The organism is Methylotenera sp. (genome assembly GCF_029945535.1).
Lineage (GTDB): Bacteria > Pseudomonadota > Gammaproteobacteria > Burkholderiales > Methylophilaceae > Methylotenera.
The window spans coordinates 520,563-635,905 of sequence record NZ_JAQSCU010000013.1 but is presented as its reverse complement, the minus strand read 5'-3'; the positions used below and the strand labels follow the sequence as shown (position 1 = coordinate 635,905).

Below are 115,343 nucleotides of genomic sequence, written 5' to 3'. Positions count from 1 at the left end.
CTCGTCAGCGAGGCACTGTGCAAGCCCAAGTTTATGTTAAGGAAGGTAAAGGTTCAAAAGTTGCCTACACCTTGAGCGACCAAATTGAAGCCCTGTTTATGAGGAAAACGATTTCAGGGATTGTGTTTGAAACCCCTTCTGTTCTAACCCCTGTTGAGTCTTCAGGATGGTATAGAGCAACCATAAGATGCCCCTACTATTTTGACTATTAATATGACATTGACATATTTAGCAAATAGTTTAAGCTGTTGAAGTACATAGTAAAAACCCTTAATCTGGAGAGCAATCATGCCATTAGCGTCAAGTAGTAGTGTTGGTTTTAAATTTAAAAAGGAAGCTGTATTTGGCACTGTTGTCAATGGCACAGCTTGTAATGCATTACGTATCGCAGGTGAGTCTTTAGACTACGCCATCAAAACAGATACGAGTAAAGAAATTCGTGCTGACCGACAAATTTCAGATTTGATCATCACAGGTGCTGAAGCGTCAGGCGGCTTCACATTTGAGTTGTCATACGGTGAGTTTGACCCCTTCCTAGAAGCTGTGCTCGAAGGTACTTATGCAGTATTTGGTACTAATGGTGTGAGTGCTGTAATCCCTACATCAGCAACATTCGCGGCAAATACCTTAACTGCAGGCGCGGCAACAACAGGTGTAAACTTGTTTACAAACCTTGTATTAGGTCAGTGGGTTCTTATCCAAGGTTCAACTAACCCGTTGCAAAACATTTGGGCGCAGGTTTCAACAACCATTCCACCAACTAATACTGTACTTACGTTCCAAGGCTCACCATTTACGGGTGCAACTGGTACGGGCGGCGCGGCAGTTACTGTTTCAGGTTCACGAGTTTCAAATGGTACAACTCAACGTAGTTATACCTTAGAGAAAAACTTCTCTGACGTTGCTCAAACGCTAACATATACAGGCATGACTGCTGATAAATTGTCATTGAAGATCGCCTCTGGAAGCATCCTTGGTGGCTCTATCGATTTCAAAGGTAAGTCAGCAACAAGCCAAGTTGGTTCATTGTTAGGTACAACTACTGCTTCTACAGCGTTTAACGTAATGAATGCGGTGAATGATGTATCAAGTGTCCTTGAAAATGGTTCAGCGTTGGTAGGTACATACATTAAAAGCTTAAGCCTTGATGTAATGAACAACCTGCGCGGCCAAGATGGTGTGGGCGTATTGGGTAATGCCAGTGTTGCTTCAGGTAACGTACAGGTTTCAGGCTCTGTTGAGTTCTACTTTGCAGATAACACCCTGTACAACAAATTCTTAAACAACACTGCTTCAAGTCTTTCAATCCGTGTTGATGATGGTTCAAATAACGGTTACGTTATCACTATTCCAAAAATCAAGTACAGCGGCGGCAAGATTACTGCAGGCGGTATTAACCAAGACGTTATGGTGTCAATGAGCTACACAGGCTTGTTTGACCCTACAACAGGCAAAACAATCATCATAGATCGCGCTGGAGTAGCAGTCTTACCAACTACACCTGTAAACTAAAATATGACATTGTCATTGACAACTTTGTAAATAGGGAATAAAGTTAGCGAATCAGGTCACACTGGTTCGCTAATTACTTATGGAGATTTAAATGGATATTTTTGCTAGTTTTGCAACAGATGAAAAGCTTGAAGTTGAAGGTACGTGGGTTCCTTTAGGTGGCACTGCTAAGATTTTAGTAGCTCGTGCTGGCAACAAAAAATATGGCCGCTTACTAAGTGCAGCCGTAGACAAAAACAAACTTGCCTTAGATGCAAAGACTGATGAAGCTGACGCTCTTTCAGACAGCATCATGGTTGATGTGTTGGCTAACAGCGTCCTATTAGGATGGGAAGGCCTTTCATTCAAAGGTACTGAAGCCCTACCTTACAACTTAGAAAACGCTAAAACACTTTTAGCCGTTAAAGACTTCCGCGCTCTAGTGTCTGAAAAAGCCCGTAACATCGACAACTTCCGCGCCACTGCAGAAGAAGCAACAGCAAAAAAGTAAGGGAATACCTTGAATGGGAGTTGACCTGGTCTTCGTCAATTCCCATGTTGCAGAATATCGCAAAGAAAACTGGGGTACTTCCTCAAGCCTTAAAAGACAAACCTGAAATTGGAGAAGCAGAGTATTTCTTTGTTTCCAGCTTCTACGAACTAAACTCTTTCCGTCCTGTAGGGGAGAATTTTCAACCTTTAACTCTATCTGATATTAAGGCGTACATGGAAATTTTGGGTGATTTTACGTTAGATGATCGTTTAAGGTTTATCAAAGCTATTAGAACCCTTGACCAAGCTTATATCAATAAACGGGTTGAATCGAAACCTGCCAATATACCTGTACAATCAGATATGACAATGGCATAATTCAATCATGTCTACGTCACCTACCTTAACGCTCAAAATCTCTGCTGACCAAGCAGGGATTACTGAGCTTCATAGTTTATTAGAGCAGATAAAACTAGCAACCTCTGGACTTTCTACAGGCGTTGCACTTAACAGTCGAGAAGCTTCTGCAGCTCTAAGAGCTGAGGAACTTGACTTAGTTAAACATAACAGCAAAAAAACTTTACTGGCTGAAAAGCTTAGTAGAGACATCAGCAAAATATCCACTGACTCATCTGCTATGCAGATTGCAGCTGAAAATAAACTTACACAGATGTTGATTAGTGAGAGTGTTAAACGTAACGACATCAACGAAAAAGCTAAGCTCAAGAATGAAGAATTAAATAGAGCTCAGACTCAAGCAATGGTTGCTGAAGCTTACAAGATGAATGCAGCAATTGATGCAGCATCTGCTGACCGAGCTTCTAAAACAATTGCAATGAAAGATTTCCAGCTTGCTGAAGAACGCAAACTGACTCAAGCGATGGTTGCTGAAGCTTACAAGATGAACTCAGCAATTGACGTAGCCGAGGCAGCTAGATTAGCCAAGTACGAGGCCAACTTAGTCAAACAGGCTGAGCTAGATGTGGCTTATAGCCGTGCATCTTTAGCGCAACAACTTAAAATACGAAAAGATTTAGCAGCTACCCAAGCAAACCCTACACTTGGCTCATCCTATGCTGCAACTAAATTCGCGCCTGCAGCAGTATCTGATACCCGTTCAGTAGCTGAGATGGAAGCCGCCCTGCTCAAGCAAGGTGGAGCAGCGAAGTCAGCCGCCGCAGGGCATGCAGAGTTGAACGCCATGATGAGAGAAGGTCATAGCCTTGCTAGAGGTATGGCTGGACCACTTAACGCTATGTGGCTCACATGGGGAAGTTTAGCCCCACTACTTGCAGGTGCAGCAATATCCTCAGCAATTGTTGGGTCAGTCAAAGCTGGTTCAGACTTTGAGATGGTGCTATCTCGCATTCAAGGTGTGAGTGGCGAAACAAAAGCAAAAGTAGATCAGGCAGGAGAAGCGTTTAAGAAGCTCGCTGAAGACAGTTTATTCAGTGCTTCAGATGTCGCAACAGGCTCACAAATTTTAGTGCAAGCAGGCTTATCACTGACAGAGGCTACAAAAGCGTTGCCAACGATTATGCAGTTAGCATCTGTTGGTGAATTGAATATGTCTAATGCAGCTGAGATTGCTACAGGCACAATGAATGCTTTCGGACTTTCCATTAAAGAAATTCCTGGCGTTGCTAACGTGTTGTCAAAAGCAGCCGACATGTCTCAAACGAACATCGGTGAAATGGGTGAGGCAATGAAACAAGCCTCAACAGTTGCTCAACAATACGGCGTAAATCTAATTGATATGTCAGCAGGTATTGCGACATTAGCTCAAGTGAACATTAGAGGCTCAGCAGCTGGTACAGCATATAAGAACATGCTCACAAACCTTGCCTCACCAACAGAGAAAGGTGCAAAAGAGTTAGCGCACCTTGGCGTATCTGCTTTCGATGCAGACGGCAAAATGAAAGACATGACAGTAACATTTTCTGACTTGTCTGAAGCCCTTAAAGGTTTGAACGATGCTGACAAAGCAGCGGCTGTAAACGGCATATTTAGTGAGCGTGGTGCTAAAGGTGCCATCAACTATATGAATGCTTTGGACAGTGGCAAGATTAGAGAATTTACTACCGCCTTACGAGGTGTTGCTGAAACTCAAGACTACCTTTCAGGTAAACAAGACCTTCTAAATAACACTGTAGGTGCTCAAGGGTCAATGGCATTTCACGCCTTAGGCGTTGCAATGATTGATGCCTTTGACTCCTCAGAAACAGGCTTGCTAGAGCTTACACGTTCATTTAAAGAATTCCTTCAATCAGAAGCTTTTAAACAAGGTTTGAAAGATATTGTTTCAGGGTTTGTTACCTTAGTAAACGTGGTCAAAGAAGCTATACCTTACGTAGCCTCTCTAATGGCAGGTTTTGCAGTATCAAAATTCGCGTTTGCAGCAGCAGGCGCAGTAGCCCTAGCAGAAGGCCTAACACTTGCCTCAGCAGGCGCAGTCGCTTTAGAGTTTGCTTTAGGTCCTGTAGGTTTAGCCATTGCTGCCGCTGCAGCTGTTTGGTACATATTTAGAGACAAAGCTGTTGAAAGCTTAGATGTTGTTGATAGTCGCATTCACGGCTCTATTGACCTAATGCACAGACTAGCAGATGAAAATTACAAGTCAACTAAATCCGATGTATCAAATGCTAATTTAGCTGTACGCAATGCAAACGAGGAATTGCGTTTAGCAAAAGCAGCACAAGCTAAATTGGCTAATGGAGGCTCTGCAGAGGTAGGATTAACTTACGCTCAGCAAGCAGAAAAAAATAAAGTCAGAGTTGTTAAAGCTTTAACTGAGGTGGAGCTTGCTCAAAAGAACGCTCAAACCTTGGCTAATAAGTTGTTCGATGAAACTCAAGAACGCTCAGCATCAGCTGCGGCTATTGAAGCCAAACCAACATCAACTGCAACCTCAAATTATAAAACACCTGAGAAGGTTGATAAAGAAGCTGAGTCTCGGAGAGCTCGTGAGAACTCTGCAATCACTAAGGCTGCTCAGGAAGACTACAGTAATGCAATGCGCGAAGCTAAACGCATTGAGGCTGTCCAAGAGGATATAGCTAAACAAAAATTAGCAGCCCACCAGATAACACTTGATCAGTACCAAAAAGCATCTGATGAAGCCTATGCAGTGTATGCCGACAGCGCAATGGCTGCGGAAACTACATTGTCTAGCAAGCTTAGGGCAACTGAAAAAACAGGTAACGCTGAGTCCGATAGAATCAATTTAGAGGCAAAACGTAAAAAGCTTAAAGATGATCGCACTTTTGCTGAGCAAACTTTAAGGGATGCTCAAGACCACAACACTAGAGCAGCACTTATTGAGGCAGACGGTATCGAGAAAGCAAATGCAGCTAAGCTTAACAACCTAAACATTAAAGCTGACAACGCTCAAGCTAAAACTCAAGATAAGTTTGACAGAAGGTTTGACGCTCCAACTGATAATGTTGGTGAAAATGCTCGTATCAAAGCTGAAAAAGAGTATCAAGATGAGATCGATAAAACTACGGTCAAAATCAAAGAGCTTCAAGACTTGCTAGGCAATGACAAGGACTTGATTGCTCAGGACATCAGAATCAAAAAATACACTGAAGCTAACGTTGCCTTAGAAGAAGCTAAAACAAGACACGGCGATGTGGCCGCAGCCGCCGCTAAAGCTAATGACAAGATTGCTAAGTCATGGCAAGAAGGCGCTACTCAAGCTGTGCACGAGTACATGAACGCTACTCAGGACTCAGCGAAGATTACTCATGATTTGGTTACTAAATCAATCTCAGGGATGACTGACGCTTTAGCAACATTTGTAAAAACTGGCAAACTGGATTTTAAAACATTTGCTGCGTCTATTATAGAAGACTTAATTCGCATACAAATACAAGAGCAAGCGACCAAGGCGTTCTCAGCGTTGGGAAGCCTTGCAATGTCTGCCTTAGGTTCATTGGGTGGCGGTGGAGGCCTGAGTGGAAATACTGGCGCAGTTTCTGGAGCAGTTTACGCAGCTAACGGACACGCTTTCGATAACGGAAAAATAGCAGCCTTTGCTAACGGCGGCGCATTCACAAACAGCGTAGTTAACACCCCTACTACATTCCCTCTAGGCGTTATGGGTGAAGCAGGCCCAGAAGCCATTATGCCTCTAACAAGAGACTCTAGCGGAAGACTTGGCGTACAGTCTTCAGGCAGCGGCGGTTCAGGCGGTATAACAATTCAAAACAATGTAACTGTTCAAGTTCAAGCTGGCGAAAACGCTGACAAAACTGGTGACATTGTTTCTGAAAAAATCATGCAAACAATGAAGAACATTGCAGACGGCCAAATCGCAAACAGTATGCGCTTAGGCGGCATGTTAAATAAGGTGCATAACTAATGCCTCAAACACTTCCAACGACCCCAATCATTTCTCCGTCATCAACTAAGACTAAGGGTTTCAATATCCATACGTCTCAGTTCGGTAACGGCTACAGGGAGGACGCACCTCTAGGTATTAACTATGCTATGGAAAAGTGGGACATCTCTTACGAGATGCTGAATGCGACTGACCGAAACGCCATCATTGCTGTAATAGAAGCATCAGGCGGTTGGGACATTATCAACTGGACTGCTCCAGGGGGCACAGCTAAAAGGTACAAAATGACAAAGGATGGGTACTCAGAAACCAGAATGGCCGCAACCTACACCATTAAATTTAAATTAGAGCAGGTGCCTTAATGCCAAGTGTTAATCAGTACATCATCCCTGAACTTCAAAAACCATCCAAGGAATCTGCGTGGGTTGAGCTTTATAAGCTAGATGCTACGGCGTTCGGCGGCGGTGTATTTTACTTCTGCAATGAGCAAAACAAAACAGGCGGCAACGTTATATTTGGCGCAAACACTTATGTTGCTTTACCTATTCAAGTATCTGGATGGGACATGAACAATACGGGAACATCAGCAAAACCGACACTAAGCGTATCTAACGTATCTAAAGCGTTGCTGTCAGCAATCAACGCTCAAAAAGACTTGGTAGGCACAAAGCTCACAAGAATCAGAACTTTTGGTAAGTTTTTAGCTGATGGGTCAACACCAAACGGCGCGGCGTTTATAGGTCCAGACACAATGTTCATCGAGCAGAAAACTTACCACGACAGAACTATGTTGCAGTTTCAATTGACATCGGTAATGGACCGCATGGGCATGAAGCTCCCTAGAAGACAAATATTAAAAGATGCTAACCACTTGGGATGTGCTTTCCCTGGTGTTAGTAGAACAAGGGTTGCTTAATGATCATAAGTCACGAAGCCACAGAAGCGTGGGAAAAGTATGTTATTGCAGAGTACCCAAACGAGGCTTGCGCCTACGTTGTTGATGGAAGTATTTACCCTGTAAAAAACCACTCAGAAACCCCTACTCTGACATTTAGCGTGGATGTTATTGACAGGCTGATGGCTCACAAACTTGGCAAGGTTGAAGCTTTTTTGCACAGTCACCCTTACAAGATAGAAGAATCTAATTTTGCTTGGAACCCAGCATGGGCATCTGCAGAGGATATGAAAACATGGATTGCAGACAATATTCCCTGGGGAATAAGTTCTACTGAGGGAGAAGGCGTATCTACTATCTTTTGGTATGACGACTCTATGGAGGCCATGTCACCTTTGGAGGGACGGGAGTTTATAAGCGGATTGCATGACTGCTACAGCGTGGTAAGAGACTATTACAGATCAGTTCTAGGTATTCATATTCCAAACTTTTCACGAGGCTACGGTTGGTGGGACAGAGGGGAAGAACTTTATTTGGAAGGGTTTGAAAAAGCTGGCTTTATCGAAATTCCAATGGAAGAAGCCACTATAAATGATGCAGTGATGATGAGTTTAGGTACTGGTGTAGTTGTACACGCTGCAGTCATTGTAGGCGAAAACCAAATACTGCAACACAACATTAAAAGACTTTCAGGTTATGACTCACTCGCAAAGTGGGGAAGACAAATTGTAAAGGCCGTACGTTACGTTGGAGTTAAGAATGATTAGAAAAGTATTTCTTTATGGAGGCTTAGCTGAGGAGTTCACCGCAGAACCACTAGAGTTGGCGGCTGATACTGCACCAAGTTTGGTGCTTGCCTTAAGGTCTATTTTCCCGAATTGGAGAGCATACCTAACAGAGCACCCACAAATTGCTTTCATCCTATCAGATGAAAACAAGGAAAACCCTGTAGCAATTGACGCAGAGATGATTGACAGGCAATTTGGAGAGGCTTCTGAGGTTCACATAATACCAGTGCAGGACGGCTCGCTAATGGCGATACCTGCGATTGCAGCTTGGGTGGGCGAGAGCATAGTTTTAGCAGCTGTGGTAAACACTATATCATCCATGATTATAACGATGGCATTAGGTGCAGTTTTCCAAGCCCTATCCCCTACTCCAACAACAGGTAAAGGAAGCCAGCACCAAGTAGCACAGAACCAATCGTTTCTTTACAACGGCGCGGAGAACGTGCAGTCACAAGGTGGTCCAGTACCACTTGTGTATGGTTACTTTATGACAGGGTCAACAGTGATCTCAGCCACTGTTGATGTTGAGCAATTGTTAACTACTCCTTCATTCTCTATTCCTCCAGCTAACGGCGGTGGAACTATTCAACCAACAAGCCCTGACCCAGTTTCATGGCAATGGACAGGATTATAAATGATTAACGAAATTGAAGCTTTAGGCTCTGAAATTACTGTAAACCTAGATACAGGTAAGATTTTTATTACAGGTTCTGGTGGTGGAGGTAAAAGCGGAGGGTCAGCGCGAGTAGCGCAAGAGGCAGACAACACTTTAAGAAGTGCTGCGGTAGTGAAGGTTATTGAGGTTATCAGCGAAGGGCCTATCGTAGGTATTGCTGGAGGCGCAAGGGGTATATTCATCAACAATACACCACTTGCCAATTCGGACGGTACGTTTAACTTTCCTCGTGTTTCATGGGATTACCGTGTAGGTTTACCTTCACAAGATTACATGGCTGGGTTTGTTGACACAGCATCCGTGATTTCTATTAATGCACCTCTACTCAAAGCTTCGCCTGTCATCACTTCAGTCGTAAGTGGCAGCGTGGATGCTATTAAATTGGTCATGTTATTGCCTGAAGGTCTGTCTTCACAAAACGTCTCTAATGGAGATGTGAACGGCACCTCTGTAGCCTTTCAGATAGATGTAAGACTAGGCACGTCTGGACCTTGGACCAACTCTAACTACTTAACAATCTCAGGAAAAACAACGTCAGCTTACGAGGCTCAATACCGAGTTGCTAGACCAGCAGGCACTGGTATTTGGCAGTATAAAGTTACTAGAACAACTGCAGACTCAACAACAGTTGCCTTAAAGAATAAAACGACAGTTGCCAGAGCCACCGAAATTGTAGACGTAAAGCTTCAATACAATGACACAGCGGTAATCGGCTTAGCTATAGATGCTCAGTCTGTCGGCTCTACAATTCCTACACGCTCTTACATGGTAAAAGGAAAGATCGTCAGCATCCCAGCGAACTACAACCCAGAGACAAGGGTGTACGCAACAACAGGGGCAGGTACAACCGCAGGAGTGTGGAATGGTACGTTTGTTCAAGCTTGGACTCAAAACCCTGTGTGGGTTCTTTATGACCTACTGACGCACCCTCGCTACGGTATGGGTGAATATGTTGTTGCAAGCGATATTGATGCTTACTCATTTTATGATGCTGCAGTTTATTGTGATGCCTTAGTTCCTGATGGTAACGGCGGCACTGAGCCTAGGTTCACTTTTGGGGCAAACATAGTAACTCAGGAAGACGCTGGCAAGCTTTTACAATTAGTTGCTGGGTCATTCCGCGCTAGACTGCTTCAAATCAACGGTAAATGGACTGTGCTGCAAGACCGTCCATCTAGCCCTGTACGCAACATCACAAACAGCAACGTTATTGATGGCCTGTTTATCTACAAATCTACAGGCTTGTTTGAGCGTCACACGGCATTCAACGTAGCTTGGAACAATAGAGCTGACAGATACCTACAGAAAGTATCAACACTTGAGGACACTGCGGCCATTGCACGTTACGGCTATTTCCCAATTGACATTGCTTCTTACGGAGCCACAACTGAAGGTCAGGCATTACGCACTGCAAAATGGGCTTTAGATACCGAGCAAAACCAGACTGAAACGGTTGGATTCAAGATGGGTCTTAACGGCTTTGACCTCCTTCCAAACGACATATTCAACCTTTACGATGAAGACTACACATCTGTAAATGGTAGTGGCCGTGTTAAATCAAACACTGGAACATCAATCGTTCTTGATAAGCCAATCACGATTACAGGTCCAGCATCCCCTGCAACCATCACTGTCACACTTGCCGATGGAACTTCAGAAAGCAGACCACTCACCCAAACTGCAGGCACATACACAACTGTAACCGCTACAACAGCGTTCAGTTCAGCTTTAATGGAAGACTCGATTTACATTTTAACCTCTGCTATTTCAGCTAGACAATTTAAAGTGTTGAACATAAGGTTTCCAGACGTTTACACTGCAGAGGTTGAGGCACTTGTACATGACCCTGCTAAGTACAGCAGAATTGAGTTAGGAATCTCTATACCTACACCAGTGTTCAATACTCCTTCGCCTACCAATAGCACAGTTGTTTTACCTCCTACAGGAATTGCTTTTGCAGAAGATGCTGTGGCAAACCCAGACGGCTCGATAACAAGGCACTTGTTGGTGTCATGGGTAGCTCCTGCAGGTGGTTCAGTAATTGGTGGCTACCAAGTTGTCTACACAAGAAACAATGGCGGCGCAACTATATTGAGCACCCCTACTAATAGTGTAAGCATCCCTGCTAACTCGGACGGAACTTATGACATTAGCATAATTTCACAAGACGGTGCTGGCAGGTTGTCAGGTTCTTCATTGACAGGAAGTTACGTTGTAGACCACGCAGTTGCAGGTGTCATTTCAGCGGTGAACTCCGTTTATGTGAAAGGCACTTCAGGCACAACATGGAACACAGGCGACTTAACAATCGTTTGGTCTGACGCAGCTTCACCGCTATTCGTAACACAGGACTATGAAGTTATCGTTAAAGATGTATCTAATAACCAACTTTTCCGAGCAGTCACAAAGAACAGGGAATTTACTTACACCTTGGCTCAAAACAAAGCTGACAACCTTAATTTTGCACAGACACCGCAGCCAGCTTTGAACATCACGATCACTCCTAGAGATTTGTTCACACGTTTAAGTACAGCTACAACTGTGTCTTTTAATAACCCTGCGCCGACAGCTCCTACGTTAACGTTGGTGTCGGGGATGACAACTATCGGAATCTCTGTGTCACCTGAAACTTCAGGCGATTATGTGAGCACTGAGATTCACGCTTCAAGCACTGACGGGTTTGTACCTTCATCACTCACTAAAATATACAGCGGCAACGGCACGTTCTTTATGCATGCAGGACTTGGTTCATCCTCTGTGATGTATTATAAAGCAGCGCACTTTGACAGCTATAACCGCGCAGGTACACCTAACTACTCAGCACAATACTCAGCCACCCCTTCAGCTTCACTGGGAGGCGCAGGTAACTCAGCTAGAATTGCTTATTTGCTAACTACTCAAACAAGCTTAGCTTCAACTCCTTCAACAGTTACTTCGGCAGGTGCAACTAGCTTTCCACCTGTAGGTACAGTATCGGTGCCAGGTGCATGGGGAGATATTGGTGGGTGGACAGACACACCTTCAGCAATTTCTGCAGGGCAATACCTGTTCAAAGTTGATGGAATCTACTCTCCTGTCTCTGGAAATACTGTATGGAATGCGCCTTACCAAGCTTCATTTAAAGTTGGTAAGTTAGAGGCCTTGTCTGCAATTCTAGGCAATGTAGGTGCAGGTACGATCACCCTAGACTTGGCAGGTCACGTTAAAGGTGGGCAATCTGATTACGACACAGGCGTTGGGTATTACTTAGGTTACACAAGTCAAGGGTTGTCAGGCTCTCGCTACGGCTTGAGTATGCGTAATGCGAACAACGATAGTTTTACGTTCGATGACTCTGGAATGAAAATCAATGGGTCATTGACAGTTATCTCAGGAACGCCTGTACCAGTTTCACTAAATGGAACTTTTGACAATCTTACTGGGTGGTACATTGCAAGCGGAGCCGCCCTGCCATCTGCGTTCTCTGTAATTAACTTTCAAGGCTCTGGCTCAGCGGCAGCTAGTAACAGGTTAGCTCTTACCGCCTCAACAACAGCTACCGTTGTCTATAGCATGTACTCTGGAAAATTTGCTGTCACTCCTGGCACCACTTACGACTTCAGTACACAAGTGTATGTAGATTTGGATTCAACTGTTTACACAATGACAGTAACCTTGTGTACGACTTCAGCTGCTTCACCCACAACAACAGTTATTCCAGAAAACGCAGTGAATTCTGCGAATAGAGATACTGACATATTAAGTTACTTAGTAGGTGCAAACACTGGAGGGTCATGGGTTACATTGACAGGGTCGGCTATTGTTCCAACTGGCGCGACCTACGCAAGCCTTCTTATACAGGTAAAAAATGCTTAAAATTGATAACCTAAAACTCTCAGCAACTTTAGTAGCTCAGCCAAGCTCTACTGATGTACTGAGAGCTAAAAGCCTAAGTCAGAGAGTTGACATACAAAGATACGACCCAATGGTAGCTGCTGATGGAGTTTGGGGGCCTCAGCCTGTAGGTGCTAAACCTTATAAGTGGGCGTACCTACCACAAATCAACACTCCAGGAATGTCTCTCGCGCAGACAGGCGTGGCTGCAAGCTTTCAAGAAAACTGCTCGCCTATGCCAAAACTAGCGTACACAATACTAAACCTTGACGCGATTAGTGTTAGATTCAGTTTAACTTTAAGGTACGGTGGAAACTTTGGTGTTGTCTTTGTTGCAAATGGAACAGCTTTCTCAGCTCAACTTTCCCAGCAGGCCGTACGCCTAGAAATGAATTTCCAAGGGTGCTTTGAATTCATAGCTGTTTTGAGACCTACAAAAGACATGGTAGGGAAAACAATTACAGTGGCAGCACTTCTGACCAAATATCCAGCGTACTCTGGGTCTCCTTACGATTCAGTAGACAGCTTGTATTACTACAGATACAAGGCATTACTTCTTAAAGGGGAGTACACCGAGACAATTTTCCCTGCAAGTATTTACTACACGGGATTTAGCAACCCTTACATTTTTGCCACTCACGCATTGCTGGAGGTAGGATAATGGCGATACTTTTTGATGACGTAACACTGCGAGCACTTGACCAATCAAAAATACCTAACCTATCGGCTCAGACTGTTTACATCGGCAGCGATAGAGTACCGTTTAACTACCTTAAAACCTACTCAGACTTTTATGTTAGAGGGGGAGAAACAGCTTCAACTGTAGATTCTGGAATCACTGTCCCCAACAATTTTGACATGCTTATCCCAAACGTTAAATGCATTGCAGGAGTACCAATACTGATCATATTTAACTGCAACCTAAATATGCCAAATCTTATAAGCTTGAGATATTCGTCAAAACTCTCAGGAACGTCTGATGCCTTAGTGTCTATAGGAAAAAGAACAGGGCAACCATTCCTGCTAGGTGGAGGCCTCTCAGCAAAAACAACAGTAGCCCCCGTTACTGGAGTTTTACATATAGGCTCTAAGACAAATGCTCAGATGCCAAACTTAGCCTTGGACCCAGACTTCACTAACCTAACAACTGGAGTTGCTTTAGCGTCTGCATTTAAAGCCTATGTTCCAGGAGACCCAGCAGCTTATTCCGAAAATTATACGATAGGAGCCATTGTGAACATAGGGGAGCAATCTAACCAAGATACCATTGTAGGGCCTGCCTTCAATATCCCAGTTAGAATAGCTTTCCCTTACACACCAACAGTAACTGAGACAAGGGACTTTAATGTAAACTTGATGAACGCTACAAGGCGTTTCGTTACAAACGCCGCAGGTACACGAAGCACCTTATGGGCGGCTAAAATTCTAAACCCAACCTTGAAAGTGATTTCATAATGTCTTTACTACTCGACAACCTTACCATGAAGTCTGTTCGGGGAATTAACCTAGAGGACGTAGTCTTAGAGGATATAGTTACGCCTGCCAAAATTTCAACAAGCATTGTAGGTACAGAGGATGCATTCAACTACACATTCTCAACAATTCTTGGCTACCCTTTAATGTACTGTGTTATTCCAACTTGGGCAACCTATGCAGAGATAGAGATTTTTTGGGACAATCTAGTAGCTAATAACACTTTCTTAGCGTTTGAAGTTCAGTGGTATGACAATAATCAGGGACATATCGCAAGGGTCCAAAATTACTATGAGTTTACTAATACTAGCGGAAGCACATCTACGAGATTCCTTCCCAGCAACAGCTTGAAAGTTCTAGTGCCTACAACTGCACTGGACCTTTCGATTTGGTTTGTGAATGACGCACCTGACAGCAGGAATTTTTCAACTTCCATCTACTACAAAGTAACTTTTTACAATTGATAATTATGACATTGACATATATAATCTGATAAACAATCAAGGAGTTAATTATGTTCACAATAGGTATGCCTGAAGTTTTGGGTTTCGTAATCACTTTAATAGGCGCTGGCTGGGCTTTGATTAAGTTAAGCCTCAATCAATTTGAGAAGCGACTAGATGACAAACTTAAAAACCTTGATGTAGCAGTGAGTGAGATTAAACGCTTAGAGTTGGAGATCGTACGCAATGATGCAAAAGCAGCTCAGACGTACGTAACCATCATCGGCCATGACAAATCGTTAGAACGTATCTTTGACATGCTAGGTAGAATCGAAGCAAGCCTTAGCAATAAAATCAGTCGTGACGAAGTTGAGCGCATTATTCACAGAACTTAAATTATGACATTGTCATAATGTGTGTTAGAGTAAATAAATCGGAGAGTAGTCATGTTTAAGAATATTTCACTTATTTTCAAGGCCTTAAATCAAGGTGAGTCTTTATTCCACGTTGAGACGTGGAAGAACGTTCAATTAGTAACCAACGCAATCACTGCCATCTTAATGGTCGTTGTCGTGTTTGTTCCGCAGCTGAACCTAACACCAGAAACAATTCAAGACTTGGCTTCAGGCATCGCGCTAATTGGAGGCGTTATCAATGGCTACCTCACTGTGGCAACCACTAAAAAGATTGGCCTTGGTAATGCTCCTATTGAGCCTACCGAACTGCACAACCTTGACACCGCAACTGACTCAGTGCCAGCCAAGGATAGCCTTGATGGTGGGTCCAAATTGTTGTCAGGCAAATAATATCTTAAACGATATAAACGGTTTTTATTTATCAATTAATTGTCAGGAGTAATTCATGCAAACTTTATTTTTAAACATCCTTTTCACCGCAATTCGCCGCATTGTTACAGCAGAGCTTTTTGCTGAAATCTTACGTTTAGTGCAAATCGAAACAGACAGCACTTTGTCAGGCCCTCAAAAGAAAGCCGCAGTAATGACTGAGTTAAATGTCATTAAGGGACAACTTGGTGTAACTGTTAGCAGCTTGGCTTCATGGGTTCTTAGTATGGCGGTGGATATTGCTGTTACTGAGATCAACAAAAAAGCTGGTTTATCAATCACTAAATAGAAAGGTAATACAATGACACCAATTCCAGCAGGTTCAGTCGTCACCCCAAGTGGCCCAGTAGATTGGGTATACGGACCAGGCGGCGTTTTAATCGGTTCAATTTCCCCTAGTGGAGATTACGTGGCTTTAGGAGGCTCTACCAAAACAAGCAGACTAAGAGCGATTACAGTAGGTGACTCTCACTTGAATAACGGCTTCCTGTCAAATGGTGCCGCACAGATGGTCAGTTTCATAGTGGCAAACGGTATTGCAACTGTAGTCAATCAGTCGGGGTTTCCACATTACCTAACACCTAATAGCTCATTCACTCTATTCAACAACTCAGATTTAACATACACCAGCACATTAAATGGTTGCTGTCTAAAAGTTTTAACTACGCCTGACAACTTAACATTCACTTTCCCTGCTACATACAACGGCAAAACACTTCCTGATGGTAACTACTCTAGTCAGTCATGGTACTTCATACTGTACCAGACGCACTTGCTTGACAACTCTTGGTATCAATGGTTAAACAACTTCTTAGGTCGTAAACTAGTTACAGTAGCAAACTACGCTTTAGGCGGTTCTATATCAGCTAAAGATGTTGCAATCCTCCCAAATATTTTAGTAGGCCCTGATTTTGATATTGCCTTTATTACTACAGGTACAAATGATATTAACGGTGTCTCAACTTTGGCAGCAGCTTTAGCGGCAGCTGATACGGTGTATGCAAACACTAAGAAGCTGACCGACACATTCACTGCTTTAGGAAAGTATTGTGTTGTGACTATCCCTCCACCTATAGGTGCAGCAGCTCAAGCAGGCTTCACTCAACCTAAAAATATCGCTTTAGCGTCTTTACGTAACAGGCTTCTTAACCTTGGTAGAAGTAATCACCTGATTGATACAGCTGACGCCTTTGGCGTGTGTATTAATGGTACAAGCACAAATGGAGACTTCCTCACAGGATATACCTGGGCAAACGTAGCTGACTCAGTGCATCTAGCAGTGTTCGCGCAGATTAAGCTAGTTAAAAATTTCTTGGCAACTACCAAGTTTACAGCACTGTTTAAACCTCAATTCAATAGCCCTGTAACAGTTCTTGAAGATGCTACAGGCTACCCTCAAACTGAGTCTAACGCTAACTTACAGGTGAATGGTTTGATGACGGGGGCTGTTGCTGTTGGTGCTGTAACAGGAGTTACAGGTACTAAACCTACAGGCTGGACTCCTCAAGCTGCAAGTGGGTCAAGTACCCATGTACTCGCAGGAGGTGCTGCAAGATACAGTAAACCTAACAGCAACTCAGCAAATCAAGGCTTGGCGGCAACACTCGTATCGACATGGTCAGGCACAGCATCAGATACGTTTGTATCATGGCTTCCAAACTTTTCAGCAAATATGGTAGGAGGCAAGTGGTATAAATACTCCATTGACGTTACAAACATTGGGGGAGCAACAATCACCAACGTAGGTAACATAACATTCCAAGTTTACCTAAACAATATTATTAATATGTTCGCAAATCGTTCATTAGGTAATAACGTATCTAACGGCGTTCCCTTAGATGCAGGTGACACTATCACAATATCTACTGAGGCATTTTATGTACCAGCAGGTGTGAACTTTGGTTCATTATGTATTGCAATGGTTCAGGTGTCAGGTAATACTACAACAGGGACTAGTTCACTAGAGTTCACTTCTGCTCAAATGCGAGTGGTTGACGACCCTTTAGCTTAGCAAGACAGTTGGAACGTTTAAGAGCCGCTTTTTAAGCGGCTCTTAGCATTTTTGGATTTACCTGATATACTGCGTCCCGACTTGCAAATTAAGGGCTATAACACCCCACCAAATCGCTCGATTTTTAAGCATTTCGTTGAATAAAATATGACAATGTCTTGTGCGTATTTTGTGCGATAAGTAAGAGTTTTAAGGCATTTTAAGGCGTTAAATAGAGTAAGCGAAGAAATTTAAGTGTTGTAAGTCATTGATTTGATTATTCCTCGATAGCTCAGTCGGTAGAGCAACGGACTGTTAATCCGTGTGTCCCTGGTTCGAGCCCAGGTCGAGGAGCCAAATATATAAAAAGCCCTATAGCAATGTGGGGCTTTTTCGTTTTAGCTCTAAATTACTAAGCGTCACGCAAAATTTAAAAATAATTTGTCTAGTTTAAGTAATATAAACACTATTCTTAGCATCTCTAAACTTGGCGGATAAAATTGAAAAATTACTACGAAGTTTTAGGCCTTACCGCTAACGCGACCTTAGCTGAAATAAAAACCACCTACCGCAAGATGGCATCTCAATACCATCCTGATAAGAATTCAGCAAGTGACGCTCCTGCAAAGTTTAGACAAGTGCAGGAAGCCTACGAAATACTTTCTGATCCCGATAAAAGAAAAACGTACGACGAAAACCGCAGGCGCAGTCTATTGGATAGTCCGATAGACACCGCACATGAAATTTGGCAGTACTACATAGATGGAATATTAAAACAATGAGAATATCGCGTTACTTTACTGACCTAATGGCTACTTATGTGGCTGATATTAATGACTTTAAAACTGACTCCGGTGGCGAGGACGTATTGGCAGATCGCCTTAAAGAGAAGCGCTCTCAAATACAGGACTTAATGCCTATGATGGCAACTAACCCTGAAATGATGGCGATTGTTTTTCATAAAAGTGTTGTGATTAAAAAATCAGAAACCATTATGAGTTATCTTGATAAAGAACCGGCTATGTTTCCAAAATGGGATGCCATATCATCCAGCGTGCAGTTTCAGCCTTGGGCAACAAGTATCGTTGAAAAGTTAAAAGTTGAAGCTGGCGGAGAGCACTTTTTATTAACCACCGTCATGCTAGAACACTTATATGCGCTTTATGAAGTGAGTGAAGATGCTATTGAAGAAATGGAAACTGAAGAGTCAGATGATCTTGCTGAATCAGGTGGCGAATGGCTATCTGAGCACGGCTTCGACAGTCATTAGGCGCATCAACTAGTAAATTTTAGTCAATACAATAGGATAAAAATGACACATTTAGTCGTTGTAGAAGCAACTAACCTTATTCAGTCTGGCGACATAGTGAGAGCCGAGGCCATCCTCACTGCCCTAGTAGAAACTGAGGGTGATAACGCCTTGATTGAGGTGCTTGATGATATTCCTTCGAAGGATTTATTAGCTGTTATTCGCGAGTATGACTCGTCTAAACAGTCGCTATTGAATTTATTGATTACACCTGAGCAATTTGCGCGTGTGGTTGTTTTAGAGCGTCTCTATAAAGATATGTCACACGAACAACTGCGCGGAATGATGAATTCGGTCATTTTTCGCGAAGATGCTGATGCTAGTGAGTTCATAGAGGCAATCGCCGAACTTGAATTTGGTTATGAGACATTCGCTGATTACCTTTCAGATCGTGCAGAAGAAGTTGTTGGAGAGACATTTGCCGCACTTGATACTGAGGACATATCACGCTCAGAAATTAGCGATCATGACTGGAAAGAGCTCACATGGTTACTACGTCATGAGCACTCAGACATTTACAATATAGTCCTTGTCCTCTTAAAAGCCAAACTTCAGGAGAGAATCATCCCTGAAGTTGTGCTTAGTGGTGAAGATGATGACGAGGCTATTGAGAACACGACCCCTGAGGAAAAAACACCTAAAGAGGAAGAGGATGAAGACTCTGCAATTTAGGCACTATTTGCTGAATATGCAGCCTTTGCATCATTAAATAATCACTCATGGCACTCACCCAAAATACTCATTCTGTTGCAGCCTATGACAACGCACCTTTCTTTGAAAAGGCGCTTAAATATGCGGTTTACAACAATATCATCGATCAAGCTCGGTTAACTGAAATAATCAATGATGCCGCCACAGGCTCGTTACAGATTGCCGAATATTTTGATGAATCCAGGCACCTGAGAAAGAACCTAGAAGTATCCATGAAGCGCATGGTGAGTTTGGTCAGCTTATATCTTGAAGATACAACAGATGGTGAGCTAGATAAAGCCGCGCAACTTTTAAAAGACAAACCATTTCGAGCGCTCTCGCGCGGCGGCTCACAAATGCTAAAAGCGCTTTACAGCATGCCTGAAGATGAGCACTTCGGCTCATCTCGGCTTGATTCTGAACGTGAGTTCCTAAAAAAATGTTTAAGCAAAGAATTGTCTGTAGCTAAATATAGACAAACATTTAAAGATTGCGAACGGTATAAAAATCACATCAATTTAGCTGCATTGCTGGTCAAGAAACTTGGGGCGACTACCAGTGAATTAGACGAGATGCACGCATCGACTCAACATGTTATTCGTACATCATTGCTATCTTTGGCTTACGGTGCAAAAAAAAACATCGCTAATAAAACTAAATTTCCTGACGAAAACACCTTATTCGAGATTTTCACCTCAATTCGTCAAGAGTGGGCGCTCCTAGGTGATGTGACTTGCTCAAGCAGATTTATGGATGATCTGCCCGCTGAGTATCAAGCCTATACCAAAGCAATTCTACAAAGCATTCAGAATGAAGATATTCCTAAAATAGTGAATCAAGCGATTAGCTTAGAATCAGTGCTAAACGACCTTAAACACAATAAATACTTTTACTTGCACGACCAGCTAAATGAAGTGAGTAGATTCGACAAAGCGCTTTCAGCGGACTGGTTTGCACTTACTGGCGACATTGATGCAAGCGGCAATGATGAAGACTCGTTACTTCTAACCTTATTTCTCTGCGCAGCAGCTGGAGTAGCTCGTAAAACCTCGTTAAAAATATTTGAAGCTAAAAAAGCGGTTTTAAACATCCGCGAAAATGGTCTTTTACAAAATGAAGTGCTTAATTTAATTAAAATAGCGCCGCATGATGATATAGAGCAACTTACGTCGTTATGGGATGAATTTATAGATGAAGCCTCACCCTACCTGCTTGATAGTTCAGATGAAAACTTACATGAAGTCATGATGTATTTAACTGAACGCTGCAATATACAGAAAACCAAGAAATAGCGTAACTAATAGCAACGACTCAGCAATATCAAAACTCACTGGAAGTTTGTGTCGTACTCAAATAGGCTCGTGTAAACGGCTGGTCATGACCAGATAAATACAAGGCTAGCTTTACCGACATATCGTGCGCTGGAATATAGTTTGGTGTAGTTGAGCCAAATACAAGCAGCAGACTCAGAATCAATAATTGTAGGTAGACTAAGCCCTGACGGTGACTTTTTATGGCGTAAATTGCCACACCACATACAGCTAGCCCTAAAACCCAGCCTGCAACTACCTCGCTAATACTGTGCATACCAAGGACAACGCGAGATACGCCTACTGCAAAGCCAAGTAATAGACCAAACCATAAACCAATGTTTTTTAATTTAGTTTGCGCGCCCCCACCCACTGAAAAAAACAATATCGGTAGTATGGAAGTAGCTAGCAATGTGTGTCCACTCACACCGGTAAAGTCTAGTGAGGCGACGCCTATTCCCCACCCTAGGAAAAGCAATTTAGTGGCGAGCGTAACAGTAACGGCTAAGGTAAGCGCTGTTAGCCATAGATAAATAGCCGCTTTTTGATTGGAAATCCAAAGCGTAGCCACTGAGATGGCTAACACAGGAAACAATAAGCTTGATGAGCCAAGTTGCGTGATTAACTGCCAGTATGCGCCTGTTGCTTGCATCGATAATTGCGAGATCATAAACTAACTTTACTCATGGGAAATATATGTTACTGCTGAACATTAGCTTGAAAAACTTCATTGTACGTCATTATAAAATGACTGGCATGTGCCATACAGACTAAATTTCCACACTGAGCATTTAGTGTGGAAACTTGTAAGAACGAAATGTGAGGATGTTGAAGGTCGTATTAATGTTGAGCGTGTATTGCTAAATTTTCCTGACGATTCAGAAAGTTAATAAATGGCGGTGAATTCGCGACCTAGGCATCGTCCAATCACAATTTCATCATTAATTTTCTTAAATCGCTTGATGACAGATAGCAATCTATGATCGTTTATAAATGTGCTGAATTTCTCCGAGTTTTGTTTTGACGATGAGCTTTCTAGGTGCGCATTATTATCCCAATCTTGAAATATTTCGCTGAAATATTTTATGTCTACAATATGATTATTCATCATTACACAGATAGCAAAACAGTCTTGCTCATTCTTTGTAGCAAGCTTAGCAGGGATTTCAAATTTATTAGCCACAGGCGCAAGTTGCGAATATTTGTTTTGAAAAAAGCGACCTAAATGATCGCTGCAATAATCTTTGCCTAGCTCCAGCAAGTTAGTAAGTTGCATCGTACTGTCTAAATGAATGCCAGCCATCATTGCCATATATTTATTACCCTCAGCTTGTAAATAATTTGGGAAAACTAATTTTCTAGGATTCATATTGCATGACTTTGCTTACAAGAACCTGACATCTATCTAAAAAGTTATTTTTACTTGGCTGAGTGTTGTGAAAACCCCGCATGAGAAACCTATCAGAAATACGATGGGTTTTATTTTCTGATAAAATGCCGCTAAATTTAAGGCTTCAGAAAGAAGCAAATTAAACATGTCCAACACTCCCACCCTATTTCCTAAAGGTCTAACAAAAGCGCTTTCACTCAAGCAGCCCTATGCATGGCTGATTGCAAATGGCTATCTGCTGGTGGATGACCGCACTTGGGGAACCCAATACCGTGGGCCGATGCTGATTCACGCAAGTAAAGGTCTGTATGAGGTGTATTACGATTACCTTAAGTCCAATACTGATATTCCATTACCTGATAAAGACAAGCTTGAATACGGTGGCGTGGTGGGCATTGCTAACTTAGTGCTTTGCTGCCGACCTGGAGAGCTGCCAAAAGGCATTAACCGTCAGCAACGCGCTCACTTTGGTGGAGTTCATCAGGAATATTTTGGCTTTCTGTTTGAGCAAGCACGCCCTATAGCGCTGATGCCATGTCGAGGCAAGCTTGGTATCTTTGAGATTGATGTGGACGAGCTTTTAGCGCCGCCGCCAGGGGTACAAGCTGAATTATTTTAAGCCGAATATAGTCTTAATTAAACAGCCGTACTTAATACATAAAAGCTTCTCATTTTCAGAATGAATCGTTATTATCAAAGTTAATAAATATCCCAGTAATTTAGTAAGGATTACACCAATTGAAAGATTCAAAACAAGACTTAAATGAGGCTTTTAAAAAAATCTCAGTAACCTCATCGGGCTGGAATTTTGATAATAGCTACACGCGACTACCTAAAACTTTCTTTGTTAAGCAAAAGCCGACGCCAGTTAAAGCGCCGCATATCGTGCTGTTCAATCAATCATTAGCAGCTACTTTGGGGTTAAATGCTAAAGTTTTATTAGAAGATGAAGCAAGTTTGGTATTTTCTGGCAACACAATACCTACAGGCGCTGAGCCTATTGCACAGGCTTATGCGGGACATCAATTTGGTCACTTGAACATGCTTGGCGATGGTAGAGCTATATTACTCGGAGAGCATTTAACGCCAGAAGCTAATCGTTACGATATTCAACTTAAAGGCGCGGGTGTAACGGCTTATTCGCGGCGTGGCGATGGCCGTGCGGCACTTGGCCCTATGCTTAGGGAATATATCATTAGCGAAGCAATGTATGCGCTGGGGATACCCACTACGCGCAGCTTAGCTGTGGTAACTACGGGCGAACCTGTGTATCGAGATAGCATTCTGCCTGGCGCTATTTTAACGCGAGTAGCTACTAGTCATATTCGAGTGGGAACGTTTCAATTTGCCGCATCACATGATGATCCAGAGATTATAAGAACACTGGCGGACTACACCTTAAATCGGCATTTTCATGAGTGTATAAGCACTGAAAATAAGTATTTATCGCTACTTAATGCCGTGATTGATAAACAGGCAAAATTGATTGCGCAGTGGATGCATATTGGGTTTATTCATGGTGTGATGAATACCGACAATATGTCAATTTGTGGCGAAAGCATCGATTTTGGGCCTTGTGCATTTATGGATAGCTATGATCCTGCAACTGTTTTTAGCTCGATTGACCAGCAAGGTCGATACGCTTTTGGTAACCAGCCGCCTATCGCGCAATGGAATTTGACGAGATTTGCTGAAACATTGCTGCCACTAATACATCAAGATTTAGAGGAAGCTATAAGACTTGCGGAAAAAGCTCTTAAGGCATTTTCAGATAAATATCAGCAGTATTGGCTGGCTGGCATGCGGGCGAAGTTAGGCTTACTTACAGAAGAGCCTGACGACCTTACCTTAATAGAAGAGCTGCTAAACTGCATGAAAAAATATCGTATCGACTATACCAACACGTTCCGAGACCTGTCTTCAAGCTTGGTGGTGAATACGCCTATATCAGCTGAAAAGAATATAGATACGCCTGATTTCATCACATGGCATCATCAATGGCGTAAACGGCTATCAAGTCAGACTGCAAGTTTGGATGATGCGATTGCATTGATGTTAAAGACTAATCCTGCGGTGATTCCACGCAATCATCAAGTAGAAGCTGCATTAAGCGCAGCAGAATCAGGTGATTTTACCGTGCTAGAAAAGCTGCTTGAAGTACTGTCGCAGCCGTTCAAAGACGATGCTAGCCACATGAGTTATCGTAACCCACCTTTACCAACTGCAATGCCTTACAAAACATTCTGCGGGACTTAATCGAAATACTCAACTTGTGAGGATAACTTGCCCTCAATCATTTGAGAGCAAGCGCAGCGCTGGTATGAAGTTGTTTTAAGAATTAGCTATAATGCTTCTTTTCAAGAAACTCATTATCTAAAAGCAGTAATGCAAAAACCTTAGGAAGAAAATGACCGCAGCAACCAATATTGCACTAAAAGTACCATTCAATGAGAAAGACCAAGCTAAATCGCTAGGCGCACGCTGGAATGCAGAATCAAAACACTGGTATGTACCACAAGGCGTTGAAGCAGCGCCATTTGAGAAATGGTTCACAAACGCCCCTACTTCCGCCCCAGCTCTATCTGTATCTAAACCCACCACTGCAAAAACGGATAAACCTGCTCCGAGTCAGTCCTTTGATGATGACATAGATGCGATTAACGCAAGACTGCGTGATGCTTATGAGTCACATGATGGTGATGCATTCTAATCACGCATGTCTCGCCGTGCACATCACAACGTTTATGTTATTGAGTTATCTAAAGACGTGCTGTTTGAGGCTAAATTCATCAAATGTAACCCCAATTACATCAGCGGAAAACCTTGCGTATATGTAGGCATGACCGGCTTAGATCCTGATGTGCGTTTTGACAAACATAAGGCTGGCATTCAATCTAACCGATATGCAAAACAATATGGCTTACGGCTATTGCCAGACTTGTACGAAGGTTTTAATCCGATGACCTATGATGAAGCTGCCACTATGGAGGTTGAGATTGGCATCGATTTACGCAGTGCAGGTTTTGGAGTTTGGCAGGCTTAAAGTGAAGGCATCTGACAGCTACTTAGTAAGCTATAGCAGCGACATAGCCATTATCTAGAACTAAGCTACAAACATTGAGGCTTTCAAGTTTTTCATCTCTAGCTGCGCTCCATTCGATTAATGCTTCACCTTTCGCTTTTAGGCTGGCTTCAAACTCGGTCCATGCCATTGCAAAAGCTTCTTTGTGCGCCTGTATTGGCCCGTTAAGAATACGTTCCGCAATGTTTACACCCAAATACTCAATGGCTAGCGTTCGTAACTCTGCGTCATCAGGAACACTATTGATCACCATTAAGTCGATACCAACAGAGCCACTCATATTGATTGCGACCAGTGACAGCCCAACTTCATGGCTAATAGAAAGCCCAATATTGTGATTTTTATTTAGTAGCTTAACTGCTTGACCTGCTTGAGAAAGCAAGTCTATTTCATTCACATCACAATGCAGCAATAAAGCTAACACCTCTTGAACCGCGACTCGCACTAACTGCCTAGCTTCTGCACGTTGCATGTTTGGCGATGTTCGCAAGGCAATGACAAGCAAGCCATTTTCTGGAATTAGTTTGCCTGCGTCATTTGGCCACTCTAATACAGAAAGCCGCTGCTGAAGCATTTATGACCGATCTGGAATCGCTGGACAGCCCCACCAACGCGAATTAGCAGGAATACTTTCGCCTTTCATCACCAATGTGAGTGGCCCTAACTTGACGTTGTCTGCCACGTGGGCACTGTAAAGTACAGTACTACGCGCACCGATACTCACTCGCTTGCCGATATTCACGTGATCAATTTTCATGATTCTGTCCTCAAACAGATGGGTTTGCGGACATACAAGCGCGTTGAGTTCGCTGTATTCGCCAATCGTTACACAGTCAAATTCGGTCAAATCAGTGGTATCTAAATACACGCCTCGTCCAATATGACATCCTAACAAGTTAAATGCCATGGGCAACCACGGAGTGCCGCGTAAATAGCGCATAAAATTAGGCACCACAAGGCCCTCATAAAGGTTAGTGATACCTTCCGACGTCCAAACAAAAGGCGTCCACATTGGCTGAGAGCGCTTGTCGTAGCGAAAAATCAGTATCCATTTAAGGATTGCGATAAAAACAAAGCCGCCCAAGCCGTACAACAGTCCAGCTACAACCAAGTGTAAAGCTACTATCCACCATTGCGCAGCAGCAGCATAAGGCATGGCATTAAGCACTACGGTGTAACCCACAGCAATCACCACGGCGTGTGGTGTCACAATACGGTAAGCCTCCACTAATGCGCGCCCTATTCTACGCAACATTGATGGGCGGAATGTCAGCGATTCAGGGTACATTCCAATGGTTTCTTCCCGCGCAGATAGATTAATAGCTGGCGAACCTAGCCAAGTGTCGCCTTTGCTCATCACTTGATTGCTAGGTGCACGTGAATGAACGCCTATTAAGACATTTTCAGGAATGACAGTACCATCCGGGATGTAAGCACCATTGCCAACAAAGCTGCGTTTGGAAATAACGGTCGGCTGGGTCTGCATCCAGCCACCTTGTATAGACTCATCACCTAACATGACACCATCGGCGATAAATGATTCATCTCCCAGCGTCAGTAAATCTGGCACAACGCCTTGCGCTGTGGAGATTTCAGCATCGCGCCCTACTTTTGCACCCAATAACCGGTACCAAAATGGCGCATATACGGTAGCGTAAACACCATGCAGAATGTTTAAACTTGATTCCTGAATTTGATTAACCAACCAACGGCGACAATACACATTGCTGTGCACTGGCCAACGACCAGCTTTTAAACGCATTAAGACTACCCAGCGTAATGCCGCAGAAATCAAAGCTGTACAGACGATTAGCACAGCAATAGCTGGAAATGCTAAGAAGAAGTATTTAACTAATTGAAATGAGGTACTGCCATGCTCAAGCCATGGATAACTTTCATCCATACGATCGACCAACATCATGCTGGGGAAAATCGGTATGAAAAACAGCACCGCTGTAACTAACACGCCAAATATAAAAAATACAGCTTCTGAAAATAAGCGAACTTTAGAAACTTCAGGACGTGGCACGTGTGACTTTTCATCAAAAGCACCCATATCTTTTGCTGGCGAACCGCTCCAAATACGCTTCGCTGGCACATGCATACCATCACTCAATGCAGAAAGGCCTTCAACACGACCGTACTCTCCTACACTGGTATTGCCTTCCAATACCGCATAGGAATCGACACAGGCTTCCTTAGCAATGAAAATATTGCCTAAGATTAACTCGCCATGCTCTACTCTGGCATTTTCTAAATTGACCGCATTGCCAATACTGACGCCATCAGCGATTTCTAATAAGTCATGAGCACGTAACGAAACTGAACTAATATTAACCTCACGGCCAACTTTCGCGCCAAGCGCACGCAGCCACCACACATATAGCGAAGAGCCGCCTAACATATACAAAGGTGCGCCTTCAATTAAGCGGTCAGACAGCCACCAGCGGAAGTAAGTTACCCCCCACAACGGGTAGCGTCCAGCTTTAAGCTTGCCTGCAACCAGCCATTTACCAAAGATTGCCACGACAAAACTAAGCACTGTGACTAGAAGAAATACGCCTATGGAAGCTGCAATAGCTTCCGCGATAGAGTCGCCCGGGTCACCAGTAAAGAAGTGGTAAGTAAAAAATGAGGCCAACCACTGTGACATGCGCAACAACACCAACACTGGCACCACTACAGCTTGCGCCGCACCACATAGCCATCGTTTAGTCGTGGATGGTGGCACCCAAGTAGACTCTACAACGGGTAAATTAGCGGGCGTTTCATTTAAAATTTCGGCGATACGCCCAATTTGGCGATGTTGATAAACATCACGCACGGTAAAACTAGAAAACGTTTCATTAGCTCGTATTGCCGAAGCTAACCGAGCCGCCAATAGCGAATGACCACCTAAATCAGTAAAAAAATCGGCTTCGCGACGTATCGATTGACCAGGGAAAAGTCTATTTAGGGCAGTAAACAGAACTTCTTCAGCTTGGTTCTCTGGGCTATCTGAATCACTGTTTTCATCTGCCAACACGCTTAAAGGTAAAGCTCGCAAGGCTTTCCGATCAATCTTCCCGGAAGTAAGGCGTGGCATTTCTGCGAGGGTCACAAAATAGGCTGGTACCATATAAGGCGGTAAGGTTTCGGCTAAAGCTACACGTAATTGCGACGCCGCAATACCTTCGCCACTTTCGCTCACGACATAAGCGACTAAACGCTCCATACCATCATCTTGTCGTAAAATTACCGCAGCAGTTCCTATGCTATCTTGGGCGCAAAGCACGGCTTCAATCTCGCCTAGCTCAACGCGAAAACCTCTAATTTTGACTTGATCATCAGTTCTACCTAAACATTGAACTCGACCGGCCTCATCAATTCTTGCAAGATCACCCGTGCGATAGAGCCTTTGGTCATGCTGTCCCGTTGCAAATGGGTTGTTTAGGAACTTCTCGGCAGTAAGGTCTGGTCGTCCAAGATAACCAATTGCTACACCTGGCCCACTGATACACAACTCACCGGTTTCGCCACGATCAAGTAAGCGCAAGCTAACCGACGGATCAGGATCAACTACGAGCAATATGTAGTTAGGTAGCGGCAGGCCGATAGTCACTGCTTCATTAGCTTGCAATTGAGCCAATGAAGCCGATACTGTCGCCTCCGTAGGCCCGTAAGTATTAAACATTTGACGTTCAGGAGTAGCCCATTTATTGGCCAAAGATTCAGGGCAAGCTTCGCCACCGAGGTTAACAATACGCAGATTGGGCAACTCACGATTGAACAATGCTAGTAAAGTTGGCACCGCATGCAGTACCGTCACTTTTTGCTCAAATAAAGCTTGTGGCAATGCGTCTGCATCGGTCGCTAGTTCTTTTGGTGCAATCCATAGCGTAGCGCCCACAAGGTAGCTAATCCAGATTTCTTCAAAAGACATATCGAATGCCACTGAGAAACCTTGATAAACAAGATCTGAGGTGGTAACGCCTAGTCGACTGTTTTCGCTACGCAAGAAATGACAGATTGAGCCTTGATTTACCAGAATACCCTTAGGCTTACCAGTAGAACCGGAAGTGTAAATCACGTAAGCAGGATGCTCAGGCAAGGCGCCAACACGTCTTTTTAACGTCTGCTTAGCTGGGTTAAGTAAACTCTCAGCATCCCATGTTGTGGTAGATAAACTGCCTAACTGCTTGATAAACGTATCACAACTAATTAGGCCAAAAGCATTTGCATCACTCAAACAAACAACTACTCGTTCTGCTGGCGTATCTGCATCAAAGGGTAACCAAGCAGCGCCAGTTTTAGCAATAGCCAACTGCATCACCAGCAACTCTATGCCGCGTGGCAGCCAAAGACCAATAATCTGCCCAGGACTAACGCCATGGTCAATCAAATGTGAGGCCGCAAGATCCGCCTTATTATTCAGTTCAAAATAACTAAGCTTGCGTTCGCCAAAAATCAAAGCGATTTGATTGGGTAAACGCGTCGCGGTAGTCTCAAAAATATCAGCAAGAACCTCAATAACGATTAGTTCTGCTTGATTCTGGCCGAATAAAATACTGGGCACAGGGTGTTGACCACTGGTGGTGTTCATAGAATGGTGGAGCTCATAGAAACAAGTTAAATTGAATTAAGCTTGCGAGATTTGTTGTGCAATGTATGCCAATGCTTCATCAACTTGATCGATTAAAATTAGACATAAATCGCCTTTTTCTAGGCGTGACAATGCCGCGTCAATAGCTACAAACTCTCCGCGTATCTCGTCTACTTTTTTAGTACGCTTGGCGTTTGCCAAACCACTTCTTAATAGCGCAAGTACCTCACCATCTGCGCGACCGCGTTGGCATTGGTCTTCATACAAAATCACTTCATCAAAAGCATCACCTAAGATTTCTGATTGACGGCTAATATCAACATCTCTGCGGTCGCCAGCGCCGCTAATCACCACCATGCGTTTTTTTGCTGGGATATTTTCAATCGCACTGACTAGCGCAACAATAGCATCGGGATTATGTCCGTAATCAGCAATCACACTGGCGCCACGATATTCAAAAAAGTTAAAGCGGCCTGGTGCGGTTTGCGCATCGTTAACAAAAGTTGATACGCCTTGAAGAATGACATCCCACTCAACTTTTAACGCCCATGCAGACGCGATTGCAGCCATGGCATTCTCAACTTGAAAGCCTATCGTACCGTTTCGAGTGACAGGAATTTTCGCCAAATCAATACGATGCTCGTTGTTCTGTTGTGCGGCAACAATTTGCCCACCTTCAACATATACCACCCGATGCCCATGCGCGCGGTGAGTAGCGATGACAGGTAGCTGACCATTTTGCGCAAAGAAAGTCACAGCGCCAGGACAAGCTGCAGCCATATTAGCCGTCATTGGATCTGCCGCATTCAGCACGGCCATGCCATCGGGTGCAACGTTTTGCACAACGACTCTTTTAACTACAGCTAAATCTTCCACAGTAGTGATATAACTTAGCCCTAAATGATCACCCATACCAATATTGGTGACTACCGCGACATTGCAACGATCAAACGCTAAGCCTTCACGTAATACACCGCCTCTAGCAGTTTCTAACACAGCCGCGTCTACATCTGGGTGCATTAGCACATTACGAGCGCTTTTTGGACCACTGCAATCGCCAGTATCAATGCGACGACCTTCGATATAAACACCGTCTGAGTTGGTCATGCCGACTCTCAAACCTTGGCAAGTCAAGATGTGCGAAATTAAACGTACTGTTGTGGTTTTGCCATTGGTTCCTGCGACAGTAACAAGCGGAATCCTGCCATCATCGCCAGCAGCAAACATCGTAGATAGAATGGCTCCGCCAACTTTGCGGCTTTTGCCGTAAGAAGGCTGCAAATGCATGCGCAAGCCTGGCGCGGCATTTACTTCCACAATCCCACCACCTTGCGCCTCAAGCGGATGCAATACGCTGTCGCACATCACGTCTACACCGCAAATATCCAACCCAATCATTTGTGCAGCAGCCACTGCTGTTGCTGCTAATTCCGGATGCACATCGTCAGTCACATCAGTTGCTGAGCCACCAGTACTCAAATTGGCATTACTGCGCATCACCACGCGCTGCCCTTTGCTGGGGACTGAATCTGCATTTAAGTTTTGCTCGGCTAAGGTGCCTAACGCGATGTCATCTATGCGAATTTTAGTGAGCGAAGTCGCATGACCCGAACCGCGTCGTGGGTCACTATTAACCTGCTCAACCAATGCACGAACAGTGCGCACACCATCACCCAGCACAATCGGCGGGTCACGTCTTGCTGCTGCAACCATTTGATTACCAACAACTAACAATCGGAAGTCGCTGCCTGTAATAAAACGCTCAACCAATACTTCTGAACTGATTTTAGATGCGGCCACAAAAGCGTCATTAAGCTGTTCACGCGTGACAATATTCACCGTCACGCCCTTACCTTGATTTCCATCTTTTGGCTTAACAACAACAGGCCCAGCAATTTCAAGCATGGCGGCCCATGCTTCTTCTATAGTAGAAACCTCTCGTCCGAATGGCACTGCAACGCCAGCCGCATCGAGTAATTTTTTTGTTAAATGCTTGTCTTGCGCAATCGCTTCAGCAATCGCGCTGCTACGATCCGTTTCGGCGGCTTGAATTCGGCGCTGACGACTACCCCACCCAAGCTGAACTAGGCTACCTTCGGTTAATCGACGATAAGGAATTCCTCTAGATATTGCGGCTTGTATAATAGAACCAGTACTAGGTCCTAATCGCACATCTTCATCTAAGTCTTTCAGCTCAGTCAGTGCTGCATTCAAATCAAATGGCGTATCTGCCACTGCAGCTTGGCAAAGGCTCTCTGCCAACTCAAGCGCCCTACGACCTACTTCTTCTTCGCTATATTCAAACACGACTTGAAAAACGCCAGATTCTGGCGTTGCCGTTGTGCGACTAAATGTCACCAAGCTTCCTGATTGGGCTTGCAACGCCAAAGCTGTGAGCTCTAGCACGTGCGCCATCGTAACAGCTTCAGTATGACCGCCAAGTTGCAACATACCAATCTCAGGAAAACGCTCACGAAGCCGCACTTCAAAACCGTTAATATTGGCAATACAGCATTCAAGCTCGTCACAGGTCACAACCGCTTCAATAGACGTATGTCGGCTCCATAAATTAGGGCCGCGAAGTGCTCGAACACGATTGACTTGCATTAAACAGTTTTCCTTATTATTTTTATAACGATTGTTTTTATCATATTAATTTGATTGTATTGTTGATCAAACTTAAGCGACATTGGCATGTTTAGGTACGAATGTTTTGATACCAGTAATAATCAGATCAAGCGAAATTCCAAGTGCCCATGCAGCGCCTACGGCAGCCAAAAAGCTTGTAATTCCTATTGTTTGAGACTGATTATTCAACGCAGGAATAGCCGCCAAGCTCACCAAAGGTGTTTTGGCTTTTCCATTGGCTAACACAATGTATCCATCATGCAATATTACTGCCCGCCCAGCGTTGGCTAAATGCTCACTCACAATCTCTAATCCTGCATCTTGGGCAAAAAATATCACTTCGCCATCACATAATTCAGCCATCATTGCCACTAATGGGTCTTCAGCATTCAACACAGCCGCGCCGTTATCCAGCACCAGATCTACTTGTGTGCGCATCACATTGTAAACTTGCTCAATGGTGTCTATGTAATATTCACCGAAGTGCTTCTCTGGTTCAATATTCGTGATAACGCCCACTTGGCAACGGTCGTAGCCTAATCCTTCACCTAAAATGGTAGAAGCACTATTCTCAATCACCGCCGCTTGCACTTTGCGATTCATCAATAACTTCTGAGCCGCAGTCCAATTAGCACAATCTTTTTTATCTAATTGACGCTCATCTACATATAAACCATCTGCACAGGCTAGGCCTGTATGCAAGCCGCTAAGCTGAATTAAACTGGCAACAATTTGAGCAACTTGTGATTTTCCATGGGTACCTGCGATACCTACAAGTGGGATTCGACCAGAGTCTTCACTGCTAAATAAGCTTTCAACAATCGCCTTGCCTACAGGTCGCGCCTCGCCTTGCGCTGGTTTAAGATGCATCAATAAACCCGGCCCTGCATTCACTTCAACTATCGCAGCGCCTTGCTCAGCTAGCGGACGAGAAATATCTTCCGCCACCATATCAATACCAGCAATATCAAGACCAACAATACGTGCAGCTAAGGCGGCTACTGCAGCAACTTCTGGGTGAACTAAATCTGTTACATCAATCGCCACATTGCCATTACGCTGCACGATAATAGACGTGTCTTTTGGCAATACTGAGTCAGGCGTATACCCTTGTCGTTGAATTTCAAAAATGACTGATGGCGTTTCATCAATCTGCAGAAGCTCCAAAGGAAACTCCTCGGCCTCGCCTCTTCTAGGATCTGTATTGACTTGGAGATCGATTAACTGGCGAATGGTAGACACGCCATCGCCAATCACTGAAACGGACTCACCTCGCGCTGCGGCAGCTAATTTGCCGCCCACAATTAACAGACGATGCTCGTTACCGCGAATAAATCGCTCAACAATCACCTCACTGCCCTCTTCGTCAGCGAGCTTGAATGCAGCCGCCACGTCAACGCGCGTCATCAATTCAGTAGAAACACCACGTCCATGGTTACCATCACTTGGTTTTACAACAACGGGTAAACCAATATCTTCAGCCGCTTCCCAAGCATCTTCAGGGCTTTCTACAATGCGGCCTTCTGGCACTGGCACGCCGCAATTTTGTAGTAATTGCTTGGTTAAATCTTTGTCACGTGAAATGCCTTCGGCAATCGCACTGGTCATATCTGTTTCAGCAGTCCATACACGGTGCTGTGCAGCGCCATAGCCAAGCTGCACTAAATTACCTTCTGTCAAACGGATAGATGGAATGCGTAATTCTGTTGCAGCATCTACTATGCAAGCAGTACTAGGGCCTAAGCAATAGTCATCCACCAGTTCGCGTAGCGTTGCAACGGTTGCCGCAACGTCAAATGGTTTATCTTCTATCGCAGCCATAATCAAGTCGCGTCCTGCATTTAATGCTGCTCGACTGACTTTTTCATTACGTGAACGTACAACAACTTTATAAATGCCTCGCACGGCTGTGCTGCGCGCTTTACCAAAACCGCCTTGCATACCAGCCAAAGTTTGCAGCTCGAGGGTTACGTGTTCCAATATATGACCAGCCCAAGTACCTTCTTTTACCCGCAATAAAAATCCACCGCGCTCGCCTATGCCGCAACGATGTTCAATCAAAGAAGGAAGCCATGAGCTAAGTCGCTCATAAAAACCTGGGATGGTGTTGGATGGTGAATCCTCTAACGCACCAATATCTAGCCATACCTCTAGCACCGGACGATATGTCCATATATTGGGGCCATGCAGAGGTAATATTTTCAGAAATTGCATCAATCTATCCAGATTAATAATATTAAAATTAAACCGTTCGATTTTATCGCATTTAACTGACAGAAAGCTGACAGTAAACGATTTATATTTATTTGTAAGCTTGTACGATTGTAGTAAACTCAGCAGCCGTGAACAAGCAAATACAACATTTAAACTCCGCGCCAAAACCACTGCCTGATGACTGGCAAACTATCGTGTCTGCACGATTAATGAATGCTGAAACGATGCATGGCTGGTTGGAAATCAATCTGGATAACAGGCTTCATTTTAAGAAGAGCTTGTTGGTCGTTACCAATCAACGTTTACTGCATATTGAGTTGCAAGCGCTGGATAGCGCTGCGCAAAGTATTGAGTTTCAATATGGTGCGAATTTAAAGCTCAATTATCACGACCATGCTGGCGTAGGAAAAATCGAGCTATTTGAGGAAGAAAAACGAATAGCGTACTGGTTTCTGACCTTAGAAAACAACACGGCAGCCCTACGTTTCGTTAAGCAGTTTGCGCAACAAATTACCAGTCTTGTCACTGGGCAGGCTATCAGCATAGAACCAACGGAACCATGTCCAAAATGCCAGTTCCCCATGACTGCAGATCAAGACGAATGTCCGCAATGTAGTCGCACCTTAGACGCACCACCCTCAACTTGGACGCTTTTCAGATTGTGGCGCTTTGCAAAACCTTACCAATGGCAGCTGCTTGCTGGATTTTTGCTGATGTTAGCATCAACAGCTGCGACCTTGGTGCCACCCTATTTAACAATTCCGCTAATGGATAAGGTGCTGATTCCCTATCAAAATGGCGTGCCTATTGATAAAGGTCTGGTTTCCTTGCTGCTTATCGGCTTGCTAGGTTCAGCGTTATTGGCGTGGAGTTTAGGCTGGGCGCGCACTTACATTCTGGCTTTAGTAAGCGAGCGTATCGGGGCTGACCTTAGAACGATTACCTATGAGCATCTGCTTCGACTTTCCCTAGAGTATTTTGGCGGCAAACGTACCGGCGATTTAATGGCACGCATCGGCTCAGAATCTGACCGAATCTGTGTATTTCTATCCTTACATTTACTCGATTTTGCCACCGACGTACTGATGATTATCATGACGGCTGCGATTTTAATCTCTATCAATGCCAAGCTAGCGCTTATCACACTGCTACCACTGCCCATCATTGCATGGATGATTCATCTGGTTCGCGACCGCCTGCGTACAGGCTTTGAAAAGATTGACCGAGTATGGTCGCAAGTAAGCAATGTGTTAGCCGATACGATACCTGGTATTCGCGTGGTGAAAGCCTTTGCGCAAGAAAATCGTGAAGCAACCCGCTTCCGTGAAGCTAATCAACAGAACCTGATAGTGAATGACCGCATTAACAAAATCTGGTCACTTTTCTCGCCCAGTGTGACTTTACTGACTGAAATTGGCTTGTTATTAGTCTGGGCATTTGGTATTTGGCAAGTGTCTCGTAACGAAATCAGCGTGGGTGTATTAACTGCTTTTCTTGCCTATATCAGCCGCTTTTATACGCGCTTAGATTCCATGAGCCGCATTGTTTCAGTCACACAAAAAGCTGCATCTGGCGCCAAACGTATTTTTGATATTCTTGATCATGTTTCTAGCGTTCCTGAAGCGACTAACCCAGTACACTTAGAAAAAGTCACCGGCAAGATTGAAATTACTAATGCAGGCTTTCGTTACGGCAATCGCACTGTGATTAAAAGCATCAACCTGACCATACAACCCGGTGAAATGATAGGGCTGGTTGGCCATAGCGGCTCGGGTAAAAGTACTTTAGTTAATCTGATGTGCCGCTTTTATGATGTTTCCAGTGGTTCAATCAGCCTAGATGGTGTCAATATTCGCTCTTTACCTATTTCTGAATATAGACGTAATATTGGGCTAGTATTACAAGATCCTTTCCTTTTCTTTGGCAGCATTGCAGACAATATTGCCTACGGAAAACCTGATGCAAGCCGAGCTGAAATCGTCGCTGCTGCTCGCGCTGCGCATGCTCACGAGTTTATTTTACGGCTACCGCATGGCTATGATTCATTAGTTGGTGAACGTGGACACGGCTTATCTGGCGGCGAACGTCAGCGTATTTCAATTGCGCGCGCATTGCTGATTGATCCGCATATTTTAATTCTGGACGAAGCGACAGCCTCAGTAGATACAGAAACTGAAAAAGAAATTCAAAAAGCACTGGATAACTTGGTTCAAGGCCGCACGACTATTGCCATTGCCCACCGTCTTTCTACTTTGCATAAGGCAAACCGCTTAGTGGTGTTAGACCAAGGCGAAGTAGTTGAAATTGGTAGCCACGACGAGTTGATGGCAAAAGAAGGCGCTTATTATCGACTTTATCAGGCTCAAGCTAGAAATGTGGATACTGATTTAGATGATTTAAGTTCTGAGGACGGAATTGCCAGTAAAGAAATGAACACATCATCGTGAAACAAACTTTTGAAGACTTCAAACTGATACGCAATCCCGCAGGGCAATTGCAACTCACCACACGTAGTAACGAGGTTCACAATGGCGTGTATCCTGTTCGTGCTTTTCCAATCTCTGCGACTGATGAAGGACTCTCATTGATGAGTCGTGAAGGTCATGAACTGGCATGGATTAATCAACTGTCAGAGTTGCCAGAAGAGATACGCGCGCTGGTTGCAGAGGAACTGACGCAAAGGGAATTCATGCCGGAAATTCATCGCATCATACACGTCTCCAGCTTTGCTACGCCTAGCACTTGGCAACTAATGACGAATCGCGGTGAGGCAACGCTCACGTTAAAATCTGAAGATCATATTCGACGATTAACACACACCAGCCTGCTTATTTCAGATAGTCACGGTATTGATTTTTTGATTCCAGAGATAGACAAACTAGATAAGCCCAGCAGAAAACTTCTGGATCGTTTTTTATAATATGACCAACGCTAAGCCTACTCAGCAAAACAACCCTTTACATGGCATCAAGCTAGAGCAAATAGTGACGGATTTAGCAGACTATTACGGCTGGGATGGTCTAGCAGAGCGCATTCCTGTCAATTGCTTCAGCAATGACCCGAGCGTTCAATCCAGCCTGAAGTTCTTGCGCAGAACTCCATGGGCACGCGATAAAGTTGAAGCACTTTATCTAACCATGCTGAGTAAGAAAAAACCTATCAAGGCAGCCGAATAAATCGGCTAAGCAAATTTGAGATTTGAATTTAATCAGTATAATATCAACACGATGTTTAAATTTAGTAAAAATTTCTTAATGCTGTGCCTAGTCATGTTGCAATTTCTTGCACCATTTATACATGCTCATGCCTACGGCTTGGACGACTCTAAAGAGCATGGTTTCCACATACACTCCACTGAAGTTAGCACATCAACTAACAATCAAGATATTGCAAATACGCAAATAAGCGGTCACCCAACTGCTGGTGCAATTGTTACCGTTGCGAGCGGCATTAAAGTCTCAAAAGCCGATGATATTGCTGACAATATTGCAATGCTGGCTGTTTTATTCACTATTGTTTTAATCGTTTTTAGTAAATCAAGCCCGTTGAGACCTCGCTCCCTTCAAGTACCGAAGTACCGTCACACACCCTACTCACTTCAAAGTCCCCGCGCGCCTCCTTACTAATTAAATCGCCCCAGCTGTTTTTAACAGCTAGTTACTTATTTGGTTTTTAACCAATCGATTTAATTAGGAGTTTTTATGTTTAAACCACATTACTTAGTGTGGGCATTGTTTTTATCTTGTGTCTTTCATAGCGCTTTGTCATGCGCTGAAGAGATACAGCATGAAGATATATTGACCTCAGATAGCACCCTTACCTTGCATGATTTAGTAGAGAAGTCTCTACCAAACTACCCCAACAGCCAATTACTTAACGCTAAAAAGCAAGAGCTTGAAGCGCGCCAAATACATGCTAAAGGCTTACTGCCTGCTGCGCCTAGTATTATGCTGCGCAATCAAAATGACCAATTACTGAGTCGCAATGGCGAAAGCGAATGGGAGCTGGGTGTTGAGCTGCCAATTTGGTTAAGCGGTCAACGAAAAGCACGCGAAGCTATTGCAAATGCTTCGTTACAAAACCTGAATAGCCATACACAAAATATACGTTTGCAATTAGCTGGCATGGTGCGAGATGCGCTATGGGAAATTCAGCTAATGCAAGGCTTGGCTGATATTGCAAAGAATAAATATGAGGCTACAAGCCAATTGCAGCAAGATATTGAAAAACGTGTGAAGCTTGGCGACATGGCGCAAAAAGACTTATTAGTCGCACAAACTGATACTTTACAAGCTGAGTCTGAAAAAATTTACGCAGAAGCCGAAGTTCAACATGCAAAGTTCCGCTATACGAATTTGACGGGTTTGAAAGTAATACCTGCTGAATTTACAGAAGCAAAATCCAACAAAAGCGAGCTGGATGAAACGCATCCAGCTTTAGTTGAAGCTAACGATAAAATCGCTTTAAGCGAACAGCGGAGCAATTTAACAAAAATTGAATCGCGCGACAATCCAACCGTTATTATCGGTACACGTAGTTTACGCGGCGCATCGGATACACAGTTCAACAATAGTTTGGGCATAACCTTGCGAATTCCGTTACAGACAAAATCACGCAATGCGCCACTGCTGGCCGCAGCTGAAGTGCAAAATTCCGAGCAACAGGCAAATCTAAGTCAATTAAAACAACTCCTTGCCGCAGCCATGCACGAGGCTGAACATAACTTCGAAGTTGGTCTTACTCAACTAGAAGTGCTTACAAAACAAAACAGCATCGCACATCAAAGTTTAAACGTCACTCGCAAAGCCTTTCAATTAGGTGAACTGGATTTAAGCGACTTAATGCGCGTGCAAACACAGGCTTTCAATGCCGACAGAAGCCTAAAAAATAAACAAATTCAACAACTTTGGAATACTGCGCGCTTTAATCAAGCAGTAGGAGAATTACCATGAGATTCACTCTATATTTCACCTTATTTGCATTTTATTGCGGCCAAGCGATGGCTGTCGATCTAGTGAAAATGACAGCCATTCAACAAAAAAACTTAAATATTAAAACTGTTAAGTTGCAAGCTGAAACAAAAACATCTGGTCAAGTGTATCCTGCGGAAGTCGTCGTGCCAGTCAACCAAGTTCGTGTGGTAAGCAGTGCTTACGCAGGCTTGGTTGATCAGTTACATGTAACAGCAGGCCAAACAGTGAAAAAAGGCCAAGTACTGGCACATATTATTAGCCCAGAACTCATCAGCATGCAGCGCGAGTATTTACAAAGCAATACGCAAAAACGTTTGGCTAGGCAGTCGCTAGACCGTGATGAAGCTTTATTTAAAGATGGCATCATTGCCGAAAAGCGCCTGCAAACGTCACAAAATAGTCACCTTGAAACTGCTGCACAAATGAATGAACGTCGGCAATTACTTAAACTATCTGGCATGGGTGATGGCTCGATTAACCAGCTTGAAAAAAGTGGTCGCTATCAAAATGGTATCGCTTTAGTTGCACCAATTTCTGGTGTAGTGCTAGAGCAAATGGTCACACAAGGACAGCGCATTGATGCGGTGATGCCATTGCTAAAAATTGCGCAATTAAGTCCGCTTTGGGTAGAGGCACATGTGCCACTTACTGATCTTAAAAAAAATCACATTCAAAAAGGCGCGCTAATCGCTATTAAAGACGTAGATGTATCTGGCCAAGTAATTACAGTGTTGCCTAGCATGCGAGCGCAAGATCAAACTGCGATTGTTCGTGCTGAAATAAGACGTGGCATTGTTGAGTCTAACGTTCAACTATTTCCTAGCCAAATGGTGGATGTCATTATTTCATCCACTGCCAGTGCCAGTATGAGTAACTTTAAAGTACCAACTAGCGCGCTGGTGAACCATCAATCACGCGTGGTGGTGTTTGTACAAACAGACGCTGGCTTTGAAGTTCGCGAGGTCAAAGTACTGAATGCCCAAGGGGATATTACTAGCATCGCTGGTGAATTTAACGGCACAGAAAAAATCGTAATAAGTGGTACAGCTGCCATTAAAGCGAGTTGGCAAGGTATGGGTGGGGAATAAGCATGAATAAACTGATTGAAATATCGCTTAAAAACCCGTTACTTATTTTCATATTCACTGCCTGTATTCTATTCGGCGGGCTTTATGCCGCCAAAGAACTGCCGATTGATGCATTTCCTGATGTATCTAGTACGCAGGTTAAAATTATTATGAAGTCTCCTGGTTTAACGCCAGAAGAAGTTGAAGCGCGTATTACAGCACCACTTGAAATCGAAATGTTAGGTTTACCCAATCAAACCATGCTGCGCTCAGTAGCTAAGTATGGGCTTACCGATATCACGATCGATTTTGCTGACGGCACAGATATTTATTGGGCGCGCAACCAAGTAGCAGAAAGAATTAATGCTGTGCGTGGCGACTTACCGAGTGATGCCACAGGTGGCATTGCGCCTATGACTACACCGCTAGGTGAAATGTTAATGTTTACTGTTGAAGGTGGTGGTTTGAGTTTAACCGAGCATCGAAGCCTGCTAGATTGGGTGATTCGACCTCAATTAAGAAGCTTAGTAGGTGTAGCCGACGTAAACTCATTAGGTGGCAAAGTAAAAACCTTTGAAATTGTGCCTGATTTAAATGCGATGCAAGCGCGTGGAATTACTTTAGATAGATTACAAACTGCGCTAGAACGTAATAACCGCAACGATGGTGCCGGACGACTGAGCCAAGGCGAGGAAGCGATCATCGTGCGCAGTGAGGGTCGTATCAACGCATTGAACGATATTTTAAATACCGTAGTGAAAACTGATACCAACGTTGTGGTTCGAGTTAAAGATATTGCTAGCGTGAATATCAGCAACCTCACCCGTAACGGCGCTGTTAGCCACAACGGACAAGGTGAAGTGGTCGAAGGCTTGGTTCTGGGTTTGCGCGGTGCAAACGCGCAAAAACTTGTTGAGGGTGTGAAAGCTAAATTAGCTGAAATTGAACCAACTTTACCCAAGGGCGTAAAGCTTAATATTTTTTACAATCGTGGTGATTTAGTCGATAAAGCAATACATGGCGTTTCTAAAGCCATGTTGGAAGCCATAGTACTGGTACTGATATTGCTTATGCTATTTTTGGGTAATATTCGCGCGGCAGTGACTGTAGCTTTAGTCTTACCGCTTTCTGCATTGATGACATTTATGCTGATGCGTTATTTTGGCGTAAGCGCTAATTTAATGAGCCTAGGTGGATTGACTATCGCTATTGGTATGTTGGTAGATGCGGCCGTTGTTGTGGTTGAAAACATAGAGTCTAAACTTGCCCATTACGATGGAAAGAGCAATAAGATTGCCTTGATTTTACAGGCGGTAAAAGAGGTTAGTACGCCAGTTATCTCAGGCATCGTCATTATTATCGTCGTCTTTCTGCCATTACTCACTTTACAAGGCTTAGAAGGTAAGCTGTTTGCGCCAGTAGCACTCACTATTGTGTTTGCTTTGGCTGCTTCGTTGTTATTGTCACTGACTGTCATTCCAGTTTTTGCGGCAATGCTTATTACCAAAAAGCATCATGCAGAGCCTTGGCTAGTACGTCAAGCTTTACGCGCTTACACACCAATTCTAAAGATGGCATTGAAGAGAAGTAAACTGGTAATGCTGATTGCAGTGGTTTTTTTGGTTTTAACAGTGGTCGTTTACACACAAATTGGTAAAACTTTTATGCCTACAATGGATGAAGGTGACATTATTCTGGGAACAGAAAAGCTGCCCTCTATCACTTTAAACCAAAGTGTTGCCATGGACAACGCCATACAAAAAGCCATTCTAAAAGATGTGCCTGAAGTCGCCCAAGTCGTGTCCCGTGCAGGTTCTGATGAGTTAGGTTTAGACCCAATGGGCTTAAATCAAACAGATAACTTTGTGATTTTAAAGCAGCGTGATCAATGGCGCACACAAAATAAAGAAGACATCATTGATAGTTTACGTCAGGTAATGACTAATTTTGCCGGCATCGATTACAGTTTCACGCAGCCAATTGATATGCGTGTGAATGAAATGATATTAGGTGTACGCGGCGACTTAGCCATCAAGTTATACGGCGCAGATTTAAAAGTACTGGGAGAAAAAGCCGAAAAAATCAAATCGATATTAGAAGGCATTCAAGGTGCGCAAGATGTTTATACCCCGCAAAATAGCGGTGTGCAATATTTATCCGTCAATATTGACCGCGAAAAAGCTGGCAGATTAGGCTTTGATGTGATGCACATTCAAGATGCGCTACGTGTGCAAGTTGAAGGGTTGCAGTTAGGAATTGTGCAAGAAGCCGAGCGCCGCACACCACTAGTGATTAAAGGCGCAGAAAGTTTACGCCTCTCCCCTGCTGATTTTGCAAATATTCGCATTACATCTAGTGAGGGCGTCAGTGTGCCACTTGCAACCTTGGCAAATATACAACGCATTGAGGGACCAGTGAAAATTGATCGAGAACGTGCAAGTCGCATGGTAGTAGTTACGAGCAACGTAAAAGGTCGAGATTTAGTAAGCTTTGTTGAAGAGGCTAAACAAAAAATCACCTCACAAGTCAAAATAGATGCAGGTTATCGAATGCAATTTGGCGGTCAATTTGAAAATCAACAACGCGCTGCACAGCGGCTTTCTATTGTTATTCCAATCGCCATTTTGATGATCTTTATTTTGCTGTTCTCAACTTTTCACTCGATTCGTCAAACAGTGCTAATTTTGGCCAATATTCCATTTGCCATGATAGGTGGTGTATTTGCGCTATGGGCTTCAGGCGAGTACTTATCTGTGCCCGCCTCAGTGGGCTTTATTGCATTGCTGGGCATTGCAGTGCTAAATGGTGTAGTGATGATGAGCTACTTTAATCAACTAGAAGATGAAGGCTTACAACTGATTGATGTGGTGATGGAAGGCGCAAAACGAAGATTACGTCCAGTACTAATGACCGCGAGTATCGCCGCCTTTGGTTTGGTGCCATTATTATTTGCCACCGGCCCAGGGTCTGAAATTCAGAAGCCTTTAGCCATTGTGGTCATAGGCGGCTTAATCACCAGTACTATTTTAACGTTGATTTTGTTGCCGATGCTGTATCAGCGATTTGGAAGTCGCAGGTAATTTAAATTTAAGTAGATTTTTAATTAAGATGAAAACGATTAACTGTTAAAAAATTCACTTTTAAAAATACGCAAGTTTTTTGAGTTTTCAGCAGTTAATCTCCATCTTAGGCATTTTTATTGATTGCTTTTCACATCAGTTTAATCTGAGCTTCAAACTGCTCAATTGGCATGGGCTGCCCAAATAAGAATCCTTGAAAACAAGTGCAACCACTATTGATCAGTACGTTTAGTTGTTCACTGGTTTCAACGCCTTCAGCAATCACCTCAAGATTTAATGTTTGCGCCATCACAATGGTGGTACGTACAATGGCTTGATCACTGTTGTCCACCGCAATGTCGTGTACGAATGATTTATCTATTTTCAATTGAGTGAGTGGTAATTGCTTTAAATACTGTAGAGATGAGTAACCTGTTCCAAAGTCATCCAGTGAAAACTGGATGCCTATTTCTTTCAAAACATTCATCGTCTTAATCGTGTCTTCAATATTATCTAACAACATACTTTCGGTTAATTCTAGTTTAAGCATCGCTGGGTTGATCGCATGATTTTCTATGGCCATCTTAACTTGCTTAATAAAGTCTGCTTGATAAAACTGCTTAGCACTTACATTAATCGAGAGCTTGAGGTTGCGAGTGCTAGCCTCTAACTCCCAAGCTTTAAGCTGTGCACAGGCCTTGTCTAGCACCCATTTTCCGATAGTAAAAATCAGACCATTATCTTCAGCTAGTGGGATAAATGCAGGTGGAAATACTGTCCCGTGTATAGGGTGAATCCAACGAATCAGCACTTCTGCGCCTAAAGGCTGACCTGCAATATCGACTTGCACTTGAAAGTACAATTGAAACTGTTGTCGTTCAATCGCCACGCGCAATTCACGGTCTAAATTAACAAGGTGGTTAATCGCATCTTGCATTTTAGGGTCAAAAAATCGTATGGCATTACGCCCTGCTTTTTTTGCTTGATACATCGCAATATCAGCCTGTTTTAACAACTCTTCTATACCCGACTGATGATCATTAAACAAGGTAACGCCTATGCTTGGTGAGCTTAGGCACTCATACTTAGAAAGCGTATAAGATTCATTGAGTATGCTTAAATATTTATCGCATATCACTTTTGCATGCTCAGCAGCTTCTATAGGCTTGTCGCTCAAGTTTTCTAAAATTACAACAAACTCATCACCGCCTATGCGCGCAATCGTGTCTTCTTCACGTGAGGTAGCGGTTAAGCGGTTAGCGACTTGTTGCAATAACAAATCGCCCACATCATGACCAAGTGTGTCATTAAGTGTCTTAAAATTATCTAAATCAAGAAATAAGACTGCGCCGTACATTTTACTGCGGGCACTGGCTGCCAAGGTATGTTTAAGCCTATCAATCAGCAATCGCCTGTTAGGTAGACCTGTAAGTGAATCATAAAATGCTAGATTCCTGATTTCTTCTTCAGCCGCTTTACGTTGTGTAATATCAATGCCTGCACCTACATAATGACTGACTACGCCGTCCTTGCCACTGACCGCAGAAATAGTAAGCCATTTGGGATAAACCTCACCACTCTTACGACGCGCCCAAATCTCCCCTTGCCATGCACCTGTTTTACGAATGGATTCCCATATCTCTAAATAAAAATCTGCAGTATGGAGGTTTGATTTGAATATATAAGCATGTTGACCAATGACTTCATCAGCCGCATAGCCAGTCGATTCAGTAAAAGCCTGATTAACTCGCAATATGATGCAATTAGCATCAGTGATCAGCAAGCTTTCTTGTGATTGAAATGCCGTTGCGGCAATTGTAAGTTCAGACTCGGCTCTATCCCGTTCAATAGCAATGCTAGCCAAATCTGCATATTGTTCAATAATAGCAATATCAGAGTCTTTGGGGCTGAGTGCTTCATGGTGGTAAATAGAAAATACACCTAGGACTTTACCCGTCGAAGAAATCACTGGATGTGACCAGCATGCCGCTAATCCAGCCTTATTAGCAAGTGCTTTATATGCTGAGTCATAGGGGTGCGCCTGAATATTTTCAATGATGACCGGCTTACCAGTAACCACAGCAGTTGCGCAAGGCGTTAGGCCATGACTAAGCTTCATCTCTTTTATAAAATCAATATAAAAATCAGGTAAATTGAGTGAGATGTTGCGACAAAACTGTGTGCTGTCATTATTAAGCAACCAGAAACAACAAATTGCGTCTTTATTAGAATGCTCGGTACTTTCTGAAAACCTGCTAGCTACAATAGCTTCAAGCACCTCACCTAAGGGCTTGTGATTAGCCAACATCCTCATAATATTGCTTTGGGACTCCTCTCGGACTTCAGCAAGTTGTATCTGTTGCAGCATTTCGTTAAAACCAGTGGCTAACTCCCCTACTTCATCACTAGAAATATGATCCATACGGCCTGAATAGTCGATATTGTTGGAAATATGACGCATCATATAATTCATATTCAGAATTGGCTGTGTAATTGAACGTATCAGGGGGCGTAGCATAAGCATTGCAAAGCTTAGCGCCACAACAACCGCTAGCAAAGCTATACCTCCATACAAAAATATATGCTGATAAAGCAGATTGAAGTTAGCCTCTAGTACAAGCTGTCCAACTGAATTACCTTTAAATTTAATGTCTTCCGACAAAGTCATCTTAGTCCACGTGTACTTAGTACCGTACCAAGTGGGCCTATCTAGCGCCTCTGATTGCTGTAGATTTGACTTACTATACGCCGCAAAAGGAGTGCCATCGCGTAGGAAAATTTGCGCCCTATCTAGGCTAGGTGAAGCATGCAGTGCAGAGAGCACATCACTGGTAGCTACCGGGTCAATAAAAGCTATAGCGGCCGCGCTATTGTCTGCAATAATGTTTGATTGAACCGATAAATCAACAGACTGATTCTGCCTGAGAAAGTAAAACTCATACGACATCATCACAATTAGCATCACCAGCATCGCTGATATAATCGAAACCACACTAATCGTGGTTAATTTGGTTTTAATCGATAAAAAATGTTTTTGTCTTTTAATCATATCAATCTATTTTGCCAGCCGAACTAGTCTGGAGCTTAAAGTTAAATGCGCGTGTTTCGCAGACTCAACATTGACGTTAAAAACCAATCGCCGATTGTCTGGAAACATATTAATCATCACGCCTGACTTCACCAAATCAACGTTATCGCTCACTGTCAGCACAGGCAATTCACCAAGTTTGTTAAGAATGTTTTTAATATCTAATGGATCAGTGTCGCCCAGATAAAGAACTTCACAAGCCTCTATGTTGGAAAAGTTTTGCAAGCGGATGATTCTAATATATCGTTTATTAGCCTCAGTACCATCAATTTCATTAATGGCATCATCCATCGCGCTTTTCCCGATAACACAAACACGCAAGGAGTCATTGACTGTTTTAGGCCATTCAGTTAATAGAATAAAGTTATAAATGAAAGCGGCTTTTAATTTGTACTCTGGCGCAGGATCAGCTTGGCAGCTTTGCACCAAAGGCAAGCCAAGCAGACTTGCAATAAAACATTTATAGATTAAAGGTTTTATTTTCATTTGAAGGCGTAATCAACTTGTAGCCAAAAATTACGGCCATCCATCTGCAGCGTATCCTGCACTAACCCAGCAGGAGCCACTGAAACGTATTGACGATCAAAAAGATTTTTAATACTAAAAGATGCGCTAACGCCATTGACTGGCCGCTCGGAGCTGAACGTTAGATTCGCCACAGTGTAGCCCGCTGCCAACATTCTTTTTTCAGTGTAGCGCGAGCTGGTAGTTTGCACTTCAAACCCAGTACGAACTGTATTTTGCAGCATAGGAAAAGTTAGATTTATTTTGCCAAGATTCTGTGGAGAGTTCACCATGCGCAATCCGTCTGAATCTGTCGAAAACTGCTTTGCATAACTACCATGCAATCGCACGCCATTATCCCAAAGTCTATGCAGCTCGAGTTCTAAGCCATTAGCATGCCCACCACCCGAGTTGACATTCTGATTCAACGTAGAAGGTGAAGGTACAGGTATACTCGTAATAATGTCGCTTGTTTGATAATGGTAAAGTGATGCGATTGCTCGCATATTTCTAGAAAACTGCTGTTGAACAGTTAATTCAGTTGATGTGACGAACTCAGGCCCTAGAGCTGGATTGATTGCTTGTGTGTCATCATGATAGAACTGTTCGTATGCAGAGGGCCGTCGGAATGCAGAGCTATATGACAATTTAACGGTCGTGGGATTAAATGGCGTGTAGATTAAAGCAGCCCGAGGACTAATGTTTGTGCCTAGTCCTGAGGTATTCTCAACTCTACCACCAAGGTTAAACTTTAAGTTGTTAGTCACGCTCATTTCATCTTGAGCATAAAAACTTACTGTTTCTCTGCTGTAGTCTGACGAGCCGAAGTGGTTTTGAAAACTTATTTCAAAGTCATTACGATACTCCGCACCAAACACTAATTTGTGATCATCAAACCAGTCGCCAACAAACTTTACATCTCCACCAACCCATTGACCGCGGTTATGTTCATGTATAAAACCTAGTGTTGGGTCAGTTAACGCTGTTCGATCCAGATAGTAGCCGTAATACACATGGCTAGAAGCCTTTACGTGAGAGCCGATATTATTATCTGATTTTAAGCTAAGAAATCCATTGGTGTCCCAATCCCATGTTAATGCGTTAAAAACCGTACCATAAGCCCCTGTTGGATTAGCATGTCTTCGTGAAACGTATCCTCCTTCAATGCTTACGCCCTCAAACTGTAATTTACCGAAAAGACGCGGGCTACGCTCAAAATCAAGGTTATTGGCTACACCGTAATTAGTTGATGGGCTATTGAACTCAGGATAGTAGTGGTCTTGTCCGTCACTATGTAACGCAGAAGCTGAAAGCAGAATATCTGCACCATTATCAAATCGTTTACCGTAGGTAACTCGGCCTTTTTTTCCGCCAAAACTAGCGAGTTCACCTGACACCTGAGTTCCGTTAAAATCACGACCTTTTTTTGTAATGATATTAATGATGCCAAAGAAAGCATTATTTCCGTAGATGGCTGAACCAGAGCCTGGGACATACTCTACTCGCTCGATGAGTTCCGTATCCAGTAAACCATCGTTACCAATGTAAGCTTCATCGTAAATATTATCGTTGGTGGCATACCCATCAATCATCAATAATATACGACCAACATAATCGCCAGAACGACCAAGGCCTCGTCCGCCAAGGTAATAGATACTCCCGTCATACGGCGTATAGAGTCCACGCATGCTATTGACTATTTCAGCCACACTACGATATCCATAAGCACGAATATCATCAGCAGTGACGATTGAAATAGCAGTACTTGCATCGCTAATTTGATTAGCAATTTTAGCCGCCGAAACATACTCCACATCAAGTAGCTGTTCTAACTCCATGTGAGTTAAATCTGCTTGATTATTAGTACTTTTTTCTGCGCCAACTGCCTGACCTGCTACAAAGAGCAGTATTGTTGTTAACAAAACTATATAGCGCATTAATACTTCCCTTAAACCGTGACTACATGCCTATAAGTTTATATTTGTAGCAAAGATGTTGAAACAAACTCGTCCTTGGACTTCATTATATCTAACAATAATCTTGGTTGGATATTTTATCTACCTTGAAGTGTGTTTGATTTTTCATATTCTAATTTGGATGAATAGCTACAACTTTGCAAAGACAATTCTATACATATGTAACAAAATGTAAAATAAAATTTATATTTAGCTGCACGTCATCACATCACTTAAAGTAAGTTTACTGCTGCAATACTAATCATAGATTAAATAACGTCAAAAACTCTCTCCCCTTTAATGCCGTATACTGAGTTAACTGAAATTATGTCTACGGAAAACAACATGAATGAGCGCGTTCAACAGTTACTAAATCAAATGAATTTACTAGAAGACGAGCTGCGCACAGCCTTAAGCGAACAGCAATCAACCATGTTTTTTCAAATCAAAGGTAAGCGTGTTGAGTTTGAACAATCCATCAAAGCTACACACCGTAAACTCAAACGAAATTTCTTTCGCTGGCTGGTCACAGACCGCCCACAAAACCTGATTACTGGACCTATCATTTATTCGATGATTGTTCCCCTGCTCGTCACCGATCTTTTTGTCAGTTTTTACCAAATGACTTGCTTTCCGATTTACGGTATTAAAAAAGTGAAACGTGGTGACTATATTATTTTTGATCGCCAACATTTAAGTTACTTGAACTTCATTGAAAAGTTTCATTGTACTTACTGCGCTTACGGCACTGGTATGGTGGCTTATATCAGCGAGATTATCGCCAGAACCGAGCAATATTTTTGCCCAATTAAACATGCCAGAAAAGTATTAGGTACGCATGCGCGCTATTCCAAATTTTTAGACTTTGGTGAAGCCGAAAATTACGAAACTAAATTAGAGGAATATCGACGCGCGTTATCGCCAGATAGAATCGATAAAAAGTAGTCAATTTACCGCCTTATTTTCGCTGTTTTAGCTCCGCATGATATTCTGTAGGCTTTTAGCCAAGAGCCTTCAAAATGACTGTCAATTCAACCACTACAGAAACCTTTATCCCTAGCAAAGATGCCTCACTAGAATCATCCATCCGCACGCTACAAGGCAAACTAGAGGCGCTTGGTATCCATGTAGAAGAAAAATCATGGTTAAATGAGATTGAAGGTATTTGGTCTGTGCACGTGATTGACCGCGATTGCACTCGCCTATTTACTAACGGCAAGGGCGCATCTCAATTAGCGGCTCGCGCGAGTGCGTTGGGCGAATATTTTGAACGCCTAAGTACTAACTACTTTTGGACGCATTTTTACCTAGGCGAAACCATCGCTAATAAAGAGTTTGTACACTACCCAAATGAGCAATGGTTCCCCTTAAATAAAGGTAAATCTGCTGACAAATGGCCTGCTGGCTTACTCACACCAGAGCTACAAAAATTCTACAATCCAGAAGGCACAGCAGTTGCCAGCCAACTAATTGATTTAAACTCAGGCAATAAAGAGCGCGGTATTTGCGCTATTCCATACACGCGTTTGCGTGATGATAAAGTCGTTTATTTCCCAGTCAACCTGATCGGCAATTTGTATGTGAGTAACGGCATGAGTGCGGGCAATACCTTGATGGAAGCCCGCACACAAGCGCTTGCTGAAATTTTTGAACGCGACATTAAATACAAAATCATCCGTGAAGGCATTTGCTTACCTGACGTGCCAGAAGCTGTGATTAACCGCTTCCCACGCATTGCTGCAGGCATTAAAGGTTTACGTGATGCAGGTTACGGCATTTTAGTGAAAGATGCTTCTTTAGGCGGACAATACCCAGTAATGAACGTCACCTTGTTACACCCTGAAGATCAAGGCTGTTTTGCCAGCTTCGGTGCACATCCGCGTTTTGAAGTGGCACTAGAACGTGCATTGACCGAGTTACTACAAGGACGCGCACTTGGTAGTTTAAAAGGCTTCGTTGCACCCGGCTTTGATATGGAAGAAATTGCTGATTCACAAAACTTAGAAATCCACTTTGTGGACTCTAGTGGCGTGATTAGCTGGGACTTCTTACGCAGCACGCCAGATTACGAATTTGTCGACTGGAATTTCGGCACCACAACGGAAGAAGATTACAACTGGTGCGTGAATACTATCCACAATAGCGAACATGATATGTACATCGCCGACTTTATGCATTTAGGTGTCTATGCCTGCCGCATTTTTGTACCAGGCATGTCAGAAATTTATCCTGTTGAAGAATTGGAATGGGAAAACAATACCGTAGGTAATTTAGTGCGCCCTTTTGCATTGCGACTACAAGATTTGCAACAAGAGGAATCTGCAGAACTACTTGAAACGCTGCTTGATTTAGATTTAGCCGATGAATTACCAGTCACGACATTGATAGGTCTATGCGCTGACGCTGGCACTACTTGGGTAGATTTACGTGCCGGTGAGCTCAAAACGCTCGCAGCTTTAGCCGCAGGTGATATAGACAATATCCTAGATGGCTGCGCTTGGATTGCGCAATTTAACGAATTGCCGCCAGCACGTGCCAAAGTTTATCGCTGCATTGCCAACTTAGTGCAAATTGAAGAAGAGTTAGAGAATGGCGATACTGCTTTATTTGAAGCCAACTTGGCGCTTATGTATGGCAAAGATACTTTGGCTCAAGCACAACGTCTAGTGAATCAAGAAGAACAGTATTTTGGCCTAGGTAATTTAGGCGCAAATATGGAAGCCAGCAAAATGCACCAACAATTATTAGCTGCTTATCGCAAAGTATGGAAACAACTTAATTAAACTTTAAGATGTTTTTGCAATCTCGCTATAGATTGCATCCAAAAGCACATATGTTGCGTAATGCTTCATATGATAGTTAATTTGATTAAATACCATGGTTGAACTTATGTATGTAACACCTACGCATCTGCACGACCTCTCGCCGCCGTCGGATATGCTCGCGCTTATTGGTAGGATGGCGAAAAGAGATGAGTCGTCGCTTGAGGCTTTTTACGACCTGACCTTGTCAAAAGTCTATGGGCTAGCGCTTAAAATCACGCGCCGTCACGACTTAGCTGAGGATGTTGTAGGCGATACCTATTGGCAGGTTTGGCATCAGGCGGTTAGGTTTGATATTAGCCGCGGCGTGCCGATGGCGTGGCTAATGCTCATCTGCCGAACTCGCGCTTTAGATGCATTGCGTAAGTTAGACGAAGCAGATTCCCACCCCGAACCTAGTGAGTTAGTTGTAGAAACAGGATTTTCTTGCCCCACGCTTGAGAAAATGCTGACTTTAGAAAGAGATTCGGCGCTACATGTTGCCATGGCAAAGCTTTCTGCCATCCAAAGACAGTTAATTGCGCTTGCTTTTTTTAAAGGGTATACCCATCAAGAAATTTCCGAACAGACCAACTTACCTTTAGGTTCTGTTAAATCACATATTAAACGTGCACAAGCGACACTAAAAGATGCGCTATTGCACCAGGAGGCCTAATCATGGCTAAAGATAAAGACTTAAATTTTTTAGAAGCATTAGATATCACAGTGGCTGGTGCGGTAGCATCAAGCCTACTACCGACCATTCCTGCACCAGAAGTGGCAAGCAGAATGAAAGCAACCTTACTCAATAGAATTAAAACTGCTGAAAGTAGTAATCGCTTTGTGTTTGCTGACCAAGGCGATTGGCGCACTGTTGCCGAAGGCGTGCAAGTCAAGATATTAAGGCAAGGATCTGACAGTCGCTCAGCTCTAGTTAAAATGGCCGCCAATAGTTTTTTACCAGCGCACGAACATGATTTTGATGAAGAAGCCATCGTGCTAGAAGGCGAAGTTTGGCTTGAAGACATTTTATGTGGCATTGGTGATTACCACCTTGCTCATGCAGGCAGCGCACATCGCGAGATTCGCACTGACCATGGCTGCTTATTGTTTATTAGAAACGCCTAACTGTTTAAGCTACACACAACCACATTAAACAAACACTTTGAACAGATATAGCGTAGTTTTTATGATGATATTTGGCTTCGTAGCAACGCCAAGTGTTGCTGAAGAGTCATACTCAGCACCATTTTGGCTCCCTAGTGGGCATCTGCAAACGATTTATCCAGCAGTATTCGCTGCGAAACAAGGAGTGAAGTACCGTCGTGAACGCTGGGAATTAGATGACGGCGACTTCATGGATGTAGATTGGCTAGATAACGAGAATAGCAGTCAACAAAGTGTCGATGCTGTAAACACGCCAACTGTCGTGTTATTTCATGGTCTAGAGGGCAGTTCTAAAAGCCATTACGCTTTAGCCTTAATGGCTAACTTGCAAGCAAAAGGTTGGCACGGCGTGGTTGTGCATTTTCGCGGCTGCTCTGGCGAAAACAATCGTTTACCTCGCGCCTATTTTGCTGGAGATAGTGCTGATATAGAAATGGCACTATCTCGCGTTAAAAAAACTGTGGGCAATGCGCCAGTATATGCCGTTGGCGTTTCATTAGGCGGTAATGCGCTGTTAAAGTGGCTGGGTGAATCAGGTGAACATGCAGCAAAGATCATTCAATCGGCAGCAGCCATTTCAGCCCCTACAGACTTGGCCGCTTGTGGAGAAGCATTAGATAAAGGGCTTAATCGCGTGCTTTATACCCCTATGTTTGTAAATAGCATGCGGCCAAAAGCCCTTGAAAAAGCGCACCAATTTCCAGGTTTGTTGGATGAGGAAAAGATTAAATCCGCAAAGACTATTCGCGAGTTTGATACCTACGTCACCGCCAAGCTACATGGCTTTAAAGATGCTGACGATTATTGGGCTAAAAATGCGGCCAAGCCTTGGCTACCCTATATCCATATTCCAACCTTAGTTCTTAACGCAAAAAACGATCCTTTTATTCCTGTAGAGTCTCTACCTGATCAATTTTCAGTATCTGATACCGTGACCTTAGAAACCACCGAAGAAGGTGGACATGTTGGCTTTTTAAGCGCACCATTCCCGGGCAATAACAATTGGCTTCCACAACATATCATTCATTACTTTGAATCCTTACAGTTAAAAACCACGATCACTAGTCATCTAACAATTGACCAGTGATCGTGGTTTAAACCATCAAGCTAACTTACCATTATTGACCAGATAAGTTTGTCGGTGCTACTGCTGCGCCATTAGTCGTTTCAATATCACGATACATAGGCGCTAATTTAGCTAACAATTTATTTTGTGCAGAAAATGGCACCTGATGTTTATCCATTGCAAATTGAAACTGCTCCACAAGCGCGTTAAATGCTTCACGGTTTACTTTCATGTTGGCATGCGCAGCTTTCATATCACGGCCAGGGTATTTACAGCCACCATTCATCAACTCACACATTTGCTCAACTAACATCGCTTTAATAAAAGTTTGTTTGTTGTTATCAAAAAATGGCTTGGTTCTGGGATCTGCCACCAAACCTATCATGAAGTCATCCATAATTTTCACCAAACCTTCTTTGCCTCCAAACGCTTGAAACGTTTCTGTACCGACCATAGGCGTATTTCCAAGGTTAGCACTTGGTGATGACATTGCAGTATCAGCTTGAGCTGGCATTGCTAGTATTAATGCCGATCCAACAAACAAGGCTGAAACTAAGCTTTTAATTTTAAAATTCATACATAATCCTTTAAAGATTTTCTATTGACCATTTTTGATGGCGCATTTATTAACAAGCATTTAGAAACCAAGCTGCGCCGACAAGTACACAGCATCTTGTTTACCGTAATCTGCACCGACGGCTTTAACCGTCGCAATATTGCCTAAATTGACATAGGCTGCGGTAAGTGAAATGTTTTTAGTTGGGGCATAAGCAACAAAAACATCAAATGCATCATCTTCTTTAAGATCCACGGCACCACCTACAGTATTTTCTAAATTGTGTGGTTTTGTACGATACTCAGCACCTATGGCAACATTTTTTGCCAATAAGTACGCTGCTGATAGCTCAAGTTCAGGGCTATAACTATCATGCTTATCACCACCAAAACCTAAAAGACCAAACTGGTTAGCTTTAGTCATGCGCACAGTACCGTTTAACAATATGTTCTTATCCAGCAATAGCTTGGTTGCTGCGATGTAAAAGTCTGTTCCATGATCTTTTTTAGCGCCTATCACACCACCCGTCACAAAATCACCATCATGATTCTTTTTGTATTGCAAGCCAACCGCCACTTGCGGCATCCAAGTATCTGCTTCTAAAACCGCTTCACCTAAAATGCGTACTTTTGCACCAATAATGGTTTGCTCAATCTCATCGCGACCAATGGCATCAGCACCAAGTCCCGCCTTTACCTTGCCTCTTAAATCACTTACGTCGAATGATTGCTGTGCAACGGACAACTCAAACCGATCATAAATACCCAAAGTGACGCCGTAGGTGTCTAATCTAAAATCGTTAGTTTTTGCATAGGTGTAATGCACATTACCGCCAATTTCATTGTTTGTACCATAACCTCCTATCAATGCCCATGGCGTTAACCCGCCACCAGCAGCACCTTCAACCTGAGAAACACCGCCAGTTAAAAGGAGTTTATTGCTGTAAGTTTCCGCTTGAGTAGTTGATGAACTAATGCTCATCCCTAGCGTAATTGTTGAAACTACTGTTGCTAGTAGTCGCTTTTTGAAGCGAGTTTGGTTGTTCATATATTCTCCAAAAAATAAATAAATCGTGACGAATAACCCATTTTTTAGGAATTGAATTGATCACTTAGGAGATATACGCTGCATCACTATATTTAGATGCAGAAAATAGATGGTGGATGGCTAATACTTTAATTTGCTTAATTTAATGTAAATGATTCATGATTCAATGCATCCATAAACTCAAATGCCGCGTATTAAAGAATGAATTTGTTGTAAATGAAGGAACCTAGCGAAGTCAGTTACGTCTACTTAAGGCTAGGTAATATTCAATTTAAAAAATAAGGGAAATGATGCAATTAACAAGTTTAGCCATTAAGTTAGCGGAGAAAGGCTTAGTTCCTGATAGTGCAATCAGGGCTGGAATTAGACAACTATCAGAAACCCGACTTAAAGAAATCCGTGCAGACAACTGCGAAGCTGGAGCTCAAATTGAATCTGAATTTGTAGCTGCGATGAACTCAGCACCTATTGCTTTAGTGCCAGAACTCGCAAATGCGCAACATTACGAGCTACCAACCAAATTCTTTGAGCTATGCTTAGGGCAACACCGTAAGTACAGTAGCTGCTTCTGGCTACCTGATACATCTTCATTAGACGAAGCTGAAGCCAATGCCTTACGAATGAGCTGCGAGCATGCAGATTTGCAAGATGGTCAACAAATTCTAGAACTAGGCTGCGGCTGGGGGTCACTAACATTATGGATGGCAGCGCACTACCCTAAGAGTCAAATTACGGCGGTTTCTAATTCAAATTCGCAACGCGAACACATTACCGCCACCGCCGCACAGCGTGGACTTAAAAATATTACGGTCATCACTTGTGACATGAATAATTTTTCACCTATTAACTTTCCAATCAATCAAGCATTTGATCGAGTGGTATCGGTTGAGATGTTTGAACACATGCGTAATCACCAGCTATTGTATGGAAAAGTGCATGATTGGTTAGTGCCAGGCGGCAAGTTTTTTATGCATATATTTGTACATCGCTCAACGCCCTATGCATTTGAAGTGCAAGGTGATGACGATTGGATGAGCCAGTTTTTCTTCTCTGGCGGCATGATGCCAAGCGATGACTTGCCTTTGCATTTTCAAGAAAAATTAAAGCTAAATAAGCGCTGGCGCTGGGATGGCACGCATTACGAAAAAACGGCTAATGCTTGGCTAGAGAATATGGATAAGCATGAAAGTATCATCACACCAATTTTAATGGAAACCTACGGAACAGACGAAGCCGTCAAGTGGCGTAATCGCTGGCGTATATTTTATATGGCTTGTGCAGAGCTATTTGGTTATAAAAACGGCCAAGAATGGTGGGTTTCTCACTACCAGTTTGAGCGCCCTGTATAAATCTTAATCAAACATGCTTATTCTTAATTTCATCTTGTTTCAACTTGCTTGGTTTGCTTGCGTAATAGGTGCAGGCAAAGGCATGCCTTGGTTAGGTGTATTAGTAACCGCACTTGTTTTAAGCTGGCATTTATATGAAGCCAAAAATGTAAAAGCTGAACTATTACTGATGTTGTGCGCTCTTTTGATTGGCGCTGCTTATGACCAATCCATGCTTTCTTTAGGCTACATCAGTTATTTGAACAATGGCTGGAGTAACGCGATTGTACCAGTCTGGATTCTAGCCCTTTGGCTGGCATTCACCAGTACGCTCAATGTAAGTTTGCGCTGGATGCGCAGCAAATATTTAATCGCGGTTATTTTTGGTGCAATTGGTGGCCCATTAGCATACTTAGGCGCAGAGAAATTAGGCGCAGTTGTTTTACATGGCACAACGAGTTATATCGCTTTATCGATAGGCTGGGCAGTGATTACACCGCTATTACTTCTACTCTCTAGCCGTTTCGACGGGTTCGTCTATACGACTACAAAACCATCAAGAGGCTCAAGCAATTGATACATTGGCAACTATATTTAAACGGCCTCATAAGCATTGGTTTACTAGCACTCGTTGGCTGGTTAATCAGTTTGGCTAGAAAGAATGTGACCCATGTAGACAGCATGTGGAGCTTATTTTTAATGTTATCAGCATATACCTATGCCCTGCTATTAAACGAACTCACGCCTCGCATGTTTTTAGTGCTATTTTTAGTCAGCTTATGGGCAATCAGGCTTTGCGTTTACTTAACTTGGCGTAACTGGGGTCCGCATGAAGATCATCGTTATGTAGCAATCCGCCAAAATAACGAACCTCACTTTTGGATTAAAAGTGTTTATATCATCTTTGGTTTGCAAGCTGTACTTGCTTGGATTATCTCTATGCCATTATTTGGCGCTATCGAATCAAAAGTATTGTTAACTAGGCTTGATGTTTTAGGCGGAATCGTATTTACCCTTGGCTTTGTATGGGAAACCATTGGTGACTGGCAGTTAAGTATATTCAAGGCCAATCCAAGCAATAAGGGCAAGGTGCTCAATACTGGGTTATGGCGTTACAGTCGGCACCCAAATTACTTTGGCGAATGTTGTGTCTGGTGGGGCTTTTATCTAATCGCCTCGGCTGGTGGCGCATGGTGGACTATTGTCGGGCCAATTCTAATGACCCTATTGCTACTTAAAGTGAGTGGTGTTGCCTTACTGGAAAAAGATATTGCAGAGCGCCGCCCAACTTATTTAAACTACATTCAAAACACCAATGCTTTCATCCCATGGTTTCCTAAAAGGTATTCATAGTTATGCATAAACCACTATTGATCAGTGCATTATTAATAACTAGCTTATTTTCTGTAGGCATAAGTGCCAAAGAATGGTCTTTTGACGTGTACTTAGACAAAAATAAAATCGGTCAGCACGAATTTAAACTTACTGAGTCTAACGAGTTAACGAGCACTGCAAAATTTAACGTCAAAGTATTGTTTATCAACGCGTATCAATACGACCATAAAGCCGTTGAACAATGGCAAGGTGACTGTTTAAGCAGTTTGGAGTCGCATACCTTAGAAAATAAAGTGGAAACAAATATTAAAGCTAAGTTATCTGGGCAAGAATTTACCGTAGACGATGGCAAACTTAAACAAAAGTTACCCGCTTGCACCATGACTTTTGCTTACTGGAACCAAAAAATCATTCAACAAGCGAAGCTATTGAATCCACAAAATGGTGAATGGCTAGACACAAAATTCACTAATCTTGGTATTGAAACGATAGACGTAAAAAACAAAAAAGTTGAAGCTAGCCATTACAAATTAGATGGTAGCTTGAATGGTAAAAGCAAATTAAAAATTGAGCTTTGGTATTCAGCTAACAATGAGTGGCTTGCGCTTAAATCGATTACACCAGAAGGCTATACCATTAATTATAAATTACGTTAATTAATACAGTTAAATAACTGAAAGTTATATTAAATATGATTTCAACTAATATTAAAAGAGTGTTAATAATGTCAATACTTGCAAGTATTTTATCTGCCTGCGCGACGAATAAATTGCCGCCTATTGCGACTGTGCCACAAGTGGATTTACCAAAATTCATGGGCGATTGGTATGTCATTGCCGCCATTCCCACCATGATAGAAACACAGTCTTACAATGCCATTGAAAACTATAAACTCAATGCAGATGGCAGTATTGCCACTACATTTACCTTTAACAAAGGTAGCCTAACGGGTGAATTCAAAACCTATCAGCCACATGGTTTCGTCATAGAAAATACGGGTAATGCTTTGTGGGGCATGCAATTTATATGGCCAATTAAAGCGGAATATCGTATTGCCTATTTAAATGAAGATTACTCGCAAACTGTTATTGCCAGAAATGCACGTGATTACGTTTGGATAATGGCAAGAACACCAAACATCAGTGATGCGGAATATGCCAAGCTAATTAGCTTCGTATCAAACCTAGGCTACGATTTAAGTAAGTTACGGAAAGTGCCTCACAACACAAGCAAAGTTACTCATCCGTAATATTGGAGCGCTCAAAATACTATGCTTAAGAAGATTATTAAATGGTTTGATAATGAAGCCGTGATTATCCCCGAGGATGGTCTGAGCTATCGCGCAAACTGGCGCCAAATTGATTTGTGGCGCGTGATTCCATTTGTGTTATTACATTTAGCTTGCTTCGCAGTTTTTTGGGTCGAATTTAGCTGGTTTGCACTCATTTTTGCCATCGCACTATATGCCATTAGAATGTTTGCAATTACTGGTTTTTATCATCGTTACTTTTCACACAAAGCTTTTCGCACCACACGTGTTTTCCAGTTTATTCTAGCTGTGTTCGGCGCCACTGCAGTGCAGCGCGGCCCTTTGTGGTGGGCTTCGCATCATAGGCATCACCATATTAAATCGGATGAAATAGATGATGCACACTCGCCTGTGCAACATGGATTTTTATGGAGTCACTTGGGCTGGTTTCTTTCAAACAAACACTTCGCCACACAAACTGAGCGCGTCAAAGAGCTGGCTAAATTTGCAGAATTGCGTTTACTCGATCGTTTCGATATCGTTGTACCGATTCTTTTTGGCCTAGGCATTTACCTACTCGGCGTGTGGCTTGAGGGATATTACCCAAACCTCAACACTAATGGTATGCAATTGCTAGTTTGGGGGTTTGCTATATCCACCGTAGTGTTATATCACGCCACATTCACGGTGAACTCGCTCGCACACGTTTGGGGCAAGCGTCGCTACGCAACTAGCGATCAAAGCCGCAATAACCTATGGATTGCATTGTTAACATTAGGCGAAGGCTGGCATAACAATCATCATCATTATCCAGGTTCGGCTCGACAAGGTTTTTATTGGTGGGAAATAGACTTAACGTTTTATGGCTTAAAGCTACTTGCAGCCTGCGGGTTGATATGGGACGTCAGAACTGTTCCCACAGCTATCCGTGAATCAAAAAAAATAAATAAAACAATTAGTCATTAAAGTTCAGGGAATAGTCTTTTGAAAATCGCCATTATAGGTAGCGGTATTGCAGGCAACACTATTGCATACCACTTAAATAAACAACACGATGTGACTGTATTTGAAGCAGAAAACCATATTGGCGGCCATACGCATACGCATCACATCAAGCATGAAGGCAATGAATACAATGTTGATACTGGTTTCATTGTATTTAACGACCGCACCTACCCTAACTTCATTGCCCTACTTGATGAGTTAAAGGTAGCTTGGCAGCCCAGTGAAATGAGCTTTAGTGTTCAGTGTGAAAAAACTGGCTTGGAGTATAACGGTACCAATTTAAACAGCCTATTTGCACAGCGACGCAATCTATTTAAGCCGTCTTTTCACAAAATGATTCGCGATATTTTGCAATTTAATAAAACCTCACTTGAGTTACTCGCCGACGGCAACGAAATTAAATTAGGCGACTATTTGCAACAAGGCAATTACAGCCAGCAATTTATTGACCATTACATCATTCCTATGGGTTCGGCCATTTGGTCTACTGAAGCGCGCCAAATGCTAGATTTTCCGGCGCGGTTTTTTGTGCGCTTCTTCCATCATCACGGCATGTTAACGGTGAATAACCGACCACAATGGCGCACGGTTACTAATGGCTCAGCAAGCTATGTGAGCGCACTGACTGAAAGCTTTAAAGACAAAATCAGACTCAATACTCCTGTAGAAAGCGTGCGCAGATTAGCTGCATCTGTACGTGTTAAACCGTTAAATGGCGAAGAGGAGAAGTTTGATTACGTATTTTTTGCCTGTCATAGCGACCAAGCTTTGAAACTGCTTACTGATAAAAAAGCGAATGAAACTGAAATACTGAGTGCGATACCATATCAAGAAAATACGATATTTTTACACTATGACATTTCACTGATGCCGAAACGAAAATTAGCATGGGCAGCTTGGAATTACCATGTCACCAATCCGCATGCTGAGCAAGTGGCTGTGACTTACAACATGAATATTCTGCAAAATCTACAATCAAAAGAGCCTTTGCTTGTAACGTTAAATCACACCAAGCTGATTAACCCTGCCAAAGTCATTAAGCGCCTGAAATACATGCACCCGGTTTACACTTTGGCTGGTGCATCTGCACAAGCTAGGCATGCTGAAATTAGTGGCAAAAATAGAACAGGCTTTGCAGGCGCCTATTGGCGCAACGGCTTTCATGAAGATGGCGTTGTAAGTGCTTTAGAAGCCATTAAACATTTTGAACAAGCCAATATTGGTAAAGCTTAAATGCCCAATAGCGCTATTTATGAAGGCTTTGTAAAACACCTAAGATTCCAGCCTCAGCCGCACGGCTTTCGCTACAAGGTCTTTATGATGTATTTAGATTTAGATGAATTGCCAGATTTATTCAACAATTCTAAAAACTGGTCTTATGCAACTAAGAATTGGGCATGGTTTAAGCGCTCTGACTACTACGGTGATGCTCAAAAATCACTTAAACAAGAGATTAGTACGCTAGTCCAAGAAGCAACAGGTTCAGAGCCGCGTGGTGCAATCCGTTTGCTGACCAATATGCGCTATTTCGGACATTGCTTTAATCCAGTAAGTTTTTACTATTGTTATGAAGCTGATGGCGTCACCTTGCAAGCCATCGTCAGCCATATCACCAACACGCCTTGGGGCGAAGATTACGCTTATGTGCATGATTTTAATCATGACTCTAAAACTGGAAAAACCATTAAAAAAACTAGAAATGGTGAAATTTCAATATTCAAATTTAACAAACAGTTTCATGTATCTCCCTTTATGCCCATGGATATTCAATACGACTGGGCATTTAAACAAGAAGCCAATCAACTACTCATTCACATGAAAAACTTTAATAATGGCCAGCAAGTTTTTAATGCCACATTAGCCTTAGAACGCAAAGAAATCACACAGAGTAGCCTCAATTGGATTTTGATTCATTACCCATTCATGACCATCAAAGTCGTTACCGCCATTTACTGGAACGCATTAATGCTTTGGATTAAGCGCGTGCCTTTTTACTCAAACCCTATACAAGTCACTAAATAATGATGATTAATCCCACACTTCAGCAAGAAACCTTAACCGCCAGGTTAAAACAAAAAAGCCGTTCAAAATGGGTGGCTGATTTTGCAAAGTCGCAAATACTAAAGCGCTTGCAGCTTTTACAAAAAGGTCGCCTGACACTTGTTGACGGGCACGAACAGCACAAGTTTGGCAATAGTGACGGTGTAAACGCCACCATTTATGTAAACGACTCACGTTTTTACGGCGAAATAGCCTTTGGTGGCAGCATAGGTGCTGGCGAAGCGTATATGCTAGGTTATTGGTCTGCAGATAATCTTACTGATGTGATTCGCTTGATGTGTGTTAATCAATCTGTGATGGATATGCTTGAAGGCGGCTACCAATGGCTGACCAAGCCATTCTTGCAAGTATTACATTGGCTGAACAGTAATACCACTGAAGGTAGTCGCAAGAATATTGCTGCACATTATGATTTAGGTAATGACATGTTTGCTCTGTTTTTAGATCCAACCATGATGTATTCCAGCGCAATTTTTAACGCAAATACACCTAATCTACAAGCGGCCTCTGAACTTAAACTTAAAACTATTTGCGATAAATTAGACTTAAAATCTACAGACCATGTAGTCGAAATCGGCACTGGCTGGGGCGGCTTTGCTATTTATGCAGCAACAAATTACGGTTGCCGTGTCACCACTACCACGATCTCTAAGCAGCAATATGAATTAGCAAAAACCAGAGTTAAGGCTGCTGGCTTAGAAGATAAAATCACCCTATTACTTGAAGACTATCGCCATCTAACTGGCACTTTTGATAAATTAGTTTCTATTGAGATGATTGAAGCGGTTGGGCATCAGTTTTATGACACCTATTTTGCTAAAGTTGGCTCACTGCTTAAAACGGACGGGCTTGCATTGATACAAGCCATCACCATTGCAGATCAACGCTATGAAAATGCAAAGAAATCAGTCGATTTTATCCAACGCTATATATTTCCGGGTTCATGCATTCCGTCAAACACCGCAATGCTCAATAGCGTGACTAAAACGAGCGATTTGCGATTATTTGATTTAGAAGATATAGGTCCGCACTACGCAACTACTTTGAAGCTTTGGCGAGAAAACTTTTTTTCTAATATTAAAGAAGTTCGCAAACTCGGATACACGGAAGAGTTTATTAAAATGTGGGATTTTTATTTAAGCTATTGCGAAGGCGGCTTTATGGAACGCGCTTTAGGTGACGTACATTTGTTGTTAGCCAAGCCAGAAAATCGAAGAGAGGCATTAATTTAAACTTATAATAATGTTAAAGTGAAGACTTAAATAGATATGAGTAAATGCAATGATTATCGACACGATTGACAATATACAACGCTATGCAGCGATCCACCCGTCATTTCCTCATGTGTTTGAATACATCAAAACCGCAAACTTACTAACGCTAGCTAACGGCAAACATGCCATCTTAAACGATGATATATTTGTGCTCATTCAACGTGGAGTTGGACAAACCAAAGCTGATGCTAAGCTTGAATGTCACCGCAAATACATCGACATTCAACTGGTACTTGATGGCACAGACGAAATGGGCTGGAGGCCGCTTGCAGATTGCCAACAAGCAATTGATAGCTTCAATACTGCTAATGATGTGCAATTCTTCGAAGATGCTCCGCTGAATTGGCTTAGCACACCATCTAATAAATTCTGCATATTCTTCCCCGAAGATGCCCATTCAGGCATGGTTTCAGAGCACCATCTACACAAAGCGGTTTTTAAAGTCGCAGTAAACCCAATTAATCAGCCTTAAGCACTTACTTATCATGCAACCCCAAAGCAATATTGCCAACATCGAATGGCGTGATGGGCAGCCGTTCGCCAGCAATTTCCAAGATGTTTACTTCTCCAGCGATAATGGCTTATTGGAAACAGACTATGTGTTTTTGCAAGGCAATCATTTAGCTGAGCGTTGGCTTGATTCAGAGTTGCAAACTTTCAACATCGCTGAAACTGGCTTTGGTAGTGGCTTAAACTTCTTATGTGCCGTCAATACATGGCTAAGCACAAGCCCTGAGAATGCAAAACTGCATTATATGAGCGCAGAAAAATATCCGCTTAGCTTGCATGATATCAGCACCGCTTTAAATCTTTGGCCGCAACTCAAAACGGTTAGCGAGCCACTTTTAGCACAGTATAAAAACCTAATTAGCGGCTCTAATACTATTTCCCTTTATGATAATCGCGTACAGCTAAGCCTTTTAATTGGCGATGCCACAGCATGCTTTAGCAAAGTCACCAGTCAGGTTGATGCTTGGTTTTTAGATGGCTTTGCTCCAGCTAAAAATCCTGATATGTGGCAAATTGAACTGTTTCAGCAAATGGCTAGGTTATCAAACGCAACAACAACATTTGCAACCTTTACCAGTGCTGGCGACGTGCGCCGCGGTTTAACGAATATAGGTTTTAATGTTCGCAAACGTATAGGCTTCGGCAAAAAACGTGAAATGCTGGTTGGCAATTTTGTTGGATAATAGAACACGAGCACAAGCCAACTATATTTCTGTAGGTGAGGTTTTAACCTTACCAAAAATTAACTTACAAAATTCTATATGAGTAACACTCCTAAAACTGCAATAATCATCGGTGGCGGTATTGCAGGCTGCAGCACAGCCTATGCCCTAGCCACTCGCGGTATAAAAGTCACCCTGTTTGAACGGCATGCGGAAGTAGCCAGTGAAGCCTCTGGCAATCCGCAAGCTATGCTTTATCCTCGTATTAGCGGCGAAGATGCAGCAAGTCAATTTGCACTTGATAGCTATTTGTATAGCTTAGAATTTTTCAAAACACTTAAGCTAAACCCTGCCGATTTTAATGTTTGTGGCATGTTACAACTTGGGTTTAACCCAAGAGAGTTAGCTCGTATTCAAAAAGTCGCTGCACAAAGTCATGCTGAGGATGTTTTGAAATATGTTGATTCAGATGAGGCAAGCAGCCTTGCAGGCATAGACCTTACGCACGATGCGCTGTATTTTCCAAAAGCTGCTTGGGTTAATCCACAACAACTATGTCATCACTTAACTGCACATGAAAATATCTCAGTTAAAACATTAAATAATGTCAGCAATATATTGAAAAATAATGATTTATTAGAAATTTATTCAGAAGATATACTTATAGAGAAAGCTGACGTTGCCATCATCGCAAATGCCAATGACGCACAAAATTTAGGGTTAAACCTTTATCTAAAAACGCAAGCAGTACGCGGTCAAGTAAGCATTCTTGAAACCACTGATATCAGTCAAAAAATCAAATCGATTATTTGCAGCGATGGCTACCTAAGCCCAGAAGATAACGGTGAACATAGCTTAGGTGCAACTTTCTCTGTAGACAATATGGACGATAGGTTAGATGAAGAAGACCACCTCGCCAATTTATTTAAGCTAAAAAGTTTTTCATTGCCGCTGCATGAAAACCTAAAAAACAACATCAAAGGTGGCCGCGTTTCATTCAGATGCACATCCTTCGACTACTTTCCATTAGTGGGTGAGTTGCTAGATAACAGCTTACTGAAAGCCAAACCGCCCCGCCCCAACGCTCAGCCAAATAGTTTGCCGTGGGTTAAAGGTCTATACATCAACGTTGCTCACGGTAGCAGAGGCTTCACCAGCGCACCTTTTTGTGCAGAGTTACTAGCTCAAGTAATTTGCCAAGAGCCATTGACGATGAATGTTGAATTAGCATGCTTACTTAATCCAAACCGTTTTGCTTTGCGTAAAATAGGTTTGAAACGATTAGCTAAAATGTTTCCAAGCTCAACGCCCGCTAAAATCAGCTAGAATCACGCCATGCAATCAACATCATTAGAGCAAGCACTAAAAGATTACCAACAAGCCTTACTGCGCAATCCCAAAGATACCGTTGCGCAAATCAATTGCGGCAATTTGTGTGTTGAGCTAAAACGCTATGAAGAAGCGGCTGGTTACTTTAGGCGGCTGATGCGTATATTCAAAACCAACTTAGATATACGCAATGCCTTGTGCTATGCCTTGCAGGAGCTTGGCAATGAATCTCATGCGCAGGGTCGCTATGTAACGGCAGAAGCTTGTTTCGAGGAGGCCTTGGCAAATCAGCCAACTAATGCTGCTTATTTATATAACCTAGGCAATGCCCAGCGTGAGCTTGGTAAGCCTAAAGAAGCGGCCTTGCAATATCAAAAAGCTATCAAGCTTAGTCCAAATGATGCGGATATTTACAACAACTTAGGCAATGTGCAACGCGAATTGGGACAGCTAGATTTAGCGATTGCAAGCTACCAAAAGGCGCTAGAGTTAAACCCAAACCTTTATCATGCAAAAGTACATATGGTGCATCAAAAGCAGCATATATGCGATTGGCAAGGTTTAGACGCTGACATTTTAACCATTCGTGATTGGGTGAAAAACGTGCTGCAAGCGCAAATTTCACCATTTGCTTTTTTAGCCATGCCAACGACAACCGCGGAAGAGCAGAAACTTTGTGCGAATAATTGGGTGAACAATCGTTACGCCACGTTGATTGAACAAGCTGAAGTACTTAACTTTCAAAAGCCATCCATACAAATTTGTCATTCCGTGCTTGACACGGAATCTAGTGGCTTAGAGTCTCTGGATACCGATTTTCATCGGTATGACGGCGTTAGAAAAATTAGAATTGGTTATTTGTCTGCTGATTTCAGGCTACACCCATTGGCATTTTTGATCAGCGAGTTAATTGAATTGCATGACAGAAACCGATTTGAAGTTGTTGCTTTTTCATACGGCGTAAATGATAAAACTAATGCTAGAGCAAGGCTAGAAAAGGCTTTCGATGAGTTTCACGACATTCGAAACTATTCTGAAATTGATGCCGCAAAAAAAATAAACGAGTTCCAAGTCGACATTTTGGTGGATTTAACAGGTTTTACCCAAACCAGCCGCAGTGGCATTGCCGCTTTGCGCCCTGCGCCCATCAATGTGAACTGGCTTGGCTTCCCCGGTACGATGGGAACGATAAGTAACGACAGGCCTTTATTTGATTACATATTAAGCGATAGCTTCATCACCCCTCCTGACGCAGCAAGCCTCTATGCGGAGCAGCTTGCCGTTTTACCGCATTGCTACCAACCCAACGACCGCAAGCGCCCAATTGGCAAACAACCTAGTCGTGAAAGCTGCAACTTGCCGGAAGGTGCTTTTGTATTTTGCTGTTTTAACCAGTCATTTAAAATCACACCTGAGTTTTTTAATGTGTGGATGCGCTTATTAAACGCCGTGCCAAACAGCGTACTTTGGTTGTTGGACAGCAATACTTGGGCTAAGCAAAACTTAATCAACCAAGCTGCAAAAAATAATATAGCCGCTGAACGCTTGATATTCGCGCCGCGTATGAGTATTGCAGATCATTTAGCACGCCACATTCATGCAGATTTGTTTTTAGATACCTCGCCCTACAACGCCCACACCACTTGCAGCGATGCTTTATGGATGGGTTTGCCTGTATTAACCTGCGTTGGCGATACCTTTGCAGCGCGCGTGGCGGGTAGCTTGTTAACCGCAGCAGATATGCCTGAGTTAATCACCTATTCACTGCAAGATTATGAAAATAAAGCACTTTATCTGGCTAGCAACTCAACTGAACTTGAAAAGATTAAACAGAAGCTGCTCGCTACCAAACAAACATCTGCTTTATTTGATACCAATCAATTCGCACAGTCACTAGAGAAAGTTTATGAATCAATGTGGCAACAATACTTAACCACATCAGAAACAAGCAATAAAGCTACAAAATAGTGTAAAAATTTATGCTAAAGTCACGCACATAACATTTTTACTCATGATTAAAAAAATAAATAGGGTTAAATTATGGCAGCAATCGATATCAGTCCAATCTTAAAATTCATGCTGGATAAAGGAGGCTCCGACCTCTTTTTTAGTACGGGCGCCATCATTCATATTGAAGTTGAAGGTGACACATTGCCTATCAACAACCAAATCATGACCCCAGGAATGATTAAAGAAATCGCTTATTCGATGATGACTGCAGATCAAATCACAGAGTTTGAATCGACTTTAGAATGTAATTTTGCCATTAGTAAGAAAGACGTTGGGCGCTTCCGCGTCAACGTATTCAAGCAACGCGGTGAAGTCGGCATGGTGATACGTCATATTAAAACGGATATTCCATCAGTAGATTCATTAGGGCTTCCTGCGGTATTAAAAGATTTAATCTTACGCAAGCGCGGCTTAATTTTAGTAGTTGGAGCAACGGGTTCTGGTAAAACCACTACTCTAGCCTCTATGATTGATCATCGTAATGCAACAACTAACGGTCATATTTTGACACTTGAAGACCCCATTGAGTTTATTCACCCCCATAAAAAATCGGTTGTTGATCAACGCGAAGTTGGCATTGATACACTTTCTTTTGAAAACGGCCTTAAAAATGCCATGCGCCAAGCGCCAGATGTGATTTTAATTGGTGAAGTACGTGATATGGACGGCATGAAAAATGCCATGGCTTATGCTGAAACTGGCCATTTGTGCCTTGCTACATTGCATGCCAACAACGCCAACCAAGCGCTTGAGCGCATCATTTCATTCTTCCCAGAAGACGCTAGAGCGGGCCTTTTGCTTGGCTTATCAATGAATTTGGTGTCTATTGTTTCGCAGCGCCTTATTCCTGGCAAACTCAGCAAACGTGTTGCCGCGACTGAGGTCATGATTAACACACCGTACATTTCAGAGCTTATTCAAAAGCAAAAAATGGGCGATATGAAAGACACAATGGCTGATAGCAATGACATCGGCATGAACACTTTTGATCAATCTTTATTCAGATTATTCAGCAACGGTAAGATTGATGAGGAAAATGCACTATCAAATGCAGATTCTCGTAACGATTTATCACTAAAAATTCGCTTTGCTGCTGAAGGTAATCGTAACTCTAGCTTTGGTTAATCGGCACAGCTTCTAATCATGATGATTCAACGCCGCAAATATTGAGGCGGCTGCAATTAAGCTGCCGCCTATCCATTCGTTTATTTCCATAGTTTCATGTGCTAGAAAATAAGAAGTAATTGCAGCAACGACCAACTCAAACAAAAACAATACGGAAGCGCGCGTGGCTGGCATTTGAGTAATGCCGTATTGCGTTAGCAAAGTTGCGGCAATTAATGACAGGGCAATCGCTAATATCACTAAGCCATCATTTAAGCTAAAAAAGCTTGGTGATGGAATCGTTTCGTTCACAAACGGCATCGCTAGAATCGCAATTAAGAACACCCCCGCCCATACCGCAAAGGACTTACTACGGATGGTTAAGTGCGTAGACTTTCTAGTAATCACATTGCTTATAGCAAACGCAATACCCGAGGTTAATGCAAACCACTCTGCAGTGTTTCTAGGTAATGGCCAGGCGCTGGATTTGCCTGTTAAGTCAGACAACATAATAAATGCCCCCGTTAGCGATAAAGCCATAATCATTAAGCCGCGTTTATCAATACGCTCTTTAAGCCAAAAGTGGGCAAGTATCAAGGTCCATAATGGCGATAGATAAAATAACAGCATCACACGCATTACCTCGCCATCTATCACAGCAAGTACATAAGCGAGATTAGTCCAGCCTGCAGTTAGACTCAGCCAAAGAATGCTCACCGGCAACTTAAAAATGCCGCGCCAATGCTTTATACATACAATACCCGCTAAAATCAGCACTGTTGAATAGCAGTAAAAACTCGATGCCACTGCCGCGACGCCAGCATTCGCCAAAATTCGATATGGATACCAAACCACTCCCCAACATACCGCAGCTAATAACAGACTGCTGCTATTAAGTAGTGCGCTCTTGGCTAATGGCTTTGGGTTATTGACATGCATTTTATTCTCAACTTTATTAATTTTTACTTATGTGAACAACATCAATTTTACGACTTAAATTTTTGCGACTTAAAATTACCAGTACTTGGGCGGCTAGTTTACAATATTGCCTATGAATCCAAACTTAAATTTACTCCAGCCCTACCCTTTTCAACGCTTGCGCGATTTATTTAAAGGCATTACACCTAATCCAAGCTATTCTGCCATTAATCTATCGATAGGCGAGCCTAAACACGCCACGCCACAGCTCATTAAAGACGCACTGGTAAACAATTTAGCAGGTTTAGCTAGTTACCCTACAACAGTGGGCTCTTTAGCGCTACGTGAAGCGATTTCTAATTGGATTACACGCCGTTATGGCGTACCTGCACTTAATCCTGAAACTGCGATTTTGCCAGTGACAGGCAGCCGTGAAGCGCTATTTGCTTTTGCACAGGTGATTATTGATAACACCAAACCAAATCCAGTTGTCATTTCACCTAATCCGTTTTATCAGATATACGAAGGCGCAGCATTTCTTGCTGGTGCTCAACCTTATTTTCTTAACACCTTGCCGGAAAATCAACATGCTATGGACTTTGATAGCGTGCCAGAGGATGTGCTAAAACGCACACAACTGGTATTTGTATGCAGTCCGGGCAATCCTTCTGGCAAAGTAATGTCATTGGCGCAATGGAAAAACATATTTGAACTGTCTGATAAATATGGCTTTGTGATTGCGGCAGATGAATGTTATTCAGAGATTTATTTTGATGAAGCGAACCCGCCTCTAGGCGCGCTACAAGCCGCTCACAAGCTAGGTAGAGATTACAGAAACTTAGTAATTTTCAGCTCACTTTCTAAACGCTCAAACGTACCTGGAATGCGCTCAGGCTTTGTTGCTGGCGATGAAAAAATCATTGAGAAGTTCACGCTATTCCGTACTTATCATGGCTGTGCGATGAATCCAGCAGTGCAAGCCGCATCTATCGCCGCGTGGAGTGATGAAGCGCATGTCATTGAGAACCGTACACTTTATGCAGCTAAATTCAATGTGGTGACACCGCTGCTAAATAACGTATTAGACGTTGAATTGCCAGATGCCGCATTTTATCTATGGGCGAAAAGTAAACAAAGCGACACGGAGCTAGCAGTAAAACTGTATCGTGATTTGAATATTACGGTATTGCCAGGCAGCTATTTGGCACGTGAAGCGCACGGATTAAACCCAGGTGAAAATTTTATTCGCATGGCCTTGGTTGCATCGCATGATGAATGTATTGAAGCGGCAAAACGTATGCAAAGCATTTAACAGCTGTCATTCTGAGCGCAGCGAAGAATCCATGCACTATTGGTTAATTTCAAAAAGCTGGATTCTTCGCTATACTCAGAATGACGAATAAAGATAAATTTAAATATCTAATGTAATTTATTAAATTTAACCCTTAATAAATTGATTTATTTCATTAAATACCAATTCATTCAATTGCGGATTCAAGCAATCCAACTCAACATTATCATCCATGCCGCGCAGCCAAGTAAGCTGACGTTTCGCTAATTGACGTGTGGCAAATATGCCCCTATCTCGCAATTCAGCTAAATCATATTCACCAGCAAGATGCTCCAAAGCTTGCCTATAACCAACACAACGCATAGAGGTCGACTCTGGTGTTAATGATGGATACTTTGCTATCAGCGTCTTCACTTCATCCACAAAACCATCTTTGAGCATCTGGTCGAATCTAATCGCAATACGTTCGTGCAGAACCTTGCGCTCGCTAGGCACTAAGGCGATTTTAAGCAATTGATAAGGCAAAACCTCACTCGTTTGTTTCGCATAAAGCACAGACATCGCTTCGCCTGTCAGCTCAAACACCTCCAAAGCGCGCTGAATACGCTGAGTGTCGTTAGGCTCTAATCTCGCAGCAGTCACAGGGTCAACCAAAGCTAACTTCTCATGCATGGCAGGCCAACCTATAAAAGCCGCACGCTTATCAAGCCGCGCACGAACTTCTTGGTTCGCTTCTGGCAAGCCACTCAAACCCTCTTGCAAGGCCTTAAAGTACAACATCGTACCGCCGACCAATAATGGAATCTTGCCGCGCGAGGTTATATCCGCCATTAAACGCAAAGCATCATTTCTAAAATTCGCTGCAGAATAAGCACTGGTAGGCTCAATAATGTCGATTAAATGATGTGGCGCCTTTGCCAGCGTTGCAACATCAGGTTTGGCTGTACCGATGTTCATATCTTTGAACACCAAAGCAGAATCCACACTGATGATTTCAACAGGCAGCTTTGAGATAAGGTCAACAGCAGCCCCCGTCTTGCCGCTGGCAGTTGGACCCATTAGAAAAACTGCTAAAGGCTTAATGTCCACACCATTGATCCTCGCATGGAATTCCATCACCGTCTCCATCTGTTATAGTTCCGGGACAGTGCGACAAATAAAACATTGCTTCATCACATGAAGTCATTTCATTGCATCGTGACTTCCCAGTACATTGGAAGTGGTTGCTATTAATAGAAATGTTGTGGCTAGAATTTTCTGTGTTAAGTAAAAATGGTTTAGGCTTAACTTCTTTAGCAGCTTCAATGGAATTAGTATATTCAGTAGTTTTTTGCAGACCCGAATCAACTCTAGAAACCCTTTTATAAAACTGATATAACGGTAAGCTACAAAATACCATTAGCAAAACGATGATAATTACACTGTAATTTTTCTCTCTTTTTACAATCTTAGCCTTAACTCTAGGCTGCGCATGAACTACTCGATTAAGATATAAAACGTTATATGCCTGCAAACCTTTTGATGCATCTTTAGCTACTTCAAATGTAACAACCTCTCCAATAACTGGGCGTGTTAGGCCTTTAGGAAAGGCGCTAATATGAACAAATACTTGCTCCGCAGAACCGTCTGCAGATATAAATCCATAACCTTTAGAATCTACCCATTTGAAAATTTTGCCTTGTTGACGCACTGTTATTTACCCCGCATAAACATCTTATCCAAGTCACTCATACTCACTTGAAACCAAGTCGGACGACCGTGATTGCACATACCGCTTCTTTCTGTAGCTTCCATGTCTCGCAATAAAGCATTCATTTCAGGAATCGTCAGGCTACGATTGGCGCGTACGGCTGCATGACATGCCATTGTGCCTAATAACTCGTTGCGGCGCTCTGTAAGTGCTCTTGAGGCGCCGTATTCGCGTAGGTCGCGTAATACATCTCGCGCTAAAGTCACGGCATCAGCTTCTTGCAGCATGGTTGGTACAGCGCGTACAGCTAAAGTGGTGGGAGATATTATGGCGATATCGAATCCTAACTGTTGCAGACTACCATCGTTACTTGCCAAGGCCTCTTGTACTGTAGCCACTTCTAACCTGTCAGCATTAAAGCTCACGGGCAATAACAAAGGTTGCATAGCAACGGTTTTATTATGTCCATCTTTACCGTCGAGCGCATTTTTAAGCTGCTCGTACATAATGCGCTCGTGTGCGGCATGCATATCGACTACGACTAAACCTTGCGCATTCTGCGCCAAGACGTAAACACCATGAATTTGTGCCACAGCAAAGCCTAGTGGAAAATCATTCTGCGCATAATTTTCATTGGCGTCATTAATAAAAGCATTACCACTATCAAGCCCGTCCCTATGGCTCTGCAAGGGTGCATTACTTAATGAACTATTTGAATAGTTTTGCGCATTATTACTACTAAATAGTGTTTGATAGAAGCTACTAGGTTCGTTAGCACTTAGATTGATTTGCGCCTGATATTGCGGATAAGGGCTTGCTGAGTAACTCGGTGAGTTGGCATTTTGACCCCCAAACGGATTGTAAGCCGCTTGATTGGCCGTGCTAGCATTTGAAACGCCCGTGGGTGAAGCTAGCGCTTTGTGTAGCGAGTGGAAAATAAAGCGATGGATAGCTTGTCCATCCCTAAATCTAACTTCGGTTTTAGCTGGATGTACGTTCACATCGACCAAATTAGGGTCTAACTCTAAAAACAACACAAATGCAGGATGCCTATCATGATGCAAAACATCTTGATACGCTTGGCGTATGGCGTGTGAAATGAGTTTATCACGGACAAAACGACCATTCACGTACACATATTGCGTATCGCTTTTGTTGCGATTAAAAGTTGGCTTGGCGACTACGCCCCATATGCGCAAACCTGCTGCCGATTCATCTACGGCGATTGTTTCAGCAGCGAAATCTGCACCTAAAACTTCACCAAAGCGCTTAGTTGGCTCGCTGACTGCATAGCGGCTAAGTGCCCTGCCATTGTGTTGCAACATAAAAGCCACGTCTGGGCGAGAAAGCACCACGCGATTGAATGCAGCTTCGCAATGACCAAACTCTGTACCTTCAGTTTTTAAAAATTTACGGCGCGCAGGCGTGTTGAAATATAAATCATCAACTTCAATAATCGTACCCGCATCTAAAGCGGTTGGTTCGATTGGTGAAATCTCGCTACCATTCGAAGCAATACGCCAAGCATGTTTTGTATCAAGTGCGCGACTACTGATTTGCGTACGTGAAACAGAGGCAATACTCGCTAAGGCTTCACCACGAAAACCTAAACTTGCGACAGCTTCCAAGTCATCTAAGCTAGCAATTTTACTAGTTGCATGTCGCGTCAGCGCCATGGCTAAGTCTTCCTGCGCAATGCCATTACCATTGTCTGCCACCCGTAGCTGCTTAACGCCACCTTGCACTAAAGACACGGATATTTCAGTACTGCCAGCATCCAAGCTGTTTTCTAGCAGCTCTTTGAGTGCGGATGCAGGGCGCTCTACTACTTCGCCTGCGGCGATTTGGCTGATGAGTTGATCTGGGAGTAAGTGAATGAGCGCCATAAAATATAGTTATTTTTTGATAACTATATTTTACCTTGCTTTAGGAACTTTGCTTTAATAACGTTGATTTAACTATTCTAGGAAGAGACCTTTGTACGAAAAAATAAATAGTTCAATTTTAAACAAAAAAGCTAAAAACCGTCATTCTGATCGCAACGAAGAATCCAGCCATATCAATAGTTTGCATGGATTATTCGCTACGCTCAGAATGACGAACTGAACGTTTTTAGTGTAAAAGTTACTTCGTGAAAATGTATCAGAAAGTAAAAATAGAAAAATTAAGAGCCTATACTTGCCCCAATAAAGGGCGGATTTATACTTTAAAAAATAACCATGCACCATCACATAAATGCATTAAAAACACCCCATCTAATCTGTAACTCAGCTTTTAAATTGTATTCTACTAACTAAAGTCTGATAGCGCAGTTTTAACTAAAGAATCAATTTTCTCAGTAATATGTGTCAGTTCAGTTGCCACCACTGAAAACTCGCGCCCGATTTCACCAGCGCGCGCAGCAGAAATCTGTGCGTTGACAGCAACAATTTTGGCTTGTTTTGCAATACTCTGAATGTCGTTCATTAAATAGCGGCGCTTTTTTTGCTCTAGCTTAACAAATGCTTTAGATTCATTTTCATACACCAGCGTTATTTGATTTAGCAGCTTTACTATCGGCATCGCCAGCAAGCCCAACTCATCTAGCAAGCCTTGTGCCGTGCGGTAATTAGCCTCATAAGCACTGAGAGTTTTCTCCGCTAGATTAATAAATTCCAAATTCTTTTTATGCCCATCCAACTCACTATAGTAAGCAAGCCTAAGGTTTTCAAAGAAAACACCTGGCATTTCACTATTACCAATCACCAGAGCATGATGGCTATCTCTAAACAATTGCAAATCATCACGGGCTATTTTTAACGCATTTTCATGGCCATGGGTTGAAAGAAATATGTTCAAGATAATGCGCTGAGATAGCATGCGTTGGCGCCCTGAAATATTAATTAAATGGCCAAAAGTTTCACTGGTGATGTCAAATTCAGGATTAGCGTAACTTGTTGCCCCTTGATTACGTCGTGTCTCTAAGCTCAAAATAACCCTCCAGCTTTCATCTCAAAAAATTTATATGCGCAAATTTTTGCGTTAGCATTTGCTTTAATAGCTACATAAGCAAAACTCATTCCAACTCATCACACAATTTTCGATTGGCAATACTGAGTGTTTACGCTAAATTCTCAACCTGTATTCATTCCGTTAAAAATAATCAATGGCTCAACATTATGCAAAAAGTTTTACCCAAGCTCGCTTGCTTAATCGCCATCATCATTTTTACCTAGGCCCAACTAACTCTGGTAAAACATATCAGGCACTTATCGCGCTTGAAAAAGCAAAGTCTGGCGTTTATTTAGCACCTTTAAGATTATTAGCCATGGAAATTCGCGATCGGCTAGTCGCCGCAGGCGTGCCATGCAACCTGATTACAGGCGAAGAGCGTGTGCTGATGGCTGGTGCGCAGCATACTGCCTCAACCATTGAAATGATGAATCCATCCAATGTTGTGGAAGTTGCAATCATTGACGAAATTCAAATGCTGCAAGATGGTGATAGAGGTAGTGCATGGACAGCAGCCTTAGTTGGCGTACCTGCAAGTCAGGTGTTTATTTGCGGCTCAACCGCAGTAACTGCGCCTTGCCTCGCTGTAATTGACGCCATGGATGAAACCTATGAAATCACTTATTTAGCCCGAAAAACGCCATTGGTGTTAGAGGATGAAAGCATTTGTGGTAAGCATTACAGCCGCCAAAAATTAAAGCCAAAACTACAAAAAGGTGATGCGATTATTGCTTTTAGCCGCAAAGATGTACTGACTTTTTCAGCATGGTTTCGCCAGTGGGGATTTACAGTGGCGAGCATCTATGGGGCGCTTTCACCCGAGGTGCGTAGAACTGAGTCTGAGCGTTTTTGCACTGGTAAAGCGGATATTTTGGTGGCAACCGATGCGATTGGTATGGGATTGAACCTGCCGATTCGACGTGTGATTTTTTCAAATATTCATAAATTTGATGGCGTAGCTTCGCGCCACTTAAACTCAACAGAAGTGCGCCAGATTGCTGGGCGTGCAGGTCGATTCGGCATTTATGACACTGGCTATGTAAGCGTATTTGAGAACGATGAGTTGATACATGTTGAGCACATGCTAAGTACCGACGACACGTCAGACTTAACAAAACTGCCGGTCAGTATTAGTTTTGGTCAAATTGGCGAAATTTCTCAGACATTACACACGAGAAAAATCGCAGAAGTCCTCATTTATCATCAGCAAAGAACGCGTATAGATTCTGAGCTATTCGCACAAACGTCACTTAGCACTCAGATTGCCCAAGCCATATTGGTAGATGAGCATGCGCCTACCATGTCGCTCAAAGACAAATTTATCTTCGTCTGCGCGCCGATTTCGCTCAATGTCGCGTTTGAGAAAGACTATTACCTACTTTGTTTGCACAGCGTGGTTGACTCCAAAATACGCCACTTACCCAACCCGCCCAATTGGCTAGAATCAGACAGCCCAAAGCATTTAGAAGCAGCAGAATTGTTAAGCCATAACTTAAGTTTATACGCGTGGTTAAGCTTTAAATTTCCGCAGATTTTTGTGGGTGGTGATGAAGTTCGCAGCTACCGTCAACGTGTTAGCCGCTACATTGAAAGTGCGCTACTCACCCAAGCGGGCTATGGTGACACCACGAGAGAAATTGATTACTTAAAAACTAAACGCTAATCATCGATAGTTTAATTAAAACTTAGTCTGAGGCTACTTTAGTTTTAGCTAATGCAGGATTCGTAGCAAAGTACTTTTTGATTCCCGTCAAAATCGATGTGACTAATTTATCTTGATAGTCCGCATCGTTCAGTCGACGCTCTTCTTCTGGATTGCTAATAAAAGCAGTTTCAACCAAAATCGATGGAATATCAGGTGATTTCAACACGGCAAAAGCCGCCTGTTCAACACGGCTGGCATGCAAGGTATTGATTGCACCAATTTGTGTAAGTACCGCTTTACCCAACTTTAAGCTATCGTTAATCGTTGCGGTTTGCGATAGATCCAGCAAGGTTCTCGCTAATACGGGATCTTTATCATCTAGGCTCACGCCGCCAATCAAATCAGACTCATTTTCTTTTTTAGCTAAATAGCGCGCGCTGGCACTAGTTGCGCCACGCTCAGATAAAGCAAATACTGAGGAACCCTTTGCAGATTGATTAGTAAATGCATCTGCATGAATAGAAACAAATAAATCGGCCTGCATATTGCGCGCTTTCACCACCCGACCATGCAAAGGAATAAAAAAGTCACTATCGCGCGTGAGCACGCCTCGCATATTTGGCTCGCCATCAATTTTTTCTTTGAGTTTTTTAGCAATCATTAAAGTGACATCTTTTTCATGACTGCCATTTGCTCCGCGTGCGCCTGGGTCTTCACCGCCATGGCCGGCATCAATCGCAATGATGATTTGACGGCCACTTTTTTTAGTCTTGGCTGGGGCTGTGTCTTGTGGAGTGTTTTGGCTAGCCCCCTGATTTCTAACTTCTTGGTTTTTAACTTCTGAGCTCTTGATTTCCGGAATTTTAACTTCTACTTTAGCTATAGGTGGTTCAACTGGCTTGGTTGTTTCAGCAGGTTTAGTTGTTTTAGTGGCATTGGGTTCGATAGACTCAACTTGTGGTGGCAAAGGCTCCACAATAATCTGTGGCTGGCTTGAGCTGTTCGCTGATTCTTGTGCAACAACTACTTGATTAGGAGCTTCAATTTGTATTGCTGAACCAGTATTCGATGAACTAATATTGACTGAGTTAGATGCCGCATCACGCTCTGCAATCATTGCCATCAATGGATCTTTTAGCGGGTAAACATCCAGCACCAAGCGGTACTTATAATCGCCTGTTGGCATTAAAGTAAATGCATTGGGTTTAGCTTCGGTTTTCAAATCCACAACTAAACGCACCACATTTTGCTGAAATTTAGCGACGCGAATTTGCTTAATATAAGGGTCACTCGCTAAAATTTTATCGCTTAATGATTTAATCACTAAGTTTAAATCGATATTTTCAATATCCACCACCACGCGATCAGGACTCTGAATCACGGACATTTTATAAACAAACGGTTGTGCAGACTCTAGTGTGATGCGCGTGTAGTCTTGCGCCGGCCATACACGTGCAGCGGTAACGATGTTCACCGCTTGCGCTGATGCAGCAAAATTAAGCTCTGTAAAAGTAAAACTTAGCAGCATCAAGCCAATATATATGGTTTTTTTACATGACCAGAAAGCATTGTTCATTTTATTAAAGCTCATCATGTTAAATCATCATTGCTGAGTAGAAATTGTATGCAGACATTGTTGTCCTAATGTTGAGTGTGCAGATAGATTAACACTACGTCCTAAGTTTTTACCTACATTTTTAATTGAAAAAGTAATATTAAGATCTGGTGTTGGTAGCACGTTTTCTGCCTTCTCAGGCCACTCAATCACGCACACACTATTGACATTAAAGTAATCTCTAAACCCAGCAGACTCCCACTCTTCTTCATCATTAAAACGATATAAGTCAAAATGATACAACATTAAACTCGAAGTTACATTATATTTAATATCATAAGGCTCAACCAGCGTATAGGTAGGACTTTTAACCTTACCCACATGCCCCAAAGCATGCAACAAGCCGCGTACCAAGGTAGTTTTTCCTGCACCTAAATCCCCATGCAAATAGATGGTTAAATTTGGCTGTATGGCTTTCGCGAGGCTAGTACCAAAATCTAAGGTTGCTGCCTCGTCGGCTAAATCACGTGTAAAATTGTTATCCATGACAGACCTTAACGAAACTATCCAATCTAAGTTTACCCAGCTTGCCAATGACATTAAACAATGGGGATTGGCGCTGGGCTTTAATCAAATTGGCATCACTGATACCAATTTGCAAGAAGCAGAAGTTGAGCATCAAGCGTGGATTGCTAAAGGTTTTCATGGTGAAATGGATTATATGGCAAAACATGGGGTGAAGCGCACTCGCCCTGCAGAATTAGTACCGAATACACTACGCGTGATTTCTGCTCGATTAGATTATATGCCGCCCAATGCCGTAGATAGTGAATCGATAATCCAAGACAGCTCTAAAGCTTTTATCTCACGCTATGCCATGGGGCGTGATTACCACAAGGTAATGCGCAACAAACTGCAAAAGTTATGTGAAAAAATTCAGTCGGAGATGACAAAATATCAAGTAGATGATTTCAGCTACCGCGCATTCACTGATAGCGCACCGGTGTTAGAGGTTGCCTTAGCTGAAAAAGCAGGGTTAGGTTGGCGCGGCAAACACACCCTCCTAATCAATAAAAATCGTGGGTCATGGTTTTTTTTAGGTGAAATTTACACCGATTTACCTTTACCTATCGATGAGGCCACGACCAATCATTGCGGCACCTGCACTAGCTGCATAGACGTATGCCCCACCAAAGCCATTACAGCCCCTTACGAGGTAGATGCTAGACGCTGCATTTCTTACCTCACCATAGAGCTTAAAACCAGCATTCCTGTTGAGTTTAGACCGCTGATTGGCAATCGAGTCTATGGCTGCGATGATTGCCAGCTTTTTTGCCCTTGGAATAAGTTTGCTGAAATCACGCATGAGTCAGACTTTGCAGTCAAAAATGGTTTGGATAATATCAGCTTGGTGCAATGCTTTGCTTGGACTGAAGCCCAATTCAAGCAGAATATGGCAGGTAGCGCGATTTACCGAATTGGCTATGAACAGTGGTTGCGCAATATTGCGGTAGGCTTGGGCAATGCTAGCACTACGCCTGAAATAGTTGGCGCACTAAAAGGCCGTATGAACGACACATCTGCTTTATTACGAGAGCATATTGATTGGGCATTGGCGCGACACAAACTTGGTGATGAAATAACAAGCGGTTAAAACGCTAAGTCATTAAAAAATATGATTTAACAAATAGATTTACTGCTCATCTCCTCTAAACCTACGTTCATAAAATATACTATTGCCGTTGATTCTTTTAGCTTCCTTCTTCGCAACTGTCATAGCTGCAGAAACTTCATAATGACTGGCAAATTCCTCTGGGACAATTTTCACCGCACCAATGGATAAAGTACTAAATGGATAAAATGTACTTTTGCCTTGTCTATCATCAATCTCAATCCCACCGATTTTCCGATCTTCTTCACTATAAAAAGTAGGAATAACCTCCTCTAAATGAGCAAGTATAAAGTTACACCGCTCCTCCCAATTGGTACTTTGGCAGATTAAAATAAAATCATCACCGCCAATATGCCCAACAAAATCCAAGTTAACATCAACGGACTTAGCTAAAGTTTCACCTACCAGTTGAAGTACAAGATCACCTTGCCTAAAGCCATAGGCATCATTAAATGGCTTAAAGTTATCCAAATCACAATAGCATGCCCAAAATGTATTTTTCTTTTCTAGTAAGCGATCTATATGTTCATTTATCGGTACATTACCCGGCAATAAAGTCAGGGGGTTAGCGTAGCGAGCTGCACTGATTTGCATTTCGGTAATTTTTCTCAACAAGGCATGACCACTACCTAAGCCTATATACTTTTCATTTTCAGTAATGATAAAACCATTGGTTAAATGATGAGGCTCCATTTGAGTAATCAGGTCACTAAGCTCATGATAGGTAATGCTACCATCAACAATTAAAGGCTTTGTGTCCATAAACTCTGTACATGAGTGCTTGCCATATAACTCTTTCCTGAAAGGCCGGACAAAGCTATCAATCATACTAAATCGGCTTATTAAGCCTAAAGGAATACCGTTCTCAACGACGGGAATAGAAAATAACTTTTCGTTACTTTCAAACATCACATTCACTTCATCATTAGTTTTATTCGGAGTAACGAAAGGCGCTTTCTCCAATAACGTTAAAATACTCCCTTGCCGTTCAGTGCCGGAGGCTTTAGGAAAAACGCTGATAGTTTTACGTGTGAAAAGATGTTGAATATTTTCGCTTATCTGCTGAAGAGGTTCTGGTATTGGGTGTCCTAGTAAATACCCTTGGCAAAACGCAATATTTAAATCACGTAAAATAACAAATTCGGCTTCAGTCTCTACGCCCTCAGCAATCACTTTAGTACTCGAGTTATCCGCTATTTGCTGAATGGACTTTACAAACTGCAGTTTGACGGGATCAGAATTGATAGAGTGAATGAAGTGTTTATCGATTTTTACATACTCTGGACGCAGCTCTGACCAAAGCCTTAATGTAGAGTAACCTTCACCTAAGTCATCAAGTGCTATTTGGAAGCCAACATTTCGATAACTGTCGATGACCTTATACAGTTCTGAATAATCAAAGGTCGGAGAGCTTTCAGTGAGCTCCAACACTATATTTTTTGGGCTTAGTCCCAAGCTCTCAATGTAATCAACCGATATAAGTTTGTTATGACCAAACTCCTGCAAGCATTCTGGACTAACATTCACAAATATTTTGTTTGAACATGCGTGCTTTGCAAAGTTTTCCATGCCTACTTTCAGACTTGCCAACTCCAAATCACACACTCTATTTTCAACTTTAGCGGATTTAAATAAATTCTGTGGCGAATATAAATCTGTATTTTCTGGGCCTCTTATTAACCCTTCATGTCCGAGGATAATGCCACTTTGAATGTTGATGATTGGCTGAAATACACTTGCTAGCGTTTGATGATCAATGATGTCATTTAAAATTCTACTATGGTTAATTTCAGGGGATTTAGTCTCAAATAATCTAAGTAATTGCATGTTTTTCCCAAGTATTTCAGATAGTTAATGCATCATGCAATCAAAAAGTATTTAATCAATTAGCACACTAACGATATTTCAAAACACTATGCCTGAATTGTTACAGGGTCATTACACAACTATTATTAAGATTTGTGAATTTAAAACTAACAAACTTAACACTGATGAATTCAAAATCTACGGCTTTAAAGCTAGATTAAACTGGGCAATTGGCACGGGTCTGCCAAACAGAAAACCTTGGTATGCATTACAACCGCAATTCATTAAGAGCTCACGCTGCTCATCAGTCTCTACGCCTTCGGCAATCACGTCTAAGTTTAAGGTTTCTGCCATAGCGATTACCGTACGCACAATCGCCTGGTCGCTAGTATCGATTGCAATTTCCCTCACGAATGACCGATCTATCTTCAGTTGATCAAGCGGAAGTAATTTGAGATATTGCAGAGAGGAATAGCCCGTGCCGAAGTCATCTAATGAGAAGTTAACACCAATATTTTTTAGCTCCATCATCTTGGTAATGGTCGCTTCAATATTTTCAAGCATGATGCTTTCTGTTAATTCTAATTTAAGTCGCATGGGATTAATGCCGCTATTTTTTACTGCTGCCTGAACCTGTTTTGCAAATGTACTTTGGTAGAACTGTTTTGCACTGACATTAATTGACAACGAAAGACCTTGTGTTTGCGCGGTTGTTTGCCATGCTTTAAGTTGGGTGCAGGCGGTTTCCAACACCCACTGCCCTATTGGTAAAATCAAACCTGTTTCTTCTGCTAATGGAATAAACTCTAAAGGTGAAACTAAACCACGCTCAGGATGAATCCAGCGAATCAGGGCTTCCGCCCCCAAAGCCTTACCTAATCGGTCTACCTGAATTTGGTAATAAAGCTCGAACTGATTGTTATCTAGCGCTTTACGTAAATCCACTTCTAATGCAGCACGCGTATTAATCGCTTCTTGCATATTCGGGTCAAAGAAACACAAGGTATTTCTACCCATTTTTTTAGCCTGATACATGGCAATATCAGCATGTTTTAGTAACACATCCTGTGAGTGCCCATTTTCGCTAAACAGAACGACACCAATACTAGCCGTTGTCTGATATGCACTAGCGCCAAGCTGATAAGGCTGGCTAATTGATATCAAAATTTTACTAGCAATGGCTTCGGCCTGAGCGGCGGCTTCTAGAGGATGCTTACTTAAGTCTTCCAGCATGACCACAAACTCATCGCCGCCTAAGCGCGCTACGGTATCTCCTTCACGCACACAATCGCTAAGCCTGTCAGCCACTTGCCGTAGCAACAAATCACCCACGTCATGACCAAGCGTATCATTAAGCGTTTTAAAGTGATCAAGATCGAGAAAGAGCAAGGCGCCGCCCCAGCCTAGGCGCGCACCCGCTGATAAAGCATGATTCAGGCGATCAATTAAAAGACGTCGATTAGGCAGGCGCGTCAGCACATCATAAAAGGCTAAGTGGTTAATTTCAGCTTCTGCGGCATTGCGCAATGTTACATCGGTAAATGTAGCGACGTAATTCGTCACAATACCGTTGTCACCCATCACTGCAGTAATAGTCAAATGCTGAGGATAAACCTCGCCACTTTTACGACGATTCCAAACCTCGCCCTCCCAGTAGCCACTCACTGCAATGTTTAGCCACATTGAGTCGTAAAAATCTTCATGATGATGACCTGAACTCACTAAACGCGGTGTTTGGCCTATCGCCTCTTCTGCCGTATATCCAGAGATTTTAGTAAAGGCTTTATTCACTCGCAGAATAACCTTATTAACATCAGTCACCATCATGCCTTCCTGAGACTCAAAGGCGGTAGCCGCAATACGAAACTCAAGTTCAGCTAATTTGCGTTCGGTAATATCTAAAGAAGTACCTGTCGCACGAATAGCGCGCCCACTCGCATCACGAATGACTTTGATAGAGTTACTTAGCGTACGCACTGCCCCCGAGGATGGATTGGTGCGAGATTCAAATTGAATTGAGCCGATGAGCGTTGCCAATTGGCGCTGGACATCGACCACTAGGTCACGATCATCTGGGTGAATTAACTCAAGGTACTCGGCAAAACTTGGCGCGCCCAATTCTGGATCAAGGTCATACAATCGAAAGTTTTCATCAGACCAACTGCCAATCATGGTGTTTAGATCTAACTCCCAGCTGCCTAAGTGCACACTGGCTTGGGCTTTAGCTAGACTGGCGGAGCTTTCAAGTAGTTTTAACTCTGACTGCTTGCGCTCAGTCACATCACGTGACAACATAATAAAGCGAATGTCTTCACCGGCTACTTTTGGTTTTTTAGCCACAGAAAGCTCAAACCACAACTTACCGCTGGGTAGTTCTAACTCCAACTGCTTACCTTGTGATCTGTCTTCATCATAAGCTTCCCGAATAGCAGACATCACAACGCTGGCAGCGCTTTCGGGCATGACATCTCGCACATTTTTTCCGATTAAATCTTCTGGCGCAACTGGCAATAAGTGTCTACTGGGCGAATGTGCAGAATAATATCGACCATGAATGTCAATTTCGAACAATAAATCAGGAATGGCATCTATTGTCGCTTGCAGCCTGACATCGGAGCGTTGTTTTTCTTCTTCAGTGCGTTTTAACTGAGTCACATCGAGCATCGCTACGCGCAATACAGGTTGTTCAGCCTCGTCATCCATACGTAGACAGTTGAGATTAACGGTGATGATTGCACCGCTGACATGTGCTAATTTAATGTCGAAATTTAGCTCTTCCCCGCCATCTAGATCTTGCATACTTAAAAATAAGCTTTGCCAGCGAGCCTTCTCTTCATCTACCACAAATTGACTAAAATGTTGCTCGTTAAGCTCGCCACGCTTCACACCCAACATTGAAGTCACTTTCCAATTCACCTCTGTGATCATGCCATGCTTGCTGATAGAGAGATAACCTATAGGCGCAAACTCATAAAGATCTCGATAACGGTCGCGAGATTCCGCTGCCTCTAACTGTGCTAACTGTAACTTATCTTGCGCTAAGCGACGCTGCGCTTCGCGATCAAAGTTATCAAGTGCGAAACTAATATCTGAAGCCATTTCATTAAGTAAATCGATCACCTCTTGGTCGAAAGCGGCCGCATCAGGATTGTAAACAGTGAATGTGGCAAATGGCTTTCCATAGCGAGCAATAGGAAAGGCACCTACAGAACGCCAACCAAACTCTTTCGCCTTGACGTGCCAATGCTTAGTTAATGGGTTTTCTAAAAAATCATTAATGATCACTGAATGGTTTTCTCTAAATGCAGTACCTACTGGCCCTCGACCTTCTAGAATATTCGCATTGATCGAGATGTTGACACTTTCTAAATACTCCAAACCCTCACCATAAGTAGCTACAGGTAAAATTAACTGGCTCTGCTCATCCAACATCCCTACCCAAGCCATTTGCATACCGCCAAATTGAACCGCGCATTTACATGCTAAAGGGAATAAATCATTCTCATCCGACATGCGAACAATCGCTTGGTTAGTCTCGCTCAGAGCTTTATACAGATTGTTTAATCTAAGAATGCGTTGCTCATTTTTTTTACGATTAGTCAGATCATGCAAAATAGCAAAGTAAGTTTGGTTGTCTAATTTACGTGCATTCACTTCTGCCATAAACTGAGTGCCATCTTTGCGTACATGCACCCATTCTCCGGTATGTAGCTCGCCAGCCATCATGCTTTCTACAACGGGATTTATTCTGCTTACTTCTGTGTCTTGCAATACTCTAGGTAAGTGAAGGCTTAAAAGCTCATCGCGCTTATACCCAAACATCTTTAATGCGGCAGGGTTCGCCTCAAGAATGCGATGCTCTCGGTTTAACACTAAAACACCAGAGCCAGACTGTTTAAAAAGCTTTATATACCGGTTATTTGCAACTTGTTGACCTTTAACTAAAGTCCAAGCTAGCAAAGCCAGCATTAAAGATAACGCGATGCCCGCGCCAGCAATAACCTTGGATTGGTAAAGATTAGAAACGCGCGATTCAAATTCGGGCGTGGTATTTAATAGCAATGTCCAAGTATGGCCAGCAAAATCCAGCTGACGTTTGGTTTGCAGCATGCCATCAACAAGGCTATATTTAGTAGGCTTTGTAGCTGAATAATACATAAGCGATTGACCTGAAATCGCATTACCATCATGTATCTCTAGGCCAATATCTTGATCAAACTCCCCCTTAAGGCCAGCCATTAAATCATTAATGCGAAACGGTACATCTACCCAGCCTTTAATATTTGCACGCCTAGCACCTAGCGTATCAAGATTTGCACCGGTTTTAAAAATTGGCAGATACATCACAAAAGAAAACACGTTTGATTTACCCGCATCTTGCGCCAAAGTAAAATGGTTCGAAATAGCCACTTCATTTGAGTCGCGTGCGCGCTCCATTGCAGCACGAGCTATGGGCACGGCAAATACATCTAAACCTAAAGCTTTAAGATTATCACTGGCCATAGGTTCCATGCGAATGATAGGCGCATATACCTGACGGTCACCTTCTGGTCTAATTTTGTAATCAGGTAATCCTAGCCTGTGAATTGCTTCTAGATGCCGAGCTTTATCAGCATGCGGCACGATGGTGACTAAGCCTATTCCCAGCACTCCCGTTTTTTTTTCGTGTATTTTTAAAGCATCAACATAAGATCGAAACTCACCTACATTAACGCTTTCTGAACCATCAATAAAACCCTTTACGCCTCGCATCACCGTTTCATAGGCATGTAGACGAGCGAGTATATTGTTTTGAGTTTGATCTGCGGCGTAGTCTAATGCTGCATTTAAGTTTTCAGTATGATTTTTTTTAGTCTCGTACCACAAAACTGTCGTAATGCTTAACCCAACTAGCAACACCATGGCAGAAATTAACCAAGGAGCAAGCCTAGTCTTAGCTAAACCTAACAAGCGTTTTTTATTCCAAGAAGCCATACCTTCTATTCTTAAAATTGAAACTAGATTTTAAATATCTTGCTGTTTTGCATTCCATTAAGATAGTGCTTTTAAATCTATAAAACCATAAAAAATGCGGAAAAACCACGAATAGTTAAAGCTCAGCAATCAATTAACTGAAGGAGATTACTGTAAAAAATATCAGTACAACCCTACTCATTTAATATCGGCAACTTAATAAAAAAATTGAATTTACAGTCAGCGCTGCACCGAGTTTCAGTTTATTAGCAACAATATTTACTATAACAACAGTTAATTAATGATCTTTTTCTGCACCAGCATGGCGGCACCAATAATACCTGCTTGGTCGCCCATACTAGAGATGTTCACACTCACCTTGCCGCGTAAAGCGGGAATCAAGTCTTGGTTTAACTGCTGCGTAAAAACTGGCTCTATAAGCGGCCAAGCGGCACTCATACCGCCACCTATCACTACATTAGTTACATCAATGACTTTTAAAATCTGTGCTAACGCCTGAGCAAGTGTTTTACCCGCTAGAGAGTACGCTGCAACAGCGTGTGTGTCACCCTTGTGTGCGAGGTTTGCAATTTCGTGTGAGTTATATTGTTGACCAGTTGCTTCTAAATAGCTAATTGCTACGCCGCTGGCTGAAGCGTATTGCTCCATACAGCCATAATTACCGCAGCCGCATAATCTACCATTTGGCTGAACAGTCATATGCCCCACTTCCATAGCCACGCCATGCTGACCTTGAAACGGCTGACCATTTAAAATTAAACCACCACCAACACCTGTGCCTAAACCCAAATAAATGAGATGATTGATTTGACCCGCACGTGTGGCGTATTCACCATAGGCAGCGGCTAATGCATCATTTTCCGTGATGACTGGCAGCTCTATCAGCTGGCTTAAATCAGTACTTAAATCCACATCAACTAAACCAGGCAAGTTAGGAGACTGCGAAATCTTTTGCGTATGCGGATCAATAAAACCTGGGAAACCTATGCCAACAGCCGATATATTGGGATACTTCACATGCATGCTATCTATTGCCACTGCAGTAGCATTTAGAATGGCTCGCCAAGCTTGCTCTGGTGTGTGAATTTTACAAAAGTTAGAAAAGTCAGTTTGAAAGCGCTTCTCCTCTATTAACCGAGGGGGAGTATTAGGTGCAGCTTCATCATAATCAACCACACCCAAACGCAGATTTGTACCGCCAACATCAATGCCGATCAACACTGCCATGATGACACCTCCATGAGATTAACCTCTGCCCGTCCGAGTAATCACTTCAGCAATACTTTCTGTTTGGGCAACCGTTAGCTGTTGCCAATTGAAACGCCAATGCCAATTGCCAGAGCATGTGCCCGGGGTATTCATACGGTGGCTAGAATCCAGCGCCAATATATCTTGCATAGGAATAATCGCCAACTGTGCATGAGATTCAAGCGTCAGATTAATCAAATCAGCTGGCATGTGCACATCATGCTCCTCAGAGCGTGATGAGTGAATATAGGCCTGCACATGACTACGCTGATGCTCATCTAAATTATTATACCAACCAAGCGTGGTGTCATTATCGTGCGTACCTGTATAAGCAACACTGTTAGCCTCGATATGATGTGGTAAATACGGATTATCATCTTGACCACTAAACGCAAACTGCAAAATTTTCATACCCGGTAAATTATATTGATGCCTTAATGCATCCACTTCTGGCGTAATAATACCCAGATCTTCCGCAACTAAACAAATCTTAGGTAAGGCCTTAAAAATGGCTGCTAACAATGCTTCACCTGGTGCTACCACCCACCGACCATTAATCGCTGTTTCTTCACTTGCTGGAATCTCCCAGGCCGCTTCTAAGCCTCTAAAATGGTCAATTCGTACAATATCAAACAAGGCATTTTGCGTTGCCATGCGCGAAACCCACCAGCTAAAGTTATCGGCCGCCATCGCATCCCAGTTATAGTGTGGGTTACCCCAGCGTTGCCCTGTGGCGCAGAAGTAATCTGGTGGTACGCCTGCCACCACGGCCATATTTTTATACTCATCTAGTTTAAAGAAATGCGGGTACGCCCAAACTTCGGCACTGTCGTACGCAACAAAAATTGGAATGTCACCAAACAAATAAACGTTCTTAGTCGCAGCATAGGCTTTAAGCGCAAGCCACTGGGTGAAAAATATAAATTGCGTGAATTGTATGATGGCGATTTCATGCGCTAATTCTTTACGTGCCTGTTTAAGCGTTGCAACATCTCTATGCTTATAGTCATCAGGCCAGTATTGCCAACCAGCTTGATTAAACTTATGACGTAATGCTAAAAATAAGGCAAAATCATTCAGCCAGTGCGCTTGTTTTTTACAGAATTTTTTGAAATTAAGCTGTTCTTTCTCAGCTAAAGACTCCGCCTGCTTGGCTTGCTCGTGAAAGGCTTCATAGGCGATTACAAATAAATCTGTTTTGCTGATTGACTCAACACTTAAATCATTTTTAGTCAGCAAGCCTTGTGATTGCAGACTTTCCAAACTAATAAAGTCTGGGTTGCCCGCAAAAGCTGATAAACACTGATAAGGAGAGTTATCCGCATGCGGCATATTGATTGGTAATGTTTGCCAAACACTGACACCAATACTGTTTAAGAAATCTACAAAGCGGTAAGCCTCTGTGCCTAAATCACCCACACCTAAATCACTCGCGGCTGGTGAGCTAGGCAAAGAACTAATATGTAATAACACCCCTGATCGGCGTTGAGATAAAAGAGATAAATTAGTGCGTTTCATTATTACCTACATAAAATTATGTTGACGTGAAGCTGGTTAACACTAATTACATCTATATGCGCGTACTTACATTAAGCTTAAACCTGCCCTCTACGCATTGTGCCAGCATTATCTGCATTACCACCACCAGCACTAATTGTTTTATGCAAAATCGCAGGTACTGGTTGCTGCAGCAAGGTATACAAGTTAATTAAATTGCGACGATATAGCTGGTCAAAGCTCGCCACGCTATCTGACGAGTTGTAATCCCCAAACCACCAAAACCAATCTGAGCCTTCACAAATTGAAAGCTGACGTTCGCAGGCTTTCAATTGATTGACATTTAAACTATTACTCAACATCACATCGTCGTAAGTTTTTTTCGCAGCGCAGAGTAAATCCCATGCTAAGTTTTTATCTTTACTACCAACCCAAGTACTAAATGTGCCGTATACCCAGCTACCCGCCGCGATTTGCGGCAAAGCAGGGGCGGATATTCCTTTAGTTTTATATTCTTTAGATTGATATAAATCAACGATGTCGCTAAAAGTCGTCATTTCAATATCAGGATGATTGGTCAGCGCCGCATACAATTCGTTCAAAAAATAATAGCCATTGTACGGGTAGTATTCCCAAGCATTTTCACCATCTAATATAACGCTAACGATCTTCGCACGTTCACTGGAATTGGATTGGTGAATGCCTTCTAATGTTTTAATGAAGTCACTCACAGCATCAGGAGTGTGCATTTTTGCGTATTCAAAGCCGATTTTGTCTGAAAGATTATCATCCCTAAAAAAGCATAGAATATCTTGCTTACCATTCGTCACGCGGTATGGTTGATAGAGATACTCACTCTTATCCTGCAAACCCATTTGCGATTTCAACAAGCTATTAGCCAACACTGCCTGTCCTGTAGCTGCCCACTCCACACCATGCTCCGCCATTAATGAGAGCGCGGCGTTAGACACACCACCCTCCGCAGGCCACATTCCACGAGGTACTTGGCCAAATAAATTAGTATGATATTTACTGGCTGCAACCACATGCGCGGCAGCACGTTCTTGCCCACCCGCATATCTAGCATATTTAGGTAAAGGTGCATACGGCATGGCATCTATCGTAGATTTAAAATCTATCAATAACGGCAAAATCGGATGGTAGTAAGGCGTAGTAGAAATCTCAATTTGTTTAGATTTCATCAGCGCTTTGTAACGTGGAATTAAGTTGGCAATTGTTTCGGCTATCAGGTCAAACAACTGTGTTCTATCTTCCAAGGTAAAGCTCAGCCCTTTGGTCATCAGCGTCTGAACTAGTTTGTTATTACGACGCAAACTCTCGCCGCACCAGGCTAGGTGATACCACACTAATAAATCCGCTTTATATTGTGCAGACAAATAATGAAACTCTTCTTTGTCATCCGAAATCGGCTCTATAAGCTGATAGAGCTGCAATAAGCGTTGATAATGTGGAAACGGACTGAGCATTTTCTCGTGATGGCTTTTGAAACAGCTGTTCACAATTAAACGACATTGTTCATAGCTGATACTAGCTAAGTTAGGCTCTATCAGTAACGCCAAAAGTGGGTCACGAATATGATTTTGCTTAAACTGAGTAGTGTAATCTTCCAGCTGCTCTAGCAAAATTGGCACGAAATTAAAGCTGACGCGTGCTTTTGGATTGGCTTCTAAGTGATAGGCCATATCACTATAATCTTTTATTGCATGCAGGTACGTCCATGGCAGCACATATTCATTGCTGACAATGTCGCGGTAATCTGGCTGATGCATGTGCCAATAAAGATTAATATACAGCTTAGGGCGAGTTGGCTTCATTTTAATTAACAACCTTAATAAATAAAAATAGTTAAAAATTATTTTTTAACTATTTAATTTACATTCAATAACTTACATTAAATTACCCTGTACAGATCTTGTCCTAACATGTCTGGCGTCACAAGCGTGATGCCTTTTTCAGACACATAAAAACGTTTAGCGTCTAAAGCCAAGTCTACGCCTATCTGCATACCTTCAGGGATGCTACAACCACGATCTATCACTACATTTTTAAGTATCACATTGCGATGAATAGTCACTTTTGGCAAAATAACTGCGCCTTCAATGTCACAATAGCTATGCACTCGAACATCAGAAAACAGCACCGAGTTAGTGACACTTGAACCGCTAATTAAGCACCCGCCTGATACCAATGAGTCTGTTGCCTTGCCTGTTCTACCTTCGTCGTTAAACACAAACTTAGCGGGTGGTAATTGCTCCAGTGATGTCCAAATCGGCCATTCTCTATCGTACAAATTAAGCTCTGGAATCACTCGCGTTAATTCCATGTTTGCTTCCCAATAAGCATCAATCGTACCAACATCGCGCCAGTAGTAGTTACCATTCTGAGCACCTACACAGCTTTCAGTAAAGCGATGCGCTTGGATTTTATATTTTTTGATGATGTACGGAATGATATCACCGCCAAAATCGTGGGTAGATTTTGGATCACCTGCGTCGCGAATGAGCTGTTCATACAAGAATTTAGCATTAAATACATAGATACCCATACTCGCAAAAGCTTTAGTAGCATCGCCAGGCATATGCTTAGGGTTGGCTGGTTTTTCTGCAAACTCAATGACGCGATCAGTAGCATCTACCGCCAATACACCAAATCCTTTGGCATCTTCTAGCGAAACGTTGATGCACGCCACCGTCATATCAGCATTACTTTTCACGTGGGTCGCCAACATTTTGCCGTAATCCATTTTATAAATATGGTCACCAGCTAAAATCAAAATGTACTCGCCACCACTCTCACGCAACAAATCTATGTTCTGATATACAGCATCTGCTGTGCCCTTATACCACTCATCTGAAATGCGTTGCTGTGCTGGGATGATATTAACGTACTCATTAAACTCACCACGTAAGAATCCCCAGCCGCGCTGAAGATGTTGAATTAAACTTTGGGATTTGTATTGCGTAGCAACGTTAATACGGCGAATACCAGAGTTGATGCAGTTGGATAGTGGAAAGTCGATAATTCGGAACTTGCCACCGAATTGGACTGCAGGCTTTGCGCGCCAATCAGTTAAGTTTTTTAAGCGGCTACCTCGCCCACCAGCAAGAATAATAGCAGCGGTATTTTTGGTTAATGTACTAATAAAACGGTCTGAATGCTGATCTTGCGGCATAGCGCCCTCCTGAAGTTTAATTAATCATTTACTTAACTAGCCGGGCTCACTAGTTTAATTTTTTGTTCTTACAGTGTTCGTTTACATTATAATCAGCTTAAAGCACTATAATCTAGCTAAAACACTAGCAATCTAGCAAATATTATTAAATATATTTTTTAGAAAAATTGAGGGGAAATGTATCTTGGATAAATCTGAAGCGACTCCAGTTGATTCAACAACCAAAGTAGCCGCAAAAACAAGCGCTAAAGCCAAGTCAGCTTCAAACGCAAATTCAGACTCTTTGAAACTGATTTTAAAAGCAAAACATCACGATCCATTTAGCTTTTTAGGTTTACACGCTGTTGAAAACGCTTATATCTATCGTGCATTTTTGCCGAATGCTTCTGAAGTTTGGGTTAAAAATTCTAGGACGTGGACTAAGCTCAATAAAACACATACTGATGGTTTATTTGAAGTAAACATCGATACTGCCCTCAAAACACCCTGCCTACTTAAAGTAAGTACCGGTGACAGCGAGTACGAAACCTATGACCCCTACACATTTGCCTCAAGTTTAACGCAAGACGAACTTTATTTATTTGGTGAAGGCCGTTTGTTACAAGGCTACAAGACGCTTGGCGCGCAGTGTATGTCTCAAAGTAAAATTGAAGGCGTACGTTTTGCAGTTTGGGCACCCAATGCTGAACGCGTTAGCGTAATTGGCAGCTTTAACAATTGGGATGGAAGAGTACACTCAATGCGCGCGCATGGTTCTAGCGGCGTTTGGGATATTTTCATTCCCCATTTAACAACGAATGACACTTACAAATTTGAAATTCGCAATCGCCACACGGGTCACATTTTAGCTAAAACCGACCCCTACGGTTTTGAATTTGAGCCACGGCCTAGCACTGCTGCAAGAATCAATACGAGTCAACATCAATGGCAAGATAAAAACTGGTTGGATGCACGCCAAAAACGTGACTGGCTTCATGCACCATTCAACTGTTATGAAGTGCATCTCGGTTCATGGCAGCGCAACGAACAAGGTCACTTTTTAACGTATCGTGAACTCGCAACCAAACTAGTACCTTACGTTACAGAAATGGGCTATACACACGTTGAATTAATGCCTATTTCAGAACATCCTCTTACTGAATCTTGGGGTTACCAAACAACAGGCTACTTTGGCGTGACTAACAGATTTGGCTCACCTGATGATTTACGCTTTTTGATAGATGCATTTCATCAAGCCAATATCGGCGTAATTTTAGATTGGGTGCCAGGTCATTTCCCAAAAGACGACTGGGCATTAGCACGGTTCGATGGCACGGCATTATATGAACATGAGGATCCTCGTCTAGGTGAACACCAAGATTGGGGAACGCTGATTTTCAATTATGGTCGCAATGAAGTGCGCAACTTCTTGATGTCTAATGCCTATTTCTGGCTATCTGAATTTCATATCGATGGTTTACGTGTAGATGCTGTAGCCTCTATGCTTTACCTTGATTACTCACGCAAAGCAGGCGAATGGCTGCCAAATAAATTTGGTGGTCGAGAAAACCTAGATGTTATCGACTTCCTAAAACAACTCAATGTCATGGTAGGTGAAGATTTTGCTGGCGTTCTAACTATCGCTGAAGAATCTACCGCATGGCCTGGCGTATCTCGCCCAGTGTACTTAGGTGGTTTGGGCTTCAACATGAAATGGAATATGGGTTGGATGAATGACACCCTTTCATATATTGAGCATGACCCAGTACACAGACGTTATTATCACGACATGCTGACTTTCGGTCAGCTATATGCCTATTCAGAGAATTTTGTACTGCCCTTCTCGCATGATGAAGTCGTACATGGCAAACATTCGCTTTTAGACAAAATGCCTGGAGATGCGTGGCAAAAATTTGCCAATCTTCGCCTGTTGATGACTTATCAAATGACCACCCCAGGGAAAAAACTTAATTTCATGGGCAATGAATTTGGCCAAGGGCGTGAGTGGAACGTGAACAGCAGCCTTGATTGGCATCTGTTAGACAAAGACTATGAAGGTCATCAATGGCATCAAGGTGTTAAACAGGCCGCAACCGATTTAAACAGAATTTATAAAAACCTTAATGCGTTGCATGCGCTTGATTTTGAAGTGCAAGGGTTTGAATGGATAGACTGCCATGATAGCGATCAATCAATAGTTAGCTATATTCGACGCGGTTTAGACAATAGTTTTGTTATAATAGTGCTGAATTTTACACCTGTGTTGCGAAATGCATATCGCATTGGCGTGCCGCAAGCAGGCAATTATCATGAAATTTTTAACAGTGACGCTGGTTGCTATGGCGGTAGCAATCAAGGTAATGGCTCTGGTCTGCATACAGAAAATGTTGCTTGGATGAACCACCACCAATCACTTGTCATCACATTGCCACCTTTAGCAGGTATCGTTTTACAATTAAACTAATTTTTTCAACATCAAACTTAAAGTAATTTTACAAAATGGCTGCATTAACGACACTACCAGTATGGCAAAAACTCTGCCTACATCAACAATCAATTGCTTCAACACATATGCGCGATTTATTTGCAAACGATGCGAGTCGTTTTGATAAATACAGCCTTAAGTTTACCGATATATTGTTTGATTTCTCCAAACACCGCATCAATGAAGAAACGCTACCTTTGCTGATGCAATTAGCACGCGAAGCAAATATTGAGAACTGGCGTGATCGAATGTTTGCTGGTGAAAAAATCAATATCACAGAAAATCGCGCGGTGCTACATACCGCACTTCGTAACCGTAGCAATACGCCGGTGTTAGTTGATGGTAAAGACGTAATGCCTGAAGTTAACGCTGTGCTCGCGCAAATGCGTCAATTTTCTGACAAAGTACGCAATGGCACATGGTTAGGATACACAGGTAAGCGTATCACTGACATTGTGAATATCGGTATTGGCGGTTCTGACCTAGGTCCAGTAATGGTCTGCGATGCGCTTAAACCATACGCGAGCCCAGACTTGCAAGTGCACTTTGTATCAAATATTGATGGTGCTCATTTAATGCGCGCTTTGGAAAAATGTAATCCTGAAACCACGCTATTTATTGTGGCTTCAAAAACATTCACTACCCAAGAAACCATGACCAATGCTATGTCAGCGCGCACTTGGTTCTTAGCAGCAGCGCAAGATAATGCACATGTAGCAAAACACTTTGTTGCCCTGTCTACTAATGCAAAAGCGGTACAAGAGTTTGGTATCGATATTGCCAATATGTTTGCATTCTGGGATTGGGTGGGCGGTCGCTATTCATTGTGGTCTGCTATCGGCTTATCAATCGCCTTGTATGTTGGCATGGATAATTTTGAAGCACTGCTAACAGGTGCGCATGAAATGGATAACCACTTCAGAACTGCGCCTTTAGAACAAAACCTGCCTGTCATTATGGCGCTTATTGGTGTCTGGTATAACAATTTCTTCCATGTAGATACCAACGCAATACTACCTTACGACCAAGGTATGGCTCGCTTTCCAGCATATTTACAGCAAGCTGACATGGAAAGTAACGGTAAGTTTATTTGCCGTGATGGTAGTCGTGTGAAATACAAAACCGGCCCGGTTATTTGGGGTGAAGCTGGTACAAATGGTCAGCATGCATTTTATCAACTCATTCATCAAGGCACTCAAATTGTGCCATGTGACTTTTTGATGCCAGTACATAGCCATTATGCGATTGGTAAGCATGGTTACGCCCATCACAAGATTCTTCTGGCTAACTTCTTAGCGCAAACACAATCGTTAATGCTAGGAAAAACATCTGAAGAAGCACGTGTTGAGCTTGAAAAACAAGGTATGAGTGGTGAAGCGCTAGAAAAACTATTGCCGCACAAAGTGTTTGAAGGCAACCGCCCTAGCACCTCGATTATGTTTGATAAACTCACGCCAAATACACTAGGCAAACTGATTGCGTTGTATGAGCACAAAATATTCGTGCAAGGTATGATTTGGGACATCAATAGCTACGATCAATGGGGCGTAGAGTACGGCAAACAAATCGCGCAAGAGATTCTGCCTTTATTAACTAACGAAGATAAAATCAGCAGCTTTGATAGCTCTACAAATGGTTTAATTAATTACACCAAAGCACGTAAATAATCACAATTGCTTTACGGCGTATCTTGAAATAAAAAGCCCAACTAATCACTTAGCTGGGCTTTTTTACATATAGAATCAATGATGTTTGATTTGCAAAACTTTAGAAAGCTTCTTAATGGCAAACTTTGATCAATATCGCGTTAGCTCAAAAAAGTTCTCGCTCAAAAACCACAATCCAAACGATAAAAGTGAGCGTTCAAAAACTAAAGAGCAAGACTCAATTGAACTCACGCGACTTGCCACTGAAATAAACGCCTTACAAGATATTTTGCATGCTGAAGGTAAACGCAAAATTTTGCTGATATTGCAAGGTATGGATGCTAGTGGTAAAGATGGTACGGTACGCCATGTATTTAGTGAATGTGACCCACTAGGCATACGTTTAGCAAGTTTCAAAACGCCAAGTAGTGAAGAGCTTGCACATGATTATTTATGGCGTGTACACCAAGTCGCGCCTAAAGCAGGAGAATTGGTTATTTTCAATCGCAGCCATTATGAAGACGTGTTGATCGTAAAAGTACACGACTGGATTGACGATGCTGAATGCGAGCGTCGCTACGCACATATCAACGACTTTGAGCGTTTACTTGCAGAAACTGGCACCACCATTATTAAATGTTTTTTAAATATTTCTAAAGAAGAGCAAAAAGCCCGCATGCAAGAACGACTCGCGGATCCGAGCAAAACGTGGAAATTCAACCCAGGTGATTTAAAAGAACGTGAACTTTGGCCACAATACATGCAAGCCTATGAACAAGCGATTAAAGCAACATCCACAGAGTATGCCCCGTGGTATGTAATACCAGCCGACTCCAAAACCAATCGCAACCTGCTGATTTCTAGGCTCTTACTCGATGCACTTAAAAATATGAAGTTAAAGTATCCACCAGTACCTGCAGATTACAAAAATATTGTCGTTAAAGATTAAAGCAAAGTAGAGCAATGCTATTTAGTAAGAGAAATAAGCACATTGATATAAAAAAACACGCATAGCGTTACAAAATTAGGAAAATAACAATAAGATGAAACGCTTCAATATTAGCGCATTGATACTTTGTGGGCTCTCTATTACAACTCAAAGTAACGCTACAAATGGCATCAATTTAATTGGCTACGGCGCAGAGTCAACCCTCATGGGTGGTGCTGATACTGCTGTTGCACGTGACACCAGCGCGTTAAACACCAACCCAGCAGGCTTGGCGCAAATCAAAGGCAAGCTGTTTGATGGTTATGGATCATTGCTACGCACCACCGATTTGGCGCACAAAGATACGTTAAACGACCAGCAAGCGGATAATCGTTACGTCTTACTTGCAGGCGGCGGTTACGCGCAACAATTAGAAAGCTTGCCCTGTACAGCTGGAATTGGATTTTTCTCGCAAGGTGGCGCAGGTGCAGTGTATAAGCACATCAAAACACCATTTGGTACTGATGACGAAATGAGCTCACTGTTTGGTATTGCAAAAGTGACGCCAGGGCTTGGCTGCCAAGTGACTGACAATCTTTCGATTGGCGGCTCAGTTAGCTTAATTTACGCCAGCATTGAGCAAAAGTTCTTTTACGATACACCCCCTGCACCAGGTTTTGCGGGCTTTGAAAATAAAGGTGCAGACACCATCCGCTTCGGCTTTAAGCTAGGCGCTCAATATAAGTTGAACGAGCAATGGGCGCTGGGTGCAAGCTATACAGAAAAAACTGAATTACCGCTCACTGGAGGCACAGCTAAATTTAACTTTGGCACGCTTGGCATTGTTAAATATAACGAGCTTAGCATTAAAGGATTTGCGCTACCGCGCGAGGTAGCGATTGGTGCCGCCTTTAAACCTAATGCAGATTTATTACTCTCAGCCAAGCTCAATTGGATTAACTGGGCAGACGCTATTAACGATGTAACGACTAAGTGGAGCGACACCTCAAGCACTTTTGCGCCAGCCGTGATGGTGGATGTCAGACCGCAAGACTGGCACAACCAAATAGTGTATGCGCTAGGTGCAGCCTATACTTACAATGACAAAACCACTTTATATGCGGGCTACAACCATGGCAAAAATCCAGTGCCAAAGAATAATTCTAGCGCCTTGCTCGCTGCTACTTTAGAAGACCACATTACGCTGGGCTTCGCCCGAAAACTAGATGAAACCTGGAAACTCACCAGTGGCATTGAGTTTTTATTGCCTAAAAAAGTAACTTACGACAGCCCGTTATTCGGCAACAATGCTGAAGTACGCAACGAGGGATTTTTTATTCATTTCATGCTGAGCAAACAGTGGTAAAACGAGATAGAGCTTTTTTATAAAGTATTTATTACATCTACATTCGTTGGCATTTATAAAGATGTTGTCGCAGGGCGCCTCGCTATTGTGATCGATTAAATTGAAACAGTGCCCGTATGTTTTCTCTCTCAAGTTTGCGCAATCGTTTACTTTCATACATGCGCTCATCAGAAAGACGCATAAGGTTAGCAATACTCTCAGCCTCGTAGCTATAAGCAGAACCTGCACTGGCACCTGCAAATTCGAACCCGGTGGCTTTCATAGTTTCTAGCGCTTCGTCTAGCGCACTTTCTATCCGAAGTATTTCACCATCGTGACTTAGCACTGCAAACTCATCACCACCAATACGATATAACTTAAGCGTGTCGCCAAGACTATTTTGATAGCAATGGGCAAAACGCATTAACAATTCATCGCCGCGCTCGTGTCCATAAGTATCGTTATAAAATTTTAAGCCATCTAAATCAATAATAGACAGGCTGCCATACACAGGCAAGTGCACTACCTCTTTGGTTAAAGCATGACGATTTGGCAAGTTAGTTAGAGCATCAGTGTATGCAGTTTTAAAGCTCGCATCGCGCTCTTCCAGCGCTTTCTGTTTATCTGAATGCAGATCTGAAAATTGGAATGAAAGCACAAGCGCCAGTAAAATAACCTCAATAGCTACGCTGACTAAACCAATATGCTCGATATAATAGGTAAATTCGCTATTAATTTTACTGAGGCTGATAGCCACCAAACCCGATATAAAAAAGATACTAATAGCAACTAAATAGCGCTTTGCAGTGGCATTTTTATTAAGGGTTTGTGTGATGGCCGCAATCAAGCCGTAACTTAAAAACAATGCAACGCCATAGCGACAAAGCTCTAACGCCCAATTAGGATAACCAATTGCCAAACCTAAAAATAACGACATGATTGCAATGAGGCTAACACCCGCCCAATACAAGCGTTTGTGTATGTTCTTTTTAATTTCTAACAAGTGCATCACAAAAAGTACATAGGCAATATTTGATAGCAGCACAGGCATGGATACTAAATAAATAGAATGGATACCTAAAATGTCCGAAAAAACCAACAGCGACGCACAATTAAAGATGAAATTACCTAGAATAAAACTAGCGTACATCGCCTCTGCCCAGCGATTGCGGCTTGTCGCCAAGGTTGCGTAATAAATACCTAAGCCAAAAAATATGCCCAAACCAAACAAAGTAATGGCATTACCCAATTTAATTGCAACTTGATAATGTGCCCTATCATCAATATATGGCTCTGGAATCGCTAAAAAATTAGCCGAAATAAGCTCAGTCGCCAAGGTGTAATGCCCAGGTGCTAAGGTTATATCGCGTCCATGTCTTAAAAAATAAGGATTACTATCGGTGTTTTCAATGCCGCCTTCCAAGGTATGTATCAGTTGGTTTTTATCGTTAAATACCTGATGCCTGAATTTGCCTATAGTGCTGGTATTTTTAAAATCCAGCACGTACTCATCATGTTTTGTGATATCAATTGAAGCGATATAAAGATAATGTCCACCCGTAAGGCCAACGCCATCAACTACAGTCCCTGTTGACTTTAAAGGATTATCAAGGAAATCCGCCTTGTTATTATCAGCTGAATAAGGATGAATTAATTGCCAAGTACCATGAAGATGCTCTGGTTTTGCGTACGCAGATTGAATGCTGAATTGAATAGCTACAAGGCAAGTAACTAAGGTTATTATAAAATTGATGAGGGTGCGCAACTTGACCATAAACACTTTAATATTCAATTATCTTTGAGTAGCGAACCAAAACAACTATAAAGCAAAATATTCAAGCTGTATACTAAATAAGCTCATATTAAAACTTGCTTGAATCCAGCATTGGCGCCAAGCAAGAGTAGAATAAGGTCTTACGGGTACTGGCTTTTAGCTGTAGCTAATAAGCTTTTTTGATAGATAAATCATGTAAGTGTGAATTAATTCACACTTACATGACATTCGAACGTAATAGATTATACGTCTACAAAACCACTATTTATCGCAGTTGTATGCCTTTTGTCAGCACATCAACTCCAACTGCTTTTGCCATACTTGCACCTATGCGTTTAGCGATGCGGCTTGTAAAGTCTTCCTGAGAGGTAAAGTCTACTATCTTTTCTTCTTTGATGACGTCTCTAGCAACATAATCTGCACTACCAAGTGCATCAGCTAGCCCCATTTTAATACTTTCTTCGCCGCTCCAGAATAGCCCACTAAAGGTTTCTGGTGTTTCTTTTAAACGACTCCCACGACCTTGACGCACTACTGTTTTAAATTGCTCATGGATTTCATTTAACATAGCCTGCGCTAAAGCTTGATGTTTTGGATTTACTGGTGAGAATGGATCTAACATCGCTTTGTTTTCACCAGCCGTCAACAAGCGGCGCTCAACGCCTACTTTTTTCATGACTTCCGTAAAACCATAACCATCCATCAATACGCCAATTGAGCCGACTATACTGGCTTTATCCACATAAATCTTATCAGCCGCCGCCGCAATGTAATAACCGCCAGATGCACAAATATCTTCAACTACCGCATAAACAGGTATTTTAGGATGCAATTTCTTTTGGCGTTTAATTTCATCATTAATAATGCCGGCTTGTACTGGGCTGCCACCTGGGCTGTTGATACGTAAAATAATACCTTTAGTATTTTTATCGTCATAAGCATCGTGCAGGCTACTCATAAACGAATCAGCGTTCACTGCACCACCCGCTTCAATCACACCAGCCACTTCAATCAACGCGGTATGTGAGCCAGTGCTAGTCTTTCCGCCACCAAACCAACCCATCGCTAAAAATAGGATGATAAATAGATATGCAAACGTGAGCCCTTTGAAAAAGATACTCCAGCGTCGCGCTGTTCTTTGCTCAGTCAACGCAGAACCAGCAAGCTTTTCAATCGCATCGCGCTGCCATTTTGTATCGTCTGATTTTGAGTTGTTAATTGGTGTATTTTGTTGACTATCTTCTGACATTATTAGCTTTCCTTAGCGTTTCTAAATGAATACTACTTAATTGAATCTAGATTGATTGATATTTCTTGATTTTGTTCAGTCACTTGTATTGCTTTTAAGCTTTTACCTTTACAAGGCCCCATTACACAAAAGCCATTATCTGGTCGATAGTGCGCGCCATGCGTAGAGCAAATTAAATAGTCTTTTTGTGTTGTGAAAAAATCACCCTCATTCCAGTCTAATTCTATTGGCACATGCGCACATTGGTTAACGTAAGCATAAGGCTTTCCGTGAAAACGCACGACAAACCCTGTGGCAAACTCACCTAACATAGGTAGAGGAAATCTGATGCCCTTAGCACCTTCTTCGAGCACTTCACTTTTTAAAATAACAGTATTTTGTGTCATATCTCTTGCATCATAATATTAAGCGTGCTCTAGCAACCATGAACTCAAACCAGCAAAGTCAGAAAACTGCTGCACAGGGTTAAGATGCTGCCATTGCTCGGCAGCTTGAGCACCATAAGTCACACCTACAGAGCTTACCCCTGCATTTTGCGCCATTTGCAAATCATAACTAGTATCGCCAATCATCAACGTACGCTCAGGCATGACGACTAAATATTCCATTAACTCATCTAACATTTGTGGATGTGGTTTAGAAAAACATTCATCAACAGTTCGTGTGGAATGAAAGTACCTACCTAAACCGCTATGCTCTAACGCTAGATTAAGTCCTCGTCGACCTTTACCCGTAGCTACCGCCAACTTAAAACCACGCTTATGAAGTGTTTTAATGGTATCAGCCGCGCCAATAAATAAAGGGATTTCACTTTCACCGGCATAGTAGTTTGTCGTGTACTGCGTTGCGAGCGCTTGTGCTTGTTCAGCTGGAATATCGCCATACAAGGTCTGAATAGATTCACGCAAACCAAGCCCTATAATATTACTTGCGGTTTGCGGTGTTAGCGCTGGCAGCCCTACTTGTTCTGCCGCCTTTAAAAGTGCATCGGTAATCATTCCTGTAGAATCGGCTAAAGTACCATCCCAATCCCACACAATTAAATCAAACTGCTTTGTCATTCAAACTTACTCTTTCTCACATTTAAGACTCTAATTTTATTAAAAATTTATTTAACTCAAGCGGTAAAGGCGCTATTAGCTCAAGTTTATCGTTTGTCAAAGGATGGCGAATTTTTGTGACAGATGAATGTAAAAACATACGTTTTAAGCCACTTTTCACTAATGACTTATTCACCGCAAAATCGCCATATTTATCATCGCCCACAATCTGAAATCCCAAATGCGCCAATTGAACTCGCAACTGATGCGTACGCCCAGTCACCAACTGCGCCTCAAGCAAGCTGAATTTACCTAGCACTGGATGACTGAAATTCTTTAACAACTTGAATAGGGTTTCAGAAGTTTGGCGTTCATTATATTTGTCTTTTGAAACATCGGTGACTACGTTCACACGACGCTCGCCATTTGGTAATAGGTATTTCTGCAAATCTAATACCACACGCTTTTTCGCTTCTAGCCATTCACCGCGAACCAGCATTAAATAGCGCTTATCTGTTTGGTTGTTACGAATCGCCTCATGCAAAGCAACTAGCGCACTACGTTTTTTAGCCAGCATCAACACGCCAGAAGTTTCACGGTCTAATCTGTGCACCAACTCCAAGAACTTGGCTTTCGGACGCTCTAAACGCATCTGCTCAATGACACCGCGACTCACCCCGCTGCCACCGTGCACTGCAAAGCCTGCTGGTTTATCAATCACCAACATCGCATCATCTTCAAAAATAATGGTGTTTTCAAATTTAGATACCGCAGGTACGGCTGTCTCAACATGCTCAACTATAGTTGCTCTTATTGGTGGAACTCTAACGACATCACCGATTGTTAAGCGAAAATCGGCATCAATACGTTTTTTGTTGACGCGCACTTCGCCACTGCGCAAAATTCTATAGACATGGCTTTTTGGTACGCCTTTGAGGGTTTTGGTCAAAAAATTATCAACGCGCTGACCTTCGCTAGCCTCGTCCACCGTGAGAAAAGCTGCAGCTAATTCACTTACCTTATTTTTTAACTTGTCAATACTATGCTGCTGATTTTGTGGTGTTATATTGTTCATACTTTGCTTAAATGTTTGTAGTAGCCTATACTTACACGATTATCAATTAAGGTTAAAATTAACTGATAATAAAGAATACTCTCAATTACTTAGAAAAGCGCTTTATAAAAACGCAAGCTTATGTAATTAAAAGTAAAACAGACACTTGGTTAACGCCGCTCGCCATATTATAAAGTAGCAGCAAGTAAAATAGCGCTCAAGCCGCCGCAGACAAATAAACATAAAGCGCGACTTAAGGGAAAAGTTAAATTTAGCAATTTGCTAAATTTGCATTTACTGAAGACAGAATTTTAACGAATTTAAGCCTCAACAGGCGTAAATTTCAATAATTAGTTTAATTTAACGAACAATAAACCAGTTTTAATTTGATTTATTCAATTAAAACAAGCCATTAAAAAATGAGGTTAACTCTGCAAACTTACCGAGGTAAGTCGCACACTTAACCATACTTTTAAGCTATAGCTTTAAGTATCATTTCTTGAAAGCTTTTAAGAGCATATCGACACTTGTCACATGTTCTGAATTTAAATCGTTAAATTTCACATTTGCGCAATGCGCCTTCAGTATCTCGGCCAGCATCTCTGGCACTTCACCTTAATTAGCCTTCAATATCAATTGCTTACTCATAAGCATTGAGTCTGCCACCTGAGCCTAACAGGAGCAAACAATGAAACGCATGTTATTTAATGCAACGCAATCTGAAGAGTTACGCGTTGCGATTGTAGATGGTCAAAAACTTATCGATTTAGATATCGAACACGCTGGTAAAGAGCAACGTAAAAGCAATATTTACAAAGGTGTTATCACGCGTATCGAACCATCACTAGAAGCGGCCTTTGTCGATTACGGTATGGATAGACACGGCTTTTTACCATTCAAAGAAGTAGCGCGCAGCTACTATAAAGAAGGCGCAGATGGCAAATCGCGCATTCAAGATGCATTAAAAGAAGGTCAAGAACTTATCGTTCAAGTTGATAAAGACGAGCGCGGCAACAAAGGTGCTGCGCTGACAACGTTTATCTCGCTTGCTGGCCGTTACTTAGTATTAATGCCAAACAACCCACGTGGCGGTGGTGTTTCACGCCGCATCGAAGGTGAAGACCGTGACGAACTGCGTGATGTATTAGCGCAATTAGAAGTACCAAAAGGCATGAGCATTATCGCGCGTACTGCTGGTATTGGTCGCAACGCTGAAGAGTTACAGTGGGATTTAAATTACCTTACGCAATTATGGACAGCCATTGATGGCGCGTCTGCTATGCAAGCGGGTGCTTATCTAATCTACCAAGAAGGCAGCTTAGTCATTCGCGCGATTCGTGATTACTTTAGCTCTGACATTGGTGAAATCTTGATTGATACACCAGACATTCACGAACAAGCTGTGCAGTTTATGAACCACGTGATGCCAGGCAATGTGAATCGTGTAAAACTTTATCAAGATGAAATTCCACTGTTCACGCGTTTCCAAATTGAACATCAAATTGAATCTGCTTTTGCACGCGAAGTGCGCTTGCCTTCAGGTGGCGCAATTGTGATTGACCACACGGAAGCTTTGGTTTCCGTTGATGTGAACTCAGGCCGTGCAACACGCGGTAGTGATATTGAACATACTGCGTTCAACACCAATATTGAAGCGGCTGAAGAAGTTGCTCGCCAATTACGTTTACGTGACTTAGGCGGCTTGGTTGTGATTGACTTTATCGATATGGAAAGCCAACGCAATCAGCGTGAAGTTGAAAACGCTTTACGTGATGCCTTACATGTTGACCGTGCACGTGTGCAAACAGGTAAAATTTCACGTTTTGGTTTACTAGAACTGTCACGCCAACGCTTACGTCCTAGCTTGGGTGAAACTAACCATATACCTTGTCCACGTTGTAGCGGCACGGGCCATATCCGTGGTATTGAATCAACTGCATTGCACATTTTGCGTATTACGCAAGAAGATGCAATGAAAGAAAACAGCGCTATTATTCAGGTGCAATTACCTGTTGAAGTGGCTACATTCTTACTCAACGAAAAACGTGCTGACATCCATAAAATTGAACAACGCATGGGCGTAGAAGTGGTGTTGATTCCGAACATTCACCTTGAAACACCTAACTACAATATCGTGCGTATCAAGCATGATGATGTGAATGAAGAAACGAATCGTGCAAGTTACAAGCTAGTGGAAATGCCAGCGGAAACGACATTCATTCCAACTGCAGAAGAAACTGCTAAAGCGGTAAGACCAGTTGCGGCAGTTAAAGGTATTACGCCTGCAGCACCTGCGCCGATTGTGGTTGAAAAAGAAGCTGAAGTTGTTGCAGCGCCTAAACTGTCATTATTTGCAAAAATTAAAAACTTCTTTGTTTCTACGCCTACAGCAGTAGAAACACCTAAAACTGAAGCTGAAAAAGCAGAAGATACACGTCGCGAAAACAATCGCAACAATCGCAACCGTAACAATCGTAATCGTAACGAGCGTAATCGTGGTGACCGTCCAGAGAAAGACGTGAATCGTGCTAATCGCCCGAACGAAAATACGCGTCCTGCTGATGCTAAGCCACAAGAACCACGCCAACAAAAACCTCAGCAAGCTAAAAACGAGCAAGCGCGTCCTGATCAGAACCGCAATGACAAACCACGCAATAATAATCAGCCTGCTAATGTTACGCCTGAAGCCGCTGCAAACAATGCACCAGCTGCTAATGCTAATGTAACAACTGAGCAAACTGCTGAGCGCACTGGCAGTCGTCGTAATCGCAATAATCGCCGTGGTCGTCGTGACCGTGATGATTCAGCGCCACGTGATGCTAATCGTCCGTTCGTTCCAAATGAGGAAATGAGCGCTGATCAGCCAAATGTGAATACTGAAGTGACAATCACGACTGCAAATAATACTGTTGAACAGGCGCAAGCTAAACCAGCAGAGCAAGCAAAACCAAAAGCGCAGGAAACAATTGTTTCTGTTGAAAATTCTACGAGCGAGAGCACTACACCAGTTGTAGAAACTAAAGCGAACGAAGCACCTAAAGCAAACAACAAGAAACCTAAAGCAGCTAAAGCACCAGTGGTGAAAACTGAAGCTACTAACGAAGTGGCTGGCGAAGTTGCACCTACTGCGGCGGCAGAAGCCGCTCCAGCAAAAGCTGACAACAAACGTCCTGCTCGCCCACGAAAAGCAAAAGCTGAGGCGAAGCCAGTAGATTTAGCTGCAGCAGGTTTACAATTGGTAGAAACGAAAACAGATGCGCCAAAAGCAGCACCAGTTGAAGAAGTTAAACCAAAGGCACCACGCAAAGCTGCAAATTGGCAGAAAAATGCTACCGCTGATGCAAGCGCAGAACCTTTAGTAATGGTGGAAACACAAAATAAGTAGCGTTGAAATTTCATTAAAGTGAAAGCCTAGCAACAAAAAAGCCCTGATTGTTCAGGGCTTTTTTGTTTTGGCTTTGAACACTCTGATTATTGATGCATATTAGCTTCGTATGATTTGCACTGTATATAAACCTAAACCCGTCATGGCTAGCGAACCCAACACATGAACTAATATATGCGTTGTCGCCCAACCATATTGCCCTCTAGTCAACATAGTCACGGCTTCAGATGAAAAAGTAGAAAATGTTGTCAAACCGCCTAGTAAGCCAGTCACCAAGAAAAGTCTAACTTCTGGCGCTAATGTTGATGTAAGTACAGAAACTCCCATGAATAAACCAATAAGATAACCGCCTACCAGATTTGCCACTAACGTACCTAATGGTAATGCTGGAAAACTTGTATTCAACATCACACTTAAGCCCCAACGCATCCACGCGCCAATGGCAGCACCAGTACCAACCGCTAAAAATCCGTTAAATCCCATGCTCACCTCTGAAACAATGTTATAGCCATTAATTTATACAATATAATAATGCATCAATGTCATTATGCAGAAAGTTTATTTTGCGCGTTTTATTCGTCACATCTGAAGTATTCCCTTTAATAAAAACTGGCGGCTTAGCCGACGTAAGCGGCTCACTACCCTCCGCATTGCAGAATCTAAGCGTTGATGTACGCATTTTGGTACCAGGTTACCCCTCAGTTTTAAAGCAGCTAGATGACTTACATCACCTCGCTACGCTGAAAAATTTACCTGTCATTGAAAATGCCGAACTCATGATGGGAACAATCTTAGACACTGATATGAAAGTAATGGTGATAAAAGCAGCAGGTTTATATGAGCGCGATGGTGGCCCTTATGTAGACGCGACTGGGCAGGAGTGGCTAGATAACCCAGTACGCTTTGGCATATTATCGAAAGCTGCTGCAATAATTAGTGGCCCAAACAGCCCTATTCCAGAGTGGCAACCTGACATTGTGCATTGCAACGACTGGCAAACTGGCTTAACGCCAGCCTACATGAAGCTGGTAGAGCATACTACTGCAAAGTCTATTATCAGCCTACACAATATGGCATTTCAAGGCTGCTACGCACCAGGCTGGCTTACAACCTTAGCCTTACCTCACGGTAATTTTGCCGTGGAAGGCTTTGAATATCATGGCCAGTTATCTTTCTTAAAAGCAGGCATTTTTTATGCGGATGCCATTACAACAGTTAGCCCGAGCTATGCAAAAGAAATTCAAACAGCAGAGTTCGGTTTCGGTTTGGAAGGCTTACTCAGCAAGCGCAGCAATGAACTGAAAGGTATTCTAAACGGCATTGAAACAGATGAATGGAACCCAGAAACAGATTTTCATCTCACCAAAACTTACAGCGCCAGTAAATTAGCGGGTAAAAAAGAAGTTAAAAATGCTTTGCAGCAAAGACTTGGGCTTCAAATTGATGCAAATGCACCATTATTAGGCGTAGTAAGTCGCCTAACACATCAAAAAGGCTTAGATATGCTAGTGCCTATCGTTCAGAAGTTGGTGGACTCTGGTTGCCAATTAGCCTTGTTGGGAAGCGGTGAAAGCTCGCTTGAAAATGCCTTTCGTCATCTCGCAAATGACAACCCTAATAAAGTTAGTGTCACCATTGGTTATAACGAGCAGTTATCACATCAAATTATGGCTGGATGCGATATGTTCATCATGCCTTCACGCTTTGAACCTTGCGGGCTAAATCAGCTGTACGGGCTGGCATACGGTACGCCGCCTATTGTTAACGCGACTGGAGGATTAGCAGACTCAGTGGTTGATACAAACATCATCACGTTTAAAAACAAAACGGCGAATGGTTTTGTGATGAGTGAAGCAAGCCCTGCCAGCTTGTTAAGCTGTATTAAACAGGCTTTAAATGTATTCAATAACGATACAAAAGCATGGCAACAAATTCAAAAGAACGGCATGCAACAGAATTTAAGCTGGGATAAAAGCGCTTTAGAATATTTAGCTGAGTATAAAAAGCTGCTTAAAAGTGAATAAAATATAGTTAAATTAAACGAGGCGGGAAACTTGGCATACTAAATGCTTTACTAATACTAAGCTTCTCCAAAGCTAGTTTCTCCTCCCTCTAGGGCGTCTTAACAGACGCCCTCTTTTTTTTGCCTAAGTGCTTCCCAGTGATTACTTAACGATAAAGTGCTCACGATAATATTTCAGTTCATCAATAGACTCGTAAATGTCTGCCAATGCCTCGTGTTTACTGGCTTTCTTGAATCCTGAATAGATTTCTGGTTTCCAACGGCGTGCGAGCTCTTTAAATACACTCACGTCCAAATTGCGGTAGTGGAAATAGCTCTCCAAGTCTGGCATATAGCGCGCCATAAAGCGTCTGTCCTGACAAATTGAGTTGCCGCACATAGGTGATTTATTAGCTGGTACGAATTGCTTTAAAAACGCGATCATTTGCACTGTCGCTTCAGCTTCATCTAAAGTGGAAGCTTTCACTTTTTCAATTAACCCAGAACGCCCGTGTGCGCCCTTATTCCATGCATCCATACCGTCTAAAACTGCATCACTTTGATGAATTACAAACACAGGCGACTCGCCTAATACATTCAAGTCCGCATCGGTAACAACCGCCGCGAGCTCTAAAATACGATCTGAATCTGGCAATAAGCCACTCATTTCCATATCTAGCCAAATTAAATTATTCTGATTGGTGCTACTAGTTATTTCGGCCATCATGATTTCCATTAAAATTTAAGTTATTAAGCAAACTTGATGAACTAACATCAGGAAAATGCTTCACAATACCAATATATTAACTTATTTAACTTAACGATTACACTTATCAAAGTATCAATTACAGTTACTCAACAATTAGAGATAATAAAACACATGCCTTTTGCACCAACATTAATTCTTACCTACACTTTCGTTAGCTTACTCGTAGCCACGACTCTAGTTCGCATCTGGCTTGCGCGCAGACACGTTACACACGTACAAGCCAATCGCAACCAAGTGCCAGCGGCCTTTAAAGATAGTATTGCTCTTGATGCTCATCAGAAAGCCGCAGATTACTCAACAGCTAAAACAAAATTGGTTATTATCGAAACCGTAGTGCAAGCTTTGTTGCTAGCAGCCCTAACTCTAGGTGGTGGCTTACAGTGGATTGACGACATTTGGCACAACATGCTTCCAACGCAAGAAATTATTCGTGGTGCATTAGTCATTTGTAGCGCAATGCTAGTAAGTAGTGCGATTGACTTGCCTTTTGAATATTACAAAACATTTGTTGTCGATGAAACGTTCGGCTTTAACAAAATGACACCTGCCATGTTTTTTAGTGACCTTATTAAACATAGCTTGGTTGGTCTCGCACTAGGCGCACCTATTCTATTTGCTGCTTTGTGGCTGATGCAAGGCGCTGGTCAATATTGGTGGCTATACCTATGGGTGATCTGGAGTGTGTTTAATCTTGTGATGTTGGCGGTATACCCAACATTTATTGCGCCGCTATTCAATAAATTCTCCCCATTAAAAGATGAGAATCTAAAACAGCGTATTGAAACCTTACTCACAAAATGTGGTTTTAAATCACAAGGCCTGTTTGTGATGGATGGATCATCACGCAGTAGCCATGGCAACGCCTATTTTACTGGCTTCGGCGCGTCAAAACGTGTTGTGTTTTTCGACACCTTACTTGAAAGATTGAATGTAGATGAAATCGAAGCTGTCCTTGCGCATGAACTAGGTCACTTTAAGCACCATCATGTGATTAAACGCATTGTAATGTTATTTTCTATAAGCTTTTTAGGCTTGGCTTTATTAGGTTGGTTAATCAATCAACCATGGTTCTATACAGGCTTAGGCGTAACGCAAATTAGTAATTACATGGCGTTAATTCTATTTTTGTTGGTATCGCCCATCTTTTTGTTTTTACTACGCCCGATGATGGCTAGCTATTCCCGTAAAAATGAATTTGAGGCAGATGACTATGCTGCTAATCATGCTAGCGCAAAAGACCTAGTCAAAGCACTGGTTAAGCTTTACCGCGATAACGCCTCTACGCTCACGCCAGATCCGTTACATTCAGCTTTTTATGACTCTCATCCACCGGCTAGCATTAGAATTTCTAAATTAGCAGCGTATACTAGCTGAACGTAAGGTAAGCTGTTGGAGAGTTATGATGAAATCACTACTATTGAGCAGTTTGATGTTACTAACGGGCCTGGCATCAGCCGAACCATTTGCATCAGCTGATGCTAACGCTGGCAAGGCGCTAGTCGCAAAAAGCTGTGTCAGCTGCCATGCCGAAAGTTTTGGTGGTGATGGTTCAAGCATTTACACGCGTGAGTTTCGCAAAGTAAAAACGTCTAAAGGCTTGGTTGCGCAAGTGCGTAACTGCAACACCATGATTGGCCTCAAATGGTTTGAAGACGAAGAACTCAATGCTGCCAAATACCTCAACCAAACCTATTATAAATTTACTGAATAATTTGACTACTACTCCAGCGGTAACATCCAAGCAAATCTCATCCCGAGATGACGCTGCAATTACAGGCACAGTCGTCGCAGCTTTTGGCAAACGCTTTAAAGTTGAGTTAATAGACAAAAGGCGCATCAGCTGTGTCACACGAGGCAAAAAAACCGATTTAGCCTGTGGCGATGTTGTCACCCTAAAACTCACAGATAAACACGAAGGTGTTGTTGAATCAACATTGCCACGCAAGACCTTGCTATATCGGAGTAATGCCTTCAAAAGTAAAATGCTAGCGGCTAATGTCACGCAGATTATTATCGTACTAGCTACACAACCAAGCTTTTACGAAGCCTTACTCAATCGCTGCCTAATTGCCGCGGAAGCGGCTAATATCAAAGCACTGATTGTTTTGAATAAATGTGACTTAGTTGACAATGATGATGCAAAGCAGAAACTAAAGCTTTACACAGATTTAGGCTACCGCGTGCTTTCACTCTCAGCAAAAGAAGATATTTCAACACTAAGGCCCTATTTGCAGAATGAGGCGAGTATTTTAGTTGGCCAGTCAGGCATGGGCAAGTCCACCATCATTAATGCGCTTCTACCTAATGAAGATGTGCGTACGCGCGAAGTCAGCCATGTATTAGATAGCGGCAAACACACCACAACCGCCGCGCATTTATACCACCTTGATGAGCATAGCCAACTCATTGATTCGCCAGGTCTGCAAGAGTTTGGCTTACATCACCTCAGTACCGATGAACTTGAACATGCTTTTATTGAGTTTAGACCATATCTGGGTAAATGCAGATTTAATAACTGCAAACATTTGCAAGAGCCAGACTGTGCAATTACATCTGCGGTGGATACTCATAAAATAACCCCTGAAAGACTCGCTATTTATAAAATGCTGCGTTTAGAAATCTAGTTACAATCATCTCTGCGCATTTTAAAAATAAGCTATCGCTGATTAAATAATTTAAAAACACATCAAGAACATGTAAAATTACAAGTTAATAAGTGTAAAAAATTCAACGACACTAATAGCCTGCAATATAATAGAAAAATGACAATGCATGTATTAACTGAAGCATTAAAAAGCGCCTTTGAATGACCGACATTCGCCGCGAAAAAACACAAGTATCCCTATTAGATATTGGGATGTTTGTATGTGAGCTGGACAGGCCGTGGTTGGGCACACCTTTTTTGCTTGAAGGTCTGCTTATTGAAGACGATGAGCAAATTACCACGATTACATCTTTGTGTGAATTTGTCTATGTAGACCGAACCGTGTCTGTCGGCCGCCACTTCACTGCGGCGCCTAAAGAGCAAGTAGCAATCAAGCGCGACGGTACTATTAATCGAGTGACTATAGACGCAAATACTGGCAAACGTACTAGCAATTCCATCAACAAGTCTACAAAGCTTGGCTCACCGAATGTTAAGTTTTCATTTCTAGATATTCTTAAAGAAATACACTCAGGAAATCAAGCCGCCCTATCTGGTGAAACAAGCTCTACCAATTCTGAGGCTGTATTTAAAGTACAGTATCTTAATGACAATACAGTTGTTGAAATCAGTGATGATAAAAGTACTGAAAACACAACGCTAGCCACGCAGATTAAAACTGACTTTTCTAACTTCATTACTGGGCTAACCAGCTGGGGTGGCAAACAGAAAAAGCTCAAATCCAGTATTGATAAAAATGCGTTAAAAGCTGACTTAGCAAAAAATGAAAATCGTCATGATGGTTACAAAATTACTATTTTTGATGAAACCCCTCCCGTAGAAGATGAAATAGCGGCTATTTATCCCATCTATGAAAAATCACAACTCGCTACAAAAGAG

General features: G+C 42.5%; 94 protein-coding genes and 1 tRNA gene (2 of these 95 cut by a window edge). 64 read left to right on the top strand and 31 right to left on the bottom strand.

Annotated features, from left to right (window positions below):
• From PSU72_RS10635 to PSU72_RS10535, 21 genes are all read left to right on the top strand, one after another.
• On the top strand, positions 1 to 212 hold the 3' portion of the coding sequence (locus tag PSU72_RS10635; protein WP_300432416.1) for a phage tail terminator-like protein. The gene continues 181 nt to the left of window position 1, outside the view; 212 of the gene's 393 nt are visible here — the last part of the coding sequence; the start codon falls outside the window, past its left edge; its stop codon occupies positions 210 to 212.
• A 76-nt stretch (positions 213 to 288) separates the two neighbouring features.
• Positions 289 to 1,512, top strand: a complete 1,224-nt coding sequence (locus PSU72_RS10630; RefSeq protein WP_300432415.1) for a phage tail tube protein — start codon at positions 289 to 291, stop codon at positions 1,510 to 1,512.
• Positions 1,513 to 1,603: 91 nt separating this feature from the next.
• Positions 1,604 to 2,002 (top strand): hypothetical protein, encoded by a 399-nt coding sequence (locus tag PSU72_RS10625; protein WP_300432414.1) that lies wholly within the window; start codon positions 1,604 to 1,606, stop codon positions 2,000 to 2,002.
• Positions 2,003 to 2,046: 44 nt separating this feature from the next.
• Positions 2,047 to 2,361 (top strand): hypothetical protein, encoded by a 315-nt coding sequence (locus PSU72_RS10620; RefSeq protein WP_300432412.1) that lies wholly within the window; start codon positions 2,047 to 2,049, stop codon positions 2,359 to 2,361.
• Between the two features lie 7 nt (positions 2,362 to 2,368).
• Positions 2,369 to 6,346, top strand: coding sequence for a phage tail tape measure protein (locus PSU72_RS10615; protein ID WP_300432411.1), 3,978 nt, complete (start codon positions 2,369 to 2,371; stop codon positions 6,344 to 6,346).
• Positions 6,346 to 6,687, top strand: coding sequence for a phage tail protein (locus PSU72_RS10610; protein ID WP_300432409.1), 342 nt, complete (start codon positions 6,346 to 6,348; stop codon positions 6,685 to 6,687). Before PSU72_RS10615 ends, PSU72_RS10610 begins: the two co-directional genes overlap by 1 nt.
• Positions 6,687 to 7,241 (top strand): phage minor tail protein L, encoded by a 555-nt coding sequence (locus PSU72_RS10605; protein WP_300432408.1) that lies wholly within the window; start codon positions 6,687 to 6,689, stop codon positions 7,239 to 7,241. Before PSU72_RS10610 ends, PSU72_RS10605 begins: the two co-directional genes overlap by 1 nt.
• Positions 7,241 to 7,987: an NlpC/P60 family protein gene (locus tag PSU72_RS10600; protein ID WP_300432406.1), complete on the top strand. Its 747-nt coding sequence runs from the start codon at positions 7,241 to 7,243 to the stop codon at positions 7,985 to 7,987. Before PSU72_RS10605 ends, PSU72_RS10600 begins: the two co-directional genes overlap by 1 nt.
• A complete protein-coding gene (locus PSU72_RS10595; protein WP_300432404.1) occupies positions 7,980 to 8,642 on the top strand; it encodes a hypothetical protein in 663 nt (220 codons plus the stop codon). Before PSU72_RS10600 ends, PSU72_RS10595 begins: the two co-directional genes overlap by 8 nt.
• Positions 8,643 to 12,539 carry a host specificity protein J gene (locus PSU72_RS10590; protein ID WP_300432403.1) on the top strand — a complete coding sequence of 1,299 codons (3,897 nt, stop codon included), beginning with the start codon at positions 8,643 to 8,645 and terminating at the stop codon, positions 12,537 to 12,539.
• Positions 12,532 to 13,218, top strand: a complete 687-nt coding sequence (locus PSU72_RS10585; protein WP_300432402.1) for a hypothetical protein — start codon at positions 12,532 to 12,534, stop codon at positions 13,216 to 13,218. Before PSU72_RS10590 ends, PSU72_RS10585 begins: the two co-directional genes overlap by 8 nt.
• The gene (locus PSU72_RS10580) at positions 13,218 to 14,012 is read left to right on the top strand and encodes a hypothetical protein (RefSeq protein WP_300432401.1); all 795 of its coding nucleotides are present in this window, start codon (positions 13,218 to 13,220) and stop codon (positions 14,010 to 14,012) included. Before PSU72_RS10585 ends, PSU72_RS10580 begins: the two co-directional genes overlap by 1 nt.
• A gap of 532 nt (positions 14,013 to 14,544) precedes the next feature.
• A complete protein-coding gene (locus PSU72_RS10575) occupies positions 14,545 to 14,868 on the top strand; it encodes a hypothetical protein (RefSeq protein WP_300432400.1) in 324 nt (107 codons plus the stop codon).
• A 51-nt stretch (positions 14,869 to 14,919) separates the two neighbouring features.
• Entirely contained in the window at positions 14,920 to 15,279 is a 360-nt protein-coding gene (locus PSU72_RS10570; protein WP_300432399.1) for a hypothetical protein, read from the top strand.
• Positions 15,280 to 15,334: 55 nt separating this feature from the next.
• Positions 15,335 to 15,607, top strand: coding sequence for a hypothetical protein (locus PSU72_RS10565; protein ID WP_300432398.1), 273 nt, complete (start codon positions 15,335 to 15,337; stop codon positions 15,605 to 15,607).
• Between the two features lie 12 nt (positions 15,608 to 15,619).
• On the top strand, positions 15,620 to 17,329 hold the full coding sequence (locus PSU72_RS10560) for an SGNH/GDSL hydrolase family protein (RefSeq protein ID WP_300432396.1): 1,710 nt from the start codon (positions 15,620 to 15,622) through the stop codon (positions 17,327 to 17,329).
• 260 nt (positions 17,330 to 17,589) lie between these two features.
• Positions 17,590 to 17,665: transfer RNA gene (locus PSU72_RS10555), tRNA-Asn, on the top strand.
• Between the two features lie 143 nt (positions 17,666 to 17,808).
• On the top strand, positions 17,809 to 18,090 hold the full coding sequence (locus PSU72_RS10550) for a DnaJ domain-containing protein (protein ID WP_013148135.1): 282 nt from the start codon (positions 17,809 to 17,811) through the stop codon (positions 18,088 to 18,090).
• Entirely contained in the window at positions 18,087 to 18,578 is a 492-nt protein-coding gene (locus PSU72_RS10545; protein ID WP_300432394.1) for a hypothetical protein, read from the top strand. Before PSU72_RS10550 ends, PSU72_RS10545 begins: the two co-directional genes overlap by 4 nt.
• Positions 18,579 to 18,620: 42 nt before the next feature.
• The gene (locus PSU72_RS10540) at positions 18,621 to 19,289 is read left to right on the top strand and encodes a hypothetical protein (protein ID WP_300432393.1); all 669 of its coding nucleotides are present in this window, start codon (positions 18,621 to 18,623) and stop codon (positions 19,287 to 19,289) included.
• 47 nt (positions 19,290 to 19,336) lie between these two features.
• Positions 19,337 to 20,599, top strand: coding sequence for a hypothetical protein (locus PSU72_RS10535; RefSeq protein ID WP_300432391.1), 1,263 nt, complete (start codon positions 19,337 to 19,339; stop codon positions 20,597 to 20,599).
• A gap of 28 nt (positions 20,600 to 20,627) precedes the next feature.
• On the opposite strand, the gene PSU72_RS10530 is transcribed toward PSU72_RS10535, so the two are convergent.
• Both PSU72_RS10530 and PSU72_RS10525 read right to left on the bottom strand, forming a co-directional pair.
• A complete protein-coding gene (locus PSU72_RS10530; protein WP_300432390.1) occupies positions 20,628 to 21,287 on the bottom strand; it encodes a phosphatase PAP2 family protein in 660 nt (219 codons plus the stop codon).
• A gap of 216 nt (positions 21,288 to 21,503) precedes the next feature.
• A complete protein-coding gene (locus tag PSU72_RS10525; protein WP_300432389.1) occupies positions 21,504 to 21,986 on the bottom strand; it encodes a hypothetical protein in 483 nt (160 codons plus the stop codon).
• A gap of 166 nt (positions 21,987 to 22,152) precedes the next feature.
• Between PSU72_RS10525 and PSU72_RS10520 the strand changes: the two genes are divergently transcribed.
• The 4 genes from PSU72_RS10520 to PSU72_RS10505 all read left to right on the top strand — a co-directional run bounded on the left by PSU72_RS10520 (position 22,153) and on the right by PSU72_RS10505 (position 25,050).
• On the top strand, positions 22,153 to 22,626 hold the full coding sequence (locus tag PSU72_RS10520) for a hypothetical protein (RefSeq protein ID WP_300432388.1): 474 nt from the start codon (positions 22,153 to 22,155) through the stop codon (positions 22,624 to 22,626).
• A gap of 119 nt (positions 22,627 to 22,745) precedes the next feature.
• Entirely contained in the window at positions 22,746 to 24,263 is a 1,518-nt protein-coding gene (locus tag PSU72_RS10515; protein WP_300432386.1) for a protein adenylyltransferase SelO family protein, read from the top strand.
• A gap of 151 nt (positions 24,264 to 24,414) precedes the next feature.
• The gene (locus tag PSU72_RS10510; protein ID WP_300432385.1) at positions 24,415 to 24,717 is read left to right on the top strand and encodes a DUF5710 domain-containing protein; all 303 of its coding nucleotides are present in this window, start codon (positions 24,415 to 24,417) and stop codon (positions 24,715 to 24,717) included.
• A gap of 6 nt (positions 24,718 to 24,723) precedes the next feature.
• Entirely contained in the window at positions 24,724 to 25,050 is a 327-nt protein-coding gene (locus PSU72_RS10505; protein ID WP_300432384.1) for a hypothetical protein, read from the top strand.
• Between the two features lie 22 nt (positions 25,051 to 25,072).
• Here PSU72_RS10505 and PSU72_RS10500 read toward each other — a convergent pair whose 3' ends face one another.
• The 4 genes from PSU72_RS10500 to cphA (PSU72_RS10485) form a co-directional block, all read right to left on the bottom strand.
• Entirely contained in the window at positions 25,073 to 25,663 is a 591-nt protein-coding gene (locus tag PSU72_RS10500; protein ID WP_300432382.1) for a hypothetical protein, read from the bottom strand.
• Positions 25,664 to 29,671 carry a Pls/PosA family non-ribosomal peptide synthetase gene (locus PSU72_RS10495; RefSeq protein ID WP_300432381.1) on the bottom strand — a complete coding sequence of 1,336 codons (4,008 nt, stop codon included), beginning with the start codon at positions 29,669 to 29,671 and terminating at the stop codon, positions 25,664 to 25,666.
• A gap of 36 nt (positions 29,672 to 29,707) precedes the next feature.
• Positions 29,708 to 32,278 carry a cyanophycin synthetase gene (gene cphA, locus PSU72_RS10490; RefSeq protein WP_300432379.1) on the bottom strand — a complete coding sequence of 857 codons (2,571 nt, stop codon included), beginning with the start codon at positions 32,276 to 32,278 and terminating at the stop codon, positions 29,708 to 29,710.
• Positions 32,279 to 32,350: 72 nt separating this feature from the next.
• A complete protein-coding gene (gene cphA / locus PSU72_RS10485; protein WP_300432377.1) occupies positions 32,351 to 34,513 on the bottom strand; it encodes a cyanophycin synthetase in 2,163 nt (720 codons plus the stop codon).
• 224 nt (positions 34,514 to 34,737) lie between these two features.
• Here cphA (PSU72_RS10485) and PSU72_RS10480 point away from each other — a divergent pair, with 224 nt between their 5' ends.
• The 7 genes from PSU72_RS10480 (at position 34,738) to PSU72_RS10450 (ending at position 43,633) form a co-directional block, all read left to right on the top strand.
• Positions 34,738 to 36,960, top strand: coding sequence for an ABC transporter ATP-binding protein (locus PSU72_RS10480; protein ID WP_300432534.1), 2,223 nt, complete (start codon positions 34,738 to 34,740; stop codon positions 36,958 to 36,960).
• On the top strand, positions 36,957 to 37,433 hold the full coding sequence (locus PSU72_RS10475) for a DUF1854 domain-containing protein (protein ID WP_300432375.1): 477 nt from the start codon (positions 36,957 to 36,959) through the stop codon (positions 37,431 to 37,433). The genes PSU72_RS10480 and PSU72_RS10475 overlap by 4 nt, the downstream gene beginning before the upstream one ends.
• A gap of 1 nt (position 37,434) precedes the next feature.
• Positions 37,435 to 37,689, top strand: a complete 255-nt coding sequence (locus tag PSU72_RS10470; protein ID WP_300432373.1) for a VF530 family protein — start codon at positions 37,435 to 37,437, stop codon at positions 37,687 to 37,689.
• Positions 37,690 to 37,782: 93 nt separating this feature from the next.
• Entirely contained in the window at positions 37,783 to 38,139 is a 357-nt protein-coding gene (locus PSU72_RS10465) for a hypothetical protein (RefSeq protein WP_300432371.1), read from the top strand.
• Positions 38,140 to 38,214: 75 nt separating this feature from the next.
• On the top strand, positions 38,215 to 39,465 hold the full coding sequence (locus tag PSU72_RS10460; RefSeq protein ID WP_300432369.1) for a TolC family protein: 1,251 nt from the start codon (positions 38,215 to 38,217) through the stop codon (positions 39,463 to 39,465).
• Positions 39,462 to 40,574: an efflux RND transporter periplasmic adaptor subunit gene (locus PSU72_RS10455; RefSeq protein WP_300432367.1), complete on the top strand. Its 1,113-nt coding sequence runs from the start codon at positions 39,462 to 39,464 to the stop codon at positions 40,572 to 40,574. The genes PSU72_RS10460 and PSU72_RS10455 overlap by 4 nt, the downstream gene beginning before the upstream one ends.
• 2 nt (positions 40,575 to 40,576) lie before the next feature.
• Complete coding sequence (locus tag PSU72_RS10450; protein ID WP_300432365.1) at positions 40,577 to 43,633, top strand: CusA/CzcA family heavy metal efflux RND transporter; 3,057 nt, start codon at positions 40,577 to 40,579, stop codon at positions 43,631 to 43,633.
• A gap of 130 nt (positions 43,634 to 43,763) precedes the next feature.
• Here PSU72_RS10450 and PSU72_RS10445 read toward each other — a convergent pair whose 3' ends face one another.
• The 3 genes from PSU72_RS10445 to PSU72_RS10435 are packed head-to-tail and all read right to left on the bottom strand — an operon-like array spanning position 43,764 to position 49,141.
• Positions 43,764 to 46,661, bottom strand: coding sequence for an EAL domain-containing protein (locus PSU72_RS10445; RefSeq protein WP_300432363.1), 2,898 nt, complete (start codon positions 46,659 to 46,661; stop codon positions 43,764 to 43,766).
• Positions 46,662 to 46,667: 6 nt separating this feature from the next.
• Positions 46,668 to 47,186, bottom strand: coding sequence for a YfiR family protein (locus tag PSU72_RS10440; protein ID WP_300432361.1), 519 nt, complete (start codon positions 47,184 to 47,186; stop codon positions 46,668 to 46,670).
• Entirely contained in the window at positions 47,183 to 49,141 is a 1,959-nt protein-coding gene (locus PSU72_RS10435) for a TonB-dependent siderophore receptor (protein ID WP_300432359.1), read from the bottom strand. Before PSU72_RS10435 ends, PSU72_RS10440 begins: the two co-directional genes overlap by 4 nt.
• 363 nt (positions 49,142 to 49,504) lie before the next feature.
• Here PSU72_RS10435 and PSU72_RS10430 point away from each other — a divergent pair, with 363 nt between their 5' ends.
• The 5 genes from PSU72_RS10430 (at position 49,505) to PSU72_RS10410 (ending at position 54,214) form a co-directional block, all read left to right on the top strand.
• Positions 49,505 to 50,104 carry a hypothetical protein gene (locus tag PSU72_RS10430; RefSeq protein WP_300432357.1) on the top strand — a complete coding sequence of 200 codons (600 nt, stop codon included), beginning with the start codon at positions 49,505 to 49,507 and terminating at the stop codon, positions 50,102 to 50,104.
• A gap of 74 nt (positions 50,105 to 50,178) precedes the next feature.
• Positions 50,179 to 51,942: a 30S ribosomal protein S12 methylthiotransferase accessory factor YcaO gene (gene ycaO, locus PSU72_RS10425; RefSeq protein WP_300432355.1), complete on the top strand. Its 1,764-nt coding sequence runs from the start codon at positions 50,179 to 50,181 to the stop codon at positions 51,940 to 51,942.
• 94 nt (positions 51,943 to 52,036) lie between these two features.
• Positions 52,037 to 52,636 (top strand): sigma-70 family RNA polymerase sigma factor, encoded by a 600-nt coding sequence (locus tag PSU72_RS10420; RefSeq protein WP_300432352.1) that lies wholly within the window; start codon positions 52,037 to 52,039, stop codon positions 52,634 to 52,636.
• Positions 52,637 to 52,638: 2 nt separating this feature from the next.
• A complete protein-coding gene (locus PSU72_RS10415; protein ID WP_300432350.1) occupies positions 52,639 to 53,088 on the top strand; it encodes a cupin domain-containing protein in 450 nt (149 codons plus the stop codon).
• 61 nt (positions 53,089 to 53,149) lie between these two features.
• The gene (locus tag PSU72_RS10410; protein WP_300432348.1) at positions 53,150 to 54,214 is read left to right on the top strand and encodes a hydrolase; all 1,065 of its coding nucleotides are present in this window, start codon (positions 53,150 to 53,152) and stop codon (positions 54,212 to 54,214) included.
• A gap of 31 nt (positions 54,215 to 54,245) precedes the next feature.
• Here the strand turns inward: PSU72_RS10410 and PSU72_RS10405 are convergent, their stop codons facing one another.
• Both PSU72_RS10405 and PSU72_RS10400 read right to left on the bottom strand, forming a co-directional pair.
• Positions 54,246 to 54,770, bottom strand: coding sequence for a group 1 truncated hemoglobin (locus PSU72_RS10405; protein WP_300432346.1), 525 nt, complete (start codon positions 54,768 to 54,770; stop codon positions 54,246 to 54,248).
• Between the two features lie 60 nt (positions 54,771 to 54,830).
• Positions 54,831 to 55,796 carry a DUF3034 family protein gene (locus tag PSU72_RS10400; protein ID WP_300432344.1) on the bottom strand — a complete coding sequence of 322 codons (966 nt, stop codon included), beginning with the start codon at positions 55,794 to 55,796 and terminating at the stop codon, positions 54,831 to 54,833.
• 290 nt (positions 55,797 to 56,086) lie between these two features.
• Here PSU72_RS10400 and PSU72_RS10395 point away from each other — a divergent pair, with 290 nt between their 5' ends.
• The 14 genes from PSU72_RS10395 to PSU72_RS10330 all read left to right on the top strand — a co-directional run bounded on the left by PSU72_RS10395 (position 56,087) and on the right by PSU72_RS10330 (position 69,684).
• Positions 56,087 to 57,145, top strand: coding sequence for a cyclopropane-fatty-acyl-phospholipid synthase family protein (locus tag PSU72_RS10395; RefSeq protein ID WP_300432533.1), 1,059 nt, complete (start codon positions 56,087 to 56,089; stop codon positions 57,143 to 57,145).
• A 13-nt stretch (positions 57,146 to 57,158) separates the two neighbouring features.
• The gene (locus PSU72_RS10390) at positions 57,159 to 57,701 is read left to right on the top strand and encodes a DUF2878 domain-containing protein (protein WP_300432342.1); all 543 of its coding nucleotides are present in this window, start codon (positions 57,159 to 57,161) and stop codon (positions 57,699 to 57,701) included.
• Positions 57,698 to 58,477: a DUF1295 domain-containing protein gene (locus PSU72_RS10385; protein ID WP_300432340.1), complete on the top strand. Its 780-nt coding sequence runs from the start codon at positions 57,698 to 57,700 to the stop codon at positions 58,475 to 58,477. The genes PSU72_RS10390 and PSU72_RS10385 overlap by 4 nt, the downstream gene beginning before the upstream one ends.
• Positions 58,478 to 58,479: 2 nt before the next feature.
• Positions 58,480 to 59,115: a DUF6134 family protein gene (locus PSU72_RS10380; protein ID WP_300432338.1), complete on the top strand. Its 636-nt coding sequence runs from the start codon at positions 58,480 to 58,482 to the stop codon at positions 59,113 to 59,115.
• Positions 59,116 to 59,183: 68 nt separating this feature from the next.
• Entirely contained in the window at positions 59,184 to 59,708 is a 525-nt protein-coding gene (locus PSU72_RS10375; protein WP_300432336.1) for a lipocalin family protein, read from the top strand.
• A 21-nt stretch (positions 59,709 to 59,729) separates the two neighbouring features.
• The gene (locus PSU72_RS10370) at positions 59,730 to 60,674 is read left to right on the top strand and encodes an acyl-CoA desaturase (RefSeq protein WP_300432334.1); all 945 of its coding nucleotides are present in this window, start codon (positions 59,730 to 59,732) and stop codon (positions 60,672 to 60,674) included.
• Between the two features lie 18 nt (positions 60,675 to 60,692).
• Positions 60,693 to 61,946, top strand: coding sequence for an NAD(P)/FAD-dependent oxidoreductase (locus tag PSU72_RS10365; RefSeq protein WP_300432332.1), 1,254 nt, complete (start codon positions 60,693 to 60,695; stop codon positions 61,944 to 61,946).
• On the top strand, positions 61,947 to 62,735 hold the full coding sequence (locus tag PSU72_RS10360) for a DUF1365 domain-containing protein (protein WP_300432330.1): 789 nt from the start codon (positions 61,947 to 61,949) through the stop codon (positions 62,733 to 62,735).
• Positions 62,735 to 64,006 (top strand): cyclopropane-fatty-acyl-phospholipid synthase family protein, encoded by a 1,272-nt coding sequence (locus PSU72_RS10355; protein WP_300432329.1) that lies wholly within the window; start codon positions 62,735 to 62,737, stop codon positions 64,004 to 64,006. The genes PSU72_RS10360 and PSU72_RS10355 overlap by 1 nt, the downstream gene beginning before the upstream one ends.
• Positions 64,007 to 64,055: 49 nt before the next feature.
• Positions 64,056 to 64,520, top strand: a complete 465-nt coding sequence (locus PSU72_RS10350) for a YhcH/YjgK/YiaL family protein (protein WP_300432328.1) — start codon at positions 64,056 to 64,058, stop codon at positions 64,518 to 64,520.
• Between the two features lie 13 nt (positions 64,521 to 64,533).
• A complete protein-coding gene (mnmD, locus tag PSU72_RS10345; protein WP_300432327.1) occupies positions 64,534 to 65,241 on the top strand; it encodes a tRNA (5-methylaminomethyl-2-thiouridine)(34)-methyltransferase MnmD in 708 nt (235 codons plus the stop codon).
• 78 nt (positions 65,242 to 65,319) lie between these two features.
• Positions 65,320 to 66,546 (top strand): FAD-dependent 5-carboxymethylaminomethyl-2-thiouridine(34) oxidoreductase MnmC, encoded by a 1,227-nt coding sequence (gene mnmC / locus PSU72_RS10340; RefSeq protein WP_300432325.1) that lies wholly within the window; start codon positions 65,320 to 65,322, stop codon positions 66,544 to 66,546.
• Between the two features lie 9 nt (positions 66,547 to 66,555).
• On the top strand, positions 66,556 to 68,517 hold the full coding sequence (locus PSU72_RS10335; protein ID WP_300432324.1) for a tetratricopeptide repeat protein: 1,962 nt from the start codon (positions 66,556 to 66,558) through the stop codon (positions 68,515 to 68,517).
• Between the two features lie 72 nt (positions 68,518 to 68,589).
• A complete protein-coding gene (locus tag PSU72_RS10330; RefSeq protein ID WP_300432323.1) occupies positions 68,590 to 69,684 on the top strand; it encodes a PilT/PilU family type 4a pilus ATPase in 1,095 nt (364 codons plus the stop codon).
• A gap of 12 nt (positions 69,685 to 69,696) precedes the next feature.
• Here PSU72_RS10330 and PSU72_RS10325 read toward each other — a convergent pair whose 3' ends face one another.
• Positions 69,697 to 70,602, bottom strand: coding sequence for a DMT family transporter (locus PSU72_RS10325; protein WP_300432322.1), 906 nt, complete (start codon positions 70,600 to 70,602; stop codon positions 69,697 to 69,699).
• A gap of 112 nt (positions 70,603 to 70,714) precedes the next feature.
• On the opposite strand from PSU72_RS10325, the gene dapC reads away from it, so the two are divergent.
• Positions 70,715 to 71,893 carry a succinyldiaminopimelate transaminase gene (gene dapC / locus PSU72_RS10320; protein ID WP_300432320.1) on the top strand — a complete coding sequence of 393 codons (1,179 nt, stop codon included), beginning with the start codon at positions 70,715 to 70,717 and terminating at the stop codon, positions 71,891 to 71,893.
• A 126-nt stretch (positions 71,894 to 72,019) separates the two neighbouring features.
• On the opposite strand, the gene miaA is transcribed toward dapC, so the two are convergent.
• The 4 genes from miaA to PSU72_RS10300 all read right to left on the bottom strand — a co-directional run bounded on the left by miaA (position 72,020) and on the right by PSU72_RS10300 (position 76,532).
• Positions 72,020 to 72,988, bottom strand: coding sequence for a tRNA (adenosine(37)-N6)-dimethylallyltransferase MiaA (miaA, locus tag PSU72_RS10315; RefSeq protein WP_300432319.1), 969 nt, complete (start codon positions 72,986 to 72,988; stop codon positions 72,020 to 72,022).
• Entirely contained in the window at positions 72,951 to 73,562 is a 612-nt protein-coding gene (locus PSU72_RS10310) for a cold shock domain-containing protein (RefSeq protein WP_300432318.1), read from the bottom strand. Before PSU72_RS10310 ends, miaA begins: the two co-directional genes overlap by 38 nt.
• Before the next feature lie 2 nt (positions 73,563 to 73,564).
• Positions 73,565 to 75,448, bottom strand: coding sequence for a DNA mismatch repair endonuclease MutL (mutL, locus tag PSU72_RS10305; RefSeq protein WP_300432317.1), 1,884 nt, complete (start codon positions 75,446 to 75,448; stop codon positions 73,565 to 73,567).
• Between the two features lie 403 nt (positions 75,449 to 75,851).
• A complete protein-coding gene (locus PSU72_RS10300; RefSeq protein WP_300432316.1) occupies positions 75,852 to 76,532 on the bottom strand; it encodes a methyl-accepting chemotaxis protein in 681 nt (226 codons plus the stop codon).
• A gap of 175 nt (positions 76,533 to 76,707) precedes the next feature.
• Between PSU72_RS10300 and PSU72_RS10295 the strand changes: the two genes are divergently transcribed.
• Complete coding sequence (locus tag PSU72_RS10295) at positions 76,708 to 78,216, top strand: helicase-related protein (RefSeq protein ID WP_300432315.1); 1,509 nt, start codon at positions 76,708 to 76,710, stop codon at positions 78,214 to 78,216.
• 22 nt (positions 78,217 to 78,238) lie between these two features.
• Here PSU72_RS10295 and PSU72_RS10290 read toward each other — a convergent pair whose 3' ends face one another.
• Positions 78,239 to 79,726, bottom strand: a complete 1,488-nt coding sequence (locus PSU72_RS10290) for an N-acetylmuramoyl-L-alanine amidase (protein WP_300432532.1) — start codon at positions 79,724 to 79,726, stop codon at positions 78,239 to 78,241.
• Positions 79,727 to 79,801: 75 nt separating this feature from the next.
• A complete protein-coding gene (gene tsaE, locus PSU72_RS10285; protein ID WP_300432313.1) occupies positions 79,802 to 80,299 on the bottom strand; it encodes a tRNA (adenosine(37)-N6)-threonylcarbamoyltransferase complex ATPase subunit type 1 TsaE in 498 nt (165 codons plus the stop codon).
• Here tsaE and queG point away from each other — a divergent pair.
• A complete protein-coding gene (gene queG, locus PSU72_RS10280; protein WP_300432311.1) occupies positions 80,298 to 81,407 on the top strand; it encodes a tRNA epoxyqueuosine(34) reductase QueG in 1,110 nt (369 codons plus the stop codon). The two genes, tsaE and queG, sit on opposite strands and share 2 nt — an antisense overlap.
• A 39-nt stretch (positions 81,408 to 81,446) precedes the next feature.
• Here the strand turns inward: queG and PSU72_RS10275 are convergent, their stop codons facing one another.
• The 6 genes from PSU72_RS10275 to glgC all read right to left on the bottom strand — a co-directional run bounded on the left by PSU72_RS10275 (position 81,447) and on the right by glgC (position 94,143).
• Positions 81,447 to 83,252 carry a GGDEF domain-containing protein gene (locus PSU72_RS10275; protein WP_300432310.1) on the bottom strand — a complete coding sequence of 602 codons (1,806 nt, stop codon included), beginning with the start codon at positions 83,250 to 83,252 and terminating at the stop codon, positions 81,447 to 81,449.
• Between the two features lie 177 nt (positions 83,253 to 83,429).
• Positions 83,430 to 88,205, bottom strand: a complete 4,776-nt coding sequence (locus PSU72_RS14430) for an EAL domain-containing protein (protein WP_367186088.1) — start codon at positions 88,203 to 88,205, stop codon at positions 83,430 to 83,432.
• A gap of 273 nt (positions 88,206 to 88,478) precedes the next feature.
• Positions 88,479 to 89,432, bottom strand: coding sequence for an ROK family protein (locus PSU72_RS10260; RefSeq protein ID WP_300432308.1), 954 nt, complete (start codon positions 89,430 to 89,432; stop codon positions 88,479 to 88,481).
• 18 nt (positions 89,433 to 89,450) lie between these two features.
• Positions 89,451 to 90,971 carry a 4-alpha-glucanotransferase gene (gene malQ / locus PSU72_RS10255; protein WP_300432307.1) on the bottom strand — a complete coding sequence of 507 codons (1,521 nt, stop codon included), beginning with the start codon at positions 90,969 to 90,971 and terminating at the stop codon, positions 89,451 to 89,453.
• A 77-nt stretch (positions 90,972 to 91,048) separates the two neighbouring features.
• Complete coding sequence (locus PSU72_RS10250; protein WP_300432306.1) at positions 91,049 to 92,785, bottom strand: glycoside hydrolase family 57 protein; 1,737 nt, start codon at positions 92,783 to 92,785, stop codon at positions 91,049 to 91,051.
• 77 nt (positions 92,786 to 92,862) lie between these two features.
• A complete protein-coding gene (gene glgC / locus PSU72_RS10245; RefSeq protein WP_300432305.1) occupies positions 92,863 to 94,143 on the bottom strand; it encodes a glucose-1-phosphate adenylyltransferase in 1,281 nt (426 codons plus the stop codon).
• Between the two features lie 283 nt (positions 94,144 to 94,426).
• Here glgC and glgB point away from each other — a divergent pair, with 283 nt between their 5' ends.
• From glgB to PSU72_RS10225, 4 genes are all read left to right on the top strand, one after another.
• Positions 94,427 to 96,586, top strand: coding sequence for a 1,4-alpha-glucan branching protein GlgB (gene glgB, locus PSU72_RS10240; protein WP_300432530.1), 2,160 nt, complete (start codon positions 94,427 to 94,429; stop codon positions 96,584 to 96,586).
• 35 nt (positions 96,587 to 96,621) lie between these two features.
• Positions 96,622 to 98,274, top strand: coding sequence for a glucose-6-phosphate isomerase (gene pgi, locus PSU72_RS10235; RefSeq protein ID WP_300432304.1), 1,653 nt, complete (start codon positions 96,622 to 96,624; stop codon positions 98,272 to 98,274).
• A 115-nt stretch (positions 98,275 to 98,389) separates the two neighbouring features.
• Complete coding sequence (locus PSU72_RS10230) at positions 98,390 to 99,202, top strand: polyphosphate kinase 2 family protein (RefSeq protein ID WP_300432302.1); 813 nt, start codon at positions 98,390 to 98,392, stop codon at positions 99,200 to 99,202.
• A gap of 94 nt (positions 99,203 to 99,296) precedes the next feature.
• Positions 99,297 to 100,547 (top strand): OmpP1/FadL family transporter, encoded by a 1,251-nt coding sequence (locus tag PSU72_RS10225; protein WP_300432301.1) that lies wholly within the window; start codon positions 99,297 to 99,299, stop codon positions 100,545 to 100,547.
• A gap of 82 nt (positions 100,548 to 100,629) precedes the next feature.
• Here PSU72_RS10225 and PSU72_RS10220 read toward each other — a convergent pair whose 3' ends face one another.
• From PSU72_RS10220 to PSU72_RS10200, 5 genes are all read right to left on the bottom strand, one after another.
• Positions 100,630 to 102,300, bottom strand: coding sequence for a diguanylate cyclase (locus tag PSU72_RS10220; RefSeq protein WP_300432299.1), 1,671 nt, complete (start codon positions 102,298 to 102,300; stop codon positions 100,630 to 100,632).
• 265 nt (positions 102,301 to 102,565) lie between these two features.
• Positions 102,566 to 103,549, bottom strand: coding sequence for a S49 family peptidase (locus PSU72_RS10215; protein WP_300432298.1), 984 nt, complete (start codon positions 103,547 to 103,549; stop codon positions 102,566 to 102,568).
• A 32-nt stretch (positions 103,550 to 103,581) separates the two neighbouring features.
• On the bottom strand, positions 103,582 to 103,935 hold the full coding sequence (locus PSU72_RS10210) for a Rieske 2Fe-2S domain-containing protein (protein WP_300432297.1): 354 nt from the start codon (positions 103,933 to 103,935) through the stop codon (positions 103,582 to 103,584).
• A gap of 18 nt (positions 103,936 to 103,953) precedes the next feature.
• A complete protein-coding gene (locus tag PSU72_RS10205) occupies positions 103,954 to 104,610 on the bottom strand; it encodes an HAD-IA family hydrolase (RefSeq protein ID WP_300432296.1) in 657 nt (218 codons plus the stop codon).
• Positions 104,611 to 104,632: 22 nt separating this feature from the next.
• A complete protein-coding gene (locus PSU72_RS10200) occupies positions 104,633 to 105,664 on the bottom strand; it encodes an RluA family pseudouridine synthase (protein ID WP_300432295.1) in 1,032 nt (343 codons plus the stop codon).
• A 667-nt stretch (positions 105,665 to 106,331) separates the two neighbouring features.
• Here PSU72_RS10200 and PSU72_RS10195 point away from each other — a divergent pair.
• Positions 106,332 to 109,028: an Rne/Rng family ribonuclease gene (locus PSU72_RS10195; protein ID WP_300432294.1), complete on the top strand. Its 2,697-nt coding sequence runs from the start codon at positions 106,332 to 106,334 to the stop codon at positions 109,026 to 109,028.
• 99 nt (positions 109,029 to 109,127) lie between these two features.
• Here the strand turns inward: PSU72_RS10195 and crcB are convergent, their stop codons facing one another.
• Positions 109,128 to 109,511: a fluoride efflux transporter CrcB gene (gene crcB, locus PSU72_RS10190; protein WP_300432293.1), complete on the bottom strand. Its 384-nt coding sequence runs from the start codon at positions 109,509 to 109,511 to the stop codon at positions 109,128 to 109,130.
• A gap of 56 nt (positions 109,512 to 109,567) precedes the next feature.
• Here crcB and glgA point away from each other — a divergent pair, with 56 nt between their 5' ends.
• Positions 109,568 to 111,052, top strand: a complete 1,485-nt coding sequence (gene glgA, locus PSU72_RS10185) for a glycogen synthase GlgA (protein WP_300432292.1) — start codon at positions 109,568 to 109,570, stop codon at positions 111,050 to 111,052.
• Positions 111,053 to 111,193: 141 nt separating this feature from the next.
• Here the strand turns inward: glgA and orn are convergent, their stop codons facing one another.
• Positions 111,194 to 111,754 carry an oligoribonuclease gene (orn, locus tag PSU72_RS10180; RefSeq protein ID WP_300432528.1) on the bottom strand — a complete coding sequence of 187 codons (561 nt, stop codon included), beginning with the start codon at positions 111,752 to 111,754 and terminating at the stop codon, positions 111,194 to 111,196.
• A gap of 156 nt (positions 111,755 to 111,910) precedes the next feature.
• Here orn and PSU72_RS10175 point away from each other — a divergent pair, with 156 nt between their 5' ends.
• From PSU72_RS10175 to PSU72_RS10160, 4 genes are all read left to right on the top strand, one after another.
• A complete protein-coding gene (locus tag PSU72_RS10175) occupies positions 111,911 to 113,173 on the top strand; it encodes a M48 family metallopeptidase (RefSeq protein WP_300432291.1) in 1,263 nt (420 codons plus the stop codon).
• A 28-nt stretch (positions 113,174 to 113,201) separates the two neighbouring features.
• Positions 113,202 to 113,510 (top strand): cytochrome c, encoded by a 309-nt coding sequence (locus PSU72_RS10170; RefSeq protein ID WP_300432526.1) that lies wholly within the window; start codon positions 113,202 to 113,204, stop codon positions 113,508 to 113,510.
• A 34-nt stretch (positions 113,511 to 113,544) separates the two neighbouring features.
• The gene (gene rsgA / locus PSU72_RS10165) at positions 113,545 to 114,423 is read left to right on the top strand and encodes a ribosome small subunit-dependent GTPase A (RefSeq protein WP_300432525.1); all 879 of its coding nucleotides are present in this window, start codon (positions 113,545 to 113,547) and stop codon (positions 114,421 to 114,423) included.
• 182 nt (positions 114,424 to 114,605) lie between these two features.
• On the top strand, positions 114,606 to 115,343 hold the start of the coding sequence (locus tag PSU72_RS10160) for an HD-GYP domain-containing protein (protein ID WP_300432289.1). The gene runs 879 nt beyond the window's last position; the window shows 738 of its 1,617 coding nt (coding positions 1-738); its start codon is at positions 114,606 to 114,608; its stop codon lies beyond the right edge, outside the window.

Bases quoted from the DNA above. Each gene is read 5' to 3' on its own strand.
- PSU72_RS10595 (WP_300432404.1), top strand. From the start codon at position 7,980: ATGATTAGAAAAGTATTTCTTTATGGAGGCTTAGCTGAGGAGTTCACC.
- PSU72_RS10250 (WP_300432306.1), bottom strand. From the start codon at position 92,785: ATGAAGCCAACTCGCCCTAAGCTGTATATTAATCTTTATTGGCACATG.
- PSU72_RS10410 (WP_300432348.1), top strand. From the start codon at position 53,150: ATGATGATATTTGGCTTCGTAGCAACGCCAAGTGTTGCTGAAGAGTCA.
- PSU72_RS10390 (WP_300432342.1), top strand. From the start codon at position 57,159: ATGCTTATTCTTAATTTCATCTTGTTTCAACTTGCTTGGTTTGCTTGC.
- PSU72_RS10500 (WP_300432382.1), bottom strand. From the start codon at position 25,663: ATGCTTCAGCAGCGGCTTTCTGTATTAGAGTGGCCAAATGACGCAGGC.
- PSU72_RS10480 (WP_300432534.1), top strand. From the start codon at position 34,738: ATGCATGGCTGGTTGGAAATCAATCTGGATAACAGGCTTCATTTTAAG.
- PSU72_RS10275 (WP_300432310.1), bottom strand. From the start codon at position 83,252: ATGCAATTACTTAGATTATTTGAGACTAAATCCCCTGAAATTAACCAT.
- PSU72_RS10415 (WP_300432350.1), top strand. From the start codon at position 52,639: ATGGCTAAAGATAAAGACTTAAATTTTTTAGAAGCATTAGATATCACA.
- PSU72_RS10615 (WP_300432411.1), top strand. From the start codon at position 2,369: ATGTCTACGTCACCTACCTTAACGCTCAAAATCTCTGCTGACCAAGCA.
- PSU72_RS10470 (WP_300432373.1), top strand. From the start codon at position 37,435: ATGACCAACGCTAAGCCTACTCAGCAAAACAACCCTTTACATGGCATC.
- PSU72_RS10505 (WP_300432384.1), top strand. From the start codon at position 24,724: ATGTCTCGCCGTGCACATCACAACGTTTATGTTATTGAGTTATCTAAA.
- PSU72_RS10580 (WP_300432401.1), top strand. From the start codon at position 13,218: ATGGCGATACTTTTTGATGACGTAACACTGCGAGCACTTGACCAATCA.
- PSU72_RS10435 (WP_300432359.1), bottom strand. From the start codon at position 49,141: ATGCGCTATATAGTTTTGTTAACAACAATACTGCTCTTTGTAGCAGGT.
- PSU72_RS10545 (WP_300432394.1), top strand. From the start codon at position 18,087: ATGAGAATATCGCGTTACTTTACTGACCTAATGGCTACTTATGTGGCT.
- PSU72_RS10465 (WP_300432371.1), top strand. From the start codon at position 37,783: ATGTTGCAATTTCTTGCACCATTTATACATGCTCATGCCTACGGCTTG.
- PSU72_RS10495 (WP_300432381.1), bottom strand. From the start codon at position 29,671: ATGAACACCACCAGTGGTCAACACCCTGTGCCCAGTATTTTATTCGGC.
- PSU72_RS10625 (WP_300432414.1), top strand. From the start codon at position 1,604: ATGGATATTTTTGCTAGTTTTGCAACAGATGAAAAGCTTGAAGTTGAA.
- PSU72_RS10395 (WP_300432533.1), top strand. From the start codon at position 56,087: ATGCAATTAACAAGTTTAGCCATTAAGTTAGCGGAGAAAGGCTTAGTT.
- tsaE (WP_300432313.1), bottom strand. From the start codon at position 80,299: ATGGATAACAATTTTACACGTGATTTAGCCGACGAGGCAGCAACCTTA.
- PSU72_RS10225 (WP_300432301.1), top strand. From the start codon at position 99,297: ATGAAACGCTTCAATATTAGCGCATTGATACTTTGTGGGCTCTCTATT.
- PSU72_RS10620 (WP_300432412.1), top strand. From the start codon at position 2,047: ATGTTGCAGAATATCGCAAAGAAAACTGGGGTACTTCCTCAAGCCTTA.
- PSU72_RS10290 (WP_300432532.1), bottom strand. From the start codon at position 79,726: ATGCTGCTAAGTTTTACTTTTACAGAGCTTAATTTTGCTGCATCAGCG.
- PSU72_RS10380 (WP_300432338.1), top strand. From the start codon at position 58,480: ATGCATAAACCACTATTGATCAGTGCATTATTAATAACTAGCTTATTT.
- PSU72_RS10375 (WP_300432336.1), top strand. From the start codon at position 59,184: ATGTCAATACTTGCAAGTATTTTATCTGCCTGCGCGACGAATAAATTG.
- PSU72_RS10610 (WP_300432409.1), top strand. From the start codon at position 6,346: ATGCCTCAAACACTTCCAACGACCCCAATCATTTCTCCGTCATCAACT.
- PSU72_RS10460 (WP_300432369.1), top strand. From the start codon at position 38,215: ATGTTTAAACCACATTACTTAGTGTGGGCATTGTTTTTATCTTGTGTC.
- PSU72_RS10440 (WP_300432361.1), bottom strand. From the start codon at position 47,186: ATGAAAATAAAACCTTTAATCTATAAATGTTTTATTGCAAGTCTGCTT.
- PSU72_RS10175 (WP_300432291.1), top strand. From the start codon at position 111,911: ATGCCTTTTGCACCAACATTAATTCTTACCTACACTTTCGTTAGCTTA.
- PSU72_RS10325 (WP_300432322.1), bottom strand. From the start codon at position 70,602: ATGCATGTCAATAACCCAAAGCCATTAGCCAAGAGCGCACTACTTAAT.
- PSU72_RS10450 (WP_300432365.1), top strand. From the start codon at position 40,577: ATGAATAAACTGATTGAAATATCGCTTAAAAACCCGTTACTTATTTTC.
- PSU72_RS10430 (WP_300432357.1), top strand. From the start codon at position 49,505: ATGAATGAGCGCGTTCAACAGTTACTAAATCAAATGAATTTACTAGAA.
- PSU72_RS10585 (WP_300432402.1), top strand. From the start codon at position 12,532: ATGCTTAAAATTGATAACCTAAAACTCTCAGCAACTTTAGTAGCTCAG.
- orn (WP_300432528.1), bottom strand. From the start codon at position 111,754: ATGGCCGAAATAACTAGTAGCACCAATCAGAATAATTTAATTTGGCTA.
- PSU72_RS10520 (WP_300432388.1), top strand. From the start codon at position 22,153: ATGTCCAACACTCCCACCCTATTTCCTAAAGGTCTAACAAAAGCGCTT.
- PSU72_RS10605 (WP_300432408.1), top strand. From the start codon at position 6,687: ATGCCAAGTGTTAATCAGTACATCATCCCTGAACTTCAAAAACCATCC.
- PSU72_RS10195 (WP_300432294.1), top strand. From the start codon at position 106,332: ATGAAACGCATGTTATTTAATGCAACGCAATCTGAAGAGTTACGCGTT.
- mnmD (WP_300432327.1), top strand. From the start codon at position 64,534: ATGCAACCCCAAAGCAATATTGCCAACATCGAATGGCGTGATGGGCAG.
- PSU72_RS10215 (WP_300432298.1), bottom strand. From the start codon at position 103,549: ATGTCAGAAGATAGTCAACAAAATACACCAATTAACAACTCAAAATCA.
- PSU72_RS14430 (WP_367186088.1), bottom strand. From the start codon at position 88,205: ATGGCTTCTTGGAATAAAAAACGCTTGTTAGGTTTAGCTAAGACTAGG.
- PSU72_RS10400 (WP_300432344.1), bottom strand. From the start codon at position 55,796: ATGAACAACCAAACTCGCTTCAAAAAGCGACTACTAGCAACAGTAGTT.
- PSU72_RS10330 (WP_300432323.1), top strand. From the start codon at position 68,590: ATGGCAGCAATCGATATCAGTCCAATCTTAAAATTCATGCTGGATAAA.
- queG (WP_300432311.1), top strand. From the start codon at position 80,298: ATGACAGACCTTAACGAAACTATCCAATCTAAGTTTACCCAGCTTGCC.
- PSU72_RS10630 (WP_300432415.1), top strand. From the start codon at position 289: ATGCCATTAGCGTCAAGTAGTAGTGTTGGTTTTAAATTTAAAAAGGAA.
- PSU72_RS10205 (WP_300432296.1), bottom strand. From the start codon at position 104,610: ATGACAAAGCAGTTTGATTTAATTGTGTGGGATTGGGATGGTACTTTA.
- PSU72_RS10565 (WP_300432398.1), top strand. From the start codon at position 15,335: ATGCAAACTTTATTTTTAAACATCCTTTTCACCGCAATTCGCCGCATT.
- PSU72_RS10360 (WP_300432330.1), top strand. From the start codon at position 61,947: ATGCCCAATAGCGCTATTTATGAAGGCTTTGTAAAACACCTAAGATTC.
- ycaO (WP_300432355.1), top strand. From the start codon at position 50,179: ATGACTGTCAATTCAACCACTACAGAAACCTTTATCCCTAGCAAAGAT.
- mutL (WP_300432317.1), bottom strand. From the start codon at position 75,448: ATGGCGCTCATTCACTTACTCCCAGATCAACTCATCAGCCAAATCGCC.
- PSU72_RS10220 (WP_300432299.1), bottom strand. From the start codon at position 102,300: ATGGTCAAGTTGCGCACCCTCATCAATTTTATAATAACCTTAGTTACT.
- PSU72_RS10230 (WP_300432302.1), top strand. From the start codon at position 98,390: ATGGCAAACTTTGATCAATATCGCGTTAGCTCAAAAAAGTTCTCGCTC.
- pgi (WP_300432304.1), top strand. From the start codon at position 96,622: ATGGCTGCATTAACGACACTACCAGTATGGCAAAAACTCTGCCTACAT.
- PSU72_RS10540 (WP_300432393.1), top strand. From the start codon at position 18,621: ATGACACATTTAGTCGTTGTAGAAGCAACTAACCTTATTCAGTCTGGC.
- PSU72_RS10575 (WP_300432400.1), top strand. From the start codon at position 14,545: ATGTTCACAATAGGTATGCCTGAAGTTTTGGGTTTCGTAATCACTTTA.
- cphA (WP_300432379.1), bottom strand. From the start codon at position 32,278: ATGCAAGTCAATCGTGTTCGAGCACTTCGCGGCCCTAATTTATGGAGC.
- PSU72_RS10420 (WP_300432352.1), top strand. From the start codon at position 52,037: ATGGTTGAACTTATGTATGTAACACCTACGCATCTGCACGACCTCTCG.
- PSU72_RS10590 (WP_300432403.1), top strand. From the start codon at position 8,643: ATGATTAACGAAATTGAAGCTTTAGGCTCTGAAATTACTGTAAACCTA.
- mnmC (WP_300432325.1), top strand. From the start codon at position 65,320: ATGAGTAACACTCCTAAAACTGCAATAATCATCGGTGGCGGTATTGCA.
- crcB (WP_300432293.1), bottom strand. From the start codon at position 109,511: ATGGGATTTAACGGATTTTTAGCGGTTGGTACTGGTGCTGCCATTGGC.
- PSU72_RS10405 (WP_300432346.1), bottom strand. From the start codon at position 54,770: ATGAATTTTAAAATTAAAAGCTTAGTTTCAGCCTTGTTTGTTGGATCG.
- PSU72_RS10455 (WP_300432367.1), top strand. From the start codon at position 39,462: ATGAGATTCACTCTATATTTCACCTTATTTGCATTTTATTGCGGCCAA.
- PSU72_RS10530 (WP_300432390.1), bottom strand. From the start codon at position 21,287: ATGATCTCGCAATTATCGATGCAAGCAACAGGCGCATACTGGCAGTTA.
- PSU72_RS10355 (WP_300432329.1), top strand. From the start codon at position 62,735: ATGATGATTAATCCCACACTTCAGCAAGAAACCTTAACCGCCAGGTTA.
- PSU72_RS10535 (WP_300432391.1), top strand. From the start codon at position 19,337: ATGGCACTCACCCAAAATACTCATTCTGTTGCAGCCTATGACAACGCA.
- PSU72_RS10370 (WP_300432334.1), top strand. From the start codon at position 59,730: ATGCTTAAGAAGATTATTAAATGGTTTGATAATGAAGCCGTGATTATC.
- PSU72_RS10170 (WP_300432526.1), top strand. From the start codon at position 113,202: ATGAAATCACTACTATTGAGCAGTTTGATGTTACTAACGGGCCTGGCA.
- PSU72_RS10445 (WP_300432363.1), bottom strand. From the start codon at position 46,661: ATGATTAAAAGACAAAAACATTTTTTATCGATTAAAACCAAATTAACC.
- PSU72_RS10295 (WP_300432315.1), top strand. From the start codon at position 76,708: ATGGCTCAACATTATGCAAAAAGTTTTACCCAAGCTCGCTTGCTTAAT.
- cphA (WP_300432377.1), bottom strand. From the start codon at position 34,513: ATGCAATTTCTGAAAATATTACCTCTGCATGGCCCCAATATATGGACA.
- PSU72_RS10510 (WP_300432385.1), top strand. From the start codon at position 24,415: ATGACCGCAGCAACCAATATTGCACTAAAAGTACCATTCAATGAGAAA.
- miaA (WP_300432319.1), bottom strand. From the start codon at position 72,988: ATGGAATTCCATGCGAGGATCAATGGTGTGGACATTAAGCCTTTAGCA.
- PSU72_RS10260 (WP_300432308.1), bottom strand. From the start codon at position 89,432: ATGGCAGTGTTGATCGGCATTGATGTTGGCGGTACAAATCTGCGTTTG.
- PSU72_RS10560 (WP_300432396.1), top strand. From the start codon at position 15,620: ATGACACCAATTCCAGCAGGTTCAGTCGTCACCCCAAGTGGCCCAGTA.
- glgA (WP_300432292.1), top strand. From the start codon at position 109,568: ATGTCATTATGCAGAAAGTTTATTTTGCGCGTTTTATTCGTCACATCT.
- PSU72_RS10210 (WP_300432297.1), bottom strand. From the start codon at position 103,935: ATGACACAAAATACTGTTATTTTAAAAAGTGAAGTGCTCGAAGAAGGT.
- PSU72_RS10600 (WP_300432406.1), top strand. From the start codon at position 7,241: ATGATCATAAGTCACGAAGCCACAGAAGCGTGGGAAAAGTATGTTATT.
- PSU72_RS10200 (WP_300432295.1), bottom strand. From the start codon at position 105,664: ATGAACAATATAACACCACAAAATCAGCAGCATAGTATTGACAAGTTA.
- PSU72_RS10525 (WP_300432389.1), bottom strand. From the start codon at position 21,986: ATGAATCCTAGAAAATTAGTTTTCCCAAATTATTTACAAGCTGAGGGT.
- dapC (WP_300432320.1), top strand. From the start codon at position 70,715: ATGAATCCAAACTTAAATTTACTCCAGCCCTACCCTTTTCAACGCTTG.
- PSU72_RS10570 (WP_300432399.1), top strand. From the start codon at position 14,920: ATGTTTAAGAATATTTCACTTATTTTCAAGGCCTTAAATCAAGGTGAG.
- PSU72_RS10335 (WP_300432324.1), top strand. From the start codon at position 66,556: ATGCAATCAACATCATTAGAGCAAGCACTAAAAGATTACCAACAAGCC.
- malQ (WP_300432307.1), bottom strand. From the start codon at position 90,971: ATGAAACGCACTAATTTATCTCTTTTATCTCAACGCCGATCAGGGGTG.
- PSU72_RS10350 (WP_300432328.1), top strand. From the start codon at position 64,056: ATGATTATCGACACGATTGACAATATACAACGCTATGCAGCGATCCAC.
- glgC (WP_300432305.1), bottom strand. From the start codon at position 94,143: ATGCCGCAAGATCAGCATTCAGACCGTTTTATTAGTACATTAACCAAA.